The sequence below is a fragment of the Acinetobacter endophylla genome (assembly GCF_053543775.1).
Genome location: NZ_JBLVOM010000317.1, coordinates 1 through 90,187, shown reverse-complemented (window position 1 = coordinate 90,187; position 90,187 = coordinate 1). Strand labels below are relative to the sequence as shown.

Below are 90,187 nucleotides of genomic sequence, written 5' to 3'. Positions count from 1 at the left end.
TGTTTAGGCTGAATCTGATAGATCGATTCACTTAAGGTTCGTAATACCTTGCCAATGCTGATACGCTCGACTTCAGCAATATCTCTAACACCGCTTCCTCTGACCATCAAATGTAATATCTTGCCGGTAATACCTGAGTTACACCCTTGATAGCTTAATGCATGATCACCAATAAACTGACGTTTGCAATCTTTGCACTGATGGTTTTGTTTCCCATCTACTTTGATGCCATTTCTCTTTATATTGTTACTTAGACAGGTAGGACATTTGATTTGTAGCGTTATTTTCATACCTCTATTTTATCAAAAGCCATATTGTTTTTTTCAGCATACTTTTTGAAACACCACCTAATTGCAAAATCTAAAAATGGTACTGAAATTATTGTTTCGTTAATTCCTCTCAATAAAATGCAAAATACACGTCAGGGTTTAAAAAGAATTGAAGTGGGTAAAAGAGTTCTTCTTTCATCTGGAGTTGAGGTAGATTTAAACTTAGATGGCCGTACATTCTATACTTCTATAAATCAATTATTTAAGCTAAATCATAAAGTTATTTAAAGATAAAATTAAGAAACATCAAATTTTTAGTGGAGATTTTGCCAGTCTATATGACAGTCAAGTTGATCTACATCGTATAGCTTTGATGGAAGTGATTGCCTAACTTCTTAAGCTTGATTAAAATATTTACATTCCATAAGTTGTTTTATGTGGATATGTACCAAGTTATTGAATTATATTATTTTATATAAATATTCATTTTGACCATATAGACATGCTTTTCTATGGACAAAAAATTTGATTTTGTCCAAATCACTTTTTGGCTTGACCATGCTTTTGAAAAATTTTATTGATGAATACGACATTGTATAACAACAGCACAAACCAAGACCTGTTGATAAGTGAGGCGTTACACTATACAATAAAAGTCATTCTGACAGAGTGATTTGCATGATTAAGTCGTTTCGGCATAAAGGATTGAAAAAGTTTTTTGAAACAGGTTCAACCGCAGGCATACAGCCAGCACATGCCAAAAAACTACGCCGTCAATTGTTGGTATTAGATACCTCTACATCACCCTCTGATATGGATGTTCTGGGCTGGAGCTTACACCCACTAACAGGTAAAAACCCTAAAAACCAAGATGTCGAGAAGCATTATTCTGTATCAGTGAATGGAAACTGGCGTTTAACATTTAAGTTTGAAAATGAAGATGCCATTTTAGTTGATTATCAGGATTATCATTAAGAGAGGTGTGCTATGTCACAAATGTTTAACCCCCCACATCCAGCGGAAATTTTGCGAGAAGATATTTTACCATCACTGGCTTTAACCGTAACCGAAGCGGCTAAACAGCTTGGCGTATCCCGTGCGGCATTATCGCGTGTACTCAATGAGAAAGCGGCTATATCACCTGAGATGGCGTTACGTATTGAAGCATGGTTGGGCATTGAACGTGGTGGTCGTGCTGATCTGTGGTTACAGATGCAAGCTAAGTATGATATGTGGCAGGCTCGGGAAAAAGTAAAGAATCGGCCATTGCAAGTGATTCATGCGCCTATTGTTCATGCAATGGCGTAAGCCAAAAAAGAATGCCGAGTTAATCTCGGCTTTTTTCTAACTAATTAATTATTATGTTTTGTAGCAGTTGCTACATAATACAGATAATTAACTACTCATTTTCTTCAAACATCATATGATTTTATTCTACCCAATGATGCCCATATGTTCTTACTTATGGATTGTTGATTTTATATGTACACTTATGAAGTACTTTTATTAATATCAGTGATTTGACTCTTTGAATATTTTCATTGATTTTTATGCAATGCATCTTAGTGTTATTCCGCAGTTTTGTTATAGTAAGAGCAATTTTGGATCAACATCAGGACTATGTTATGTCAGCTACACCACGCATTGGGATCTTGGGTGCAGGCGGTCGTATGGGGCGTATCCTTATTCAGGCTGTGTATGAAGCAGGTTATCAATTGGCGGCTGCGGTAGAACGCCCTGAAAGTACACTATTAGGCGCAGATGCTGGTGAACTTGCCGGAATTGGCGCAACAGGTGTTAAGGTCGTGGGTAGCCTTACCGATGTAGTCGAAGACTGTGATGTCGTGATTGATTTCACTGCGCCAGCAGCGACCGTCAATCATCTGAAAATCTGCCGTGAAGCAGGTGTTGCCATCGTAATTGGTACCACGGGTATGAATGACGAGCAAAAAGCCTATCTGGATCAATCTGCGACAGAAACTCCTGTAGTTTATGCAGCAAACTATTCAGTAGGTGTAAACGTGTCGATCAAACTGCTTGAACTGGCCTCTAAAGTTTTTGGCGATACGGTTGATATCGAAGTGATTGAAGCACATCACCGTCACAAAGTAGATGCACCGTCAGGTACAGCTTTGATGTGGGGTGAGGCGATTGCGGAAACTTTGGGTCGTGACTTAAAAGAAGATGCCGTATATTGCCGTGAAGGTCATACCGGTCCGCGTGAGCGTAAAAGTATTAGCTTCCAGACCATTCGCGGTGGCGATATTGTCGGTGAACATACTGCAATGTTTATTGCTGATGGGGAACGTGTGGAAATTACTCATAAAGCGACTAACCGGATGAACTTTGCTTCTGGTGCGGTACGTGCTGCAGCTTGGGTCGTAGGCCGTGAAGCGCGTAAATATGATATGAAAGACGTGCTTGGTTTTAACGATATTCAGGTTTAAAACCGAGTTAAAATCATTTATAGAAAAGTATAAAACTAAAATAAGACGAATAAAAAATGCAAAAAATGATTTTCCTGCTCTGTGCAGTGGCGCTTGGCGCCATTGCGCAGGCAAAGCCTGTTGGGACGCCTAAACTCAGTATTCATAAAAATAATATCAAGGTCTGGACCTACCAGAGTGAACAAAACCCGGTCTTTCTCTATAAAGCTGAAACCACCTATACCGCGCCCATTGAAAATGCCGTGTCCCTGATTCTGAATGTCGAGCATGCAGTACAGTGGGTTCCCTATATGGGTAGCATCAAGGTCCTGTCCCGCGATGATAAAAAAGGCGACTTTACCCTGTATATGGTGCTGGATTTTCCATTTCCCTTAAAAGACCGTGACCTGATTGTACAGGGCAAGATGATCAAGGAAGCCAATGGCCAGATCACCATCAAGAATAAAGCCATCCAGAGTGCCTATCCTTTAAACCCGGATTATGTGCGTTTAACCGATTATCAGGGCGACTGGACTTTTCAGAAGCTGGCTAATAATAAGGTCAAGGTCTCTACCTATGGTTATGCCAATCCGGAAGGTTCCATTCCTTTGACCTTCGTAAATATGTTCGTGCAACAGCAGCCTTATCAGATGCTGCAGAAAATGAAGACCGAGCTGGCCAAGCCTTCATCTATTGCGGTCTTGCCTGAAGCCCTGCATTGACATCCTCACATCCCTAAAACGGAGGTGATTCCTACTGCTAGACGCTTATGCCCAAGCGCAAGTATGTTCTTAGCAGAATTTAAATCACGTTGATTTAAACTACCGCATTCACATTCCCATACTCTTATTCGCAAATCTGCTCTACCTTTCGGACTGCTTGCGGTGATCTCACCACAGCACGAACAGATTTGGGTTGTGAACCTCTCACTCACTTCTTCAAACAATACCCCTGCGTTCTCGCATTTATACTTGAGCATTGTTTTAAGTGCTGAAAATCCTGTATCTAAAACCGATTTTGCCATTTTGGTTTTTACAAGTTTTTTCGCACTCAGATCACCAACAACAATCAATGCATTTTTCCTAACAAGCATGGTGCTTGCTTTGTGCAAATGGTCTTTTCGGCAATTCGCAATCTTGGCGTGTAATGCACGTACACGTTTTTTATTTTTTGCTCTTTGAGCAATCCCTAATTTCTGCTCGTATTTTTGATAGAACTTGGGATTTGAAATGACCGTACCATCTGAACAGGTAGCAATGTCTTTTAGACCAAGATCAATACCAATCGCTTGAGTTACAGTTGGTTTGTCTTGCTTGGGTGAATCGACAACAAGGCACACGTACCAGCGCCCACGACTATCCTCAACGAATGAGCCTGTTCTAACGCTGTATTTACTTATACCGTAGCTATCCCACAGTTTGAATTGATACTTGCCATATTGCACATATCCATCAGCATATTTAATCGCTACTTTTTTAAATGGTATCCAACCAAGTGAACGTCTTGCCGACTTCTTATTACTTACACGCCATTTCAGCTTTGCTTTCTTGTGCTGTCTTCTTTTATTAACATATTCTTCTGTTATCCCTTGTACTGTTTGACTATGCAAACCACACAGTTTTGAAGTTCCTTTTGTGTATTTAGTCATATCAAATGCTGAGAAAAAGTCACCTGTTCTTGTAAGGTGTTTGAAACTTAAATCATTCACATAATTCCAGACAAAGTTCACCTCGGATGCTAACTGATTTAGCACCTTGCAATGTTTGTCTTTTATGCGTAATTTAAGTGTTTTCATAGGCTTATATTAGCTCATGTTAAATTAAAATTATTGATTCTTAAAAATTAAACGACATTTCATGTCGTGTCTCTTATATCTCTGACCTGAAAGACAGCGTTTTACGCTCCATTTGATAAAAAAGACCCAATTGCTGTAATGCTGATCAGTTAAGGAATTTAGAAATAGTTTCTTTAACTTTTCAGTCGTTCACGAGAAAGTTTTAACTTTTTAAATCAAATATTTGCAATATCATTTGTTACTTTGGTTTCGCTCAAATGATAAGCGGAGCTTCGCCAGGAAGGCATCTTGCAGAGCAATAGTCCTCCCCACAAAACTCGTCAGCCAGCATCCATTAGTAAATTTGTCGCAGAAACAATCATTTTTTAATGTAGTCCTGCCTCGAACAGTTGCGGATGACTTTCCCACCTATTAAATATAATACTGAATTTAAAAAAGAAAATGCCAGTCAATTTCTTAACTGACTGGCATTACTCAATTTCTGGGTCTTTTTAACAGCTTGAGACAGGCAGGATTTAAACTATAAAATCCGCTTTAAGTACAATCCGGTAACGGGCTTTGCCAGAATGCAGATGTTCAATCGCTTGGTTCAGCTGTGACATCGGGAACAGTTCAATTTGCGGAGCAATATTTTTACGTGCAGCAAATTTCAGCAGCTGGCGCAGGGCAGCCGGCGAACCCGTCGGTGAACCGGTGACGGATTTAGCTCCGCCAATCAGCATGCCTGCCGGAATCTGCATCGGCTCAAGTGGTAAACCCAGCATATGCACACTGCCATTCGGCGCCAAAGTTGCCAGATAAGCCTGCCAATTCAAGGTGACATTGACAGTACTCAGTAATAAATCAAACTTGCCTCGCTGGGCCTTTAACGCAGCGACATCACGACTGTTCACCACATGGTCAGCACCCATGGCTTTCAGTTCATCAGTTTTATCCAGGTTCGATGTGAACGCAGTAATTTCACAGCCCCAAGCTTTGAGTAGTTTAATCGCGATATGACCCAAACCGCCAATCCCAATTACGCCAACATGATGAATAGCCTGAATCTGATGTTTTAGGATCGGATCGAATACGGTAATTCCGCCACAGAGCAGGGGACCCGCACTTTCAGGATCAAGATCTTCAGGTAGGGGAATGACCCATTGCCATCCGGCACGCACTTTGTCGGCAAAACCACCGGCATGTCCGATAATGGTAGCCACCTGACCGCCAGTACACAGCACCTGCTGACCTGAAATGCAGGGATCGCAATATTGGCAGCTTTCCGCTGTCCAGCCGATTCCCACTCGTTGACCAACTTTCAGGCCTTTGGCTTCTGCACCAAGATGGGTAATGGTACCAATAATCTCATGTCCTGCTACAACCGGATACACTGAAGAACCCCAGTCATTATTGATCACTGAAATATCGGAATGACAGAGACCGCAGTATTCTACTTTGACTTCGACCTGATGCGGTTGCAGTTCTCCGGCATCAAACTGATAAGGTTCAAGTTCCGCACTTGCAGACATGGCTGCATAAGCTTGAATAATATTATTCGACATGATTTCGACTCTTATTTAAATGGGAGGATATTGTTTTAAAGTCACAATGATTTTCATGGTCATCGACCATACCAACGGCCTGCATAAAGGCATAGCAAATGGTGGGTCCGACAAATTTAAAACCGGCCTGTTTAAGGGCTTTAGACATCTTCTGGCTCTCAATGGTTTGAGCGGGTGCTTGCCGATAATCCACAACATCATTATTCAGTCGCGGTTGCTGGGCAAAAGACCAGAGCCAATCCACCGGATTGATGCCTTGCTGTTTTAGTTTCAGCCAGGCTTGGGCATTTTCCCGAATGGCATTGAGTTTGCCACGATGCCGTATCAGGCTAGCATCTTCGAGTTTCAGTTGGAGTTGTTGATCTGTAAGTGAGGCGATAGATTCAATCGAATATTGAAAAAAATGTTCACGATAAGCTTCACGTTTTCTGAGAACGGTAATCCAGGCCAGACCAGCCTGCTGTCCTTCCAGACATAGCATTTCAAACAGGCGATTTTCATCCAGCAGTGCCTGTCCCCATTCCTGATCATGGTAGGCGATATACAATGGATCATCGGAGCACCAGCCACAGCGTTGCACAGTCATGTGATGCCCCTTGTTTTTATGCTTTTATAATTTAAAAACAGTCCATTGATCTTGCTGGTTATCCCAGTAAGACAATTCAGCTTGATCCAGATCGCTAAATTGAATCCACATATCTTTACCGGCCTTGTCAGCATAACCGGTACTGATCAGAAGCGCATCCTCGGTAATTTCCATCACCCAGCCCTGGTAAGTTTGACCATTCAATACAATTTTTTGTTGATTGCCTGATTCAGCAAATTCCACCAGACGATTGATCAACGCTTCTGACATGTAAATATCCTAAAATTAACGAAAATAGGGATAAGGGTTGACCACACCGCGGCCCTTGCCCTGTAAATAGATTCCATAATGCAGATGAGGAGCAGTATGCCGGGCATTACCGCTATTGCCGACATAACCGATCAGCTGGCCTTTTTTGACATAGTCACCCACTTTTAAACCGCGCTTATGTCCGTCCAGATGCGCATAATAATGCCAAGAGCCACCTGAACCCAGAATCCAGACTACTTTACCACCCAAATTGTTATTACGTAAATCCGCAATCAAACCCTCAGTCGCGCTAAAAACTTTGGTTCCACGTGGAGCCATGATATCAATGCCTTCATGCAGACGTCCGCGACTGCGCGAAGCGCCCCAGGTATCTGTTAATTCACGTGCCTGTACGCGTGCCACCGGGATTGGCAGAGAAGAGGGCATACGCTTATTTTGCAGTTTTTGCACGAGGATGGGATTGAGCTGTGCAGAAGGGGACTGTTTTGGCGTACTACTACAAGCGGCCAGCAGCACAGTGATTAAAGCAACCCAAGTGAAAGCAAGGTATTGGCGCACGCTATTCATCCTTAAATATTGGCAATGCTCTATGAGCTGTTCTGTCTTTTTGCTTTATTCTGACTATGTCATACATTGACTGCAGAGATCAATTTTTTCATCGCGGTGGGAACGCCGGAATTAATTGCCGTATCTGGACTCATCCAGCTGGCCTCCAGTTCAATCGCCAGATGTTCCTGCTGATCTTGATCGACCGCAAAAACAATCGCTTCAAGGTGCCAGGTAAAATGGGTAAAACTGTGGCTAATCTGGGTTTTTTTGACGATATTTTTCAGGCCCAGCTGCTGGCATTGCTGTTCAAATTCATATGCATTTTCAATAATCGGCAGACACCAGAGACCGCCCCAAAGACCGCTATTGGGACGTTGTTGCCAAAGCCAGTCTGTACCGGACTGGATCAGCAAGACCTGTGCAGATCGTACTGGAACCGGTTTTTTGGCCTTCTTAAAAGGTAATTCATTTTCCAGTCCTTGCTGATGAGCCTTGCAATGCTGCTGCATCGGACAATACAGACATAAAGGCTTTTTCGGGGTACATACAGTTGCACCCAAATCCATAATCGCCTGGGTATAGTCATGATTGCGCTCGATAGGACAGAGCTGTTCCGCCAGTTGCCAGAGAGCACGCTCATGCACTTGTTTGGAGAGATCATCTTCAATGGCAAAGAAACGTGACAGTACCCGTTTAACGTTACCATCCATGATTACGCCATATTGACGTAAACCCAGTGACATCAGGGCGCCCGCGGTAGAACGGCCAATGCCGGGCAAAGCCATCCATTCTTCCAGGGTTTGAGGGAACTGCTGCTGTGCTGTCACGATGCCGGCAGCTTTATGCAGATTGCGGGCGCGGGCATAATAGCCGAGACCGGCCCAGTAGGGTGCGACCTCATCCCATGAGGCTTGACCCAAGTCCTGAACAGTCGGAAAACGCTGGATAAATCGTTCGAAATATTGCAGTACAGTTTTGACCTGGGTTTGCTGCAACATGATTTCAGAGACCCAGACTTTATAGGGATCATCTGTCACCTGCCAGGGCAAGTCATGACGACCATGCACATCAAACCATTCTAACAGGGCATCTGAAAATACAAACATGAACACCTAGCAACCGAATAAGCAGCAACTAGTATAGCGGAATCAGCAGGGTGGGAATGTGAAAAGTGGGATAAAAACGTAGATGTTCATCGAGCTTGATAGAACTTGGCTTTCATAAAAATAAATGCTCCGGAGAGCATTTATTTTTGATAAAGAATCCGGTTAATCGTTAATTCCCCAGCGCTCATCCAGCTTCAAGGTCTTGCCTGCATAACGCGGAATAATATGAATATGCAGATGTTCTACCTTTTCCTGAAAAACTTCACCATCAATAAAGCCGACATGAAAACCGGCAGGCTGGTAACGTAATTGCAGTTCATTGCGTGCCTGTTCCAGTAAAGACATCAAACTTTTACGTTCTTTATCGGTCACTTCGAAAAACGAGGCCACATGCCGCAATGGAATGATCACACAGTGACCTTCGGACAATGAATTCGGTTCAGGCAACACCACACCATAATCATTTTTGGCAATGACATCATATTCGTCAAAATTGCAGTAGGGGCAGTTGGTTTCAGCCATCATACACATTCTCCTCTGGTAGGATTTATCTTCTTCTCTTCATGAAGTATCTAAAATATTCAGCCTGTGAACAAGCCGGATAGTTGTTTCTATTTATGCCAAATGACGGTCTAGCAAGGCATACATCGCTGCCAGGCTTTTTCGTTCCGCTTCTGCATTGTAACCAAGATCCACACCATTGGCCTTGGCCCGTTCATCCGCAAGCGGGTTGCTAAAGCCATGTTTGGCATTTTCAAAAACAATTACTTCATGCTCGACTTTGGCAGCATGCATTTCCTCACGGAAACTGGCGACATCATCCAGAGTCACCATGCTGTCGAGTTCACCATGTAGCACCAGAATTTCTGCCTGTACCTGACCTTCCTGAGCTGGGGCTTTCGGAGACAGATTGGCATGGAAAGTAGCCACTGCTTTTAAAGGGGCATTGGAACGAGCCAGATCCAGTACCACTTTGCCGCCGTAACAGAAACCAATGGCTGCAAGTTTTTCAGCATTGACTTCATCCTGCGCTGCCAAGGCATTCAGAGCTGCTGTTGCACGGTTGACGATGGTGTCAGGATCTTCGAAAGTCTGCATCATCCATTCATACGCCTGATCAGAATGGGTGGTCACTTTTTTATCACCATACATGTCTATGGCCAAGGCAGCATAACCATGTTCTGCAAGTTCACGGGCGCGCTGTTCAGTATATTCATTACGCCCCCACCATTCTGGTGCGACCAGTACGCCGGCAACGGCTGTATCTGTTTCTGGTGCGGCAAAATAACCGATTAATGGGCTGCCATCCTGTGCAGTGTAATGAATTTCGCGGGTCTTGATTGCTGCCATGCTGACATCCTCTATTGTTGTTGAATCGCTTGATTAAAACATAACATAGCAAAACTGATAGGAATGTGACATGAAAACCTGCGATTTACGGATACTTAAGCCTATAAAAAAAGAGAGGTCAATATAGAACCTCTCTGATTGTAGATCTGGAAAAATAGGACTTATTATTTAATAATTTCCAGTAATTCCACATCAAAAATTAAAGTACTGTTCGGTTCAATTACATCCCCTGAACCAATCTGTCCATAGGCCAGTTCGGCCGGGATAAAGAAACGATATTTGGCACCTTCTTTCATCAGCTGTAAACCTTCGGTCCAGCCGGTAATGACCTGGGTGGTACGAAACACCACGGGCTGATTACGGGCAATCGAGCTGTCAAAAACCGTACCATCGATCAAACGGCCTTCATAATGTACACGGACATTACTATTTGCGCTCGGCGATTTGCCTTTGCCTTCTTGAAGAATCTGATATTGCAGGCCTGATTGGGTGGTTTTGATCCCCGGTTTTTTAGCATTCTCTGCCAGAAACGCCTGACCAATTCTGGCATTTTCATCCGCCTGCTTTTTTAGGGTAATCAGCTCTTTGGCTTCAGACTGACGCTTAAACTGGGTCAAGACCCGCGCCATGTCTTCTTCACTTAAAGTCGCCTGTTTCCCAGCGGCTGCCGCTTTTAAACCGGCGCTGAAGGCATCCAGATCAATGCCTTGTAAGGAATCTGCATTACTTTTTCCCATCAGATAACCAAAGCTGTAGCCAACCTGTTCAGCCTCAGGACTTTTATTGGTAACTTCTTTGGCAAACAGACTGCCAGAACTCAGCAGTAAAACCATCAAACTTATTTGTATTTTCATGATTAATTCTCAAAATAAAGGAGAGCGCGTTGCTCTCCTTTTCGTGGATTATTTTACTTCAATGAGTTCCACATCAAAAATCAAAGTACTGTGTGGAGGAATCGTACCTGGCACGCCCTGTTCACCATAACCGAGTTTAGATGGGATATACAGAGTGGCTTTACCACCTTCTTTCATCAGTTGCAGACCTTCGGTCCAGCCTGGAATGACCTGATTGAGTGGGAACTCAATCGGCTCGCCACGTTCAACCGAACTGTCAAACACGGTACCATCAACCAATTTCCCTGTGTAATGTACTTTCACAATTGAAGTTGCTGCAGGCTGCTTGCCCGTACCTTCTTTGGTCACTAAATATTGCAAACCAGATGCTGTAGTTTTTACCCCAGCTTTTTTGGTATTTTCAGTCAGGAAAGTATCACTTGATGCCTGAGCCTGTTTGGCACTATCCACTTGCTTCTGCTGCATTTCTTTTTGGAACTGCTCATAAGCTGCTTGTAATTCTTCTTCAGTATAAGCGGGAGCGGTACGGGCATGACCTTCGCGAACGCCTGTCACAAAGCTGTTAATATCCAGCTCAGGTGGAGTTTGATGAGCGACTTCATAACCGAGTGCATAGCTAATTTTAGAAACAGCAGAGGCATCTTTAGATGCTTTTGTGGTTTGAGCAGCTGGGTTTTGAGTTGCATAGTAAACAGGTACTAGCGCGGCACCGCCTAAAAGAACAGCGACAGCAATCGGTAAGGCCTTACTCATGTATTATTCCAATCTAATGTTATCGTTGAGGTTCATTCCATCTTAGCAGAAAATTTTGAGAAATCTTGCAGAATGGGTGGTTTTTTAGCAAGCGGACATCGCAGTTGTGTTGAAGTTTAAAGAGATAAAAAAAACCAGCAATAGCTGGTTTTTCTATCTAAATGGGATCAACCATTTTGTTCTCTAGACTTATAACTATAAATGTAATCATAGCTATAGCTCCCCCCGGCTGAACGCTGAATATCATTCAGGATAAAGCCATTTACGATACTACCGGCCTGTTTAAAGCGGTTTAATGTAAGCTCTAGCTCCTTCATTTGTGTTTTTGCATAGCGCGCCACCACCAAATTGAGTCCAACATATTGAGATACGATAATCGCATCCGTGACTGCCAGGACAGGAGGTGTATCAATAATGATATGGTCATAGTGCGGAATCAGAGATTGTAGTAATTCCTTGAAGCGTACTGAATTAAGAAGCTCAGAAGGGTTTGCTGAACTTTCACCACAGGTGATTACATTCAAGTTCGGAACATTGGTGTTTTGTACCACCTGTTCCAATGTAATCTGCTCATTCAGGTATTCAGTTAAGCCATGCTGATTATCTAGATCAAAATATTTGTGGATATGACCACGACGCAAATCTGCATCAATCACCAATACGCGTTTATTTTTTTCCGCCATGATGACTGCCAGGTTGCTGGAAACAAATGATTTCCCGACTTTTGGTGCTGGACCTGAAATCATGATGATATTGTTTTTGGCTTGGCTTAGGGCGAAATGACTCGCTGTACGTATGCTTCGCAAGCTTTCGATCGCAATATCATCGCTATGTTTAAGAGCTAATACAAAAGGAATCTTTTTCTTTTTGAGTAGTTTTAGCCCAGGTTTCTGACTCGGAGAATGGGCAATATTTGCATACACTGGAAGTTCCAGTTGATATTCTATTTGACTACTATCTTTCACACCAGAACGCAGCATATTGCGGAATAATGCCACCAAGATTCCCACAAAAATACCGAACCAAAAGGCGAGGAACAGAATCAGTGGTGTTTTCTGTTGCACTTGGTCAATGGGTTCAAGTGCGGTATCAATGATATGTACATTGCCAATTTCACCCGCTTTGGCAACACGCAGTTGTTGGTAGGAATTCACCAGGTTGGTATACAGTTGCTGTTTGACTTCGACTTCGCGTGACAGTTGCAAATACTGGCGTTGTATCTCTGGAATATTTTTGAGTGTTGTATTCAGTTCACGAATCTTGCCATTGATCACACGAAGTTGAGCCGTAATTTCTCGCATGGCTGGATGTAGTGCTGCATATTTGGCAGCTATTTCTGCCTGTCTCTGTTCAAGTAAGACTTTTTGTGTTTCTAAGGTGATGCTCTGATTTAAATACAATTCAGATTCTTTAGCGATATCAACTGTATTATGCCGTTGACGAAACTGGTTAAAGGCAAATTCTGCATTATCAAGCTGTTTCTTTAAATCCGGTAATTGTTCATCCAGAAACGCCAGTGTCTGCGCTGTTTCTGTTGAACGTCGCGTAATATTGTGCTGGCTATAAGTCGCTAAAATCGTGTTCAGGACCTTAGTGATATGCTGTTTATCTTGACCCTGATAGCGAAGCTGCAGAACTCCACTCAGTTCGCCTTTTTCTGTCACTGAATAATTGGCAAGAATAGAATCAATCGCTGTTGGTAATGAGAGTTTTTGTACCCGATAGCTGTTATCTAGCTTATCCTGAGTAAAGATGGCAACTTTCCAGTCTCCCTGTGCAGTTTTGGCTTGAACGGGCTGGTTAAGTGCACCCTCAAAGACAGTTTCTTCTGTCACTGGATTGATCAAGCTAAAGCTCTGTGGTTGAAACTTCAGCAGGAGATTTTTATCTTGGTACGCTACGGGAACTTCAAACTGACGGATATCAAAGCTTTTTTCACCTTCTTTAAAGCGTACAGTTTCGGGTTGATATTCGGTCTGAGAATTTCTGCCGTAAATAAGACGATTGATAAAAGAGTCTTCAGTGCTCGCAATATGGAGATCCAGATTTAAACGATCAATCACTGATTCAAGAATCGTGCGTGATTTTAAAACCTCAATCTCAGCATTTGATGAAGACATCTGACTAATAATACTTGACAAGCTGCCTAATAAGGCAGCTGATGCCCCTCTATTTTCTTCGACCTGAACGATTGCATCCACCTTATAGTTAATGGCTGCGGTACGCATGTACAGCAACACTGCCATCAGGCTAAGCAAACCACATAAGAGGATGAGCTTCCATTGCGAGAGCAAGGAAAAGAACACCCCTTTTAGGTCAATCATATTTTCGGTATTGTTATTTTTGTTCATAATTTTACTATCTAAAAGTTTAAAAGTGATTTTTCCAGTCGATGATATATTCTTAAATAAAATTATGAAAAATAATCAAAGACTTGCTGCTTTTGTGAGAAAGAATCCTACATATTTTGGTTTTATTGTCCTTTCTTGAAATATCTAACCCGCATAAGGCCAGATATTTTAATAATGATCAGAAGAAGACAGTTCTTATTGTGTCTGTTTCATATTCAGTATTAAGCACCTAGTACTATAGCTAAATTACCTATCGTATAGCCGAATCAGCGACATATGAAAATGGAAGAATCTGGCTAACAACGCGTTCCCAACGGGTCAGACCTGTGGCATCAACATAGACAATATCATTGCTACGCATTTTGAACTGTTTCGCCAGGCCAAAATCTCCAAGATTTTTTAGACTTAAGTGATATATTTCAGTCATCTGATTGTCTGGATTGCCACGTAAGACATAAATCCGGCTAGAATTCGCGGAATAGGGGTTAATGCCTTCACTTTCCCCCAATACATCAGCGAGAGTCATACCTTGGTCACGTAGTGGTAAGGGCTTATTGGCACTGGCCTCACCCATGACATAGATCTTCTGATTTTCACGAGGACTGATATAAAGAGTGTCATTCGGTTGAATCAATAGCTTATGCAAGGAATATCCAGCCTTTTCCAGTGCAATGGTATTCAGGTCATAGGTTACACCCTGACGCACAAGTTGAATTGAAGTAGAGTCACCTTGCTCATTTATACCACCCGCCAAACCGAGCGCCGTATAAACACTTACTGGTTGGTCAGACAGGTAAAATTGTCCTGCCGATTTCACATTGCCAACCACAGAATAGCGTTGCCCTTGATATGAAATCACGCGTACCACTACATCCGGACGGTTTAAATAAGGTGTTAATAGGCGTCGTACTTCCTGATTCACTTGCGGAAGAGTTTTTCCTGCTGCTTTATAGCGTCCAATGAATGGGAAGTGGATATAACCATTTCGATCAATTTGATAGCCGTTGTTATTATCGCTGGCCGTAGGGGCTGCACTGATTTCAGGGTAAGCCCATAGTTGAAAAGATAAGATATCACCTGGATTCAAGCGATAATCCTGCACCTCGGTCTGAAATAAAGTTGCATAATGATTGAGATTATTCGTTTGAGCCGACTGTACGACAGGTAGGGTTTGCTGATTCAATTGCACCAGATTGACAGGCGTTCCTAGCTCAGTTTGATAGATGCCTTCTTTCGGTAAATTATAGGTTTGAAAGCCGGATATTGCTGCACATCCAACTAGAGATAGGCTTAAGGTAAAAATACCTAAAAGGTGTCTATGGTTCACTTGAAACCCCTTTATTTTTATATATTCAGAATTGGTATTTATTAATAATTATTAATTTTTTAATTCGATTTATGTGATTAACATCTAAAAAATATAATAGATCACATACCTTGTCTATAGCTATTTTTGACCCAATTAAATAACGCCAGGTTAAGACTTTGCAAAAAGTTGGAATAAAATAGACGTGAAAGCTTGATTGAACAAGCGATAGAGATATAGAAAATTTTTTAACGTTATAAAGAATATTAATTGTTTCTAATTGTTATTTTTTAATAGATGAGTTAAATCTTATGAAAGGAGCTATAACGATATAAATTAATCGAGGAAAGTATTTTCATATAATTTTTATCTGATCTAAAGGTTTCTTAGATTGTTGATTTTCATCTAATTCAAGTATTAGTTTAATAATTTATAAAATAATTATACCTTGCAAAAGTTAAAATAAAACATTGTTAATTAAAGTATTGGAATAAAAAAAATGATGAATATTGGGACAATATTAGCTGAAAGGTGTGTAAAGGATTAAGATCAATATAGAGTAAAAATATTTTTAAAAACTAAAATAGATCCATAAAATGTAACTACATTTAAGTATCGGCTTTTTTTGTAAGTGGCTTGTGTAATAGAATTAATATATCTTATGAACAAATCAATAAAAATAGATATGCCCAGAAAGCAGTAATACATTAAAAATAATTTGTGAAAAGTAAAATAAAAATATTAAAGGACACTAAAAATGGTGATGAAAATATTGGTGACCGGTGGGGCTGGTTTTATTGGATCTGCTGTTATCCGGCATATCATTAAAGAGACCGAACATCATGTTTTAAATGTTGATAAGTTAACTTATGCAGGTAACTTGGAGTCATTAGTTTCTGTATTGGATCACCCTCGTTATCAATTTACTCAAACTGATATTTGTGATCATGTATCTTTAGCGCGATTATTCTCAGCCTTTGAGCCAGATGTGGTCATGCATTTGGCGGCAGAGTCTCATGTGGACCGTTCGATCGATGGACCGGCTGAATTTATCAGTACAAATATCGTCGGTACCTATACCTTATTAGAGGTTGCACGAAAGTATTGGCAAAATTTGGCTGAAATTAAAAAATCCAGATTCAAATTCCACCATATTTCAACAGATGAAGTATATGGCGACTTAGAAGACACAACTGATCTATTCACTGAAACCACCCCTTATTTACCAAGTTCGCCCTATTCGGCAAGTAAAGCCAGTTCAGATCATTTAGTTCGGGCCTGGTATAGAACCTATGGTTTACCGGTGGTTGTCACGAACTGTTCGAATAATTATGGACCTTATCATTTTCCTGAAAAACTGATTCCTTTGATGATCTTAAATGCTTTGGAAGTTAGACCATTACCGGTCTATGGGGATGGTCAGCAGATTCGTGACTGGCTTTATGTTGAAGACCATGCTCGTGCTTTATATCAAGTTGCGACTCAGGGTGTTGTGGGTGAAACCTATAATATTGGTGGATGGAATGAAAAACAAAATATAGACGTGGTTAAAACCATTTGTCAGATTTTAGATGAATTAAAACCGCTGTTGAATGGGCAAAGTTATGAAAGCTTAATCACCTTTGTTAAGGATCGGCCTGGACATGATTTACGCTATGCCATTGATGCTTCAAAAATTGAGCGGGAACTGGGGTGGAAGCCACAGGAATCATTCGAGACCGGTATCCGTAAAACTGTGCAGTGGTATCTGGATAATCTGCAATGGTGTCGTCGCGTGCAGGATGGTTCTTATCAGCGTGAACGTTTAGGGGAGGCAGTCTAATGGCTAGCACAACCAAAGGGATTATTTTAGCCGGTGGTTCGGGAACACGTTTGCATCCGATTACCAAAGGCATCTCGAAACAGCTACTTCCGATTTATGACAAACCGATGGTTTATTACCCATTATCTGTCCTGATGTTGGCCGGTATCAATGAAGCTCTTGTCATTAGTACGCCAGAGGATATTGAGGGATTTAAGCGTTTATTAGGAGATGGTTCACAGTTTGGCATGGAGCTGAGTTATGTAATTCAGCCTCGCCCTGATGGTTTGGCACAAGCCTTTATCCTGGGCGAAAAATTTATTGGCCAAAGCAATGTATGTCTGGTGCTGGGCGATAATATTTTCTACGGGCAAGGTTTTACCCCTATGCTACGCCAGGCTGCAGCACGGCAAAAAGGAGCAACGGTATTTGGTTATCAGGTGAAAGATCCTGAACGCTTTGGTGTGGTGGAATTTGATGAACAGCAACGTGTGATTTCAATTGAAGAAAAACCGAAACATCCTAAATCTAACTTCGCTGTAACGGGTCTGTATTTTTATGACAATGATGTCATTCAGATTGCCAAACAGGTTCAACCATCCGAACGGGGCGAGCTTGAAATTACCTCGATTAACCAGGCATATCTGGAGCGTGGTGATTTAAATGTTGAATTGTTGGGGCGTGGATTTGCCTGGTTAGATACAGGTACACAGGGCAGTCTGCTTGAGGCTGCTCAATTTGTAGAAACTATTGAAAAACGTCAGGGTTATAAAGTGGCCTGCTTGGAAGAAATTGCATTGAATAATGGCTGGTTGAGCAGAGAGGAAGTTTTAGCGATTGGTCAAACAATGAATAAAAATGGCTATGGACAATATCTGATTTCTTTAGTGGGGAAATAATAATGAGTTTAGTTAAATTAATTGATTTACCTAATTTAGGTGATGAACGAGGTGGATTAGTTGCAATTGAATCAAATCAATCTATTCCATTTAAAGTTAAACGTCTTTATTATATTTTTAGTACTTTGAATAAAGCTCGTGGTTTTCATGCCCATATTGCTTTGAAACAAATAGCTATATGTATAAAAGGTAGCTGTCGATTTATATTGGATAATGGGTGTATTAAAGATGAAATTATTTTGAATTCTCCTTTAAAAGGATTATATATAGAATCTTTGATATGGAGAGAAATTCATGATTTTTCTGAAGATTGTGTGCTATTAGTATTAGCAAATAATTATTATGATGAAAATGATTATATTCGAAATTATCAGGATTTTTTAAAAGAGGTAAATAAACTAATTATAAATTTAACAGTAAATAATTAAATATATAATATGATAAAAACACAAGAATGATTAATTTTCAATGTATTTTTTGTGGAATGATATTTAAAAAATAATTAAAAATTAATAAATATAGTAGAACTAATTTTTTATATCAATAAATATAGAAGTAGCACATTGAATATACGAACAACTATTTGAAAATAAGCTCTTATTTTAGAGTTATATTCCCTAATTTTTTGATTTTTTATGAGATTGATAAGAATGATTCCTTTTCTTGACCTAAAAGCGATAAATGCTCAATATCTTGATAAACTTATCGTAGCTTGTACACAGGTAGTTGATTCTGGCTGGTATATATGTGGCAAAGAGGTAGACGATTTTGAAAGGCATTTTGCGCATTATTGTGGAACGCAGTATGCCATAGGGGTTGCCAATGGTTTGGATGCTCTTATTCTGACCCTGCGTGCATGGAAAGAATTGGGTAAGCTAAATGAAGGAGATGAAGTCATTGTGCCTTCAAATACTTATATTGCGAGTATTTTGGCTATTTCACAAAATAATCTAAAACCGGTGTTGGTCGAACCAGATCTTAATACTTTAAATATTGATACTAAAAAAATTGAAGCAGCTATTACTACCAAAACAAAGGCGATTTTACCCGTTCATTTATATGGACAGCTTGCTGCAATGCCAGAAATTATGGTGATTGCCAAGAAATATAATTTACTGGTCCTAGAGGATTCAGCACAAGCACATGGTGCTGAAATAGATGGTAAAAAAGCAGGTAATTGGGGAGATGCCTCAGGCTTCAGTTTTTATCCAGGTAAAAACTTGGGGGCATTAGGAGATGGGGGCGCGATTACCACCAATGATGCCGAGTTAGCCAATATGCTGAAGGCGATACGTAATTATGGTTCGCATGAAAAATATAAAAACCTGATGCTTGGAGTAAATAGTCGTCTTGATGAAATTCAGGCGGCAATTCTGAACGTAAAACTGAAATTTTTGGACCGAGAGAACCAACATCGCCGTCAGATTGCAGATATCTATTTAAAAGAAATTCAAAATCCAGCCATTGATCTTCCACTCATAAATATAGACGCGGAAACTTATACCCAGCATGTTTGGCATTTGTTTGTCATCCGAACCCGACATCGGGAAGAATTACAAAAATATCTGGCAGACCATGGGGTACAGACACTGATTCATTACCCGATTCCACCGCATAAACAACAAGCTTATAAAGAGTGGAATGACTTAAGTTTACCAATTTCAGAACAAATTCATGCCGAGGTCTTGAGCTTACCGATCGGACCTACTTTATCTATGGATGAAGCAAAGCAAATTGTTCAGTTATGTAATGGTTTTCAAATATAGATGAATTTACTTACGACCAGCGTACTCAATGGTGTGGCGGTGCTGATTAAGACCCTAACCCTATTTGTACTAAATAAAATTTTGGCTGTATATCTGGGACCGACTGGATATGCCGCTTTAGGACAATTCCAAAATTTTATTCAAATGGTAACAACTTTTGCAGGTAGCGCAATTAATACTGCCGTCATTAAATATACGGCCGAGTATCATGAAGATCAAAACAAACAACGTGCAATCTGGAAAACAGCAGGCAGTCTTGTTTTTCTATTCAGCCTGATTTTTGCAATATTAATTTTAATTTTCCAAAACCAGCTATCACTTTATATATTTCATACCCTTGAATATCAAAATGTTTTCGTATGGTTTGCAGTATTTTTAATATTTTTTAATTTTAATACATTGTTTTTAGCAATATTAAATGGCAAAAAAGAAATATTAAAATTGGTCATTGCTAATATTTCAGGCAGTTTATTTGCTCTTATTATTACAAGTATTTTAGCCATAAAACTACATTTATATGGTGCCTTGATTGCATTATCCATTTATCAGTCTATTGCATTTATAGCCACGTTATTTCTGTGTTGTAGAGCGGACTGGTTTAAATTTTCGTCTCTTTTTGGAAAAATAGACTTCGAAATTACTAAAAAATTTAGTTCTTTTGTTTGGATGGCATTGGTAAGTGCGATCTGCGTGCCTTTATCGCAAATGTTGATTCGTGCCTATTTAAGCCAGGAGTTTGGCGTGGCATATGCAGGATACTGGGAAGCGATGATCCGTCTAAGTACCGTATACCTGATGCTGGTTACCACAATATTGGGGGTCTATTACTTGCCGCGCCTATCAGAGCTCAAGATGCTTGAAGAAATTAAGAAAGAAGTCTATTTAGGCTATAAGTTCCTTCTTCCAATGGCTGTGGCAGGAGGCATAATTGTTTTTGTGTTACGTGATTGGATTATCAATGTATTGTTCAGTCCCTCCTTCGCACCTATGCAAAGCCTGTTCTTTTGGCAAATGATGGGCGATGCATTAAAGATAGGGAGCTGGATACTAGGTTATTTAATGTTAAGCAAAGCCATGACCAAACTGTATATCTCTACAGAAATTATATTTACTTTATCCCTTCTAGTTTTGAGCTATGTATGTACCCAAGTTTTTGGATTTGAAGGGGTTTCGATTGCTTACCTGGTAAATTACGGGATGTATTGGATAGTCATCAGTTTATTTATATTTAAACCATTAGAATAAAAAGAGATATAATATGAAAATTGAACACCCTTTAATTTCTATCATTATACCAAGTTATAATCATGAGAGATTTGTGTGTGACAGTATCCAGAGTGTCATTGACCAGTCGTATCAGAATATTGAGTTAATTGTCATTGATGATGGATCTACAGATTCTTCAGTAGAAAAAATCCAAGAACTGATTCCGCTCTGTGAAAAACGATTTACCCGATTTGAGTTTAGACATCGACCCAATCAGGGCTTGAGTGCAACCTTGAATGAAGCATTAGAATGGACACAGGGAGAATATTTTTCTTCTCTGGCTTCAGATGATATAATCTTAAAAGATAAAATAAAAATACAATCCGAATTTTTAAACCAGAACAAAAATTTTATCGCAGTATTTGGAGGAGTGGCAGTTATTGATAATGATTCTAATCTTGTCAAAAATAGAATTAAAAAAAGACAAAGTTATAATTTTGAAAAAATTTTATTATTAGAACATGAGTTGCCAGCGACTACGCAACTGATCCGATCTAAAGCTTTGAAAAAAATTGGCGGTTATGATGCTAAGGTAAAAATCGAAGACTGGTATATGTGGTTGCTTTTAGCACAGGAGGGAGAGTTATGTTATCTTCCGGTTATTTTTGCTAAATACAGGCTACATGATAATAATATGCATAAACAGACGTCTCTTATGCATGATTCGAGAATGATGATTTTAAATGAATACCAAAATCATATTCTATTTAATAAAGCAAAAAAAAGAGCTTTATGGATAAATGCATTTGAGTTGGGGTTGTTTTCCAAAAAGCAATCATTAGAAAAAATGCTAAGCATTTTGAGAGAATATCCATCTGAAATTTTAACATATGATTTTTTCAGGTTTTTTTACTGGTTACTTATTAAAAAAGATTTTTAATATAAATAAGTTCGATAAATATTATTGATTTTGTTAGAGAATACCATTTTAAAATATATTAAATAAGAAAATAATTAAATTAATAATATAAAATATTAATCGGTTCTTTTGCTTTTCTGTCGAGCAAAAGACAATAAAAAAGGAATGGATAATGATTATTTTAAATGAAACTAATTCAAAAAATAACATTATTTTTTTAAGTGATACTAATATAAGAGATAAGTCAATTATATATCTTATACTATTTTCATTTTTTTTATCTCAGTTTTATTTTTGGTCAAGTGGAGTTCCACAATTCAGCCATATTTTTATTATGGGTGCCATTTTATTGCTATTTAGCAAAAGCTCTAAAATAAATATTGAGTATTCAAATATAATTTTATTATTCGTTGCTTATGCAATTTGTGTAAATTTTGCTTGGTATTTAATTGTTCTAGATTCAAGTTATATGATGTCGACAGTTTACTGGATATTTAATTTGTTGTTTTTTCTATTAATGATGAATTTAAATCAAGTCCAGATAAAATTTTTCTATGAAAAATTATTATTCCTTATTCCTTTTTCCTATATTGTTGAAATTATTATCTGGGCAAGTAACTTAGGTCGTTATGATTTTGAACCTCGATACAATGGTCTTTTTAATGATCCTAACCAGATGGCATTTTGGGTACTGAGTAGCTGCGCAATTTATCTGTATATTTCAGGAAACGGTTTTAAAAAAATAACTGTCTATTTTTTAGCTTTATTCTTGATTTTATTGACCATGTCAAGATCTGCTTCAGTTGGTTTTTTAATGTTAACTCTGGGACTTATATTTAGTCAAAAAGGGGACCTGAATAAAAGAATATTTGTATTCATTGGAACATTAGCGTTTTTTGGAAGCTTAAGCTACTTTTTATATAGCTTGGGGGTTTTTGATAGCATTGCACTACGCTTTATAGAAGGGTTAGATCAAAGAGACAGTCAGGTAGAAGGACGTGGTCTTTTTAGTTTTTTAGATTATCCTCAATATTTAATTTTTGGGGCTGGACAAGGTGCTCACTGGTTATATAACCCTACCGGAAATGAAATTCATTCAACTTGGCTAGGTATCTTGTTTTATTATGGAATTATAGGTATATCCTTATTTTTAATATTTCTATACCAAATATTTAAGAAATTATCACTATCAAACAAGATGATATTCTTAGGACCAATGTTATATGGGTTTACCACCTATAGTGCAAGAACGCTGATTTTTTGGTTTTTATTGGCAGCTTTTTTAATATTTTCAAATAATAATAAGGAAGAATAAATATGTATATTTCTATAGGAATTCCATTTTTTAATGCTGAAAAATACTTAGAAGATGCGATTAAATCGGTTCTGGCCCAAACTTTTCAAAACTGGGAATTAATATTGGTAGATGATGGATCAACAGACCGGTCTTTAGAGATAGCTCGATCATTTGTTGATCCTCGAATCCGAATCATTTCTGACGGTTCTAATAGAAGATTACCTTATCGCTTAAATCAGATTATCAATGAAGCAGAATATGACCTTATTGCACGTATGGATGCTGATGATTTAATGGCAGTAGATCGGCTTGAAAAACAGATGAAAGTCTTAAATGAAAACCCAAAGATTGATTTAGTGGTAACCAGTTTATATTCTATTGGAAATAAAAATGAGATCTTAGGAAAAAGAATTTTTTCTAACCACCAGATGCAGCCAAAAGAAATTTTGCAAGGGTTGACAAATTTATTACATCCTTCACTTCTTGCACGTAAGACATGGTGTCAAAGAAATCCTTATCAGGAAAATAACTGCCTAGCTGAAGATTATGAATTATGGTTATCAGCAGCTATAAAAAATGATTTTAATTATGTGGTTATGCAAGAACCCTTATATTTTTATAGAGAAGTGGAAAATGTAAAAAAAGAAAAAATGATTCGTGGATATAATACTCAAATTGAAGTGATTAAAAAGTATTATAACAATGTCATATCTGATCTTGAAAAAAATAAGATTGTTCTAAAATTTGAAATAAAAAAAATGATTGTAGAAATATTAAGTTTTTTGAATTTAATGCAAATTTTAAATAAGCGTAGGATGACTACTGTTTCTGAAGACGATAAAAATTTTTATATGTCACAATTAGAACTTATAGGACGATTAAAATAATGATAAATAAAAAAATTGCTATTATAGGTTCTACTGCTTATAACCTTTATAATTTTCGTAAAGATTTTATTTTTGCATGTTTAGAGCAGGGTCATCAGGTTTATGCTTTTGTCTCCGAGTATGATGATCAGTGGCTAGATATAATTAAAAATCTTGGAGCAACTCCTATTTCCTATCAACTTAGTCGTGGGGGATTGAACCCATTATCTGATCTATATTCTATTTTTCAGCTTATAAATAAAATAAAAGAAATTCAACCTGATATAGTCTTTTCATACTCAACTAAACCTATTATTTATGCTACTTTAGCTGCTTATAAGACAAATGTTCCCTATATTTATGGAATGATTGAAGGCTTGGGTTCACCTTTTACCATTCATAAGCATGGTCAAAGTTTAAAGACTAAATTCATACGCTTTGTACAAATTTCTTTATATCGGCTTGCATTTCCATATTTAGATAAAATTATTTTCTTAAATCGCGATGATCCTAAAGATCTAGTACATCGTTATAATCTTCCCCATAAAAATAATGCAATTGAAGTCTTAGGACCAATTGGCCTTAATTTACAAGAGTATGCCTATACGAAATGGGATGCCGAGAAAAATTTATCTTTTATCTTTATTGCGAGGTTAATTGCTGAAAAGGGTATATTTGAATATTTAGAAGCTGCTCGAATAGTTAAAGAAAAATATCCTGATATAACATTTAAAATTATAGGTGGATTAGATCCTGAAAACCCAACTGGTTTGAAGCAAGAACAATTAAATCAATTGATAAAAACAGGAATTATAGAATATGCTGGCTTCGTTAAAGATGTGGATCAAAGAATACGTGAGAGTGCAGTTTTTGTATTACCCTCCTATTACCGTGAGGGCGTACCTCGTAGTACACAAGAAGCAATGGCTATAGGAAGACCAGTGATTACTACTGATGTACCTGGCTGTAATGAAACTGTGATAGATGGTGTTACAGGTTTCCTAATTTCTAAATGGGATGTAAACGCATTAGTAAAGAAAATGATTTATTTTATAGAGTATCCTGAACAAGTAAATAAAATGGGGTATCAAGGATTTTTATATGCTAAAAAAAATTTTAATGCTGATCATATAAATCATAGATTATTACAAATATTAGGAATGAATTAGCTTAGAATTTATTTAATAATATTTTTATTTATAAAAATAATTTTGATTAAATTTAACTTAAAAATAATAAGTAGAGAATTTTTAACTTATATAGGAGATTGCAATGGGCGAAAATATAAGCTTTAAAATAAAAAAATACGAAGATTCAGATAAAATAATGTGGAATAAATTTTTATTAAAATGTAAAAATTATCACTTTATGTTTAATCGGGATTTCATGGAGTATCATTCTGATCGTTTCGAAGATTTCTCTTTAATATTTAAAAATGATGAAGATGAAATTATGGCTTTATTACCTGGAAATATTAAAGATAATATTTTTTATAGTCATCAAGGTTTAACCTTTGGTGGATTTTTATTTGACAGAGGGATGCATGCTGCTGATATGCTTGAACTCTTTACTCAATTAAAGATTTTTTTTAAAGAAAAAAATATTGAAAAAATTATATATAAATGTATTCCAAGTATTTATCATAATTATCCAGCGCAAGAAGACTTATATGCTTTATTTAGAAATCATGCCAACCTTTATCGTAGAGATATTAGTGTTTGTATTGATTTAGAGGAAGAATATTCATATTCGGAAAGCAAAAGAAGATCAATTAAGAAGCTCAAAAAAAATGGTATTATTTGTGAAGAAATAGATCAGCCTAGTATTGTTTGGGGGGTTATTCGTGAAGTATTACGTGAGCATCATAACCAACAACCTGTCCATAATGAAATTGAAATAGATTTATTGAAAAGTAGATTTCCTAATAATATAAAAGCTTATAAGTGCTGTCTTGATGGTAATATTGTGGCAGCAGCAGTTACTTTTGAAACTGAGAGAGTGGTTCATATTCAGTATTTGGCGAGTAATGATAAGGGCAGAGAGGGAAAAGTATTAGATTATCTGATTGATTTTTTAATAAATAACAGTAAAAAATTTGCTAAAATATTTGACTTTGGTATTTCTAATGAAAATGAAGGGAAGTTTTTAAATAGGGGGTTGATTAATCAAAAAGAAAGATTTGGTGCTCGTGCGATTGTACATGATTTTTATACTATAGATTTTTGACATACTCGCCCATTTTCGACAAGCTCAAACCTGTTTTATGATCACGATCTTATTTTTCAGGGCTTGTGGTGGTGCGTCTTTAGATGTAATTAAGAAGTATATTCAAAGTCAGCAGGGTTAAAGCTTTGTGAAATTCACCTCCACCTTGACTGTCGGGGTGGAGTCCTCTTCCCTTACAGATAGAACTTTATTTTACAAGCCCGTAACTACAAGCTTTTTCAAACGTTATTATTGAGTGATTTAATTGAGTGATTTAGCTTGTAGCTATAATTTAGCTGAGCCAACTCCTCGTTCTTCTTCTATTCAAGCAAATAACTCACAAGATTTAAATAAAATCTATTTTTATGCAGATGTATGAAAGCATACAAACATCAGTCTAGGGATAATTGCTAATAGTAAAAATGATATATTTGATATAAATATAAAAAATATACGTTTTTCAGTTATATAGAAAAATTTCAGGTACTTGTTAATGCTATACACTTGCTAAATCAGCCTCTTTACGTTTTTGATGTAGTCAAAATATGGAGTCAATTGATGAATTTAATCACATTCTTCTTTGTTAAATCACATTTTGTCACATTTTTTTTAGTGTGACCTATGTTGTATTTTATGAATTTTTATTTAAAAAAATTACCGCTACTTTTCTATATTTATTGAGGATATTTACTAGATACTATGAAGTGCTAATCATTCACGAAATAGCTTATTTTATTGATAGGAGAACAAAGATTTTATTGCAATATTAAATAAATTTTCATTTATAATATTTAAATTAAGGTTTTAATAAAAAAACACTAATATAAGATTATTTTTAGGTCGATAATTCCATCTAAGATATATTGCTACTTAAGAAATAAAACCCTTGATATGATTAATAAAAAATAGACATATCGAGGTGTTTATTAATGTATCTAAAAAAAGAAAAAGCTAAGATCAAAAATAATGAAGAAAATACTATTTTAATATATAAGCCTTTATCTGATAGAAAAAATACTATTATATTAAAAAAATATTCTAAAAATAAAGGAGAGTGTAAAAGTAAAATAATAAAATTTTCTTCAAAAAAAGATCAATTAGATAAAATGGGTAAAATAAAATCTAGACATTTTGTGCATGAAGATAATTGGATATCAAAAGAATCTTTCACGCCTCAAATTTATTTTTATTCTATTGCTGATTTAATGAGAAGTAAAAGGGAGATATCTAAGCGAGTGGTTGATATAGTGATTGCATTCATGGCTTTGCTTATATTATTCCCGGTTTTTATTATCATCGCTTATAAAGTACGAAAAAATTTGGGTTCACCTATTCTCTTTTATCAAGAACGACCGGGTAAAAATGGTCAATTATTTAAAATGATTAAATTTCGTTCTATGCGGAATGCCGTAGATAAAGAGGGCAATCCTTTACCAGATAAGTTTCGTATTACTGCATTTGGACAAAAGTTACGCTCTAGCAGTTTAGATGAAATGCCACAGCTGATTAATGTTTTGAAAGGAGAGATGAGTATTGTTGGACCGCGGCCTCAAATGAAAGAATTTCTTGAACATTATACTGATGAACAAATGCGACGGCATGAAGTTAAACCTGGTATGACAGGGCTTGCTCAGGTAAGTGGGCGCAATAATTTATCCTGGGAAGAAAAATTTGCATTAGATATACAATATGTTGAACAGCATAATATGTGGTTAGATTTTAAAATCATGTTTAAAACAGCTCAAGTGATGTTGAGCCAAGAGGGAATTAATGCTCCTAATCAGGAAGTTGGTGCTGCGCGGTTTTCGGGAAAAAACATGCCTGAAACTCCTTTATTTACAAAAGAAGTAAAATAATGTGATCAAAAAATTGATTATTGCTGACGCTGGTTGAAGCATGTATTTCCTAGTCAATAATGGTTGGGTTTCAAAGCAATATTGCACGTGAGGAATCAAATGATGTGTGCGGCTGTTCTGGATACAATGATATTCATTACTTAGAAAAATATAAAAAAGCTTCAAACAGATTTAAATTGAATGATTCCAAATCTGTTTGAAGCGCTATAGTGTTGATTATTCCCTTGATAGCAATTTTTTATCTGTGCTAGCTCAATCCTTGTCTTTTGAAGCTTTATAGCCATAGGCATAATTATAGCCATAGCCATAGCCATAGCCATAGCCTGCACTTGAACGCTGAATATCATTCAAAATCACGCCATTGACCTTGACGCCAGCCTGTTCAAAGCGATTGACGGTTAATTCCAGCTCTTTCATCTGAGTCTGTGCATAACGTGCAATCAACAAATTCACACCTGCATGTTGCGAGATGATAATCCCATCAGTGACTGCCAGAATCGGTGAGGTATCAATCAGGATGTGATCATATTGACTGGATAACTGAGTCAGCATTTCCCCAAATAATGGAGTACTGAGTAACTCGGATGGATTCACCGGGCTTTTACCCCGAGTCAATAGATCTAATCCTGGTATATCAGTTGCTTTAATGACCTGATTTAAATTGACTTGCTTATTTAAATACTCGGACAGACCCGGTTGAGGTGTCTGATTAAAGTATTTGTGGATATAACCGCGACGTAAATCCGCATCAATCAAGAGTACACGTTTTTGACCTTGTGCCAAAATTGCAGCCAGATTGGTCGAGATAAAAGATTTACCCACTTCTGGTGCAGGCCCAGAAATCATCACAATATTGTTTCGTGCATTGCCCAAGGCAAAGTGAATGGCAGTACGCATACTGCGCAGACTCTCAATCGCAATATCATCACTGTTTTTAACCGCCAGGATAGGAATATATTTTTTCTTCTTGGCCAGCTTGATATAGCCATTTTGGACAGGCGAGCGAGGTACTGTTGCATATACCGGCAAATCTAGTTCATTTTCAATTTGACTGGAATCTTTAATGCCTGAACGTAGCATGTTGCGTAGCAGTGCCAGCAAGGTACCCAGGAAACCGCCCAAGAAGATGGATAAAATCAGGATTTGCAGTTTTTTCGGTTTGATCGGTTCTAGTGGTTCAACGGCAGTATCCACTACACGCACATTACCAATCTCACCAGCCTTGGCAATTCGTAGCTGCTGATAAGAGTTTAACAGTGCCGTATAGAGCTGCTGTTTCACTTCAACTTCGCGGAACAGTTGTAAGTATCGGCGTTGCAGGTCTGGTAGCTGCTTTAAAGTCCCTTCCAGTTCAGCAATTCTTTTGTTGATGGCAGCCAGTTGTGCATTCATCTGCTGCATCACCGGATGTTCATTGGTGTATTTGGCAGAAGCCTCAGCCACTTGCTGTTCGAGCTGCGCTTTTTGGGTTTCCAGGCTAATACTTTGGGTCAGATACAGTTCCGACTCTTTGGTGACATCGACTGTGTTGAATTGCTGACGGAAAGTATTGAATTCTCGCTCAGCTACATCCAGTTGCTGGCGCAATTCAGGCAATTGTTCATCCAGAAACTTAAGAGTTTGTGCCGTTTCTGCAGAACGACGTTCAATATTTTGCTCGCTATAGGCAGCGAGAATGGCATTGAGAACTTCAGTGATATGCTGTTTGTCAGTACCCTGATAATTCAGGCCTAATACACCGGTCATTTTGCCTTTTTCTGCAACCGAGTAATTGGCAAGAATTGATTTTACCGCAGCGGGCAGAGATTGCTTTTGAACAAGATAAGGTGCATTGAACTGGTCCTGGCTATAAATGGCAACTTTCCACTGACCATGTTCAGACTGCAATTCACTAGGCTGATTTAATGGGGCAGAGAAGACCACTTGTTCTGTGACCGGATTGGTTAAAGTGTATTTATCCTGCTGAAAGTCAAGACGTAAATTTTTGTCATGAAAATAAGCCGGCACTTCAAACCGACGGATATCAAAGGATTTAGCATTATCTTTAAACAGAACAGATGTTTTGTTGTATTCGCTTTGATAGTCATGCGGTGACACTAAACGATTCGTAAAGCTGTTTTCAGTTCCAGCAATGCGGAGATCCAGATTTAAAGCCTGAATGGCAGAACCCAGTACCAGTCGCGATTTTAACAGTTCTATTTCTGCCTGAGCCGGTTGCTTTTGCTCAATCATATTGGATAAATCACCCAATAAGGCAGCAGAAGCTCCTTTGCTTTCTTCAACCTGTACCAGAGCATCAACCGAATAGGTATCCGGGGTAACTCTTAAATACAGCAAAGCACAGATCACGCTTAAGATGACACACAGCGTAATCAGCTTCCACTGGGCAATGAGTGAAAAAAATAATTCTTTTAAGTCTATCGTATCTTCAGTGTTGCTATTTTGGCTCATAATCTTGATTTCAAATTTAAATATATTTTTTCCAGTCAGCAATACAGCTCTGTATTAACTGGCAGGTATCATCAAATACAGCTTGGTCATGCTGATAAGGGTCAGCGATATTCCTGGCTTGCCAGTGCCCTAAACGGAAAGTTTTGCCTTTGGCAAAAGGCCAAGTCTGTTCCAGATGTTTTTGTTGGTTTTGACTCATCACCAGAACCAGATCGGCCTGTTTAATCATCTCGGCATTCAGTTTTCGAGCCACATGCGGGCTCATATCAATGCCCAAACTTTGCATGCACAGACTGGCTTTTTCATCTGCTGCATGTCCTACCATGCCCGCAATACCGGCAGATTCAATCTGTAAATGCGGATACTGTTGTTTTAAAAAGTATTCGGCCATAGGGCTACGGCAGATATTGCCAATACAGACCACTAAAATATGTTTAATCTGCATTATTGCCCCAAACGATCCAGGTTATAAAGTGCATTCGAGAACGGAATCACCTGGTTCACGACACGTTGCCAGCGTGCCAGACCTGAAGCATCGACATAGACAATGTCATTGCTGCGCATCTTGAACTGGTTGGCCAGACCGAAGTCGGCAATACTGCTCAGGTCCATGTGATAAACTTCAGTGTGAACAGCATTTGGCTGACTGCGCACGATATAAATCTTGCTGCGGCTAGCAGAAAGTGGATTTAGGCCTAAACTTTCACCTAATACATCACTTAAACTCATCCCCTGATCGCGCAGTGGCAAGGACTGGTTTTTGCCAGATTCACCCATGACATAGATTTTTTGATTTTCGCGATTGTTCACATATAAAGTGTCATTTGGCTGGATCAGCAAGTTATGCAGTGAAAAACCTGCTTTTTCCAGTTCTACCGTATTCAGGGTATAGGTCTGTCCCTGACGAACCAAGGTAATGGAAGCATTATTTCCCTGTTGTGCATTGACACCACCGGCCATGCCCAAGGCCGTATAGACACTTACCGGCTGATCGCTTAAATAAAACTGACCGCCTTTGATGACATTGCCCTGAACGGAGTAGCGCTGACCCTGATAGGACAGAACCCGTACAATGACATCCGGAGTTTTTAAATAACGGGTCAACTGACTGCGCAACTCGCGGTTGACTTGAGTCAGGGATTTGCCCGCAGCCTTGTAGCGGCCAATAATTGGAAACTGGATATAGCCCTGTGAGTCAATCTGATAACCGTTAGCCTGGGCAGATTGGTCACTGCTAATGGTGCTGCTTGGCGGGGTCATTTCCGGATAGGCCCATAAATAGATGGACAGGATATCACCCGGACTCAGGCTGTAGCTACGATGCGGGGTGCTAAACAAATGGGCATAGTCTTGTTGAATGTTTTGTACAGCAGGCTGAACGGCCAGCATAGAGTCTTGAGTGAGTTTAATCACATTGACTGAAGTGCCGAGTTCGGTTTGATAAACACCTTCTACCGGTAAATCATAAGTTTGCAGACCAGAGGTCACTGCACAGCCAGTCAAAGTGAGACCGCAAGTCAGTAAAAAAGCCAGTTGAATTTGTCGCACATGAAATCCCGGTTTTAATATTTAATTCGTTAAATCTGCGATATTCTACCTGAGAACTTTGATTTTATTATAACAAAATGTATCTGATTTTATCTGAATAGTAGATGATTGATAGCAAGCCGATTTAAATGCTCGAAGATTTTTAGGAGAATATTAGATCTCTTTCATAAATCAAAAAATGATCTTTTTTTTGGTTAATATTTACACTCCAGATTTCTTGGCATTCGTGCATAATCTGCGGATGAAATACATTGAACCGTACCGGGTTTGTCGGAGACTTTTTTATTTAAGTTAGGCCACCTGACCTAACGGGTTAATCTTATCATAGTACATTGCTTCAAACTCAAAAGGCGATACATAACCCAGTGCACTGTGTACACGCTTTTTATTGAACCAATCTACCCAGTTTAGTGTCGCAAGTTGTACATCTGCTAAACCTTGCCAATCTGCTTTTAGATATTCAATCACCTCTGTTTTGTATAAGCCATTCACCGTTTCAGCCAAAGCATTATCGTATGAATCACCAGTTGTACCGACTGATGCTCGTAAATTTGCAGCTTCTAAACGATTGGTATAGCGAATAGAAAGATATTGAACACCTCTATCGGAATGATGAATCACATTCTTTGGCATGCCTCGATCGTGCAATGCTTGCTCAAGTGCATCGAGCACCATATCTGTATTCATCCGTGTAGATACTTTCCATCCAACAATTGCTCGTGAGAACACATCAATAATAAAGGCGGTATAGACCCAGCCTGAATTTGTTTGAATATACGTAAAGTCACTGACCCACAGTTGGTCAGGATGATCAGCAGTAAAATTACGTTTCACTAAATCATCTGCTCGTTTTAGGTCATCTCGGCTACGGGTGGTTTGTTTGTTCTTACCTCGCCAAACACCTTGTATACCTAGCTTTTTCATTAATCGAGCAACAGTACAGCGTGCAATAATATAGCCTTCACGTTTCAGTTTTTGCCAGACTTTACGTACACCATACCGACCTGAACTTTCCTTCCAAATTCGTTTAATCTCCTCAGCATGATGCAAGTCATGTAAATCTCGCTTTGCTCGATGTTCCCTTGCGAAGCAATGCTTCTCATCGCAGAGATCTAGAGTCCGGTAATAGGTTGAAGGTGCGATCGGTAAAATTCTACAAATCGCCTCGACTCCGTACAGCTCTTTATTATTATGGATAAAATCCACCATTATTTGTGTGGGCGGTCGAGCTCCGCCTGGGCGAAAAAAGCGGCTGCTTTACGTAAAATTTCATTGGCACGCTTTAATTCTTTGATTTCACGCTCCATTTGCTTCATTTTTTCTTGATCAGATATCTGTTGTACTTTGACAGGATTTTGTTGATCTGAATATTTCTGATACCAAATACGAAGTGTTTCAGGCGTACAACCAATCTTAGCTGCAATAGCTGTGATTGCAGCCCAAGTAGAAGGATAATCTTTCTCGAATTCAATCAATAATTGAACCGCTCTTTCTCTGATTTCAGGGGTATATTTTACTTTTTTCATCGGGACACTACGCTTCGCTACGTCTTGCGAAGCAATGCTTCTCATCTCAAGAAAAGTGGTCTCCGACAAACCCGGTACGGTTCACAAGCGCTGCCATGGATTTTATTATTGAATGCATTGATTTTTACATATAGGTATCGTAGCCGAATCTATCCCTGAATAATGGCTCTGACAGTCTTTTATTAAGACAAAATGTAAAGCATGTAATGCCAAGGTGCTCTGAAGAGATAAACTATCCGTTGGTAACATGGTAAATATTGAAAGAGTTGACGGGGATTCTGCCTTAATGAAAAGAAAATGCCTTGGTGCTATTGAAGTCAGAGTATTTATATCAAATGGCGATAAATACGGTTTCTGAAACTTTCAATTGAGAAGATCATATTCTCGAACGTTTTTCCGTTGTATTTAAGAACTCCCTCTCGGCTACTTCATTTTTTTTAAAAAAGTCATCGATCATGCAGCAGAAATATGTAAAATTGATTCCTGTCGCTGAAGACATAAGTGGTATGGTATTTCCCTAATAGTTTTTGATTTCCTTTTCTCCAAGATAATTTCTTATCTGTGATTCAGGTTGTTTAACAATGACTCCATTTATCACTTTAGTTTATATTATTAAATTCATCAAAATATAAGGTTTAGATTGATGCTACAGCTCTCGGAAGTGAAAGTTGCCATTATTGGATTGGGTTATGTCGGTTTACCGCTAGCTGTTGAATTTGGTAAAAAAGTTCCGGTTGTGGGCTTTGATATTCATCAAAAACGAATTGATGAGTTGCGTAGCGGTCGTGACCATACCCTAGAAGTGTGTTCTGAAGAGCTAGCACAATCAACACAGCTGACTTATAGCGCGAATTTGGAAGATATCAATGATTGTAATTTTTATATTGTGACAGTTCCTACCCCTATTGATGAATATAAACAACCTGATTTAACACCGCTTATTAAGGCATCGCAAAGCATTGGAAAAGTGCTGAAAAAAGGTGATATTGTGGTATATGAGTCGACTGTATATCCGGGGGCGACAGAAGAAACCTGTATTCCTGTATTAGAGGAAGTGTCAGGTTTGAAATTTAACCAAGACTTCTTTGCAGGCTATAGCCCTGAGCGCATTAATCCAGGTGATAAACTGCACCGTGTCACCAATATTCTTAAAATTACCTCAGGTTCAACGCCTAAAGTTGCTGACTTTGTCGATGAAGTCTATAACCTGATCATTGAAGCAGGCACGCACAAAGCGCCAAGCATTAAAGTGGCTGAAGCGGCCAAGGTCATTGAAAACACACAACGTGATGTCAATATTGCGCTGATCAATGAGCTTGCCGTGATCTTTAATAAAATGGATATTGATACAGAAGCAGTACTCCAAGCTGCAGGGACGAAATGGAACTTCTTGCCATTTCGTCCTGGTCTGGTGGGTGGTCACTGTATCGGGGTCGATCCGTACTACTTAACCCATAAAGCGCAGTCGATTGGTTACCATCCTGAAATTATTTTAGCGGGGCGTCGCTTAAATGATGGCATGGGTGCTTATGTCGTGACTCAGCTTGTTAAAGGTATGATCAAGAAAAAGATTCAGGTCGAAGGTGCGAAAGTTTTAGTCTTGGGCTTAAGCTTTAAAGAAAACTGCCCAGATATTCGCAATACCAAAATTATTGACATTGTACATGAGCTTCAGGAATATCACATTCAAGCCGATGTCTATGACCCATGGGTGGATGCATCAGAAGCGGAGCATGAATATGGCATTACCTCAGTACAAACACTTGAAAATGGTCAATATGACGCTGTGATTTTGGCGGTTGCTCATGAGCAATTTAAGGCAATGGGTGTGGAAGAAATTCGTGCGCTCGGTAAGGCAAACCATGTGCTGTATGACTTGAAATATGTACTGAGTCAGTCTGAATCTGACCTTCGTTTGTAAGAGGACATACTGCATGAATCAATATCAACAGGTATGTGAGCAACTTCAAGCCGAGCCGAAAACATGGCTGGTCACAGGTGTTGCAGGTTTTATTGGCTCAAACCTTTTAGAAACATTATTGAAGCTGAATCAAACGGTGGTGGGTTTAGATAACTTTGCCACAGGTCATCAGTACAATCTTGATGAAGTGCAAAGTTTGGTGACGGCTGAACAATGGGCGAAGTTCCGCTTTATTGAAGGGGATATTCGTCAGTTTGCAGATTGTCAAAAAGCATGCACAGGTGTGGATTATGTTCTGCATGAAGCAGCGCTGGGTTCGGTGCCACGCTCAATTGCCGACCCGATTACCACCAATGACACCAATATCAGCGGTTTTTTAAATATGCTGACTGCGGCGCGTGATGCCGGCGTGGCAAGCTTTACTTATGCGGCCAGTAGTTCAACCTATGGCGATCACCCTGCATTGCCAAAAGTGGAAGAAAACATTGGTAACCCATTGTCACCGTATGCGGTAACGAAATATGTCAATGAGCTATATGCCGATGTATTTGCACGTAGCTACGGTTTTAAAGCGATTGGTCTGCGTTACTTTAACGTGTTTGGTAAACGCCAAGATCCAAATGGTGCTTATGCAGCGGTGATTCCAAAATGGACGGCATCCATGATTGCTGGCGAAGATGTTTTTATCAATGGTGATGGTGAAACCAGTCGTGACTTCTGCTTTATCGACAACACCGTGCAAGCCAATATTTTGGCGGCAACGGCATCGGACGAGGCTAAAAATCAGGTCTATAACGTCGCAGTCGGTGACCGTACCACATTGAATGACTTATATCGTGCCATTCAATCTGCACTTGCGGAAAATGATGTGCAGTTTGAGCGTGATCCGGTGTACCGTGATTTCCGTGCTGGCGATGTGCGTCATTCACAAGCGAGTATTGCCAAAATTCAAGAGCATTTAGGTTATGCGCCTGAGTTTAAAATTGCTGAAGGCATTCAACTTGCGATGCGTTGGTACGTCAACAATTTAAAATGATCTTGAACAGATGATTGCGAAACTGTTCGCAAAGTATCAGTCGATTGGGCTGATTACCTTAAGTTTACTGGCAGGTGCGATAATGACATTTATCGCACTTCCTGTTTTAACGCGTCTGTATTCTGTTGCAGACTTTGGTGGGTATGGGATTGCCTTAGCGATTGTCAGTGTTTTATCCACGGTGGCGAATTTACGTCTTGATCAAGCTTTATTGGTCGCTGAGGAACAGTATAAAAAAAGCCTGATTTTTGAAGGGGCTGTATTCTCAACTGTTATTGCTATTGTTAGTGGCATCGTCATCAGCTTTCTTTTCAATATTGAAATGGGTTGTGCCGTGGCGACTGGCGTACTTGCCAATACGCTGATTCAAAGTCTGTATAATTATCAATTTTCCGCGCATAAAGAATATTTCTGTGCAGGCTTAAATATTTTTAGAAGTGCAATCGTCGTGGCGGTTCAACTGTCTTTGCCACTCATCATGCAAATCAGCTTGGTCAACAGCTATAACGTCAGTTCGATCATTATGATTGTGGCGGTGTTAATTTATGTATTGAAACATCAACTGTATCAAGTCAGCTGGCAGGCATTTGAAAATTACAAAGATTTCATCTATGCGAATACACCACATGCTTTGCTGAATAGTTTTTCGCATAACTTGCCGTATTATGTGGTGTCGCATTTTGTGGGTGTACAGGCAATGGGTTTCTATGCCATTGTCGAACGGACTTTGCGTGTACCAATTAATCTGATTTCGCAAACCTTGCGTCAATTCTTTATTCGTCAATTTAAAACCACGAATTCAAATCAAAATGCCTTAAAGGCGAGTGTGCTGCTTAGTCTGGTTTCACTGCCTTTATTTGCTGTATTTTTTATTCTGCCTGAATCTGTTTATTTATGGATTTTTGGCAGTGAATGGGTAGGGATCTCAAGCTATTTCCAAATTTTAGCCTTGGGCTATTGGGCGATTTTCTGTAATCCACCCAGCTCGGCTTTTTTAATTGCTAAGCGCAACAGCCAAGTATTGTTTAAATTGCAAATTGTGGAGCTGATCATTAAGTTTGCATTATTTGCAGGGCTGTATGTTTTATTCGACAATAAAGTTTATATGTTGTTGGCAGTGCCTGTGGCGCTGATCATCTATAACTTTGCCATTTTATTTGTGGTGTGGAGAAACAAAAACTGATGTTTTTTAAACTATTAAAACTGATGAATTGGTTCACTGCGCAATGTCGTCAGCAATTTTATAACCTCGCTTTTGGCACTAAATTTCGCTATTTCGGTAAAGGCTGTACGGTGGATATTCGTGGACAAGTCAAGATCGGTAACAATGTCTATATTGGTGATCATGTCAGCTTAATTGTTGAACATGGTGCAGTGCTAGAGATTAGCGACAACAGTTTTATTGGTGAAAACTGCTATATCAAATGCTTTGGTGGCAAGGTTTCACTTGGCAAAGATGTCAGCATCAACTGCAATTCTTATATCAATGGTTGTGGTGGTGTGACGATTGGCGATAACACGCGTATTGGCACGCAAAGTATTATTATTGCGAGTAATCATAAATTTGGTGAGCCTGATGTTTTGGTCAAAGATGCGATTACCAAACTCGGTGTCAGCCTAGGTGAAAACATTTGGCTTGGCGCACGAGTGACAGTTTTAGATGGTGTCAGCATTCCAAGCAATAGCGTGATTGGTGCCTGTAGTTTGGTGTCTAAACCATTGGATGATGCTGGGGTTTATGTGGGTAGCCCCGTCAAAAAAATTAAAGCACTTTAAAACAAGTTTCATGTGACTTGGACTTTCATATCTTAAAGCGATTTTTCAGCGTAAAATATTCAGCGATTTTTCCTCCTTTTTACAACCTGACATAGGTCATGTATATGGCATTTCTTGTTTCTGCTTTTCGACAGCTATTTGATTTGGCGTATTTTATGTCCAAAGGCAGTGTGGCATATGCACGTAAAAAGGGAGTAAAGGTCGGTGAAAACTGCCGAATTTATATTAAAAATTGGGGCTCAGAACCGTTTTTAATCTCAATGGGTGATCATGTTACCGTGACTTCAGGCGTAAAGTTTATTACCCATGATGGCAGTACCTGTTTGGTTAAAGATGAGCACGGTAAACGCTATCAACGTTTTGCCCCAATTCAGGTTGGCTCGCATGTGTTTATTGGGGTAAATACGATTATCATGCCTGGTGTCACCATTGGCTCTAATGTGGTGATTGGCGCAGGTTCGGTGGTCACCAAAGATATTCCTAACCATAGTGTGGCGATTGGTGTACCTGCCAAAGTCGTGTCGAGTTTTGCTGATTATCAAGCCAAAATTCAAAGCACCTGCGCCAGTGATAGTGACTTGGTCGGCATCACGGATTACCGTGCACGTGTGGAACGTGCCATGGCGATTCAAGCCTCAAAAACCTCAAACTAATATTTTCCCATTTCATGTTATTTAGGTCGCATTATGTTGAATAAAGTCATGTTCTTTTTGCCAAGCTTGGGCGGTGGCGGTGCAGAACGTACGGTCATTCAACTGGCCAATTGCTTTGCCGAACAAGGGCTGAAGATCCATTTGGGCGTGTGTGATCTGCATGGTGATAAAGCCAAACTATTGCCAGAAGTCAGCCCTAAAATTGAGTTAATTAATTTTAATTGTGGTCGAGTGATGAACAGCATCACCTCATTAAAAATAAAAATGAAAGCTGAACAATATGATTGCCTTGTTGCCACCCAAACTCATACCAATATTGTAGCAGGCATTGCCAAAAAAATAGCGGGAGTGAACACCCGGTTGATCTTCCGTGAAGTTTCCACGCCGTCGAAAAATATGAAATTACAGGGTATTGCTAAGTTTGTACTAAAAATTTTGGTCAATTGGACGTATCCGATGGCACAGCAAGTGATCTGTGTCTCTAAAGGCGTTGAAGCAGATTTCTGTGAATATTACAGTTATAAAAAAAATAACCTGAGCACCATTTACAACCCTGTGCTCGATGATGCCTATTTTGAAAAACTGAAAGTACCTGTGACCCACAGATTTTTCAATGATACGAATAGAGTCATTTTGGCAGTGGGACGTTTAACAGAAGCCAAGAACTTTGACTTTCTGATTCGCTCTTTTAAAACTTTGCATGATCAGCATCTGGGTACACGCCTGATTATTTTAGGTGAGGGTGAACTGCGGTCAGAGTTTGAAGCTTTAATTGCTGAACTTGGCTTAACCGAGGTAGTCGATTTACCTGGTTTTGATTCGAACCCGTATGCTTATTTTAAATATGCTTCACTGTTTGTATTGAGCTCCAATTGGGAAGGTTTACCGGGTGTGTTGATTCAAGCATTGGCATCCAAAGTCAAAGTTGTCAGTACCAATTGCCCAAGTGGGCCAATGGAGATTTTAGACAACTCTAAATTTGGCTTATTGGTTGAGTGTAATGATCAAGCAGGGTTCACCCAAGCGATGCAACAGGCGATTTTTGCGGATTATATGCAATATTCAAATGCAGATTTCGAAGCCCATATTCAGCAGTTTTATAAGCAAACCGTGCTGAAACAGTATTTGAACATGATGGAGTCATCATCATGAGTAAGCCGTTAATGGTACATGTCATCACTAATTTTGCTGGGGTTGGTGGGGCAGAGATGATGTTGGCTCGTCTGATTCAATATACCGAGGATCAATATCAGCATGTAATTATCAGCTTGATGAAAACTTCGGATATCTATCAAACTACGCTTGATCGTTGTCAGTCACATTATGCTTTAGGTTGGAATGGCATTAGCACACTTGGTATCATCAAAAAACTACGAACGCTACTGAAACAATTGCAACCGAAAACTGTGCAATGTTGGATGTATCATGCTAATGCGTTGACCAGTTTAAGTGTCATAGGGTTAGCGCAAAAGCCGAATGTGGTGTGGGGCATTCATCATTCGCTTTCGTCACCGAAAGATGAATCGATCAGCACCAAAATTGCATTAGGCTTAAGCAAGATTTTATCAAAACAGCCAAGTGCTATTATTTACTGTGCACATTCATCCAAACAGCAACATGGCGATTTTGGCTTTCAAAATGCTCATCAGTATGTGATTGCCAATGGCGTGTTTCTGGACACATTCCAGCCCAACCCTGAATTGCATGAACCCTGCGTGATTGGTTTTGCCGGGCGTTATCATACGGCAAAAGGCTATCCCTATCTTTTTGCGACTCTGGCAAAACTGAAAGATCAGCCGATTATTTTTAAAATTGCTGGCAGTGGGGCAAACTTAGAGAATCCCGAAGTGAAAGCCCTGTTTGAACAATTTGGGCTAGATGAAAACAAAGTCCATTTGCTCGATCAGGTTTCCGATATGCCAGCATTTTATCAGTCGGTGGATGCCTTTTTGATGACTTCAATTACTGAAGGTTTTCCCAATGTTCTGGTCGAAGCCATGGCATCCGGTCTGCCTTGTATCAGTACCGATGTGGGCGATGCCAGATATATTGTCGATCAGCTGGGTGCTATTGTGCCGCCACGCGATCCGGAGGCACTGGCCAATGCTATTTTGGATTATGTCCATTCTAGCCAGGTGGAAAAATTACAGTTGAAACAAGCCACTCGTGCACGGGTGGAACAACATTTTAGTATTGAAAGCGTGAGTCAGCAGTATCTGGACATGTGGAGACAAGGTGCATGAAGTTTTTGATGATTTGTAGCTATCTGCCTTCAGCATTGAATTTTAGAGGCAAACTGTTAGAAGCGATTCATGCTCAAGGTTATGAAATTCATGTGTTTGCACCGGACCTGACGGATTTTCCTGATGAATTAAAACAGTTGCAGCAGTTGGGCTATCAGGTGCATGGCATCCCCATGCAGCGCGCGGGCACCAATCCACTGGCCGATCTCAAGTTGCTGCAAACCCTGTATCAGATGATCCGCCAGATTCAGCCGGACATAGTGCTGAGCTATACCATTAAACCGGTGATTTACGGGACATTGGCTGCATGGCTGGCGCGGGTACCACAGCGTTTTGCCTTGATTACCGGGCTGGGTTATGCCTTTCAAAATATTGAATCGGGCAAACGCAGCTTTTTTCAAAAACTGGTGCATGGCTTATATGCCCAGGCTTTAAAACATGCCCATAAGGTGTTTTTCCAGAATCCGGATGATTTAAAACTCTTTCAGGACATGCAGCTATTGCCTGCAAACAAGCCAACCGTGGTGGTCAATGGTTCAGGGGTGAATGTGCAGGATTTTGAGCTCATGCCTTTACCGCTAAATGAAGAAGGACAGGTGAAAGCCTCATTTCTATTGATTGCCCGATTACTGGGAGATAAGGGCGTGCGTGAATATGCCGCAGCAGCCAGCATCATCAAGGCCCAATATCCTGAAACGGAATTTCATCTGGTCGGCTGGATTGATGACAATCCTTCTGTGATTTCGCAAGCTGAGCTTGATACCTGGGTACAGGAAAAAACCGTGAAGTATTGGGGTAAACTGGGTGATGTACGTCCGGCCATCGCAGCAAGTTCGGTCTATGTATTGCCTTCTTACCGGGAAGGAACCCCACGGACCGTGCTGGAGGCCATGGCAATGGGTCGAGCCATTATTACCACCGATGCACCGGGCTGTCGTGAAACGGTGAGTAATGGCGTAAATGGCTATCTGGTGGCGGTGAAATCGGTCGATGATCTGGTACAGGCGATGCAGTATTTTATTGAAGATCCCAAGCTGATTGCCTATATGGGACAGCGTTCCCGTGAAATGGTACTCAATAAATATGATGTGCATCAAGTGAACCGGCATATGCTGACAGAAATGCAGATCATTGCTAAGCCATGACCAAGATGAATCGGCTGGACAGGATAAATAATTCAGAGATGGTCTTATGATCGTGAAATACATTAAAAGTGACTTGTATCGCTATACCGGAAAGATCAGTTTTAAACTCTTTTTAAAAAACTATTTGTTTAATCGTGGTTTTAACTTTTCAGTCTGGTTGCGACTCGCCAGCGCAAAATCCATGTGGGCAAAATTTGCCTATCCTATTTATTATTACAAGAAAAAGCAATACGGCATTGATATTCACCTCACCACAAAGATTGGCTATGGCTTGTATATCGGTCATGGTGGGCCATTGGTGGTCAATCCTTCAACCGTCATTGGGAATAATGTAAATTTGTCGCAATTTAGCACCATTGGTGCGAATGGGGGGCGTCAGGCTGCCGAAATTGGTGATAATGTTTATATCGGTCCTCAGGTCTGTATTGTGAACCAGGTTAAAATTGGCTCCAATGCAACGATTGGCGCGGGCAGTGTCGTCACCAAGGATATTCCAGAAGGTGCCACCGCTGCGGGCAATTATGCAAAAGTGTTGCATATGAACAATCCGGGTGGCTTGGTGAATAGACGTTGGACCGATCTTGAATAGATCAAACGGGTGAAATGAATGTTAAAGCGTGTTCTGGATGTGGTGATTGCCTCGACGGCCTTGCTGCTGCTGTCTCCGTTATATCTGTTTGTGGCCTATAAGGTGCGTAAAAATTTAGGCTCACCGGTGCTGTTCCGCCAGGTGCGTCCGGGGCTGCATGGCAAACCCTTTGAAATGATCAAGTTTCGCAGCATGAAAGATGCAGTGGATGAAAACGGAAATCCATTACCCGATAGTGAGCGTCTCACCCCATTTGGTCAAATGCTGCGTTCAAGCAGTCTGGATGAAATGCCGGAACTGTGGAATGTAATTAAAGGTGAGATGAGTATCGTTGGACCACGGCCACTGTTAATGGAATATCTGCCTTTATACAATAGCCAGCAGGCCAAGCGCCATAATGTGCGTCCGGGTATTACCGGTTATGCACAGGTCAATGGGCGTAATGCCATCAGCTGGGAAGAAAAATTCAAGCTGGATACCTGGTACGTCGAAAATCAGTCGCTGTGGCTGGACTTTAAAATTATGCTGAAAACCGTGAAAAAAGTGCTGGCCAAGGATGACATCAGTGCCGAAGGCGAGGCAACCATGACAAAATTTACCGGCACACCGGAACAGAAAAATGAATAAACTCTATGCCATATATGGGGCTTCAGGCTGTGGGCGTAGCCTGATGCCGGTGGCGCGGCAGCAACTGGCCCGTGAACAGGACCGATCTGAAATTGTTTTTATTGATGATGCACAGACTGCCATCACCACGGTCAATGCTCATCGTGCCATGAACTATGCCAGCTTTCTGGTTGAACCCGCTGTGCAAAAACAGGTGCTGATTGCAATTGCCAATAGCCAGGTGCGTGAAAAAATCGCCAATCGCCTGGAAGCGGATGGTATTCAGCTCTGGTCGGTTATGGCAGATAATGTGGTGCTGATGGATGATGTCCAGATTGCAGCTGGTGCAGCCTTGAGTCCATTTGTGACTATTACCTCGAATATTAAAATTGGAAAATGCTTCCACGCCAATTTATACAGCTATGTCGAGCATGATTGCGTGATTGGGGATTTCGTTACCTTTGCACCAGGGGTAAAATGCAACGGCAATATTCATATTCAAGACCACGCCTACATTGGTGCCGGTGCCATGATCAAGCAGGGCAGCCCCGATCAACCTTTGGTTATCGGTCGTGGTGCGATTGTCGGTATGGGCGCCGTGGTGACCAAAAGTGTGCCGGCTGGCGTTACCGTGGTGGGCAATCCGGCGCGTATCGTTAAATCCAGATAGAATTTAAAGCTAGGAAAATTCCATGTTAAACAGTGCATTTGAGCCGTGGCCAAGTTTCACGCAAGCAGAGGCAGATGCGGTTTCAAAAGTCCTTTTATCCAATAAAGTGAATTACTGGACCGGTCAGGAATGTCGTGAATTTGAAAAGGAATTTGCACAATTTGCCGGAACGGATTATGCCGTGGCTGTGGCGAATGGCACTGTAGCGCTGGATCTGGCTTTAAAAGCACTGGGCATTGGTCAGGATGATGATGTGATTGTCACCTCACGCACCTTTTTAGCATCTGCAAGTTCAATTGTGATAGCCGGGGCCAATCCGGTTTTTGCCGATGTTGAACTGGATTCACAAAACATTTCACTCCGTACCATTGAAGAGGTGCTGACCCCAAATACCAAAGCGATTATCTGCGTACATCTGGCCGGCTGGATGTGCGATATGGACCCGATCATGCAATTGGCCGAGGAAAAAGGCCTCTATGTGATTGAAGACTGCGCTCAGGCGCATGGCGCAATGTATAAAGGCAAATCTGCTGGCTCGATTGGTCATATTGGCGCATGGTCCTTCTGTCAGGACAAAATCATGACCACGGGCGGTGAAGGCGGCATGGTCACCACCAATGATGAAGCACTTTGGAAAAAAATGTGGTCCTATAAAGATCATGGCAAAAACTTTGACAGCGTCTACAATACGCAGCATCCACCAGGATTCCGCTGGTTACATGATTCATTTGGCACCAACTGGCGCATGATGGAAATGCAGGCAGTGATTGGACGACTCCAGCTGAAACAGATGCCGGATTGGACAGCAAAACGCAATGCCCATATGGCACGTATTCAAGCTGCTTTTGAAAATAGTCCGTATTTTACTGTGTCTAAACCTTCCGCTGATTATGTGCATGCCGCTTATAAATGTTATGTGCAGGTCAATGCCGATGTACTACCTGAAGGCTGGTCACGTGACCGCATCATGACGGAGATCAATGCACAGGGTGTGCCATGCTTTAGTGGCTCATGTTCAGAAGTTTATTTGGAACATGCTTTTGATGATACACCGTGGCGTCCTAAACAGCGTTTGCACAATGCCCAGCAATTGGGTGAAAACAGTCTGATGTTTCTGGTGCATCCAACCTTGTCTGAACAAAGCATGCAAAAAACAATAGCGGTCATTCGAACTGTAATTTCACGTATCTAAATTGCTGATGGCGTATAATCACGTCTTGATCTTATGCTGTCCAGCTTCGAGTCTTTTGTGAAAGATATTATCCGCACCATTGCTTCCTTACCACGTCGTCAAAAACAAATCGTTTTGGTGACGATGGATATTTTGATGCTGCCATTCATGATGTGGTTGGCTTATGCCATTCGTTTGGCACGCCCTAATGTACAGGTAATGCAAGGACTTGATGCATGGTATTTGTATGTTGGTGCGTTTGGCATTTTGGTGTTCGCATTGCTCGGTATCTATAAAGCGATTGTCCGATCTTTTAATGAAGACTATTTACTGCGAATTTCCATCGGAACCTTCATTCAGATTGTAGCGTTATATATCCTAAAAAAAATAGATGGCGCGTTTATTCCGATGAGTATTCCACTCATGTATGGCTTTATGTTGTTTTCATACATGTGGTGGAGTCGTGCGGTCATTCGTTATGCAACACTCAAAACCTTTGCCAAAAAACAAAACCGTAAACGTGTCGCTATTTATGGGGCAGGCCTTGCTGGACAGCAAATTGCGGCAGCCTTAAACCGTTCTGATGATTATCTCCCCGTTTGTTTTATTGACGATAAAAAATCATTACAAGGGCAGTCTTTAAGCGGTTTAAAGATTTATTCAGCAAAATGTGCTCAAAGTAAATTAGGTAAGTTTGGGATTGAAGAAATTTTATTGGCAATGCCTTCAGTAGGGCGTGCCCGTAAAAAAGAGATGATTGAGTCACTCGAAGTGACAGATGTCAAAATTATGGAATTGCCAGGTGTTACGCAATTGGTCGATGGACAAGTCAAAGTCTCTGATATCCGTGAAGTGGATATTATTGATTTACTGGGCCGTGATCCTGTACCTCCAAAAACTGAACTTTTAGAAAAAAATATCAAGAATAAAGTGGTGATGGTGACTGGGGCGGGGGGCTCGATTGGTTCTGAACTCTGTCGTCAAATTATGAAACATCAGCCAAAGTACCTCGTTTTGTTTGAAATGTCAGAGTTTGCCTTGTATTCGATTGACCATGAACTACAAGATCCAGGTATCCAAGTGATTCCAGTTTTAGGTTCTGTTACAAATCAACAAAAATTGGAACGTATTATTGCAGAATATCAAGTCCAAACCGTTTATCATGCCGCAGCCTATAAACATGTGCCATTGGTTGAAGCTAACCCGTTTGAAGGAATTTATAACACTTCGATTGGTACGGCAAGAAGTGTTGATGCTGCGGTGAACCAAAAGGTGGAAACCTTTGTTTTAATCTCGACCGATAAAGCCGTGCGCCCGACCAATGTTATGGGGGCATCTAAACGGATGGCAGAACTGTACTGTCAGGGTTTGGCTGCAACAAAACCGCAAACACAAATCAGTATAGTACGTTTTGGCAATGTCTTGGGTTCATCGGGTTCAGTGGTTCCGTTATTTAAAAAGCAGATTGCTCAAGGCGGACCGGTCACGGTGACGCATCCGGAAGTGACACGCTACTTTATGACCATTCCTGAAGCTGCTCAGTTAGTAATTCAGGCAGGAGCTATGGGGACTGGGGGTGATGTGTTTTTATTGGATATGGGTGAATCAGTTAAAATTGTTGACTTGGCTAAACAAATGATTCGACTAAGTGGTTACCGTCCTGCGGATGAACATGGGGTGGGGGATATTGAAATTGAGTTTACCGGATTGCGCCCCGGTGAGAAGTTGTATGAAGAGTTGTTGATTAATGCGGATAATATAGAGAAAACTGAACATGAACGGATTTTGAAGTCATTTGAAAAGTATTTTGAATTTTCAGAAATAAGTACAGTATTTGAGAATTTACAGCAGTGTGATGTTCGAGCAAATGAAAATGATCTGGTTATGATTTTAAAAAAATACGTTGATGGATATAGAGTTGAAAATTTTAACAGTTAAGTAAATTTATTATTTTCATATATTTATTTAATTTAACTCAATCATTTTTAGATAAAACATATTTAGTTAATGTTTTTATTCTAATTTGTTACACTATCATTGTAGATATTTCGTCATGTTAAAGTCATTTATTTTGATATTTTATATCTATCTTTCTAATTAAACTTTTAGATTGGAAATAAAATTTTATTAAAGAGCTATTTTATATGCATAAAATAACGATTGTGGGTACAGGATATGTGGGTCTTTCGAATGCTGTACTTTTTGCCACAGGACATCATGTCATTAGTTTAGATATTGATCAAATACGCGTAGAAAAAATTAATCAAAAAATCTCCCCTATTGCAGATGAATATATCGAAAAATATTTACAGCAAGATCTGAATTTAATAGCGACGACAGATAAGCAACTTGCATATAAAGATGCGGACTATATTATTATTGCAACACCGACCAATTATGATTCAGATACTAACTCGTTTGATACATCATCGATTGAAAGTGTAATTTCAGATATTTTGCAGATTAATGCATCAGCTCCTATTATTATTAAATCTACGATTCCCGTGGGTTATACCGCACAAATTAAAGCAAAATTTCAAACTGAACAAATCATCTTCAGTCCTGAGTTCTTACGTGAGGGCAGAGCACTCTATGACAATCTGTATCCATCACGAATAATCGTTGGGGAAAAGTCAGCGCGTGGGGAAGCAATTGCACAATTGTATTTAAATGCAACTGTCGAGAAAAATGCTCCAACTTTATGTATGGAGTCTACTGAAGCTGAAGCTGTGAAGTTGTTTTCAAATACTTATTTGGCGATGCGTGTTGCTTATTTTAATGAGTTGGATACTTATTGTGCAAAACATGGTTTAGAAAGTTTTGATATTGTGCGTGGGGTTGGATTAGACCCGCGCATTGGGCAGCATTATAATAATCCTTCATTTGGTTATGGCGGCTATTGTTTACCAAAGGATACCAAGCAATTATTAGCAAATTATAAAGATGTGCCTCAAAATTTAATTCAAGCCATTATTCAATCTAATAAAACGCGTAAAAAGTTTATTGTAAAAGAGATACTGAAGAAACGTCCTAATATTGTTGGGGTTTACCGTTTAACAATGAAAGCTGGCTCTGATAATTTCCGTGATTCTGCCATACAGGATATTATGCGTGAGTTGAAAGAGTATAATATTGAAGTCGTAGTATATGAGCCAACGTTAAAGACTACACAATTTGAAGGTTATACTTTATATAGTGAATTAACAGAATTTCTATCTAAGTCAGATGTGATTTTGGCAAATCGCATGCATATAGATTTGGAAACTGTAAAAGCTAAAGTTTATACACGTGATTTATTTGGCGATAATTAATTTTTTATTTTAATTAGATAATTTATTTAGGATTTAATGATGAAAAAAGCGCTCATTACAGGCATTACAGGACAAGATGGTTCATACCTTGCAGAATTTTTATTAGAAAAAGGCTATGAAGTCCACGGGATTAAACGCCGTTCTTCTTTATTTAATACACAACGTATTGATCATATCTACCAAGATCCGCACGAATCTCATGCACGTCTACATTTACATTATGGTGATCTAACCGACTCATCAAATTTAACGCGTATTCTCGCGGAAGTTCAACCTGACGAAGTATATAACTTAGGTGCCCAATCTCACGTAGCGGTATCATTTGAGTCGCCTGAATACACTGCTGATGTAGATGCTATTGGAACACTACGTCTTTTAGAAGCGATTCGTTTCTTAGGTTTAGAAAAGAAAACTAAATTTTACCAAGCCTCTACGTCTGAGCTTTATGGTTTAGTGCAAGAAATTCCACAAAAAGAAACCACACCTTTCCATCCACGTTCACCATATGCGGTAGCTAAACTTTATGCGTACTGGATTGCAGTCAACTATCGTGAAGCATACGGCATGTTTGCATGTAATGGGATTTTGTTTAACCATGAATCTCCACGCCGCGGTGAAACATTTGTCACCCGTAAAATTACCCGTGGTTTAGCCAATATTGCGCAAGGTCTTGATCAGTGCCTATATATGGGTAACTTAGATTCTTTACGTGACTGGGGGCATGCAAAAGACTATGTACGTATGCAATGGATGATGTTGCAACAAGACAAGCCTGAAGATTTTGTGATTGCAACTGGTGTTCAATACAGCGTGCGTCAATTTATTGAATGGTCTGCTGCCGAGCTGGGCATTACGTTAGAATTCACGGGTACAGGTGTAGATGAAAAAGGCATTGTGACCAAAGTTGAAGGTGATAAAGCACCATCAGTTCAAGTGGGTGATGTGTTGGTTGCAGTGGATCCACGTTACTTCCGTCCTGCAGAAGTTGAAACCTTACTTGGCGATCCAACAAAAGCTAAAGAAGTATTAGGTTGGACGCCGGAAATTACAGTACAAGAAATGTGTGCTGAAATGGTGGCGGAAGATCTTAAAGAAGCACAACGTGTGGCTCTGTTAAAAGCACATGGTCATTATGTTTCTGTATCTTTGGAGCACTAATCAATGTCAGTTGATGTAAATCAACGCATTTTTGTGGCAGGCCATCGTGGGATGGTCGGTTCTGCAATTGTGCGTCAGCTTCAAGCCAAAGGTTATCAGCACATTATCACAGCAACGCATGCTGAACTGGATTTGTGTAATCAAGCTGCGGTACAGCAGTTTTTTGCAGATCAAAATATTGATCAGGTGTATTTGGCGGCAGCGAAAGTGGGTGGTATTCATGCCAATAATACTTATCCTGCCGATTTCATTTATGAAAATTTAATGATTGAAGCCAATGTGATTCATTCTGCGCATGTACATGGTGTACAAAAACTGATGTTCTTAGGTTCATCTTGTATTTATCCAAAATTTGCACCACAACCGATGCAAGAAAATGCCTTACTTACAGGAACTTTGGAATGCACGAATGAGCCTTATGCGATTGCGAAGATTGCTGGGATTAAGCTGTGTGAAAGTTACAACCGCCAGTTTGGGCGTGATTACCGTAGTGTGATGCCAACCAATTTATATGGCCCGAACGATAACTTCCATCCAGAAAATAGTCATGTCATTCCGGCATTACTGCGTCGTTTCCATGAAGCAGTCAAAGAGAATGCTGAGGTGGTGACGATTTGGGGCAGTGGTACGCCAATGCGTGAGTTCCTACATGTGGATGATATGGCAGCAGCCAGTATTCATGTGATGGAATTAGACACTGAAACGTTTAAAGCCAATACACAACCGATGCTAAGTCATATCAACGTAGGTACAGGGATTGATTGCACCATTCGTGAACTGGCTGAAACTGTTGCTAAAGTGACAGGTTTTGCACGTCGTTTGGAGTTTGATGCAACGAAACCTGATGGCACACCACGTAAATTGATGGATGTGAGTCGTCTAGCTGATTTAGGTTGGAAGGCAAGTATTTCATTGGAAGATGGTTTACGTGATGCTTATCAATGGTATTTAAACAATATTGATTCTGCGCGGTCTTAATGATGTGGTTACCAGACGAAACTTTTAAAAGTGTTATTCAGCATACACCGCTGATTTCGATTGATTTGATTGTTCGAAATGAGCAGGGTGAGGTTTTATTAGGTAAACGTGTCAATGCACCTGCCAAGGGCTATTGGTTTGTGCCTGGGGGGCGTGTTCGTAAAAATGAAACTTTAGATGATGCTTTTGTTCGTTTGGTGAAAGAGGAGCTTGGGATTGAATCGGGGGTTACCCGTGCAGATGCCAAGTTTTTAGGTGTATTTGAGCATTTTTATGATGATTGTGTGTTTTGTGATGATGTAAGTACGCATTACATCGTGTTAGCCTACGAACTTTTTTTGGAAAATATAATGATTACGAACAATCTGCAAAATTATCACATTCAATGGGATGGGTTTGATGCTGCTCATGACTACGTTAAATTATATTTTGGAAAATTAAAGTGATAAATATCATCAATAAAAAAAAATTGATACTTACTTATTTTTTAATATTGAGTGGTGCTTCGATATTTCACCTATTTATCGATTCGTATATATACTTGGTATTATCATTTCTTTTCGTATCAATTGTTGGAATTGTTTTTATTACTCCTAAGGAGTTAACTTATTCTAACATATTTATTTTTATATTTTCCATGTATTGTGGGGCTGCGGCTCTTATTGTAAAAGCATTTTTAGGGCAATCATTACAAAAAAATTTAATGAATCCACTAGAATCAGTGATTTATTTAGTAATAGGCTTTTTAGTTATTTCTCTATGCGCTATTTTAGCGAAGATAATTGTCGGAAATAGGGTATTAAGCATAGGTGATAAAATACAAAAAAGAAGTTTTTTAGAAAACTCTGCTTTAATACTTATATTACTAGGCATTTTTGTAAAAATTTTACATGCTTTATTGGGCACAGGTGCTGAAGATACAAGTAGTGCATTTGGTGGTTTTGGTTCACTGTCCTTTATTTTCCTATTAGGTAGTATATTTTCTTTTTATCTTTATTCTCAAGATTATAGTAAAAGGAATGGTTATTTAGTTGCTTGCTTAGCTTTTTTGGTTTTGTTAATTAGTATTTTTAATAATACTAAAAAGGAAGTTATTGATTTTATTTTACTGGCTTCTCTTTGTATTATTGCATTTAAAATCAAAATAAAATTTAAAGTCTTTGCATATGCTGCATTTTTATTTTTGTTTTTATTTTTGTTTTTGTCTCCACTATTACATTTAATGAGATCAGATTATAAGGGTTTGTCATTTAATGAAAGAATAGATTATGCATATAGTATAGCGAAAGATAATGATTTTAATCCTATAAAGTTATATGAAGCAGAAAGTTTAATTATGCAGGGTTTTTCATATTCTTATGCTGAGTATAGTAGCTATATTTATCCTAACTCCTTAAATTTAGATAGAGCTTTCTTAATCTTGCCAATAGATCAAGTATCCAGAGAAATTAATTTAAATAATAAGCCAACAATGGGGATTACACCATTTGTTGAAGAAACTTTCGAATCTATCCTTCCTTCATTTCTAATATCGAAAGATCCAGAAACAGGCCCAGATTTAGTAGCATGGAATTATGGAATCAGAAGTACTGGTTCAGTTGCCAGACCTGTAATTGGCTTTATTGCGAGTTCACTTGCTGCATCAGGGTTAACAGGCGTAATTTTATATCCTTTTTTTATATTAATGCCATTCTTTATGTTCATGGAGTTTTTCTTCGGTAAAATCAATGGGCGTATCTGGGGAGTTTTTGGTTGTATTTTAACATATCAATTCGTAGAGAAAGAAATTGATCAGATACTTCCATTTGTTTTTAGGAATGGAGTTATTATATTAGTATTTATTTATATTTTTTATAAGTTAAATTCGAAATTCAGAATATCTTAGAGTATTTATGAAAATTATTTTATCCACAGTTGGTCGTTTCCATATATTCCCTCTTGCAAAAGAATTGGGAAAAAATGGTCATCTAGAATGTATTTATAGTGGATTTCCATGGTCTAAACTAGAGAGAGAAGGTGTATCTAAAAAATATGTTAAGACCTTTCCTTGGGTAAGACCATTTTTATTAGGCACACGTTTTTTACCTTTCAATCTGCCGGAGCCTATATTAGATGGATTACACCAGCTGTCTGTTGAGACATTAGATCGATATGTAGCTAAAAAAATGCCAAAAGCAGATATCTTTGTTGGGCATGAAGGTGTTGGTCTCATCAGTGGAGCTAAAGCAAAAAGTAGAGGTATGTTATATGTGTGTGATCGGGGCTGTACGCATATGGCTTGGCGTGAGCGCATTCTACAAGAAGAAAATGCTCGTCTAGGCCTAAACCCACGTAGACAGCCAAATACATTTTATCGTGAAATAAAAGAATATGAGTTAGCTGACCTTATTGTTGTTCCATCACAATTTGTAGCTGACAGTTTCATGAGTGAAGGTATTCCTTCTGAAAAAATTGCAATTGTGCCATATGGTGTCAATCTTCAAATGTTTCATCCAGTCGCAAAACCACCAGAAGATTCATTTGAAATAGTTTTTGTAGGCCGTATTTCTGCTCGTAAGGGTATTAAAGACTTATTAGATGGTTTCAATAAGGCAAATATTCCTAATAAGAAACTGACACTTGTTGGTACTTTAGATCAAGAGATTAAAGAACTTTTTGATAAAGAATTATCAGCCGATAACATTGAATTAAAAGGGCATGTTTCTCAACCAGAACTGAAAAACTTATTAAGTAGAAGTCATGTTTTTTGTTTGCCAAGTATCGAGGACGGTTTTGGTATGGCAGTTGGTGAAGCAATGGCCTGTGCATGTCCTGTAATTGTTACTGCAAATGCTGGGGGAGCCTCAATCGTAAATGAAGGAGAGAATGGCTATATCATTCCCATAAGATCACCTGAGAAACTTGCTGAAAAATTGGAAAGACTTGCCTTCAATCCAAGTTTGAGAGATCAAATGGGTCAGAATGCACTTAGTTCAGTAAAAAAATTAGGTGGATGGGAGCAATATGGTCAGCAAATGATATCAGTTTATAAGGCTGCTTTAAGCAATAGACAGTAATCATGAATCTAAATAAGAGTTTTATTAAGCGCCTCACAGTTTTTTTAACAGGTAATGTGGCTGCACAAGGTACAGCCGCTATTGCAGGGTTACTGTTAGCTCGTTGGTTATCTGTCGAAGACTATGCTGCATATACAATTATTATTGTATTAATGGGTGCTATAACACTTTTGACTAAAGGTGGGGCTCATTTAGGTTATACGGCAATTTTAGGTCGAGTATGGCCTGATATGAATCGTGTATCTGAAGCAATCGTGGCTGTGTTATCCGTTAGAAGACTGATATCTATTTTTATTATGCCTTTTCTAATTTTAGCCACTTGGATATTATTACGAAATAATGAAGTTAGTCCAATAAATACAACAGTAATTCTAATTCTTTTTATTCTGTTTTGGTGGGCAGATTTAAGAACTCGATTAGTCGATCAGGTTCTTTATTTCGCAAAACAAACAACAAAAATACAGATATTGGATACAGCTTTATCGTTTTTTCGGCTGTGTTGTATATTCCTTTTATTTTATTTTGGTCTGTTAAATCTTTTAACAGCAGTTCTTTTAAGTGTGTTGGTTGCACTGCTAAGAATAGGGCCTATTCTTAAATGGATAGATCTATTACTTCCGAAAGAAAAACCAAAAGTTCCTCTAGATAAGGATCTTACTGAAATTAAAACAGGTGTAAAAAGACAGATGCCTGTTGAATTGTATACTGTTTTTCAATCACAATTAATCTTAATTGTTTTGACTTTTTATGGCACAGTGAATGAAGTAGCAGGATTTGGTGCTTTAACTCGTATTAACCAGCTCTTACTGCCTGTTGAAGCACTTACTTTTGCTTTTCTTATCCCTTATTTTTCCCGTTCAAATACAATTCAAGCATTTAAAATATATTTTCCTTTGGTATTCGTGACATTGATACCGGGTTTTATGCTGTTAAGTTTAGCAATATTTTTCCCTCAAATACTATTGTGGATAGTTGGTCCAAATTATGCAGACTTAAATCATGAATTAATTATAGCAGTGAGTGTTGCTGTGTTTTTAAGAGCGACTCATACTGCGTGGGCTCTTTTAGCCCATAGAGGTTGGGTAAAATTTAGTTGGGTGCAAATTCCAGTTGGACTAAGTCTATGTGTAATTTCACCATTATTCTTAGATTTGAGTAAACTTTCAGATGCTCTTCTTTTACAGCTTGCTTTTGGCATAGGTGTTTTATGTGCAACAAGTTTCGATTTTTATTTTGCATATAAAAATCGAAATATTAAATTGAATACAAACTAATTCTAAGTGGATAATAAATGAAAGTTCTATTTTTGGCATTAGATGCATATTCTTCTATTGGGGGAATACAACAGTTTAATAGGCGTATTATCAATGCTCTTTCTGAATTAATTTTTGAAAATAAGATGGTTTTTGCTAAGGTAATCTTGAAGGGAGACCATGAAAAGGATTTATCTAATATCCCATCAAATGTTACAATATTTGGATCTAATTCTTCAAAAATAGATTTTTGTTTGAAAAGTATTCAGTCTTTTAGGGATACTGATATTTTATTATTAGGGCATGTCAATTTATTGCCTTTTGCCTTCATGGCGAAAATAATAAATCCTAAGATTAATGTTAAGCTTTTTGTACATGGTGTGGATGTTTGGGGGGTCAACTCTAGAAAAATAAAAAAATTAGACCATTCCTTTATTAAGTTTGTTGATCAAATTGCATCTGTATCGAGTTTCACTGCTCAAAAAATGAGTGAATCCTTTCTGGTTTCACAGGATAAATTTACAATTTTCCCTAATGCCGTTGATCCATTAGAACAAACTAATGTTAATCATGGTTTGATAAATAAAGCACCAATATTATTAACAGTTGCAAGGCTTTCTGAAAACGAGAAAGGGAAGCATCATGATAGTGTAATTAAAGCTTTGCCAATGATTATTCAAGTAGTTCCCGATGTGAAATATCAAATCATTGGCGATGGTGTGCTTAGAAAAGAACTTGAAGGTTTAGCTGCATCATTAGGTGTTTCACATGCTGTAGAGTTTAAAGGCAGAGTTTCAGATGAAGATTTAGCAAAATCATATGAAGAAGCATCAATTTTTGTAATGCCTTCAGAAAAAGAAGGTTTTGGTATTGTATTTTTAGAAGCTTGGCTTCGAAATGTACCAGTAATTTGTGGTACAGAAGATGCATCACATGAAGTAGTGAGCCATGGTGTTGATGGTTTTGCTATACATCATGATGATATTGGACTAATCGCAGAAAAAATAATTCATTTATTGACCAATCCTGATGAAGCCAAACTTATGGGACAATTAGGGGAACAAAAGGTTAGAGAGAAGTATCTTATGTCAAACTTTATTACCAATTTATTTAATTTATTAAATGGTAAAGGGTAGGTGTGAAAATAATGAAATATAGTTCTACACTAAGAGTTTTACATATTATTGCATCTGCTCGTAAAGAATCTGGTGGGCCAATAGAAGGTCTGACTCAATCAGTGATTTATCGTCAAAAGCTTGGACAATATATAGAAGTACTGACGCTAGATCCTGAGGATTCTAATTTTTTTAAAGATTTCCCCTGTAAAGTTAATGGAGTTGGACCTGTCCCTAAAAAATATGGATATACGCCTAGATTAAAAGAGTGGATCATAAAAAATTCACATCGTTTTGATGTGGCTGTAATTCATGGTTTATGGAATCATGCTTCTGTAGGTGGCTGGCAGGGCTGTGTGAAGGCTAATTTGCCTTACGTATTATTTACGCATGGCATGATGGATCCATGGTTTAAGAAAGCTTATCCTCTAAAACATTGGTTAAAGCAATTATTTTGGATTATTCAAGGTCCAGCTTTAAAACATGCATCAGAAGTATTATTCACGAGTGAAGAAGAAAAAAAATTAGCGCAAGGGGTTTTTTGGGGATTTAGTTACTCTCCACGAGTAGTTTCCTATGCTGCTGGAGATGCTATAGAACCCTCCTCTAAGACACTGGAAGAATATAGTCAAATTATTTCAAGTTTAAATGATAAACCTTATTTATTGTACTTGAGCCGTATACATGAGAAAAAAGGTTGTGATCTTCTATTAGAAGCTTTTGCTAAAGCTGTGAAAAGACCTGATCTACAATTGATCATGGCAGGGCCGTGTCAGGATAATTATATTGAAACATTAAAAGAGCTTACCATTAAATTAAATATTAGTGATCGAGTTCATTGGGTAGGTATGCTCAAAGGTGAATTGAAGGCTGCTGCCTTTAAAAAAGCTGAAGCATTTGTTTTGACATCTCACCAAGAGAATTTTGGTATTGCAGTAGCAGAAGCTTTAGCATATGGAAAAGCTGTTCTGATTTCTGATCAAATTAATATTTGGCGTGAAATTGAGAAAGGTGGTGCTGGTATTGTTGCCCCTGATACTGTAGATGGTGCTTTTTCCATTTTACAGCGTTGGGAAGGTATGACGAATGAGGAAAAACTGTATATATCTAATGCTGCACGGAAAGTATATTTAGAAAACTTTACTGTACAGGCTGCTGCGAAAGATTTAACAGGTGCTTTAGAAAAAGCGATTGAAACAAGGTACAGAAAGTGATGGATACTTCCCCTTTAAAAGCAAGCGAGTCAGATGACCCATTTAAAGGTGCAGCATCTTTTTCATTGCGTCATAGACTTATTCGTTTGTTGTGGGCATTCACATGGGCTGTATTGGCTTCTTGGACTCCTGCTCCTTTGCACCGTTGGCGTGTTTTCTTACTTAAGCTTTTTGGTGCTCAAATTCACTCTACTGCGCATGTTTATAGTTCTGTAAAAATTTGGTATCCATCTAATTTAATTATGGATGCGCATGCCTGCTTAGCCCCTCATGTCAATTGCTATAACATGAATATTGTCCATATAGGAGAAAAGGCGATTGTTAGTCAGTATTCAACGCTTTGTGGCGGGACACATGATATTCGAGATCCAAAATTTCAATTGATTACTAAACCAATCATCGTTGAAAAGGGTGCATGGGTTGCTGCAAATGCATTTATTGGCCCAGGGGTCATCATTGCTGAAAACTCTGTGGTAGGTGCTTGTGGCGTGATGTTTAAAAATACGGTGAAGAATGGGATTTATACAGGAAATCCAGCACAATTTGTCAAAATGAGAGAGTTTAAAGATGTCCAATAAAAATTTGGCAGTTGTGATTTTAACACATAATGAAAGTATGCATATTCAACGCTCTATTGAATCTGTGAAATCTATTGCCTCAGAAATTTTTGTTATTGACTCGGGCTCTAAAGATCAAACAGTAAAAATCGCAGAGGAACATGGAGCAGTTGTTTTGCATCATCCATTTGTAAATTATGCAAAACAATTTCAATGGGCACTCGACAATGCACCAATTACAGCAGATTGGACTATGCGTTTAGATGCTGATGAAATTATTGAACAAGATTTACAGCAAGAAATTCAAGAAAAATTGCATAGTTTACCTACCAATATTGTAGGGGTGAATTTAAAACGTAAGCATATTTTTATGAATCGCTGGGTAAAACATGGCGGGCGTTATCCACTTGTGTTACTTCGTATTTGGCGTACAGGTCATGGTCGTATTGAAGATCGCTGGATGGATGAACACATGGTGATTTCTGGTGGTGAAACAGTCACTTTTAACGGTGGTTTTGCGGATCATAATTTAAATGATCTGACATTTTTTACAGATAAGCATAATAAGTATGCAACGCGAGAAGCGATTGATGTAATTAATCAGAAATTAAATCTGTTTGCTCGTGATGAATCTTTAAATACTGGAAGCGCATCTTTTCAAGCATCTATAAAACGAATTGGCAAAGAAAAAATTTATAATAAAATTCCTTTTACAATAGCGGCATTTGCTTATTTTATTTATCGCTATGTTTTCCAGCTCGGATTTTTAGATGGACGCTCTGGGTTGGTTTACCACTTTTTGCAAGGTTACTGGTATCGTTTTTTAGTGGGCGCCAAAATTATGGAGCTTGAGCAAGCAATTTCTGGAATGACAGATAAAAAAGAAATTTTAAAGAAAATTTCTAGACTGACAGGACATAAACTGGCAGATGACTAAATGAAAATCTTATTTTATGGTATTAACTTCTCCCCTGAGCTAACGGGTATTGGTAAATATACAGGGGAAATGGCACAGTGGTTTGCAGAGCAAGGTCATGAAGTGCGAGTGATTACTGCACCGCCATATTATCCAGCATGGAAAGTATCAGAAGGCTATCAAAATGCGTATGTGACTGAGCAGTGGAATGGTGTCACTGTATATCGTACCCCACTATGGGTACCTGAACAGCCAAGTGGTGTGAAGAGGCTGATTCATTTAGCTTCATTCGCACTGAGTAGCCTTCCAATATTATTTAAACAGTGGGCATGGAAACCAGACGTTATTTGGACTGTAGAACCAGCGTTGATGTGTGCACCTGCTACAGTCGCTTTTGCAAAACTGAATGGTGCAAAATCTTGGCTGCATGTGCAGGACTATGAAGTGAATGCTGCCTTTGATATGGGGTTGATTAAAGCAAAATGGTTGCGTGGATTTGTGGGATTCTGTGAGCGTTGGTTGATGCATTGTTTTGACCGAGTATCCAGTATTTCAGGTCAGATGCTGAAGTTAGCTAAACATAAAGGCATAGACGAAGCAAAAATTGTATCTTTCCCCAATTGGGTGGATATATCAGCCATTCAGCCATTAAAACAAGTAAGTCCTTATCGTAAAGAGTTGGGCATTGCTGATGACAAAATTGTAGCTCTATATTCTGGCAATATGGGGGGCAAGCAGGGTTTAGAAATTTTGGCTGAAACAGCCACAATTATTCAGCAAAAGCAGATTCAAAATATTCAGTTTGTGTTCTGTGGTAATGGGGCAGGGCGAGCTGATTTAGAAAAAGCATGTACGGGCTTAAACAATGTCATATTTTTAGACTTACAGCCATTTGAGCGTTTAGGGGAATTATTGGGCTTAGCAGATATTCATCTATTGCCACAGCGTGCAGATGCTGCAGATTTGGTCATGCCCTCTAAGCTGACAGGTATGTTGGCAAGCGGTAAAAGTGTGATTGCCACAGCAACGGCTGATACTGAATTGGGTTATGTGATTACAGAAGATGCAAAATGTGGCTCAATTGTTCCACCTGAGAATGGTTTAGCTTTGGCAGAAGCCATTATTCAGTTGTCGCAGGATTCAGAAAGCCGACAATGCTATGGGAAAAATGGTCGACAATATGCTGAGAATAAATTAAGTAAAGACCAAATATTAAAAACATTTGAACAGGATTTAAAAAATCTTATATATAAATAAAAAATAAGCGGCTATAAAGCCGCTTATTTTTTATTTATATTTTATACACGTCCATATACATCTTCAAAACGGACAATATCATCTTCACCTAAATAAGAGCCGGATTGCACTTCAATCAGCTCCAACGGAACTTTGCCAGGGTTCTCTAAAGCATGCGTTTCCCCAAGCGGAATATAAATAGACTGGTTTTCCGTCAGCAAAATGGTTTCATCACCCTTACGCACTTTCGCTGTACCATTCACTACAATCCAATGTTCTGCACGGTGATGATGCATTTGAAGTGAAAGCTTTTGTCCTGGATTGACCACAATACACTTCACCTGATAACGGCTGCCGCAATCGATCGAATCATAACTGCCCCAAGGACGGTACATTTTACGATGAGCATCTACTTCGGTACGCTTAGATTGTTTTAGTTTTTCAACAATTTTCTTGATGTCTTGTACTTTATTCTTGTTGGCAACCAGTACTGCATCCGAGGTCTCAATCACGACTACATCATCAAGCCCAAGTACACTGACCAGACGGTGTTCAGCATGTACCAAGGTATTTTTCGTTCCTTCCACAATGGTATCACCACGAAGAACATTGCCATGTTCATCTTTAGGACTCACTTCCCAGACGCTTTTCCAGGCACCCACATCATTCCAGTCTGCGTACAAGGGAACAACAACAGCCTTATCGGTATGCTCCATAACAGCATAATCAATAGAATCTTCAGGTGACTGCTCAAAATAGTCTTTATCCAGACGGATAAAATCCAGATCATTTTTACTGTGCTGCACAGAAGCTTGCGCATTTTGAGCAATCGCAGGATTGTATTTTTCTAGCTCCTGTAAATATACCGAGGCTTTAAACATAAACATACCACTGTTCCATAGATAGGAACCTTCAGCGAGATAAGACTGAGCAGTAGATAAGTTCGGTTTTTCAACAAATTTTTCTACAGGGTAGGCTTGGGCGCTCTGATCCTTCTGCACACTACCAGCAGCTTTAATATAGCCATAGCCTGTTTCCGGTGATGTCGGTACTACACCAAAAGTCACCAGTTGACCTGCTTCAGCCGCGGCAAGCCCCACTTGAATCGACTGATTGAAGGCATCCTGCTGTTGGATCACATGATCGGCAGCCAGAATAAGTAAAACCGGATCTTCACCATAAGATAAAGCCAGTTCTGCAGCAGCAGCAATTGCAGGAGCGGTATTTCTGGCTACAGGTTCAAGAAGAATTTTGGCTGTAATATTTTCCTGACGTAACTGTTCAGCCACAATAAAACGATGAGTATCATTGGTGACAATAATCGGGTTTTGAAAATTAATCAGGGACTGATTGAGCTTGGAAATACGCTCTAAGGTTAACTGGAATAAGGTTTTTTTAGCAGTAATAGGAAGGAATTGCTTGGGATAGCTAGAACGTGAAAGAGGCCACAAACGTGTACCTGACCCCCCAGATAAAATCACAGGTATCATATTTTCATGTCTCAAAAAATTATAAATATCGTAATCCTACATTTTATCGGGCTGTAACTCAAATGAAAACCTCAGTGACGCCACTAATGAGCTATATCATTTTGATTTAAATAAATTTCATATTTTATTTATAATTTATCTTTAATATTTATAATACAAAAATTGTGTAATTAATCTTGTATTTTGTGTTGTCATAAACTATGAAAAAAACGTTATAATGAGAGCTTATAAATAGGTTATAGCTTGATACGATAAATATTGTTAAGAAAACGATACATATTTTAGCACATCAGCTCAGCTTGTTTTTTTCAATAAAATCATCAATATTTTGTTTGGCATAATAATACGAACTAGGATTAGAATCATTGACTTTTCAACTAAGAAAAACGATTCAATCTAGGGGTGTTAGAGGGTCAATTAAATTTAAGGGTCTAAGATGGCGTCCAGATTAAATGCATCTTATGTCTCGATCTTACAGCGATCTTGCGATATTTTGGCGATATATGGAGGTGTATATATCGTTTCAAAAATCAATCATTTTCCTGTAGATCATAAGACTTTACTAGTTTTTCTAACCGTAATCAGTGTATTTCAGTTAATCGGTGGCTTGACAGATTTCTATCGGTCTTGGCGCGGGATGACACTGGATCATGAATTGATTTCATGTTTAAAAAATTTATCAATCACACTGGTTGTTTCTTACCTAATTCTTTTTTCTTTTATCCCACCGACGATTGCATTTGAATATTTTGTATTCGTGTTGTTGTGTATTTCTGGCTTTCGTATTCTTATTCGTCTGACGTATACATTTTTCTTTAAATTATTTAACAAAGCCGATCGGAGTTTAGTAGTCGGGGAATCCGCTAAAGCCAAAAAATTGTATCAAGATTTACAAAAGTCTGAATGGACTGGAAATGCTTCTTTAGGGCTATTTTCCTTTCAAAAGAAAAATCCAGCTCAAGCTTATGATGGCGATATACATGATGTAATCGCAGCCGTGAAGCAGGGTGCAGTCAATAAAATTTATATAGTGATTGATAAGAATAATTTGCAACAGGCGGAAGCGTTACTGGAGGTGCTTGCAGATACGACTTGCTCGACCATCATTGTGCCGGAATTATTTTCCTATAACTTACTCTATTCCCGTGTTGAAGATATTAATGGTACACCCATTATTCCGCTATTTGATACTCGAATCAATGGGATCAATACCTTGTTAAAACGTATTGAAGATATTTGTGTCGCCTCGGTTATTTTAGTCCTGATTTCCCCACTACTGATTATGATTGCGATCGCGATTAAACTTAGCTCCAAAGGTCCAGTATTTTTCCGTCAGGTTCGTTATGGTTTAAATGGTAAGCCAATTAAGGTATTTAAGTTTAGAACCATGACAGTCATGGAAAACGGTGCTGAAGTAAGACAGGCAGTGAAAGATGATCCACGTGTAACAAAAGTCGGTAAAATTTTACGTCGTACTTCACTCGATGAATTACCACAGTTTTTTAATGTTATTTTGGGTAATATGTCAGTCGTTGGTCCACGCCCACATGCTGTTGCACATAACGAAGAATATCGTAAACTCATTACCGGTTATATGTTACGGCATAAAGTCAAACCTGGTATTACTGGGCTCGCACAGATTCGCGGTTGGCGTGGTGAAACGGATACCCTGAATAAAATGGAACGTCGTATCGAATGTGATCTTGAGTATATTCGATCATGGAATTTGATTTTGGATATAAAAATTATATTTCTGACTATTTTCCGTGGCTTTGTTCATCAGGCAGCATATTGAGTTTCAGAGCTGAGAAATTTTGGGGCGTAATGACGCTATCAGGCTAAGCAGAGTGTTGATACATGCTTCAGCTCCATTTTTTTTCGTTTTTAATTAAAATGTTTAGGTTTAGGTAAAGAAGTAAATGATCAAAAAAGCAATTCTCCCTGTAGCGGGTTTAGGTACACGTTTTTTACCTGCTAGTAAATCTATTCCTAAAGAAATGGTCACCGTGGTGGATCGTCCTGCGATTGAATATGTGGTCCGTGAAGCAGTCGCTGCCGGGATTGAGCAGATTGTTCTGGTGACCCATTCTTCCAAGGCATCGATTGAAAATTATTTTGATCGTAACTTTGAACTTGAAACCACCCTTGAGCAAAAAAATAAGACCGATTTACTTAAAGAAATTACTGAAATTTTGCCTTCGGGTGTGAGTGTGATTAGTGTACGTCAGCCTCAGCCTTTAGGTTTGGGCCATGCGGTATTATGTGCCAAAGCCGTGATTGGTGATGATGATTTTGCGGTGTTATTGCCGGATGTGCTGGTCAAGGATCAGGATCCAGAAAATGACCTATCACGCATGATTCAGCGCTTTGTGCAGTCTAAAGCTTCACAAATCATGGTGGAAGCGGTGCCTGAACATCTAGTGGATCAATATGGCATTGTGGATGTTGCAGCATCGCCTGCCGAAGGGAACAGTATTGTGATGCAAGGGATCGTTGAGAAACCGGCGGTCGGAACGGCACCTTCGAATTTGTCTGTGGTCGGACGTTATATTCTACCAGCCAAAATCATGCAGCTTTTGGAACAGACACCACGAGGGGCAGGCAATGAAATCCAGCTCACAGATGCGATTGCCATGCTGCAGCAAACCGAAGCTGTAGAAGCCTACCGCATGAAAGGCCAGACCTTTGACTGTGGCAGTAAGTTGGGTTATCTAAAAGCTGTTTTACATTATGGCGTCGATCATCCTAAACTCGGTACCGAGTTTAAAGCATTGATTCAGGAACTGGCTTTGTAAGAAAAAATAATAAAAAGGAATATTATGAAAGTCGCAGTATTGGGAAAAACCTTATTTTCCGGAGTCATTTCAGCTCTTTTATCTGAATGTGGTCATCAGGTGGTCTGGTGTAATAGCTTCAATGTAGATGAGTCAGCTCGGCCCTATTTCCAGGATGAATCTCTTCAGCTATTACTGCAAAAACAGGAAAAATCTGGTTTTTTAAACTGCTGCGATTTTCAGCATCTGGATTTTAATCAGGATGCTTTTTTCTTTAGTTTTAATGCGACTGAAGAGCAACAGGCGTTTCAGATGCTGGATACCATCCGGAATGCCTGTTTTGCCCATCCCAAACTGATGATTAATGCCTCGACCTTTGGCTTGCATGGTACGCAACGCTTTCAGCAGTTGCTGCCGAATGATGACTGGATTTATCTGCCAGATATTATTCAGGAAGGCAATGCACTGCGTAGCTTTACTCAGGCCACCCAGCTGATTGTGGGTTGTGATCATGTAGATATACAGCCTAAAATCAAAGAACTCTTACGTCCCCTTTTTCCACGCGCGCAGCAGTATCTATTTATGCCGGTTCTGGATGCCGAATTTACCAAGCTGAGTATTTCCGGCATGCTGGCCACCCGGATCAGTTATATGAATGATCTGGCCAGCGTGGCAGAAAAACTGGGCATTGATATTGAGCAGGTACGGCAAGGCATGGCTGCGGATAACCGGATTGGTTCTGCCTATCTGTTCCCCGGTGTCGGTTTTGGTGGAGAGAATTTCTCCCATGATATCCGGACGCTTACTCATGCCGTGGCAGATTCAGGAGTGAAAAACCAGCTGCTGGAACAGGTTTGGGACATTAACGAACAGCAAAAAGAATTACTGTTTCGTAAACTCTGGAACTATTTCCGTGGAGATCTGAAAGGTAAGGTCATCGCGATCTGGGGTGCAGCCTTTAAGGAAAATACACCAAGTATCCAGCAGTCTCCGGTACATGCCATGCTGACCGCTTTGTGGGCGCAAGGCGTGACGGTCAAACTACATGATCCGCAAGCAATGGCGAATATTGAAAAGGTCTATGGGCCACGGGAAGACCTGATCCTGTGTAAAGACCAGTATCAGGCTGTGGAAGGGGCGCATGCCTTGTGTCTGATTACGGCATGGAAACAGTACGGTAGTCCGGATTATCCGTATTTGATCAAGCTGATGCAGCATCCCCTGATTCTGGACGGACGTAATCTGTATGATCCGACGTATATCAAGACACGTGGTTTTAATTATATTGGGGTGGGACGTTAATGTTGAACCAGATTAATCCAAATCTCGACACTGAAACTGTGTGTCAGAAACTCGCCTCGAATAAAGATCAACTACAATCGGAACATCTACGGGAACTGTTCGCTGCTGACCCGCAGCGTTTTAACAAATACTCAATCCTGTTTGAGCAGCTGCTATTTGACTATAGCAAACACAGAATCAATAAGAATGTGTTGCAGGGCCTGATCGAATGGGCCGATGCACAGAACCTCAGATCTTGGATTGGTTCCCTATTTTCCAATCAAAAAATCAACTATACCGAGCAGCGTGCTGCGATGCACTGGGCACTGCGCCTGCCTAAAGAGGATCAACAGCATGCTGATCTGGCAGCTGATGTACATACCCAGCTGGAACGGATGTATGCGCTGGTGGAACAAATTCATGCCGGACAGCGCCGCGGTGCTACCGGTGAAGTGATTCAGGATGTGGTCAATATTGGTGTTGGTGGATCGGATCTGGGTCCCTTGATGGTCACGCATGCTTTATCTGATTTTAAATACCAGTCTGCCCAGCCACTGAACGTACATTTTGTTTCAACCATGGATGGCAGTCAGCTGTCCGAGCTGTTGCATCAGCTGCGTCCGGAAACGACACTGTTTATTATTTCCTCCAAATCCTTCGGCACCATTGATACCCTGACCAATGCCCAGACGGTACGCCTGTGGCTGGAAAAGGCCTTAGGTCAGCATCCCTATATTCTTAAGCATCATTTTATTGGGGTATCGACCAAACCGGAAAAAATGACCGCATGGGGAATTGCACCGGAAAACCAGTTGCTGCTCTGGGACTGGGTCGGTGGGCGTTATTCACTCTGGTCCTGTATCGGACTGCCAATTGCCTTGAGTATCGGAATTGAAGGCTTTAAGCAGCTGCTGGCTGGCGCCTATGCCGTGGACCAGCATTTTCAGTACCAGCCTTTTGAACGCAATATTCCGGTATTGATGGGATTGTTGGGAGCCTGGAATACCAATTTTCTGGATATTCAGACCCATGCAATTCTGCCTTATGATGGCCGGTTGAAATACTTTGCATCTTACTTGCAACAGCTGGAAATGGAATCCAACGGTAAATCGATCCAGCGTAATGGCGAAAAAGTCCAGCTAGATACCTGCCCAATTATCTGGGGTGAGGTCGGCCCGAATGCCCAGCATGCCTTCTATCAGTTATTGCATCAGGGAACTCAGTCAGTCAGCTGTGATTTTATTGCGCCGGTAGAGCGTTATAACAGCCAGCAATATACTTATGCAGACAGTGCCGAAGCATTGGTAGAACAACATCATTTGGCCTTATCTAACTGTCTGGCGCAATCGCGCTTACTGGCTTTTGGCAATGAAGCCCTAAATCAGGCTGAATTGGCTAGCTTGCCGGCCTATAAGCAATATGAAGGTAATCAGCCGAGCACTACCCTGTTATTGCAGGAGCTCAATCCATACAGTTTAGGTATGCTTATTGCACTCTATGAGCACAAGGTATTTGTCCAGTCCGTGCTGTGGAATATCAATCCGTTTGACCAGTGGGGCGTGGAAAAAGGCAAGGAAATTGCCAACCAGTTACTGCCCATACTGAATGGTGAACAGACTGATCTGAGTGGTCTGGATGGTTCAACCCAAGGTTTAATTAAAGTTCTGTTAGGAAAGCAAAATGGCTAAAATTCTGGTCACAGGCGGGGCAGGCTATATTGGTTCACATACCTGTGTGGAATTGCTAAATGCCGGACATGAGGTCGTTGTACTGGATAATCTGTGTAATAGCTCAGCTGAATCCTTAAACCGTGTAGAAAAGCTAACCCAGAAAAGTCTGACCTTTGTGGAAGGTGATATTCGGAATAGCCAGTTACTCGATCAGGTCTTTCAGCAAAATTCGATTGATGCAGTGATTCATTTTGCCGGACTGAAAGCCGTTGGTGAGAGCCAGCAGATTCCTTTGGACTATTTTGACAACAATATTGCCGGTTCCATCAGTCTGGTGCAGGCGATGCAGCGCGCACAGGTGTTTAAGTTGGTCTTTAGCTCTTCGGCTACGGTATATGGGGAAAAAAATCCCTCACCTTTAAATGAAGAGATGCCTACCGGAATGCCAACCAATAATTATGGTTATACCAAACTGATTGTTGAGCAGTTACTGGAAAAGTTATGCATAGCTGATGAACGCTGGTCAATTGCATTATTGCGTTATTTTAATCCGGTCGGTGCGCATAAAAGTGGCCAGATTGGGGAAGATCCACAAGGGATTCCCAATAACCTGATGCCTTATGTAACTCAGGTAGCTGTAGGCCGTCGTGAAAAACTGTCTATTTTTGGTCAGGACTATGACACCGTCGATGGTACCGGTGTGCGTGATTATATTCATGTCGTAGATCTGGCCAATGCACATCTGTGTGCTTTGAATAATCGTCTGACTGCACAAGGATGTCGTGCCTGGAATATTGGTACCGGTAATGGGATTTCAGTGCTACAAGTCAAAAATACCTTCGAGCAGGTGAATGGTGTTGCTGTTCCATTTGAGTTGGTACCACGGCGTGAAGGCGATGTGGCGACCTGTTTTGCAGACAATGCGCGTGCAGTAAAAGAGTTGGGCTGGACACCCGAATATGGCTTGGAGGATATGCTCGCCGATAGCTGGAAATGGCAGAAGCAGAATCCCAAAGGATATGGATCATAGATATGAATTTTATTTATGGGGTCATTTGTCATCAACTTACCCATTCACTGGTTTTTCTGGTAAATGAGCTGCTGAAAAGTCCTCATAGTATTATTCTTATTCATGTCGATCAGAAAGCCGACCTTGCCCCATTTCATACTCAATTCGGACAGCATGATCAGGTATATTTTTTAGCAGACCGGACAGATGTACGATGGGGCAGCTATAGCCAAATCGAGGTTATGTTAAAACTCCTGCAGGAGGCGCAAAAATATGATTACGGCTATTTTTTCTTCCTGTCTGGAGATGACATTCCTTTATGTTCCAATACAGTAAGAGAATTATTTCTAGAAAAAGAATATCAAAAACAGACAGAATTTGTGGGTCATGATGATTTAGCAGATGATGTGGAACAACGGGTGAATGTCCTATATTTACCAATTATGTATCAGAAAGCTAAATCACCATTATTTCAATTCCTGAACAGATGGGCATTATGGTATTGCCGGCACTTCCGTAAACAGGATATTTCTCATTTACCTAAACTATATAAAGGTTCAAACTGGATTACCCTCACCGATCAGGCGGTGACATTTATTCTAGATTATCTGGAAGCGAATCCGGATTATGGAAAAACCTTTAAATCTTCACTCTGTGCAGATGAAATCTTTTTCCATACCATTATTTATAATTCCCATTTTCAGCAACGCATCTATCGTGCCCAGCATAGGATAGAGGATTGTGAAACAGGGTTAAGATATATTGACTGGGATTCAGGACCGGATTATCCTAGAACTTTAGATGTGTCTGATTTTGATAAAATGAAGCAGTCAGGCATGCTGTTTGCGCGAAAAATGAATACAAATATTGCAGTCGAGATACTCGAAAAACATTTTCTATAAAAGCTTCAGGTCGGAAAAGTACCCTAAAAACTGGAGTCTTTTGTCTCGTTTAAAGGGCACTTTTTTCAGATTTTTTGAGGACTTAAGATTCACCTTGGATCAGCTTTGTCAGTTCATCGACATAGTCTTGCATTGGGTGTGGATGATGATCACGGCGGCTTTCAATATTCAAACGCAATAATGGTTCAGTATTGGATGCACGCACATTAAAACGCCAGCTACCAAAATTCAGGCTGACGCCATCAGTCTGGTCAATGTCTGGTTTTTGATCGGCATAATGATCGAAAAGTTTTTGGATGGTTGCCTGGGTATCGGCCACTTTAAAGTTAATTTCACCTGAACATGGGAACTTGGCGATCATTTCTTCCACGAGAGAAGATAAGGATTTTACTGTTTCAGACAGCACCGCCATAGCCAGTAACCATGGAATCATGCCGCTGTCACAGTAAGCAAAATCACGGAAATAGTGATGGGCACTCATTTCCCCGCCATAAGCCGCATTATGTTCACGCATGACATCCTTAATGAAGGCATGACCTGATTTTGATTGGACGGTAATCCCTTGATACTGCTCCACCACATCCAGCGTATTCCAGACTAGACGCGGGTCATGGACAATTTTTTCACCAGACTGCTTCAGCAGGAATGCCTGCGCCAGAAGACCGACAATATAATAACCTTCAATGAACTGACCTTTTTCATCGAACAGGAAGCAGCGGTCAAAGTCGCCATCCCAGGCAATGCCCATATCCGCACCATGCTGAATGACCGCATCACGGGTGCTATCACGGTTTTCAACCAGAATTGGATTCGGGATGCCATTCGGGAAGTTACCATCGGCCTCATTGTGAATTTTGACAAATTCAACCGGGATCTGTAGTTGTCGAAACTTCTGTTCAAGCGCATCCACCACATGACCTGCGGCACCATTGCCAGCATTCATCACCAGTTTCATCGGGCGGATTTTTGCCGGATCGATATAGGTCATCAGGTGATCGATAAATTCTGGCAGGATATTATATTGTTCAGTATGACCTTTTTGGACAACCTCAACGAATTCCCCTGATTCTGCCAAGGCCTGAATCTCTTTAAGACCGGTATCGGCACTGATCGGGCGGGCATTTTCACGCACCAGTTTCATACCATTATAGTCCATCGGATTATGACTGGCCGTCACTTCAATTCCACCTTGGACATCGAGATGAAATGCGCCGAAATAAACTTCTTCAGTCCCGGTCATGCCCAAATCCAGCACGTTGACTCCAGCATCATTTAAACCGCGAATAGTCGCCTGTTTTAAGCCCTCACTGCTCAGGCGGATGTCACAGCCAATCACCACGGTTTTCGGTTGGTAGATCTGTCCGTAAGCACGACCAATTTTATAGGCAATCTCTTCATTCAGTTCAGTGCCGAGTTTGCCACGAATGTCATAAGCTTTAAAGCAAGTCAGTTGTGTCATGTGATTTCTCAAAATTCGCAAAAAAGAGTTGAAGTTATAAGGGATTGAAACAGTATAGAGATAAATGAGTAAAATGAAAAAAACCTCTATAAAAAATTACAGAGGTTATATCATTGATTATACAGTTGAATATAAGTATGACTTAGAGTGTCATTTAAAAATTGTGCAATGTAATTCCCACTGAGGCTAAACCGTACTTTTTATCTAAACGAGAAGCCGTGACACCATTATATAAGAAAGGGACATAACCGATTAAATTATGCTGATACATTTCACCCTTAATAAAGCCTCTGACTTGAGGACTAAAATCATAGTTTAATTTAAGTCCTACACTATGGTTATCTTTAATGGGTGCAGCACCGAAATTACTGATCCGGTCATCAATGTCTTTACGCCATAAGCGTTGATACTGATAGGCCAATTGACTTTCAAAATTACGATAACGCCAATTCCAAGAACCACCAAATCCTGCATAAAAAGCGTCATAATTCAGATCTTTTTGAATATCGATCCCAAACTCATTGGCATCACCGGCTGCATTCAACTCTTTCACAATTAAATCATCAATTGTACAGGGTTGACTGAGCTGACCAGTATATTGATTATTAGACTGAATTTGGAGATCCATGAGGCAGCCATCTTTCTGCCCTTGGATATTTAATTGATCTACTTTTACCTTACTATAGCCAAGGGTCGTAAATAAATTAACCATATTCATATGATCGATTTTACGGCTAAAAATACTGTCTAGTTGTAATTGCCAATCTTGAGCATCTTGAACCGTAATTTGTTCTAAAGTACGATTTTGGATCTGCGTAGGGGTGGATTTTTTGATTTCATCAGAAAAATTGCCCCAAGTACTCAGACGGAATATCACGGTATCATTTTTATTTAGATTAAAGTCAGGTGTGTAACGCACCGCAAGGAGAGGGCTGGAAATCGTATTGGTATCTTGCGCGTAATCAATTTCCCGATACTGGTAACTGGCTTCTAAGCCCCAGGTTGGAGAGAATTTATGCATAAGATGTACATGTGCACCGATATAATCTCCGGCTCCTTCAGAAACACCTTCACTTTCTCGAATATTAAAGACATCAATCGTATCATTTACTGCATCTATACCGATACTGAGTGCAGTCTCAGTTTGAGTAAAGCTATTGGCTTGCAAATATAGATCATTTGGTGCAGCCCAAGCGGTAAAAGAAGACAGTAGGCCTAATCCCAGCGTTGTAAAAGCATATTTCATGTATTTAATCACTTTAGAATATTCAATAATTAAAGCCAGCAAAAACGCTGGCTTTAATTGATTCAGATTAGTTAAGTTTAAAGTGACCTGTTAATGCGAAACCATTTAAACTAGTATCAGCAACAGTAACGGAGCCACTGTTTAAGCCTAATTTAGGATCAATCACATACATACGTGGTGCGACAACTGCTGTAACAGTGATTTTATCCTCTGCACGTAACAGATTGAAGTACTGGTCATAGTAATTAGCTAAAGTACTGTTTTGTTGAACCATGTCATATAAAGAAATTGAGCCATTTGAAGCAATTGAGATGTCTGAAGCTGCTTCAAATGTTCCATTTGTAATACTACCTAATGATGACGCAATTTTAAAAGTTGCGCCTGCTGGGATGGTTGCTGATTGAATTAAACCATCTTCATTAAAGACAATATTCAATTTGTCTAGGTATACATCTAAGGTTTCTTCTAATGCATTACGATTGGCAACTACTTTAAAGCCAACCTCAGTGCTTTCATTTACATTGGTCGTGGTATTCACCATTGCAAAAGTGATACGGGCAGTATTATTAATATCAGTACGGTTTACGAGTAACGGTGCTGCTGCGGTAGAGTTTTTAATTTGTTCCAAAGAATAAGAAGCAAGAGAGAAACTATTGATAAGAGGAGTTTTGACGATATCCTGGATTTGTTCAAGTATCCCCTCATTATTTTCAATCGCATTCACTAGGTCGTTCGCACTTCCCCCTGTTGTAAGCACCGTAGCTACTACATCAGAAAGAGTTTGAATATTACCTTGTACTTGAACAGCCAATTGCTCAGGAACTCGGATCTCTTCGCCTTTTTCTTCTAACTTTTCATTTGCTGTGTTCACAGCCGCTTCTAAAACAGCACTGAGTTGAGTAGGGGAGATCGCACCAGTTGAATCAAATAATGATTGATTTGGTGTTTTAAGTGTTTGAGTGATTGCATTCACAGCTAAAGCAGTTGCTTCTTCAAGGTTAAGGGCAGCATTACCTTCACTGTTTGGAAGAGCTTGTAAACTATCCTCAATTTGCGTGATTAATTGCTGCAAGACAAAGATAGATGCCATTTCTTGGGCAGTACCAGAAGAAACTGGGTTAAAGGTAGAAAGGTTAGAAGCATTGGCGTTTTTAATACCCAGATTATCTAGAATAGTTTGTAGCTCCTGAGCAGAGCTTACATAATATTCAAGAGTAGTCAATGGGCTTGCAACCAGTAAGTTTCTAGAACTCCAATTTTGTAAGTTCGTTTTTTTAATTTTAAGCGTTCCGGTAAATGGTAAACCAGTCACTAGATCTGTACCACCAGTCACGGTCATCGCAGATTCATTACATGCACGCGTAGTAGTGAAATTAAATTTACCTTCATCATTTGTTTCAGTTGTTACGCCATCGCAGTCATCTAATGAGATAGTGGCTCCACCCACATAAAAGTCAACGGCTACACCTTGAACAGTCTTAGGTACAAATGGACTTGCACCATGATCATTATCACTACCGCCACAGGCACTAAGTAATAAAGAAGTAGCAGCTGCAAGTGCTGTAAGTTTAAGTGAATGCTTTAACATAATTTGCCTCAAAAAGTAAGTTTCTAGTTTTGTTACGTTGTAAAAATAGTACGAATTTTAAATGAAAATGTATAATAAGCGAATGACTAAAACATTAATTATGCTAAAAGATTATAAAGAAAATTGAGTAAAAGTAACTCGTTTTTGCCTATTGAATATGTAACGATGTATTTAATTTTTATACATTGATTTGCCCTTTGCTAAAATACGTTGAGCCCAGTCAGTATAATAATTCAATTCTTCCATCTGTTCCTTTTTTGAAGGATGATTAATTGTAGTAAACATAGTAATACCTCTTACTTCAGATAGAAATTTTTTAGGCCAACTCAGTGATTGAGAAAGTATAGAATTATTTAATTTTTCCAACTCTGTTTCAATTAATAATCGAGTTTTTTCCTCATCTCTGAGTAATAGCGTAGATATGTTCTTTTTGCCATCTGACGTATCAATTTCACATAGATAAAATTGCTCATTACTTTGTGTATTTAGAATTTTATATACATAAAAGTATCGTAGTTGATTATTGGCAAACTTGTGTCCTCTAAAAAGCTTATATTTTTTAAAAGGTGAATTTTTGACCTCTTGAACTTTGTATCCCTTTTTCTGGATTTCCTTTAGTACCTTAATTAGATCTTCATGGGTAACTCGCTTTAGTTGAATTTCTGATTCAGTTGTAAATCCAGGCACCGTACCCTCTATATCTCCTTCGCCTCCAGCAAATCCTTCTTCTTGATTTTGATCTTTATCCATTTGTTTTTGTCTTTTCCGTACTACAGTTTCAGCAGGAGGTGTCTCTAAAGAAATTTTTAATTCTTCTATAGTATAAATTTTTCCAGGTATATTTCTTAGTTTGTTCAGTAGTTTATCAGTATCTGCCTCAGCATTTTTATTCAGTTTCTCTTTAGGCTGACTTGCTGGTTTTGGTTTATTTGAACCTTGCCCTTGAGCATTTTTGACCTGTTGTATAATTTTTTTTGCAGTGAAATGAAATTGAATAGGGCGGTTGATAGCTGTATCAAGATTTTTGAAAGATCTGATGCGCTCAATTCTGTAAATACCTATTTTTTTATCATAAATTCCATCTACTGTTAGATGAATATTTTTGATCTCAGGAGCCTCCATGTCAAAATTAAAATATTTAGCACTGTTTTGATCAGTAATTGTTTTCTGATAAATGCTAAGGAAGGCTTTATTTAAATCAGGTTGTAATAGAATTAAAGCCAATTTTTTCAAAAAATGAGGATCGGAGAGATCTTGTTTTAAAATCTTTTTATTTTGTGCAATAAAAATGTGGATTGCATCAGGATCCTCCATGTCTACTAAAATATCTGTTGAATAGTTTTCTGCAAAAAGTGCAGCACGTAAAAGATACGGGTGAGAAAAGAATAGATCTCGAGCTAAAACAAGTTTAGGTATTTGAATATTAATATTTCTCTTTAAAACTTTCGAGTAATAATAAAACTCAAAACAGATCCTACCCTGATGCATCTTTTGAGGCTCATCCTCAGATAAAATGATAGTTTTGAATGTTGTGAAATTTACACTTTTAAGTGTATGGCTAAATAATTTCTTTTTTGGATAGTCATCAGCAATTGGAGTGAGATAGTCATAAAGAAGAATGCTCTCAATTGGTAATTGAAGCTGAATATAGCTGTTAATAATAGGGTTAAACAAATGAGTATCAATATCAAACCGAGTTTGACCACGTCGACTAATTTTTGTCGCAGTATAGTAAATCATATCATTCGGTAAAAAGTCAGTTGAACAATCACTCATTTTTCTATTTCTTCCCAAATATTATTAAAAAATCGACGTGCTTCTGGCGTTAATCGCTGCTCACTTAATCCTGATTCACGTAAAAAAACACTCGATGGATAACATCTATCTTCAATATTTTGGCGAATATAGGTTCGAGTCAGGCGACGTATTTGATAACAATCCACAGACTCAGCGTAACGATCCAAAAAGGCTGCAGTCAATGGGAAAAAATTCCAGTTTTTTTCAATCATACTCACTGAACCCAGTTGTCTAATAAAAAACTTTTTTGTCCATTGCGGGGAGTCTAGATCTTCTAATAATTCATTCCGTATTTTGATGAGTTGTTTAATAAACTGTCGATCTCGAGCTCTCCAGTCAATACGTGGTTTAGGGACAGAAGGAGGGGGAATTAAAGCTGATTTATTGATAAATAATAGCCAATCTTTATGATTGCGATATAAGCGAGCATACAGTGAGCCATTTTGTTGGCGAGCCTGTTTGACTGGCCTTTCTAGGATTAATTTTGTCCATTGTTTTTGGTCCTCAGATAACGTTTGATCTACTTTATTATCAATACATATTGCTGCTGTTGCGGCGTCTTCCTCTAGGTCCATTGATACTAGGTGAATATATTGCTTATATATTTCAATCGGATTTTTCTCTGGAACAAGAGCTTTTAATACGATTAGATGCTCAAGATAAGAAAACGCCTTGCGGTGTTTCCTACAGATATTTTTGAGCCAGCAGTTCTCAGACAGCAGATCACCTAAATGATAATATTGAAGAAAACTTTCGCCCCAATATTCAATGACTAATTGACGGACTTTTTCGTAATTGATATTTTTACGGCCTGATAGTAATTCCCTATCTTTTAAGATAAGAAAATAAGCATCTGATACAGTAGAAAAATCCTGCACATTGAAGGGTGTTGAATGAGCGAGTAGCTCTTCGATCAGTCCTGCAAGCTCGATATGATGATTTACGTCTTGAGGATTAAACACAAGCTGTGAAGACTCTTTTAGTGCATTCAAATGGGCAAAATAGAATTTTCGGTCTATCCCATTGCAAGGGATCGAACTTATAAAAAGAGGTTGCTGATGTCCTGTACAATACTCGTACCCAGTAATCTGCCAGCTGCGTTTCCAGTAAACTTCACCATATTGTTCCATCTGTTCTTGCCAACAATGAGGACAGAATCGAAAAAAACTCACAGCTTTGATCCGCGATGCATTTTTTCCCAATTTAGTATGCAGTGATTGATACTGTTCATTTCGCAATGCCTGCACAGCATAACGCATCACTGTATCAGGTTGGAATGGTTGGTAAATTGGTAGTAGGGTGTGCTGGCTAATTAAAATAAGCGCATCATAATGACCTGGTAAGTAACCGGCCAACCTGTCTAGATGCGAAGGTAAATCGTAAGTTGGTGTTAAATTCCTGCTATTGAATAATTCTTCAGTGAGATATTTGGGACTCAGAATCCCATTGTGAACAGCATAACGGGCAATTACACTGTAAATTAGCTCATCCGGATATGGCATTGGAAAATTCGAAATCATAATACCGTGCTCTCCATTCTTTGTTGCTTAATGCAAAATAGGACGAGTAGGATCAAACAAATAGTGAGACGATTTTAATAACTCATAAACATCTATTTCCTGTTCTTGTGCTTGACTGAAAAAGTTTCGTAAGTCAGTAGCTTCAGTACTTTTCCATTCCTCTGCCTTCATGACTTTACGAGATGTCCGTGGCTTCCTTGCCGGAGTCGTGGTTTGATGCTGTTTAAACTTATCTTCTGCTACAGGGCTGTCTAATACTTCCAGAATATGCTGGAGGAGTACCTGTAAGTTTTCGTTTGGATATTTTTTTAATGCAGAAGTGACATGCGGTTCTATTGTAGCGGCGGGATGACCTAATGCTGTCAGCATACCTATTAAAGTAGAATAATGCGGTCCCAGATCTTTATGCTGTTTTTCTGTTTTTAATGCGGCTTTAAAACGGTGTTGTTCAACATACTCCTCAATTTGAACTTGAGGGATAGTGAGGTCAGAATACCGTGCAATACGTGCAGGATTGCCTGAACGCAGTGCATCTAGAATGTCGTGGACTGGCTGCAATTGTTCTTCGTAGACTTTTTTAAATAATTCTGAGGTGATTTTTTCCAGACCGATGGTGATTGCATGAATTTGTACCAGACAGAACAACTTAACCACTAGATCCGGAATACCTTGCGTATAATAATACCAAGTGGCTCTTAATTCATCGGTCAGTTCAGCTGGTTGTTGAACCCATTGATACTGCCATAGCTTGTTTGTAAAAGCATGCCATTCAGAAATAATCATTTGATCGGGAGTACTAGGATCGGGAGTAGGGGCTTCATTACGCATAGGTTCCCAGATTAAAGAGCCTAATCCTGCACTGCGTCTAGCTGATCTCAAGTCTTCTTGCAAAATTTCATTCGCTTTGGGTGTCCCAATCATCACGATCGGAATGGATGCGACATTCACCAAGGTGACAAAGAAATTAAGAATAATCTCAGCCCCACCAGATTTTTTTGTATTCAAATGCTGGATTTCATCAATGATTAAAAGTCCAATTGAATAGTTATTTGCGATGATTTTCATCTGCTGCAGCATTGCATTTACATTTAAGCGGCTTCTGGTAAAACGATGCTCGAAGTTAGTATCTCCTAATGCTAAATCTACTGCTCTAAAAAAGTTTGAGCATAAGTTTTTTAAAGAGCTATCATGAGGGCAATCAATTTTAAGATAAACAATTTGCTTTAACCCCAGTTCTTTATGCTCAATCACTTGCGGATAATAACGCAAAATCTTGTTCATCGTGGTCGTTTTCCCACTCCCAGAACATCCTATAATAGACATACTAGTGGCTGTCGATTCTGGAGGAGCGTAGCGGTAAGAGCTTTCGTTTGAAGGTTCTAGTTGTTGAAAAGCCGCGTGCAAATGTCTGTGTCGATCACCATTATTGATGTTTCTACTCACGTAACCTTGCCGGATCATGATAGAAATTTTTTGTTCAAGGGATAGATGTTTGGTGAGTGGTTGGAAAAAATCATGAGGCAGTTGAGCAATTAGATGAATTCTTTCTGGTTGAGGCAAAAAACGCTGCTCTGGAATAAATTTTAGTTTCCCTCGTAGGTGTTTAATAACCGACTTCGTGTCAAGAATGGGCGGTAATTGAGTAATGAGAGGATTATCCCCATAGATGTCTTCTATTGATGTATTAATCGTGAGTTCATTATTATTCATTCTTCATCGTCCTCTTCAAATAATTGTCTCATTAAATCTGGTTGACTTGTCAAATCTAGATTGCTGGTTTGAGATGGGGGTATTTGAGTATTATCTTTATTGGGATTGATGGTCCGGATAGAATTTACAGGCCTGTTTTGTAGGTGTTCCGCACGTTCCATCTGCATGGCTTCTTGTTTATTCTGCCGGATATTTCGAGTACGTTGTGCGTTAGAAAGTTGGTGAACTCCCGCTTGAGCCCGCCGACTCTGTGCTGACTTAATGATGTTGTCAGTAAAATCCTGCAATTCGCTGATGGCTACAGACTTGAGTTGCGAATGCTGTTTTTCAACAGTTTTGATCGCTTTTTGAATTTGTTCAGCTTCCCACCAGGTCAGATGTTGATATTGACGTGAGGTATCATTTAAGTGAGCCTCCCAGTATTCCAATTTATTTTCATCATAAAAAATATAAATGGTATTTACTGAGTATGGGTCAAAACCAATCCGCAACTTTTTCGGGCGAGATTTGGTTGTGTTACGAATAAACCAGCCTTGTTGATGCATTTCCAGACATTGATAGACTAATCCTTTGACTTTAAGTCCTTTGTCACTTAAGGAGGCATCGATCCTAGGTAACAAGCCCACATAGAGTGATTTGTTATCCACTTGTCTTAACATCCCAGTGCGGTGCTGTAGGCCCCACTGCCAGAGCTTAAGAGGAATAGATGGTAGGTCAGTTGGCATATCGGCACTGCGATCATATTTCGTCAAGACATCAAAATTATTGCGTAACAAGATGCAGCTTAATATGATTTTTCTGAACTCTTCCAGAGTCAGGCACGCTTCTAGCCGATAATCATGTCCGCCTTTCTTTTTTTCCTTGAATCCAGAAACAACACCAATATTATCGTAGGATTTAAAGCGTGACTGAATGATTCCGAAAGCCCTCTCCACAATACCTTTGGCATCGCTTCGATACGGTGGTGCATTTTCAATTCGAACAGAAAAGTTTTTTTCAAGAAGTTCAATTTGATAGCCAATTAGTTCGCCGCGGTCTGCAAGTATGGCGCTAGGTAAACCATAAATCGGCCAGTCTTCCGCTTGTATTTGTAAGCCATAACTCTGACAGAATGTTACTTTATCTTGGATTGCGACGCTGAGGCATTGTATGGCTGTGTTAAATGAGCTGTTTTCCATGCCGACATAAAGCCCAGTAATCATCCGGCTAAATACATCGATAGCAATATATACGGTAGGTCTGCCAATAATCTGTGATGGATCTCGTGATGATACAAGGTAGATATCAGCGATTGTTGAATCTATTTCATAACGTGCACCAGGACCATTTGCGTGCTTGGTCGCTGTTGAAGTCAGAGGTTTGTGATCTTTCAGAGTTTTCTGATTCTTCAGAATTTCCTTGGAATTGTTCTTATTTCTATATCGCTTATTATAAAAATAATAGAATTGGGCATAGGTTGGAATATCTGCGGCTTGCACTTGATGAAAGTGCTTAGAAAATAAATTTTTAAACCGAAGATAAGTTTCGTTAATGGATTGTTTTTTGACAGGAACTAAATAATCTTCGATGGCTTGCTTAAAATATAATTCAACCTGTTCAGTGACATTCTTACCTTCATTCGATTCATAAATGCGTGGTCTGCCAATTTTTTTATCACCTATAGCTCTTTTTTGGCCTTTTCCACCTGAGTTTTCATAGTCTGGTACCAAAGCATTTATAGTTTGACCACGTTGCCAGTAGCGTCTTAGGAGTCGTAGGATTTTATTAATTGATACTTCTTTTTCTAGATGTATAGTTTTAATTTTTGCAGTCCTGATTTTTGCATTGATAAGAACTTGTTCATCATTAATTAAATCTTGAATAATAAAAAAGTTTTCATCTCTTTTTTTGAGTTGAATAGAATCCTCACTCAAGTTTAATCGTTTTAAGTGTTCATAAGGATCTTGTGCTGGTATTAGGCTTTGATCATCTGAGAGAGTTTGAAGTTCCTTGGATAAAATGAGTTCAGGAAAAGCATTTTTATTATCAATTGCAATCCATACGGTATACTGCGGTAAGAATTTGAGTATCCGGTATTGTGTTGAATTCAAGATGTAAACTGAATTAATTAGTTGCATGGACTGTATTCTCGTTCTGGAGCAAATTACTTGCATGAATATCAGAGAGTTTAAGCTCCAAGTACGAAATTTCTAGATTAAATTGCAGTATTCGCAGGGCAAATAGTTTTCTAAACAATGCGAGCGTCGTTCCGATACCCCTTTTTTGAGTTTGGTCAGTATGGTTGCAGAAAGAGATCAATGAGCTTTGAGGATACTGGCTAATTTCTTCCATAAAATAAATTGCTTGATCAATCATATGATTTGTTATTTCAAGATTATTTTTTTCTACATACAGCCATTTAATGTTCTCTAGTACCGTAGCAGGAATATCCTTTTCGGTAATCAGCTTGAATGGCGTATTGTGCTCTTCTTCCCAGTAACGACGTTTAATTTCTAAAGACTCAATAATATGTGCTTTATTCAAATCCTTACTATAAAGAGTGTCGAGGGCTATAGAAAACTTACCAAAATCAACTAAAAAATCTGAAGATAGGGTAAAAGGTAGATAATCAACCGATACCTTTTTCATCCGGTAACGAGAACAGATGGAGTTAAGATCATAGATATCCAAAGGATAATGTTCACGAATATCTGTAACGTTCTGATTCCAGTCAAGCAGCAAAAAGGTGGATAACTCTAGATCAGAAAACAAGTGGTGAAGACGTTTACTCACACGACCTTGTACTCTATGAGAGCGACCAATTGAACTGAAGTTATGAACAGTTTTGCAAGATTTATAATCTCGTCCATGGCCTTGGCCATATCCTTCTTTTACTAATTCCTCATAGTTTTTTATAATTTTTGTCATACAGAAGACCTATGAATTTTGGTTGATAATTCATCATATCTCAAGGAAGATAATTTTGTATTTGGCATAAATATACAAACTTAAATATATTTATATACAAACAAAATTTTATAATTTTTATTTAATTGTTTTTTAAATTCAGTAGCTTAATAATTTATCGGGTATTTTAGTACTCAATTGCTGAGTTTAAAAAACGTTTAGGATAGGCAAAAGTATTCAAATTACATCTTAGTAAACATCGTTGCATATTTTTATGTAAACCAACTGCATATTCAGACTCAACCCGACCATTCATTCTGGTTCATAGTAAAATGCTTATTTTATATTCCAAATATTTTAAAACAAAATATGCAAATTTGAATCTTAAAGTACTGCCTTAATCTGCTATAACTTGTACATCATATTGATGCACAAGTTGGTGGGAAATATGGCTAACTTAGCAACAGAACGAATCAATGTTCGTTCAACTGTAGATGCAAAGAATGTAATTGAGCAAGCTGCGAATTTATTGGGTCTTAGTGTGAGTTCCTTTATGATCCAATCCTCATTTGAACGAGCAAAAGAATTACTTAAATATCATCACGAGTTAAAAGTAAATAATGCTGATCGTGATATGTTAATGAATTTGCTTGAAAATCCACGCCCTGCAAATGATGAGATGAAAAAATTAATGAGTTTATTGGATGAAAATTGAGGTTTTACAAGACCATCATCAGAAAAAATCATTTAATTGTGGGCAAGATGATCTAAATAAATCCATAAAATAATACACATCCCAACATCAGAAATCAGGAACAAGTAAAACCTATGTTGCTATTGATGATGATACACAGTAGGTGAGAGGATTTTATTGTCTATCAAGTACCTCTATAGGATTTAATGCTATTTTCACTAAACGATTACCTCGTTATCCATTACCTTGTGTGGTTGTGGGTCGCTTTGCCGTTGATCAAGCAGCGCTATGGTCAGACAAAATAGTTGTTAACTAAAGAACAACCAAAATCAAAGTGTTAGATAAGTTCTTTGCTATATAAATGACAAAATAGTTTTTAACTTAAAATAAAAAATTTAAAACTTCCTATTTTCATAATTACAAAATAGTTGTTAACTGTCTACGGAAATTGTTAGTCTTTCTATCGTCTAAGTTTTCTACATTGTATAATACATCTTTAAATATAGGTGAAGTTTAGATACTTTAAAGAAAATGAATGCAACAAATGATCAAGATATTCGTCATGCTTTACACAGTAGATTGCAAAAGCAATACTACGTTAAAGACGATCATTTAGTCGTTGATGAGCTATCTTTAGAGCATGGTCGAAATCGAGTAGACATAGCAGTGTTTGATAACTGTATTCATGGCTATGAAATTAAGAGTTCTAAAGATAATCTACTTAGATTACAAAATCAGTTATCACAATATTCAAAAAGCTTGCAAAAAGTCACCTTTGTTGTAGCAGAAAATCATTTTAAAGATGTAATGATTTCTACCCCTGAATGGTGTGGGCTTATTCTAGCCACTAAAGGTCCTAGAGGTGGCGTAAGTTTTCGTTCTATTAGGCGAGCTAAACTTAATCCAAATGTAGACTTCATTAGTCTAGCTCATATCTTATGGAAGTCAGAAGCTATTGACCTACTGTATCAATATGGTATTACAGAGAGACTTGAATATAAAACTAGAAAAGAATTGTATAAGCAATTGAATCAAGTTATGACTGTCCAACAATTAGCCTTGGAAATTAAAACTAAATTATTGAAGCGTGGTAACTGGAGAGTTGATGAACAACCTTTGTCATATGATGGTTGATTGCCACTTGCTTCCATGTTCCTAGGTTTCCAAAGTTTGCTTTACCATTAGCAGTATCATGAATTCGTTTATCCCCATCAGAGAAAGGAACTCCTTTGTAACCTGGTAGTCCAATAACATTTGCACAAAGAGAAACCATTTGGATCTCATTCCCTCTAAATGCTTTAGCTTTTAAGACGTGCCAATGCTGAGGCAGTGTATAAATTAATTTTGCTGATGGGTTGACCTTCCGCATATCCATAGGAGGGAGAAACTCTATATCATCAGTTGTGTAATCTCCAAAAGTTGGTAATTTATCTTTGAACTTCTTTATAAGATAAGGATATAGCATCCATTCATGGCGAGTAAACAACCCACCAGGCTGTTTAATCTCTCTTAGATTCAGTGAATGTGCTGCTATAACAAAAGAACGATAACTTTTGATGTTGTTTATCTTATTAACTTTCATAAAGATTAAGTTGGAAAACAAAGCATATGGCTCAAATTTATCAGGTGTTTTTAAATCAATAATCAAATCTATATTATTTATATTTAAATCAAACATCTCCAATACTTGATCAATTTCACCATTTATATTTGGCTTATCTAAATCTTCAAGAAAAAGTCTTAAAGCAAGGCCGCAATTTTGTGTACTAATAATTGATTTAATTTCTGTTAAATACCATTTAGACTTTTCGAAAGAAATAACGGGAATTAGTTTACATCCCATAGCAAGACTCTTGGTATATACATATTTTATAACATTTTCTCCATTGTCCATGATTCCTTGTTCAATACTGTCATGAAAGTCTAGAAGAGCAAGTCTAGAACCCCATTTGTCTTTGAGCCGTTTTGGCATCGGCTCAATATGTTCTTGAATGGTTTTCTTTAATCGCTTTTCTTCAAAATCATATTCGATTGGAGGCATTATTATATAAGGGGTGATAAGATCCTTAATCTCTTTTTTGAGTTTAAACAATGCTTGGTATTCACTTTGTCGCCACTTTAAGAAAGGAACATAATGGTTACTCAGAATCATATTCATCACCCCAGAATAATTTTCTTACTTGCTTTAATCCAACTTTTTCATTAAAAATTTGATAATTATTGTTTTCTCTTCTTAATCTACCAGCAATAATACTTGGGTGAATATTTAGATTTCGGGCATCTTCATTTAAGGCATCTTCATTGATATAGAACCTACACATGCACATATCCCATTGTTCTGAAGGAATTAGGTTGTTCAGTGCAAAGTTGTCAGCTTCAATCTCAACCTCATCTTTAGTTATACCTACGTCTTCATCAACTATAGAGGTGCGTTCCGCATTCAGATGAAGAAAAATATGACCTAATTCATGGAAAAGAACAAACCAAAAATTATCTAGGCGATCTTGTCTTAATGTGAGCCCTATTACAGGGATTGAAGTATTTGGCAAAAGCATTGCAGCACCATCAAGATATGTAGATGGTAAATGTGGCTCTACAATTAGTATAATTCCTTTTGATAAAAGAAATTCTTGAGCTTCTAAAGGTCCATTTGAATTAGTAGAAATTCTAACTAAATGATTTAGCCAAGATGAATCTTTATTAAATTTTGGCACCTTAATTTGCTTTGTTATCTCTTTTGCTTTACTGAGAACCTGAATCTGCCATGCAAGCAATGAGTATTCATTGGGGGAGTTTCCATTAAAGTGAAACTTTCTATGTAATGCTAATTCATATTGCTCGTTACCAAAAAGATCTGTAAATCGTGCTTTGATTGCACTTATTGGATCAATATTGCCTGATAATAACCATTTACGTTTTAACATTTCTTTAATTGGAAATTTATTCCAATCAATTGGAGACGTATGTACAGTTAAACTATTCGATATTTTTTCTTCTAAAAAGTCATTTATTCTTAATAAAGAAATAGAATCTAAATGTCTATAAAGGTAGTCTTCCTGTCTTTTTATTTCCTCAATACTAACATTTAAAAGTGCAGCTATATCTTCTTGAGAAATATCATTAGCTATTCTGATATAAACTAGATTTTCTGGGTATTTAAGTATTTCCTTTTTTACAGGAATTTTGTGTTTAAATTTTTGGCTAATTTCTAAGAACTCATCACGCTCTTCAACTAATTCATTTAAAAATACATTTAAAGAATCTAATTCTAATTTTGATATAAAGGGAGCGACAGAAGTATCTTTCTCTACTTCAATAATTGTAGCTTGTATCTGCTTAATTTTTTGCTCTGTTAGACTTAATTCAAAAGAGTTTAAAATCATTTTTACACTCCCTGATTCATTAAAGAAAATTCGGCTTGAAGATCTATTACAATAATCCCTTTTTCCTGATTTGTATGTTTTTCATTCTTAAAAAAGTCTTTAAACAATTTGCCTGATGCTCTTTCTGTACAGTTGGGGAAGAGCTCTCCTCCAAATCGTGCTTTTTGGGCAGTAGTCCCATTACTTAAATCTAGAAAAATTGGATCAACAATATTAAAGTCAACCTGTTCAATGCTCCAACAAGCATCAAAATCACCAGGCATATCTTTTTCAGTGACATAGCTTCCATCAAGGTATAAATACTTACATCCTGACCGAGCGAGTAAATTAGCTGCGTTTACAAGTCCATTAAATAGATTAAGTCTATGCGGATTAAAGGCTAAGGTTTGTTTAACCTCTTGTAATGTAGCAAGATGTTCACCAGGAGGTAAAATCCGCCATGGTGCCCCACATAGTGTTTGAAAACTAGGTAGCATAATTCTTGGTTTTGTTTATTGAATGAACAAATTATAGCAAAAGTTAAAATATTTTTCCTTATCATTTGGTCTGATAAACTGATAATTTTCCTTGATTTAAAATAGATCCTTTAACACATTCATAATTCTTACAGCCCAATTATTAACAGCTTCTGAAGAGTCATTTCCTTGTGATGAAAACCGTGGATGGACAATATGAGTATGGGCATTTGCACCAAATACATCATCAAACAAATCATTTGGCCATGACAGTGATTTTGCGACTAGATGAGTCTTAATTTTATCTAAATAAATCTTCCAATCATCGGTTGTCAGGTAGATTAACTTAGTTGATATACTTTTTACCCCATCTGATGTATCTAATTCAATGAGAAGAAAGTCATCACTTCTATAGCAAAGGTGAACAAACTTAATGGTTCGTAGTTTATCTTTACTGATTCTATGACACTCGGAACGCCCAACTTTCGTAAGCTCATGGGTAAGTGATTCATATAGCACACATTGATGTGTAGATTGAAGCACTTGTATCATCGAGTTGAAATCATGATAGCGTTGGGCATATTTCTGATCATAATTTGTGTAGTCCTTTTTCCCTCCTACATCTGCCGCAGGTAAATCGCCTGCACTATTTGCCTCGTCTGTACTCGCTAAATGACCAGAAGCCGATTCATCATTTTCAGCATCCGTGCTTTTCTGTCCTGTTATTTTGGTTTTCCCTTTCTTGTTGATGGTCAATGGTTTTTTGAAACTCACCCATGACTCATTACCATCCAAAATACGAATTCCGTGCTCTATGGACGCTGTCGTACCATCTTCAATTGTAGGGTCAAGCGTACTACTATATTCGGGTTTGTAGCCTTGTTCCGATTGTTGTCCTTCCGTCTTGATTTGAGTGAAAGATGGGTGATCAAAACTAATGTCAGTAGGAATATCAGTATCGATTTCTATGCCAACAATTTCTTCAACAAGAAAAGCATCTTGTGACCTATTATATCTTCCTCGAAAATGGAGTGTCCAACCGTCCATTGAGGGTGGATCAAATTGAAAAATCCATTTCTTCCATCCATCCTTATCAATCAGTTGAGTATTAAAATAACGACAAATGCTTTCAAATGACTGTTTGGCATTAGGATCAAGTAGTAACCAGGCTAATAGACATTGGGTTCCCTTTTGATTTACAAGTTTTAAAGGCATTGTATTTTCTAAAAAGACAATTACTGTTTCCTCATTATCTTGGCATATTGCAAATTCATTTTGAATGGTCGTTGTACTGAGGCTTGCCCGACAAAAATAAGAGTTAATGAGAAAAAGTGTTCTTGCAAGCTCAAACTGTGGTAGATGAATAGTGACCTGATTGGGTCCTTCTATAATGAAACTAGTTTGTATTCCCTCAAAATATGTAAGATTTGAATCCGTTGATAATTCATCAAAATCTTTTAAAAGAGAGGGGGTTAGAAAATTCTGATCAGACAAAGTAATCACTAGATTCGGTTTAGATAATTGTCTTTCGCTACAGTTTAGTTTTTTGCCACGAATTAACATGGCTGCATTGCTAAAGTTAGTAAATTTCTTTTCTTGTTTTGGTGAGCATTGTAGGTTAATACTCCAGATTTTTGATTTTGAACCTTTGAATAGGCCGCCAATATGTGTAACTGTTACATTATGATCAAAATGATTAATTTTTACCGTCATGAGTATTGAAAAATCCAGATAGTTTTAGAATTCTTGCTGCATCAGGGGTGATTCTTTCTTTGCTAAGTCCTGCCAAGCGGAAAACTCGCCATAAGTGCAACGGTTGAAAATCTGAAGATAAGATTTTAACAGCTACACAGACTCTGCGTAGCTGGTATTCAGTAATACTTTCAACATACTTTACCAAAAAGCATCTAACCAATGGGAGCTTAGAGAGGTTATGCTCTATGCTTGAATGTTGTGGTAATTGCATAAGATACCAGTTTCTAGAACGTCTAGGTGTAGGACTCAGATCATCTTTGAATTGGTGAGCAAGTCGCAATAGTACTTTTGCATATTCTCGATCACGATTATGCCAGTCTACACGAGTGTTAAGAGGCGAACGTACTACTTGATGTTTGGAATTATATTGTTGAAGCCATTTATAATCATGGCGATATAACCACGCATAGATGGCACCTCCATTGCTTATGGAGCGACTCACCTTAATACCATTCTTTCTAACAAGCTGCTGCCACTTTTTACGGTATTCTGCACACTTTACAATATCTAAGTCATTTTCAATAGTTGTTGTTTTTACTATGAAAACTGGCTGAATATGTTGAGCATGATGAAAAATATTTTCTAATTTCTCTCGTGAAAGAAAAGTTTGCCAAACAAGTAAATGTTCAAAGAAACTAAAGCTTTTTCGGTGCTTACGGAATATATTTTTTAACCAAGAATTTTCCTCATTTTGATGACAAAGTAGATTTTTAGCTTGAAGATATTCTTGACCCCAATATTGTAAGAACAGTTCTAAAATTTGATCGTGTTTTATATGTTGCCCACGTGCATACCCAGAGTCTTGTGCCAATCCATAATAGAAGTGAGTCCATTGGTCAAAAGATATTGATGGATATGAGAAAAGATTCAGTAATTGCTGTATTGGTGCTGATATGATGAGGTCTTGAGAAAAGACTGAGCCAACTGATTCTATTGAAAAATGTGATTCTATGAATGGCTGAAAATGATGTCTGGAATCTGATGGTTTTTCTTTATAAATAGATAAGGATGAACCATGTTCTATACATATCGGTAGATTGGGTATGAACCAGTCTCTTTTCCAAAAAGCTTCACCATATTTTATTAGCTGAATTTCAATACATTTTGGACAAGCCTGAAAGTTCTGAACGGCTTTAATTCTAGATGCAGCAACGCCTAACATTGTATGCAGAGCCCCATTAGTTTTTCCGTGCATTAGCTCAATGGCTTTATCACGTATATTCTTTGGAACGAATGGGGCGTAGAGGGAAAATAAAGTATGTTGCCTTATTAGGTTATCAGTTGAATATTGTTTTGTATTCCTTAGCAGATATGCAATATTTGTGATATGGCTAGGTAGATCCAGCGTGGCGATTACATATCGATTCCCAAATACTGGGCAGAGTAAAACTTGAAGTGCGACATAAACCACCTAATTAATTTAAAGGGTTTATGGAGTATATAAAATTGTCATACCATCATCTTAACTTTGAAGATCGTACTGCATTAATGCTTGAGTCAAGAAAAGAAGGCTTTTCAGCCAGAAAATTTGCTGAACTTATTAAAAGACATCCTAGTACGATCTATCGTGAGCTTAAAAGAAATAGCATCAATGACGTTTATCAAGCTCGATATGCTTCTGATAACACTTTTGCTAGACGTAGACGTGGTCACAGAAAACTCAAAATCGATTCAATCCTCTGGAAATTTATTGTTGAAGCGATCCGTTGTTTATGGTCTCCTCAGCAAATAGCAAAGCGTTTAAAGACATTTCCTGATTTGGATCAAACAATGAATGTAAGCCATACAACGATTTATTCAACGATACGAGCATTACCCAAGGGTGAGTTGAAAAAAGACTTATTATCCTGTCTGCGTCATGAAAATAAAAAGCGAAAAGCTAACGGTGAACCTAAAAAAGATTCTATATTACAGGATATTAAAACTATTCATGAGCGCCCAGCCGAAGTTCAAGAAAGAAAAATACCGGGTCATTGGGAAGCTGATTTAATTAAAGGTAAAGACAATAAAAGTTCGATAGCAACACTTATTGAACGAAATACACGGCTCTGTATCTTGGCAACATTACCTGATGCAAAGGCAGAATCAGTGCGCAAGGCTTTAACTGAAGCTCTGAAATATTTACCTGCAGAACTGCGTAAAACGTTGACCTATGACCGTGGACGCGAGATGTCAGAACATAAAATACTCGAAGAAGATTTAGGCATAGATGTATATTTCTGTGACCCACATTCACCTTGGCAAAAAGGCACATGCGAAAATATGAATGGTTTAATTAGGCAATATTTACCTAAAGGGATTGATTTAAATCAGGCAGATCAGCATTATTTAAATCAAGTTGCCATGTCACTGAATACTCGTCCTAGAAAGGCGTTAGATTGGCTTACACCATTAGAGAAATTTGCTCAGCTTGTTGATTATCATATGGCTTTTGAAACTGTCGCACCTCATGTTTGAATTCGCCT

At 38.7% G+C, this 90,187-nt stretch carries 81 protein-coding genes, 1 pseudogene and 1 other annotated feature; of the genes and pseudogenes, 51 read left to right on the top strand and 31 right to left on the bottom strand.

Going from position 1 to position 90,187, the window contains the following annotated elements; translation table 11 throughout:
- Positions 1 to 290 (bottom strand): transposase-like zinc-binding domain-containing protein (locus ACNPNW_RS18745; protein ID WP_448767167.1); only part of this gene is annotated, 290 nt, incomplete at its 3' end.
- Between the two features lie 45 nt (positions 291 to 335).
- Here ACNPNW_RS18745 and ACNPNW_RS18740 point away from each other — a divergent pair.
- The 5 genes from ACNPNW_RS18740 to ACNPNW_RS18720 all read left to right on the top strand — a co-directional run bounded on the left by ACNPNW_RS18740 (position 336) and on the right by ACNPNW_RS18720 (position 3,417).
- A complete protein-coding gene (locus ACNPNW_RS18740) occupies positions 336 to 557 on the top strand; it encodes a hypothetical protein (RefSeq protein ID WP_448767347.1) in 222 nt (73 codons plus the stop codon).
- Between the two features lie 390 nt (positions 558 to 947).
- The gene (locus ACNPNW_RS18735; RefSeq protein WP_180001687.1) at positions 948 to 1,244 is read left to right on the top strand and encodes a type II toxin-antitoxin system RelE/ParE family toxin; all 297 of its coding nucleotides are present in this window, start codon (positions 948 to 950) and stop codon (positions 1,242 to 1,244) included.
- A 12-nt stretch (positions 1,245 to 1,256) separates the two neighbouring features.
- On the top strand, positions 1,257 to 1,577 hold the full coding sequence (locus tag ACNPNW_RS18730) for a HigA family addiction module antitoxin (protein ID WP_180001686.1): 321 nt from the start codon (positions 1,257 to 1,259) through the stop codon (positions 1,575 to 1,577).
- A 317-nt stretch (positions 1,578 to 1,894) separates the two neighbouring features.
- Positions 1,895 to 2,716 carry a 4-hydroxy-tetrahydrodipicolinate reductase gene (dapB, locus tag ACNPNW_RS18725; RefSeq protein WP_448767346.1) on the top strand — a complete coding sequence of 274 codons (822 nt, stop codon included), beginning with the start codon at positions 1,895 to 1,897 and terminating at the stop codon, positions 2,714 to 2,716.
- A gap of 56 nt (positions 2,717 to 2,772) precedes the next feature.
- Complete coding sequence (locus ACNPNW_RS18720; protein WP_448767345.1) at positions 2,773 to 3,417, top strand: START domain-containing protein; 645 nt, start codon at positions 2,773 to 2,775, stop codon at positions 3,415 to 3,417.
- Positions 3,418 to 3,422: 5 nt separating this feature from the next.
- Here the strand turns inward: ACNPNW_RS18720 and ACNPNW_RS18715 are convergent, their stop codons facing one another.
- From ACNPNW_RS18715 to ACNPNW_RS18660, 12 genes are all read right to left on the bottom strand, one after another.
- Positions 3,423 to 4,490, bottom strand: a complete 1,068-nt coding sequence (locus ACNPNW_RS18715) for an RNA-guided endonuclease InsQ/TnpB family protein (RefSeq protein WP_420938115.1) — start codon at positions 4,488 to 4,490, stop codon at positions 3,423 to 3,425.
- A 515-nt stretch (positions 4,491 to 5,005) separates the two neighbouring features.
- Positions 5,006 to 6,034 carry an NADPH-dependent aldehyde reductase Ahr gene (gene ahr, locus ACNPNW_RS18710; protein WP_338840241.1) on the bottom strand — a complete coding sequence of 343 codons (1,029 nt, stop codon included), beginning with the start codon at positions 6,032 to 6,034 and terminating at the stop codon, positions 5,006 to 5,008.
- Positions 6,024 to 6,620 (bottom strand): DNA-3-methyladenine glycosylase I, encoded by a 597-nt coding sequence (locus ACNPNW_RS18705; protein WP_305158405.1) that lies wholly within the window; start codon positions 6,618 to 6,620, stop codon positions 6,024 to 6,026. Before ACNPNW_RS18705 ends, ahr begins: the two co-directional genes overlap by 11 nt.
- 24 nt (positions 6,621 to 6,644) lie before the next feature.
- Positions 6,645 to 6,890 (bottom strand): hypothetical protein, encoded by a 246-nt coding sequence (locus ACNPNW_RS18700; RefSeq protein ID WP_004647674.1) that lies wholly within the window; start codon positions 6,888 to 6,890, stop codon positions 6,645 to 6,647.
- 15 nt (positions 6,891 to 6,905) lie between these two features.
- A complete protein-coding gene (locus tag ACNPNW_RS18695; RefSeq protein ID WP_420938114.1) occupies positions 6,906 to 7,448 on the bottom strand; it encodes a M23 family metallopeptidase in 543 nt (180 codons plus the stop codon).
- A 68-nt stretch (positions 7,449 to 7,516) separates the two neighbouring features.
- Positions 7,517 to 8,545 (bottom strand): A/G-specific adenine glycosylase, encoded by a 1,029-nt coding sequence (mutY, locus tag ACNPNW_RS18690; RefSeq protein WP_420938113.1) that lies wholly within the window; start codon positions 8,543 to 8,545, stop codon positions 7,517 to 7,519.
- 162 nt (positions 8,546 to 8,707) lie between these two features.
- Positions 8,708 to 9,067 (bottom strand): HIT family protein, encoded by a 360-nt coding sequence (locus ACNPNW_RS18685; protein WP_026055739.1) that lies wholly within the window; start codon positions 9,065 to 9,067, stop codon positions 8,708 to 8,710.
- 93 nt (positions 9,068 to 9,160) lie between these two features.
- A complete protein-coding gene (locus tag ACNPNW_RS18680; RefSeq protein ID WP_262442919.1) occupies positions 9,161 to 9,895 on the bottom strand; it encodes a dienelactone hydrolase family protein in 735 nt (244 codons plus the stop codon).
- A 164-nt stretch (positions 9,896 to 10,059) separates the two neighbouring features.
- On the bottom strand, positions 10,060 to 10,749 hold the full coding sequence (locus tag ACNPNW_RS18675) for an FKBP-type peptidyl-prolyl cis-trans isomerase (RefSeq protein ID WP_253114180.1): 690 nt from the start codon (positions 10,747 to 10,749) through the stop codon (positions 10,060 to 10,062).
- Between the two features lie 48 nt (positions 10,750 to 10,797).
- A complete protein-coding gene (locus ACNPNW_RS18670) occupies positions 10,798 to 11,502 on the bottom strand; it encodes an FKBP-type peptidyl-prolyl cis-trans isomerase (RefSeq protein WP_253114182.1) in 705 nt (234 codons plus the stop codon).
- Between the two features lie 167 nt (positions 11,503 to 11,669).
- Entirely contained in the window at positions 11,670 to 13,853 is a 2,184-nt protein-coding gene (locus ACNPNW_RS18665) for a polysaccharide biosynthesis tyrosine autokinase (protein ID WP_219307813.1), read from the bottom strand.
- Positions 13,854 to 14,103: 250 nt separating this feature from the next.
- Positions 14,104 to 15,180, bottom strand: a complete 1,077-nt coding sequence (locus tag ACNPNW_RS18660) for a polysaccharide biosynthesis/export family protein (protein ID WP_219307811.1) — start codon at positions 15,178 to 15,180, stop codon at positions 14,104 to 14,106.
- 742 nt (positions 15,181 to 15,922) lie between these two features.
- On the opposite strand from ACNPNW_RS18660, the gene rfbB reads away from it, so the two are divergent.
- The 11 genes from rfbB (at position 15,923) to ACNPNW_RS18605 (ending at position 27,974) form a co-directional block, all read left to right on the top strand.
- Positions 15,923 to 16,981 carry a dTDP-glucose 4,6-dehydratase gene (rfbB, locus tag ACNPNW_RS18655; RefSeq protein ID WP_420938118.1) on the top strand — a complete coding sequence of 353 codons (1,059 nt, stop codon included), beginning with the start codon at positions 15,923 to 15,925 and terminating at the stop codon, positions 16,979 to 16,981.
- Positions 16,981 to 17,859: a glucose-1-phosphate thymidylyltransferase RfbA gene (rfbA, locus tag ACNPNW_RS18650; RefSeq protein ID WP_420938108.1), complete on the top strand. Its 879-nt coding sequence runs from the start codon at positions 16,981 to 16,983 to the stop codon at positions 17,857 to 17,859. Before rfbB ends, rfbA begins: the two co-directional genes overlap by 1 nt.
- Positions 17,860 to 17,861: 2 nt before the next feature.
- Entirely contained in the window at positions 17,862 to 18,287 is a 426-nt protein-coding gene (locus ACNPNW_RS18645) for a sugar 3,4-ketoisomerase (protein ID WP_448767344.1), read from the top strand.
- A 222-nt stretch (positions 18,288 to 18,509) separates the two neighbouring features.
- Positions 18,510 to 19,625: a DegT/DnrJ/EryC1/StrS family aminotransferase gene (locus ACNPNW_RS18640; protein ID WP_448767343.1), complete on the top strand. Its 1,116-nt coding sequence runs from the start codon at positions 18,510 to 18,512 to the stop codon at positions 19,623 to 19,625.
- A complete protein-coding gene (locus ACNPNW_RS18635) occupies positions 19,626 to 20,870 on the top strand; it encodes an O-antigen translocase (protein ID WP_420938105.1) in 1,245 nt (414 codons plus the stop codon).
- A gap of 13 nt (positions 20,871 to 20,883) precedes the next feature.
- Entirely contained in the window at positions 20,884 to 21,771 is an 888-nt protein-coding gene (locus ACNPNW_RS18630; protein ID WP_448767342.1) for a glycosyltransferase family 2 protein, read from the top strand.
- Positions 21,772 to 21,922: 151 nt separating this feature from the next.
- The gene (locus ACNPNW_RS18625; RefSeq protein ID WP_448767341.1) at positions 21,923 to 23,065 is read left to right on the top strand and encodes an O-antigen ligase family protein; all 1,143 of its coding nucleotides are present in this window, start codon (positions 21,923 to 21,925) and stop codon (positions 23,063 to 23,065) included.
- A 2-nt stretch (positions 23,066 to 23,067) separates the two neighbouring features.
- Positions 23,068 to 23,934 (top strand): glycosyltransferase family 2 protein, encoded by an 867-nt coding sequence (locus tag ACNPNW_RS18620; RefSeq protein ID WP_448767340.1) that lies wholly within the window; start codon positions 23,068 to 23,070, stop codon positions 23,932 to 23,934.
- A complete protein-coding gene (locus tag ACNPNW_RS18615) occupies positions 23,934 to 25,082 on the top strand; it encodes a glycosyltransferase family 4 protein (protein ID WP_448767339.1) in 1,149 nt (382 codons plus the stop codon). The genes ACNPNW_RS18620 and ACNPNW_RS18615 overlap by 1 nt, the downstream gene beginning before the upstream one ends.
- Before the next feature lie 103 nt (positions 25,083 to 25,185).
- Positions 25,186 to 26,139: a GNAT family N-acetyltransferase gene (locus ACNPNW_RS18610; RefSeq protein ID WP_448767338.1), complete on the top strand. Its 954-nt coding sequence runs from the start codon at positions 25,186 to 25,188 to the stop codon at positions 26,137 to 26,139.
- A 1,202-nt stretch (positions 26,140 to 27,341) separates the two neighbouring features.
- The gene (locus ACNPNW_RS18605; RefSeq protein WP_448767348.1) at positions 27,342 to 27,974 is read left to right on the top strand and encodes a sugar transferase; all 633 of its coding nucleotides are present in this window, start codon (positions 27,342 to 27,344) and stop codon (positions 27,972 to 27,974) included.
- Between the two features lie 252 nt (positions 27,975 to 28,226).
- On the opposite strand, the gene ACNPNW_RS18600 is transcribed toward ACNPNW_RS18605, so the two are convergent.
- The 4 genes from ACNPNW_RS18600 to ACNPNW_RS18585 form a co-directional block, all read right to left on the bottom strand.
- Positions 28,227 to 30,425, bottom strand: a complete 2,199-nt coding sequence (locus tag ACNPNW_RS18600) for a polysaccharide biosynthesis tyrosine autokinase (RefSeq protein ID WP_448767337.1) — start codon at positions 30,423 to 30,425, stop codon at positions 28,227 to 28,229.
- A 16-nt stretch (positions 30,426 to 30,441) separates the two neighbouring features.
- Complete coding sequence (locus ACNPNW_RS18595; protein WP_064096896.1) at positions 30,442 to 30,870, bottom strand: low molecular weight protein-tyrosine-phosphatase; 429 nt, start codon at positions 30,868 to 30,870, stop codon at positions 30,442 to 30,444.
- Positions 30,870 to 31,973: a polysaccharide biosynthesis/export family protein gene (locus tag ACNPNW_RS18590; RefSeq protein ID WP_448767336.1), complete on the bottom strand. Its 1,104-nt coding sequence runs from the start codon at positions 31,971 to 31,973 to the stop codon at positions 30,870 to 30,872. The genes ACNPNW_RS18595 and ACNPNW_RS18590 overlap by 1 nt, the downstream gene beginning before the upstream one ends.
- Positions 31,974 to 32,264: 291 nt before the next feature.
- Positions 32,265 to 33,499 (bottom strand): IS3 family transposase gene (locus ACNPNW_RS18585; protein ID WP_448767335.1). Its coding sequence is split into 2 segments (ribosomal slippage): positions 32,265 to 33,223 and positions 33,223 to 33,499, totalling 1,236 coding nucleotides; the frame shifts between segments, so codons are not numbered across the junction.
- Positions 33,108 to 33,224: a sequence feature (AL1L pseudoknot), on the bottom strand. (Overlaps the previous gene by 117 nt.)
- A 643-nt stretch (positions 33,500 to 34,142) precedes the next feature.
- Between ACNPNW_RS18585 and tviB the strand changes: the two genes are divergently transcribed.
- The 25 genes from tviB to ACNPNW_RS18460 all read left to right on the top strand — a co-directional run bounded on the left by tviB (position 34,143) and on the right by ACNPNW_RS18460 (position 60,124).
- Positions 34,143 to 35,420 carry a Vi polysaccharide biosynthesis UDP-N-acetylglucosamine C-6 dehydrogenase TviB gene (tviB, locus tag ACNPNW_RS18580; protein ID WP_448767334.1) on the top strand — a complete coding sequence of 426 codons (1,278 nt, stop codon included), beginning with the start codon at positions 34,143 to 34,145 and terminating at the stop codon, positions 35,418 to 35,420.
- A gap of 13 nt (positions 35,421 to 35,433) precedes the next feature.
- Positions 35,434 to 36,456 (top strand): NAD-dependent epimerase/dehydratase family protein, encoded by a 1,023-nt coding sequence (locus ACNPNW_RS18575; RefSeq protein ID WP_448767333.1) that lies wholly within the window; start codon positions 35,434 to 35,436, stop codon positions 36,454 to 36,456.
- Positions 36,457 to 36,466: 10 nt separating this feature from the next.
- Positions 36,467 to 37,639, top strand: a complete 1,173-nt coding sequence (locus tag ACNPNW_RS18570) for a lipopolysaccharide biosynthesis protein (protein WP_448767332.1) — start codon at positions 36,467 to 36,469, stop codon at positions 37,637 to 37,639.
- Positions 37,639 to 38,232: an acyltransferase gene (locus tag ACNPNW_RS18565; RefSeq protein ID WP_448767331.1), complete on the top strand. Its 594-nt coding sequence runs from the start codon at positions 37,639 to 37,641 to the stop codon at positions 38,230 to 38,232. The genes ACNPNW_RS18570 and ACNPNW_RS18565 overlap by 1 nt, the downstream gene beginning before the upstream one ends.
- Positions 38,233 to 38,336: 104 nt before the next feature.
- Positions 38,337 to 38,885 (top strand): acyltransferase, encoded by a 549-nt coding sequence (locus ACNPNW_RS18560; RefSeq protein WP_448767330.1) that lies wholly within the window; start codon positions 38,337 to 38,339, stop codon positions 38,883 to 38,885.
- 33 nt (positions 38,886 to 38,918) lie between these two features.
- Positions 38,919 to 40,037, top strand: coding sequence for a glycosyltransferase (locus ACNPNW_RS18555; protein ID WP_448767329.1), 1,119 nt, complete (start codon positions 38,919 to 38,921; stop codon positions 40,035 to 40,037).
- Positions 40,034 to 41,128, top strand: a complete 1,095-nt coding sequence (locus tag ACNPNW_RS18550; protein ID WP_448767328.1) for a glycosyltransferase — start codon at positions 40,034 to 40,036, stop codon at positions 41,126 to 41,128. Before ACNPNW_RS18555 ends, ACNPNW_RS18550 begins: the two co-directional genes overlap by 4 nt.
- Complete coding sequence (locus tag ACNPNW_RS18545) at positions 41,125 to 42,273, top strand: glycosyltransferase family 4 protein (RefSeq protein WP_448767327.1); 1,149 nt, start codon at positions 41,125 to 41,127, stop codon at positions 42,271 to 42,273. Before ACNPNW_RS18550 ends, ACNPNW_RS18545 begins: the two co-directional genes overlap by 4 nt.
- A 46-nt stretch (positions 42,274 to 42,319) precedes the next feature.
- Positions 42,320 to 42,862 (top strand): serine O-acetyltransferase, encoded by a 543-nt coding sequence (locus ACNPNW_RS18540; RefSeq protein WP_448767326.1) that lies wholly within the window; start codon positions 42,320 to 42,322, stop codon positions 42,860 to 42,862.
- Between the two features lie 18 nt (positions 42,863 to 42,880).
- The gene (locus ACNPNW_RS18535; protein WP_448767325.1) at positions 42,881 to 43,489 is read left to right on the top strand and encodes a sugar transferase; all 609 of its coding nucleotides are present in this window, start codon (positions 42,881 to 42,883) and stop codon (positions 43,487 to 43,489) included.
- Entirely contained in the window at positions 43,482 to 44,138 is a 657-nt protein-coding gene (locus ACNPNW_RS18530; RefSeq protein ID WP_448767324.1) for a NeuD/PglB/VioB family sugar acetyltransferase, read from the top strand. Before ACNPNW_RS18535 ends, ACNPNW_RS18530 begins: the two co-directional genes overlap by 8 nt.
- Before the next feature lie 22 nt (positions 44,139 to 44,160).
- Positions 44,161 to 45,330: a DegT/DnrJ/EryC1/StrS family aminotransferase gene (locus ACNPNW_RS18525; protein ID WP_448767323.1), complete on the top strand. Its 1,170-nt coding sequence runs from the start codon at positions 44,161 to 44,163 to the stop codon at positions 45,328 to 45,330.
- A gap of 57 nt (positions 45,331 to 45,387) precedes the next feature.
- Positions 45,388 to 47,247: a polysaccharide biosynthesis protein gene (locus tag ACNPNW_RS18520; protein WP_448767322.1), complete on the top strand. Its 1,860-nt coding sequence runs from the start codon at positions 45,388 to 45,390 to the stop codon at positions 47,245 to 47,247.
- Positions 47,248 to 47,453: 206 nt separating this feature from the next.
- A complete protein-coding gene (locus ACNPNW_RS18515) occupies positions 47,454 to 48,620 on the top strand; it encodes a nucleotide sugar dehydrogenase (RefSeq protein ID WP_448767321.1) in 1,167 nt (388 codons plus the stop codon).
- 39 nt (positions 48,621 to 48,659) lie between these two features.
- On the top strand, positions 48,660 to 49,778 hold the full coding sequence (gene gmd / locus ACNPNW_RS18510) for a GDP-mannose 4,6-dehydratase (protein ID WP_448767320.1): 1,119 nt from the start codon (positions 48,660 to 48,662) through the stop codon (positions 49,776 to 49,778).
- A 3-nt stretch (positions 49,779 to 49,781) separates the two neighbouring features.
- Positions 49,782 to 50,756 (top strand): GDP-L-fucose synthase, encoded by a 975-nt coding sequence (fcl, locus tag ACNPNW_RS18505; RefSeq protein ID WP_448767319.1) that lies wholly within the window; start codon positions 49,782 to 49,784, stop codon positions 50,754 to 50,756.
- Positions 50,756 to 51,202 (top strand): GDP-mannose mannosyl hydrolase, encoded by a 447-nt coding sequence (locus ACNPNW_RS18500; protein ID WP_448767318.1) that lies wholly within the window; start codon positions 50,756 to 50,758, stop codon positions 51,200 to 51,202. The genes fcl and ACNPNW_RS18500 overlap by 1 nt, the downstream gene beginning before the upstream one ends.
- 95 nt (positions 51,203 to 51,297) lie before the next feature.
- Complete coding sequence (locus ACNPNW_RS18495) at positions 51,298 to 52,641, top strand: hypothetical protein (protein ID WP_448767317.1); 1,344 nt, start codon at positions 51,298 to 51,300, stop codon at positions 52,639 to 52,641.
- Positions 52,642 to 52,648: 7 nt separating this feature from the next.
- Positions 52,649 to 53,812 carry a glycosyltransferase family 4 protein gene (locus ACNPNW_RS18490; RefSeq protein ID WP_448767316.1) on the top strand — a complete coding sequence of 388 codons (1,164 nt, stop codon included), beginning with the start codon at positions 52,649 to 52,651 and terminating at the stop codon, positions 53,810 to 53,812.
- Between the two features lie 2 nt (positions 53,813 to 53,814).
- Entirely contained in the window at positions 53,815 to 55,086 is a 1,272-nt protein-coding gene (locus ACNPNW_RS18485) for a polysaccharide biosynthesis protein (protein ID WP_448767315.1), read from the top strand.
- A 17-nt stretch (positions 55,087 to 55,103) separates the two neighbouring features.
- On the top strand, positions 55,104 to 56,201 hold the full coding sequence (locus ACNPNW_RS18480; protein ID WP_448767314.1) for a glycosyltransferase family 4 protein: 1,098 nt from the start codon (positions 55,104 to 55,106) through the stop codon (positions 56,199 to 56,201).
- An 11-nt stretch (positions 56,202 to 56,212) separates the two neighbouring features.
- Complete coding sequence (locus tag ACNPNW_RS18475; protein WP_448767313.1) at positions 56,213 to 57,394, top strand: glycosyltransferase; 1,182 nt, start codon at positions 56,213 to 56,215, stop codon at positions 57,392 to 57,394.
- Positions 57,394 to 57,972 carry an LbetaH domain-containing protein gene (locus ACNPNW_RS18470; protein ID WP_448767312.1) on the top strand — a complete coding sequence of 193 codons (579 nt, stop codon included), beginning with the start codon at positions 57,394 to 57,396 and terminating at the stop codon, positions 57,970 to 57,972. The genes ACNPNW_RS18475 and ACNPNW_RS18470 overlap by 1 nt, the downstream gene beginning before the upstream one ends.
- Entirely contained in the window at positions 57,962 to 58,888 is a 927-nt protein-coding gene (locus ACNPNW_RS18465) for a glycosyltransferase family 2 protein (protein ID WP_448767311.1), read from the top strand. Before ACNPNW_RS18470 ends, ACNPNW_RS18465 begins: the two co-directional genes overlap by 11 nt.
- Complete coding sequence (locus ACNPNW_RS18460; RefSeq protein WP_448767310.1) at positions 58,889 to 60,124, top strand: glycosyltransferase WbuB; 1,236 nt, start codon at positions 58,889 to 58,891, stop codon at positions 60,122 to 60,124.
- 41 nt (positions 60,125 to 60,165) lie between these two features.
- On the opposite strand, the gene ACNPNW_RS18455 is transcribed toward ACNPNW_RS18460, so the two are convergent.
- On the bottom strand, positions 60,166 to 61,593 hold the full coding sequence (locus ACNPNW_RS18455) for a mannose-1-phosphate guanylyltransferase/mannose-6-phosphate isomerase (protein WP_448767309.1): 1,428 nt from the start codon (positions 61,591 to 61,593) through the stop codon (positions 60,166 to 60,168).
- A gap of 436 nt (positions 61,594 to 62,029) precedes the next feature.
- Between ACNPNW_RS18455 and ACNPNW_RS18450 the strand changes: the two genes are divergently transcribed.
- The 6 genes from ACNPNW_RS18450 (at position 62,030) to ACNPNW_RS18425 (ending at position 69,229) form a co-directional block, all read left to right on the top strand.
- The gene (locus ACNPNW_RS18450) at positions 62,030 to 63,388 is read left to right on the top strand and encodes an undecaprenyl-phosphate glucose phosphotransferase (RefSeq protein ID WP_448767308.1); all 1,359 of its coding nucleotides are present in this window, start codon (positions 62,030 to 62,032) and stop codon (positions 63,386 to 63,388) included.
- 124 nt (positions 63,389 to 63,512) lie between these two features.
- On the top strand, positions 63,513 to 64,388 hold the full coding sequence (gene galU / locus ACNPNW_RS18445; RefSeq protein ID WP_448767307.1) for a UTP--glucose-1-phosphate uridylyltransferase GalU: 876 nt from the start codon (positions 63,513 to 63,515) through the stop codon (positions 64,386 to 64,388).
- Positions 64,389 to 64,412: 24 nt separating this feature from the next.
- Positions 64,413 to 65,669, top strand: a complete 1,257-nt coding sequence (locus ACNPNW_RS18440; RefSeq protein WP_448767306.1) for a nucleotide sugar dehydrogenase — start codon at positions 64,413 to 64,415, stop codon at positions 65,667 to 65,669.
- The gene (pgi, locus tag ACNPNW_RS18435; RefSeq protein WP_448767305.1) at positions 65,669 to 67,336 is read left to right on the top strand and encodes a glucose-6-phosphate isomerase; all 1,668 of its coding nucleotides are present in this window, start codon (positions 65,669 to 65,671) and stop codon (positions 67,334 to 67,336) included. Before ACNPNW_RS18440 ends, pgi begins: the two co-directional genes overlap by 1 nt.
- A complete protein-coding gene (gene galE / locus ACNPNW_RS18430) occupies positions 67,329 to 68,348 on the top strand; it encodes a UDP-glucose 4-epimerase GalE (protein ID WP_448767304.1) in 1,020 nt (339 codons plus the stop codon). Before pgi ends, galE begins: the two co-directional genes overlap by 8 nt.
- Before the next feature lie 2 nt (positions 68,349 to 68,350).
- On the top strand, positions 68,351 to 69,229 hold the full coding sequence (locus tag ACNPNW_RS18425) for a beta-1,6-N-acetylglucosaminyltransferase (RefSeq protein WP_448767303.1): 879 nt from the start codon (positions 68,351 to 68,353) through the stop codon (positions 69,227 to 69,229).
- 82 nt (positions 69,230 to 69,311) lie between these two features.
- Here the strand turns inward: ACNPNW_RS18425 and ACNPNW_RS18420 are convergent, their stop codons facing one another.
- The 8 genes from ACNPNW_RS18420 to ACNPNW_RS18385 form a co-directional block, all read right to left on the bottom strand.
- Positions 69,312 to 70,688 (bottom strand): phosphohexomutase domain-containing protein, encoded by a 1,377-nt coding sequence (locus ACNPNW_RS18420; protein ID WP_448767302.1) that lies wholly within the window; start codon positions 70,686 to 70,688, stop codon positions 69,312 to 69,314.
- 154 nt (positions 70,689 to 70,842) lie between these two features.
- Complete coding sequence (locus tag ACNPNW_RS18415) at positions 70,843 to 71,934, bottom strand: hypothetical protein (protein ID WP_448767301.1); 1,092 nt, start codon at positions 71,932 to 71,934, stop codon at positions 70,843 to 70,845.
- A 67-nt stretch (positions 71,935 to 72,001) separates the two neighbouring features.
- The gene (locus ACNPNW_RS18410; protein WP_448767300.1) at positions 72,002 to 73,522 is read right to left on the bottom strand and encodes a hypothetical protein; all 1,521 of its coding nucleotides are present in this window, start codon (positions 73,520 to 73,522) and stop codon (positions 72,002 to 72,004) included.
- Positions 73,523 to 73,693: 171 nt separating this feature from the next.
- Positions 73,694 to 75,298: a Tn7-like element transposition protein TnsE gene (locus ACNPNW_RS18405; protein WP_448767299.1), complete on the bottom strand. Its 1,605-nt coding sequence runs from the start codon at positions 75,296 to 75,298 to the stop codon at positions 73,694 to 73,696.
- The gene (locus tag ACNPNW_RS18400; protein WP_338840176.1) at positions 75,295 to 76,839 is read right to left on the bottom strand and encodes a TnsD family Tn7-like transposition protein; all 1,545 of its coding nucleotides are present in this window, start codon (positions 76,837 to 76,839) and stop codon (positions 75,295 to 75,297) included. Before ACNPNW_RS18400 ends, ACNPNW_RS18405 begins: the two co-directional genes overlap by 4 nt.
- Positions 76,840 to 76,866: 27 nt before the next feature.
- Positions 76,867 to 78,549, bottom strand: a complete 1,683-nt coding sequence (locus tag ACNPNW_RS18395) for an AAA family ATPase (protein WP_338840175.1) — start codon at positions 78,547 to 78,549, stop codon at positions 76,867 to 76,869.
- On the bottom strand, positions 78,546 to 80,666 hold the full coding sequence (locus tag ACNPNW_RS18390) for a TnsB C-terminal domain-containing protein (RefSeq protein ID WP_004728827.1): 2,121 nt from the start codon (positions 80,664 to 80,666) through the stop codon (positions 78,546 to 78,548). Before ACNPNW_RS18390 ends, ACNPNW_RS18395 begins: the two co-directional genes overlap by 4 nt.
- Positions 80,653 to 81,456, bottom strand: coding sequence for a heteromeric transposase endonuclease subunit TnsA (locus ACNPNW_RS18385; RefSeq protein ID WP_004728826.1), 804 nt, complete (start codon positions 81,454 to 81,456; stop codon positions 80,653 to 80,655). The genes ACNPNW_RS18390 and ACNPNW_RS18385 overlap by 14 nt, the downstream gene beginning before the upstream one ends.
- Positions 81,457 to 81,883: 427 nt before the next feature.
- Here ACNPNW_RS18385 and ACNPNW_RS18380 point away from each other — a divergent pair, with 427 nt between their 5' ends.
- The 3 genes and pseudogenes from ACNPNW_RS18380 (at position 81,884) to ACNPNW_RS18370 (ending at position 83,263) form a co-directional block, all read left to right on the top strand.
- On the top strand, positions 81,884 to 82,150 hold the full coding sequence (locus tag ACNPNW_RS18380; RefSeq protein WP_004728824.1) for a type II toxin-antitoxin system TacA family antitoxin: 267 nt from the start codon (positions 81,884 to 81,886) through the stop codon (positions 82,148 to 82,150).
- A pseudogene (locus ACNPNW_RS18375) lies at positions 82,140 to 82,415 on the top strand (GNAT family N-acetyltransferase); the annotation flags it as partial. The gene ACNPNW_RS18380 and the pseudogene ACNPNW_RS18375, both read left to right, overlap by 11 nt.
- A gap of 245 nt (positions 82,416 to 82,660) precedes the next feature.
- Complete coding sequence (locus tag ACNPNW_RS18370) at positions 82,661 to 83,263, top strand: sce7726 family protein (protein WP_005088780.1); 603 nt, start codon at positions 82,661 to 82,663, stop codon at positions 83,261 to 83,263.
- Here the strand turns inward: ACNPNW_RS18370 and ACNPNW_RS18365 are convergent.
- The 5 genes from ACNPNW_RS18365 to ACNPNW_RS18345 form a co-directional block, all read right to left on the bottom strand.
- A complete protein-coding gene (locus ACNPNW_RS18365) occupies positions 83,202 to 84,287 on the bottom strand; it encodes a beta family protein (RefSeq protein ID WP_035374994.1) in 1,086 nt (361 codons plus the stop codon). The genes ACNPNW_RS18370 and ACNPNW_RS18365 overlap by 62 nt on opposite strands.
- Positions 84,268 to 85,512 carry an ImmA/IrrE family metallo-endopeptidase gene (locus ACNPNW_RS18360; RefSeq protein WP_005088776.1) on the bottom strand — a complete coding sequence of 415 codons (1,245 nt, stop codon included), beginning with the start codon at positions 85,510 to 85,512 and terminating at the stop codon, positions 84,268 to 84,270. The genes ACNPNW_RS18365 and ACNPNW_RS18360 overlap by 20 nt, the downstream gene beginning before the upstream one ends.
- Positions 85,513 to 85,514: 2 nt before the next feature.
- Positions 85,515 to 85,988, bottom strand: coding sequence for a DUF6932 family protein (locus ACNPNW_RS18355; RefSeq protein ID WP_005088774.1), 474 nt, complete (start codon positions 85,986 to 85,988; stop codon positions 85,515 to 85,517).
- Between the two features lie 96 nt (positions 85,989 to 86,084).
- Positions 86,085 to 87,680, bottom strand: coding sequence for a Tn7-like element transposition protein TnsE (locus ACNPNW_RS18350; protein WP_086377110.1), 1,596 nt, complete (start codon positions 87,678 to 87,680; stop codon positions 86,085 to 86,087).
- Complete coding sequence (locus ACNPNW_RS18345; protein WP_151711499.1) at positions 87,664 to 89,133, bottom strand: TnsD family Tn7-like transposition protein; 1,470 nt, start codon at positions 89,131 to 89,133, stop codon at positions 87,664 to 87,666. The genes ACNPNW_RS18350 and ACNPNW_RS18345 overlap by 17 nt, the downstream gene beginning before the upstream one ends.
- 20 nt (positions 89,134 to 89,153) lie before the next feature.
- Between ACNPNW_RS18345 and ACNPNW_RS18340 the strand changes: the two genes are divergently transcribed.
- Positions 89,154 to 90,179: an IS30-like element ISAba125 family transposase gene (locus ACNPNW_RS18340; protein ID WP_004994718.1), complete on the top strand. Its 1,026-nt coding sequence runs from the start codon at positions 89,154 to 89,156 to the stop codon at positions 90,177 to 90,179.
- Positions 90,180 to 90,187: the final 8 nt, after the last annotated feature.

Coding starts and splice junctions, on each gene's coding strand:
- ACNPNW_RS18360 (WP_005088776.1), bottom strand. CDS start 85,512: ATGATTTTAAACTCTTTTGAATTAAGTCTAACAGAGCAAAAAATTAAG.
- ACNPNW_RS18540 (WP_448767326.1), top strand. CDS start 42,320: ATGATCGTGAAATACATTAAAAGTGACTTGTATCGCTATACCGGAAAG.
- ACNPNW_RS18610 (WP_448767338.1), top strand. CDS start 25,186: ATGGGCGAAAATATAAGCTTTAAAATAAAAAAATACGAAGATTCAGAT.
- ACNPNW_RS18355 (WP_005088774.1), bottom strand. CDS start 85,988: ATGCTACCTAGTTTTCAAACACTATGTGGGGCACCATGGCGGATTTTA.
- ACNPNW_RS18640 (WP_448767343.1), top strand. CDS start 18,510: ATGATTCCTTTTCTTGACCTAAAAGCGATAAATGCTCAATATCTTGAT.
- rfbA (WP_420938108.1), top strand. CDS start 16,981: ATGGCTAGCACAACCAAAGGGATTATTTTAGCCGGTGGTTCGGGAACA.
- ACNPNW_RS18515 (WP_448767321.1), top strand. CDS start 47,454: ATGCATAAAATAACGATTGTGGGTACAGGATATGTGGGTCTTTCGAAT.
- ACNPNW_RS18680 (WP_262442919.1), bottom strand. CDS start 9,895: ATGGCAGCAATCAAGACCCGCGAAATTCATTACACTGCACAGGATGGC.
- ACNPNW_RS18415 (WP_448767301.1), bottom strand. CDS start 71,934: ATGAAATATGCTTTTACAACGCTGGGATTAGGCCTACTGTCTTCTTTT.
- ACNPNW_RS18465 (WP_448767311.1), top strand. CDS start 57,962: ATGTCCAATAAAAATTTGGCAGTTGTGATTTTAACACATAATGAAAGT.
- ACNPNW_RS18565 (WP_448767331.1), top strand. CDS start 37,639: ATGTTTTTTAAACTATTAAAACTGATGAATTGGTTCACTGCGCAATGT.
- ACNPNW_RS18570 (WP_448767332.1), top strand. CDS start 36,467: ATGATTGCGAAACTGTTCGCAAAGTATCAGTCGATTGGGCTGATTACC.
- ACNPNW_RS18365 (WP_035374994.1), bottom strand. CDS start 84,287: ATGAATATGATTCTGAGTAACCATTATGTTCCTTTCTTAAAGTGGCGA.
- ACNPNW_RS18555 (WP_448767329.1), top strand. CDS start 38,919: ATGTTGAATAAAGTCATGTTCTTTTTGCCAAGCTTGGGCGGTGGCGGT.
- ACNPNW_RS18670 (WP_253114182.1), bottom strand. CDS start 11,502: ATGAGTAAGGCCTTACCGATTGCTGTCGCTGTTCTTTTAGGCGGTGCC.
- galE (WP_448767304.1), top strand. CDS start 67,329: ATGGCTAAAATTCTGGTCACAGGCGGGGCAGGCTATATTGGTTCACAT.
- ACNPNW_RS18730 (WP_180001686.1), top strand. CDS start 1,257: ATGTCACAAATGTTTAACCCCCCACATCCAGCGGAAATTTTGCGAGAA.
- ACNPNW_RS18500 (WP_448767318.1), top strand. CDS start 50,756: ATGATGTGGTTACCAGACGAAACTTTTAAAAGTGTTATTCAGCATACA.
- dapB (WP_448767346.1), top strand. CDS start 1,895: ATGTCAGCTACACCACGCATTGGGATCTTGGGTGCAGGCGGTCGTATG.
- ACNPNW_RS18400 (WP_338840176.1), bottom strand. CDS start 76,839: ATGATTTCGAATTTTCCAATGCCATATCCGGATGAGCTAATTTACAGT.
- ACNPNW_RS18625 (WP_448767341.1), top strand. CDS start 21,923: ATGATTATTTTAAATGAAACTAATTCAAAAAATAACATTATTTTTTTA.
- ACNPNW_RS18480 (WP_448767314.1), top strand. CDS start 55,104: ATGAAAGTTCTATTTTTGGCATTAGATGCATATTCTTCTATTGGGGGA.
- ACNPNW_RS18675 (WP_253114180.1), bottom strand. CDS start 10,749: ATGAAAATACAAATAAGTTTGATGGTTTTACTGCTGAGTTCTGGCAGT.
- ACNPNW_RS18600 (WP_448767337.1), bottom strand. CDS start 30,425: ATGAGCCAAAATAGCAACACTGAAGATACGATAGACTTAAAAGAATTA.
- ACNPNW_RS18450 (WP_448767308.1), top strand. CDS start 62,030: ATGGCGTCCAGATTAAATGCATCTTATGTCTCGATCTTACAGCGATCT.
- ACNPNW_RS18630 (WP_448767342.1), top strand. CDS start 20,884: ATGAAAATTGAACACCCTTTAATTTCTATCATTATACCAAGTTATAAT.
- rfbB (WP_420938118.1), top strand. CDS start 15,923: ATGAAAATATTGGTGACCGGTGGGGCTGGTTTTATTGGATCTGCTGTT.
- ACNPNW_RS18735 (WP_180001687.1), top strand. CDS start 948: ATGATTAAGTCGTTTCGGCATAAAGGATTGAAAAAGTTTTTTGAAACA.
- ACNPNW_RS18485 (WP_448767315.1), top strand. CDS start 53,815: ATGAATCTAAATAAGAGTTTTATTAAGCGCCTCACAGTTTTTTTAACA.
- ACNPNW_RS18550 (WP_448767328.1), top strand. CDS start 40,034: ATGAGTAAGCCGTTAATGGTACATGTCATCACTAATTTTGCTGGGGTT.
- ACNPNW_RS18405 (WP_448767299.1), bottom strand. CDS start 75,298: ATGAGTGATTGTTCAACTGACTTTTTACCGAATGATATGATTTACTAT.
- ACNPNW_RS18380 (WP_004728824.1), top strand. CDS start 81,884: ATGGCTAACTTAGCAACAGAACGAATCAATGTTCGTTCAACTGTAGAT.
- ACNPNW_RS18535 (WP_448767325.1), top strand. CDS start 42,881: ATGTTAAAGCGTGTTCTGGATGTGGTGATTGCCTCGACGGCCTTGCTG.
- ACNPNW_RS18645 (WP_448767344.1), top strand. CDS start 17,862: ATGAGTTTAGTTAAATTAATTGATTTACCTAATTTAGGTGATGAACGA.
- ACNPNW_RS18720 (WP_448767345.1), top strand. CDS start 2,773: ATGCAAAAAATGATTTTCCTGCTCTGTGCAGTGGCGCTTGGCGCCATT.
- ACNPNW_RS18595 (WP_064096896.1), bottom strand. CDS start 30,870: ATGCAGATTAAACATATTTTAGTGGTCTGTATTGGCAATATCTGCCGT.
- tviB (WP_448767334.1), top strand. CDS start 34,143: ATGCTACAGCTCTCGGAAGTGAAAGTTGCCATTATTGGATTGGGTTAT.
- ACNPNW_RS18685 (WP_026055739.1), bottom strand. CDS start 9,067: ATGGCTGAAACCAACTGCCCCTACTGCAATTTTGACGAATATGATGTC.
- ACNPNW_RS18455 (WP_448767309.1), bottom strand. CDS start 61,593: ATGATACCTGTGATTTTATCTGGGGGGTCAGGTACACGTTTGTGGCCT.
- pgi (WP_448767305.1), top strand. CDS start 65,669: ATGTTGAACCAGATTAATCCAAATCTCGACACTGAAACTGTGTGTCAG.
- ACNPNW_RS18395 (WP_338840175.1), bottom strand. CDS start 78,549: ATGAATAATAATGAACTCACGATTAATACATCAATAGAAGACATCTAT.
- ACNPNW_RS18410 (WP_448767300.1), bottom strand. CDS start 73,522: ATGTTAAAGCATTCACTTAAACTTACAGCACTTGCAGCTGCTACTTCT.
- ACNPNW_RS18420 (WP_448767302.1), bottom strand. CDS start 70,688: ATGACACAACTGACTTGCTTTAAAGCTTATGACATTCGTGGCAAACTC.
- ACNPNW_RS18425 (WP_448767303.1), top strand. CDS start 68,351: ATGAATTTTATTTATGGGGTCATTTGTCATCAACTTACCCATTCACTG.
- ACNPNW_RS18350 (WP_086377110.1), bottom strand. CDS start 87,680: ATGACGGTAAAAATTAATCATTTTGATCATAATGTAACAGTTACACAT.
- ACNPNW_RS18470 (WP_448767312.1), top strand. CDS start 57,394: ATGGATACTTCCCCTTTAAAAGCAAGCGAGTCAGATGACCCATTTAAA.
- ACNPNW_RS18575 (WP_448767333.1), top strand. CDS start 35,434: ATGAATCAATATCAACAGGTATGTGAGCAACTTCAAGCCGAGCCGAAA.
- ahr (WP_338840241.1), bottom strand. CDS start 6,034: ATGTCGAATAATATTATTCAAGCTTATGCAGCCATGTCTGCAAGTGCG.
- ACNPNW_RS18460 (WP_448767310.1), top strand. CDS start 58,889: ATGAAAATCTTATTTTATGGTATTAACTTCTCCCCTGAGCTAACGGGT.
- ACNPNW_RS18525 (WP_448767323.1), top strand. CDS start 44,161: ATGTTAAACAGTGCATTTGAGCCGTGGCCAAGTTTCACGCAAGCAGAG.
- ACNPNW_RS18340 (WP_004994718.1), top strand. CDS start 89,154: ATGGAGTATATAAAATTGTCATACCATCATCTTAACTTTGAAGATCGT.
- ACNPNW_RS18390 (WP_004728827.1), bottom strand. CDS start 80,666: ATGCAACTAATTAATTCAGTTTACATCTTGAATTCAACACAATACCGG.
- ACNPNW_RS18665 (WP_219307813.1), bottom strand. CDS start 13,853: ATGAACAAAAATAACAATACCGAAAATATGATTGACCTAAAAGGGGTG.
- galU (WP_448767307.1), top strand. CDS start 63,513: ATGATCAAAAAAGCAATTCTCCCTGTAGCGGGTTTAGGTACACGTTTT.
- ACNPNW_RS18370 (WP_005088780.1), top strand. CDS start 82,661: ATGAATGCAACAAATGATCAAGATATTCGTCATGCTTTACACAGTAGA.
- ACNPNW_RS18545 (WP_448767327.1), top strand. CDS start 41,125: ATGAAGTTTTTGATGATTTGTAGCTATCTGCCTTCAGCATTGAATTTT.
- ACNPNW_RS18715 (WP_420938115.1), bottom strand. CDS start 4,490: ATGAAAACACTTAAATTACGCATAAAAGACAAACATTGCAAGGTGCTA.
- ACNPNW_RS18440 (WP_448767306.1), top strand. CDS start 64,413: ATGAAAGTCGCAGTATTGGGAAAAACCTTATTTTCCGGAGTCATTTCA.
- ACNPNW_RS18530 (WP_448767324.1), top strand. CDS start 43,482: ATGAATAAACTCTATGCCATATATGGGGCTTCAGGCTGTGGGCGTAGC.
- ACNPNW_RS18475 (WP_448767313.1), top strand. CDS start 56,213: ATGAAATATAGTTCTACACTAAGAGTTTTACATATTATTGCATCTGCT.
- ACNPNW_RS18385 (WP_004728826.1), bottom strand. CDS start 81,456: ATGACAAAAATTATAAAAAACTATGAGGAATTAGTAAAAGAAGGATAT.
- ACNPNW_RS18560 (WP_448767330.1), top strand. CDS start 38,337: ATGGCATTTCTTGTTTCTGCTTTTCGACAGCTATTTGATTTGGCGTAT.
- ACNPNW_RS18705 (WP_305158405.1), bottom strand. CDS start 6,620: ATGACTGTGCAACGCTGTGGCTGGTGCTCCGATGATCCATTGTATATC.
- ACNPNW_RS18700 (WP_004647674.1), bottom strand. CDS start 6,890: ATGTCAGAAGCGTTGATCAATCGTCTGGTGGAATTTGCTGAATCAGGC.
- ACNPNW_RS18490 (WP_448767316.1), top strand. CDS start 52,649: ATGAAAATTATTTTATCCACAGTTGGTCGTTTCCATATATTCCCTCTT.
- ACNPNW_RS18615 (WP_448767339.1), top strand. CDS start 23,934: ATGATAAATAAAAAAATTGCTATTATAGGTTCTACTGCTTATAACCTT.
- gmd (WP_448767320.1), top strand. CDS start 48,660: ATGAAAAAAGCGCTCATTACAGGCATTACAGGACAAGATGGTTCATAC.
- ACNPNW_RS18620 (WP_448767340.1), top strand. CDS start 23,068: ATGTATATTTCTATAGGAATTCCATTTTTTAATGCTGAAAAATACTTA.
- ACNPNW_RS18635 (WP_420938105.1), top strand. CDS start 19,626: ATGAATTTACTTACGACCAGCGTACTCAATGGTGTGGCGGTGCTGATT.
- mutY (WP_420938113.1), bottom strand. CDS start 8,545: ATGTTTGTATTTTCAGATGCCCTGTTAGAATGGTTTGATGTGCATGGT.
- fcl (WP_448767319.1), top strand. CDS start 49,782: ATGTCAGTTGATGTAAATCAACGCATTTTTGTGGCAGGCCATCGTGGG.